The 115,343-nt window shown below is 56.7% G+C and carries 111 protein-coding genes (2 of these 111 running past the window's edge); 54 read left to right on the top strand and 57 right to left on the bottom strand.

What is annotated here, in order from left to right; genetic code table 11:
- The 11 genes from MCM46_13315 to MCM46_13265 all read left to right on the top strand — a co-directional run.
- Window positions 1–821, top strand: partial view of an NADH-quinone oxidoreductase subunit M gene (locus MCM46_13315; protein ID MCG3112789.1) — the 3' portion only. It extends 817 nt beyond the left edge of the window; 821 of the gene's 1,638 nt are visible here — the last part of the coding sequence; the start codon falls outside the window, past its left edge; its stop codon occupies window positions 819–821.
- Complete coding sequence (locus MCM46_13310) at window positions 818–2,488, top strand: NADH-quinone oxidoreductase subunit M (protein ID MCG3112788.1); 1,671 nt, start codon at window positions 818–820, stop codon at window positions 2,486–2,488. The genes MCM46_13315 and MCM46_13310 overlap by 4 nt, the downstream gene beginning before the upstream one ends.
- Window positions 2,489–3,949: an NADH-quinone oxidoreductase subunit N gene (locus tag MCM46_13305; protein MCG3112787.1), complete on the top strand. Its 1,461-nt coding sequence runs from the start codon at window positions 2,489–2,491 to the stop codon at window positions 3,947–3,949.
- A 233-nt stretch (window positions 3,950–4,182) separates the two neighbouring features.
- The gene (locus MCM46_13300; GenBank protein MCG3112786.1) at window positions 4,183–5,466 is read left to right on the top strand and encodes a hypothetical protein; all 1,284 of its coding nucleotides are present in this window, start codon (window positions 4,183–4,185) and stop codon (window positions 5,464–5,466) included.
- Between the two features lie 234 nt (window positions 5,467–5,700).
- Window positions 5,701–6,036: a hypothetical protein gene (locus tag MCM46_13295; GenBank protein ID MCG3112785.1), complete on the top strand. Its 336-nt coding sequence runs from the start codon at window positions 5,701–5,703 to the stop codon at window positions 6,034–6,036.
- A 45-nt stretch (window positions 6,037–6,081) separates the two neighbouring features.
- Window positions 6,082–6,225 (top strand): hypothetical protein, encoded by a 144-nt coding sequence (locus tag MCM46_13290; protein ID MCG3112784.1) that lies wholly within the window; start codon window positions 6,082–6,084, stop codon window positions 6,223–6,225.
- Window positions 6,222–7,295 carry a type II secretion system protein GspG gene (locus MCM46_13285; GenBank protein MCG3112783.1) on the top strand — a complete coding sequence of 358 codons (1,074 nt, stop codon included), beginning with the start codon at window positions 6,222–6,224 and terminating at the stop codon, window positions 7,293–7,295. The genes MCM46_13290 and MCM46_13285 overlap by 4 nt, the downstream gene beginning before the upstream one ends.
- Window positions 7,296–7,329: 34 nt before the next feature.
- Window positions 7,330–7,530, top strand: a complete 201-nt coding sequence (locus tag MCM46_13280; GenBank protein MCG3112782.1) for a hypothetical protein — start codon at window positions 7,330–7,332, stop codon at window positions 7,528–7,530.
- Between the two features lie 173 nt (window positions 7,531–7,703).
- On the top strand, window positions 7,704–8,288 hold the full coding sequence (locus tag MCM46_13275; protein MCG3112781.1) for a YqaJ viral recombinase family protein: 585 nt from the start codon (window positions 7,704–7,706) through the stop codon (window positions 8,286–8,288).
- 196 nt (window positions 8,289–8,484) lie between these two features.
- Window positions 8,485–8,859: a DUF1801 domain-containing protein gene (locus tag MCM46_13270; GenBank protein ID MCG3112780.1), complete on the top strand. Its 375-nt coding sequence runs from the start codon at window positions 8,485–8,487 to the stop codon at window positions 8,857–8,859.
- A gap of 143 nt (window positions 8,860–9,002) precedes the next feature.
- A complete protein-coding gene (locus tag MCM46_13265) occupies window positions 9,003–9,245 on the top strand; it encodes a hypothetical protein (GenBank protein ID MCG3112779.1) in 243 nt (80 codons plus the stop codon).
- Between the two features lie 17 nt (window positions 9,246–9,262).
- Here MCM46_13265 and MCM46_13260 read toward each other — a convergent pair whose 3' ends face one another.
- Together MCM46_13260 and MCM46_13255 are read right to left on the bottom strand one after the other, a co-directional pair.
- Window positions 9,263–10,354: a DUF362 domain-containing protein gene (locus MCM46_13260; GenBank protein ID MCG3112778.1), complete on the bottom strand. Its 1,092-nt coding sequence runs from the start codon at window positions 10,352–10,354 to the stop codon at window positions 9,263–9,265.
- 66 nt (window positions 10,355–10,420) lie between these two features.
- Window positions 10,421–11,335 (bottom strand): TerB family tellurite resistance protein, encoded by a 915-nt coding sequence (locus MCM46_13255; GenBank protein MCG3112777.1) that lies wholly within the window; start codon window positions 11,333–11,335, stop codon window positions 10,421–10,423.
- Window positions 11,336–11,570: 235 nt separating this feature from the next.
- Between MCM46_13255 and MCM46_13250 the strand changes: the two genes are divergently transcribed.
- From MCM46_13250 to dtd, 7 genes are all read left to right on the top strand, one after another.
- Window positions 11,571–12,431, top strand: a complete 861-nt coding sequence (locus tag MCM46_13250) for an alpha/beta hydrolase (GenBank protein MCG3112776.1) — start codon at window positions 11,571–11,573, stop codon at window positions 12,429–12,431.
- Window positions 12,432–12,900: 469 nt separating this feature from the next.
- Window positions 12,901–13,425, top strand: a complete 525-nt coding sequence (locus tag MCM46_13245; protein MCG3112775.1) for a hypothetical protein — start codon at window positions 12,901–12,903, stop codon at window positions 13,423–13,425.
- Between the two features lie 175 nt (window positions 13,426–13,600).
- Window positions 13,601–14,434, top strand: a complete 834-nt coding sequence (locus MCM46_13240; GenBank protein MCG3112774.1) for a hypothetical protein — start codon at window positions 13,601–13,603, stop codon at window positions 14,432–14,434.
- A gap of 444 nt (window positions 14,435–14,878) precedes the next feature.
- On the top strand, window positions 14,879–15,403 hold the full coding sequence (locus MCM46_13235; GenBank protein ID MCG3112773.1) for a hypothetical protein: 525 nt from the start codon (window positions 14,879–14,881) through the stop codon (window positions 15,401–15,403).
- Window positions 15,404–15,486: 83 nt separating this feature from the next.
- Window positions 15,487–17,034, top strand: coding sequence for a DUF4157 domain-containing protein (locus tag MCM46_13230; protein MCG3112772.1), 1,548 nt, complete (start codon window positions 15,487–15,489; stop codon window positions 17,032–17,034).
- Window positions 17,035–17,217: 183 nt separating this feature from the next.
- Complete coding sequence (locus tag MCM46_13225; protein ID MCG3112771.1) at window positions 17,218–18,390, top strand: hypothetical protein; 1,173 nt, start codon at window positions 17,218–17,220, stop codon at window positions 18,388–18,390.
- A gap of 52 nt (window positions 18,391–18,442) precedes the next feature.
- The gene (dtd, locus tag MCM46_13220; protein ID MCG3112770.1) at window positions 18,443–18,880 is read left to right on the top strand and encodes a D-aminoacyl-tRNA deacylase; all 438 of its coding nucleotides are present in this window, start codon (window positions 18,443–18,445) and stop codon (window positions 18,878–18,880) included.
- Between the two features lie 72 nt (window positions 18,881–18,952).
- Here dtd and MCM46_13215 read toward each other — a convergent pair whose 3' ends face one another.
- Window positions 18,953–20,071 (bottom strand): hypothetical protein, encoded by a 1,119-nt coding sequence (locus MCM46_13215; GenBank protein ID MCG3112769.1) that lies wholly within the window; start codon window positions 20,069–20,071, stop codon window positions 18,953–18,955.
- 399 nt (window positions 20,072–20,470) lie between these two features.
- Here MCM46_13215 and MCM46_13210 point away from each other — a divergent pair, with 399 nt between their 5' ends.
- From MCM46_13210 to MCM46_13135, 16 genes are all read left to right on the top strand, one after another.
- Window positions 20,471–20,920, top strand: coding sequence for a CBS domain-containing protein (locus MCM46_13210; GenBank protein MCG3112768.1), 450 nt, complete (start codon window positions 20,471–20,473; stop codon window positions 20,918–20,920).
- Between the two features lie 364 nt (window positions 20,921–21,284).
- Window positions 21,285–21,734 (top strand): CBS domain-containing protein, encoded by a 450-nt coding sequence (locus MCM46_13205; GenBank protein ID MCG3112767.1) that lies wholly within the window; start codon window positions 21,285–21,287, stop codon window positions 21,732–21,734.
- Between the two features lie 251 nt (window positions 21,735–21,985).
- The gene (locus MCM46_13200; GenBank protein ID MCG3112766.1) at window positions 21,986–22,627 is read left to right on the top strand and encodes a YceH family protein; all 642 of its coding nucleotides are present in this window, start codon (window positions 21,986–21,988) and stop codon (window positions 22,625–22,627) included.
- A 23-nt stretch (window positions 22,628–22,650) separates the two neighbouring features.
- Entirely contained in the window at window positions 22,651–23,157 is a 507-nt protein-coding gene (gene lspA / locus MCM46_13195; protein MCG3112765.1) for a signal peptidase II, read from the top strand.
- Window position 23,158: 1 nt separating this feature from the next.
- Window positions 23,159–23,617, top strand: a complete 459-nt coding sequence (locus MCM46_13190) for a DUF3574 domain-containing protein (GenBank protein ID MCG3112764.1) — start codon at window positions 23,159–23,161, stop codon at window positions 23,615–23,617.
- Window positions 23,618–24,166: 549 nt separating this feature from the next.
- On the top strand, window positions 24,167–25,894 hold the full coding sequence (locus MCM46_13185; GenBank protein ID MCG3112763.1) for a protein adenylyltransferase SelO family protein: 1,728 nt from the start codon (window positions 24,167–24,169) through the stop codon (window positions 25,892–25,894).
- Between the two features lie 152 nt (window positions 25,895–26,046).
- The gene (locus MCM46_13180; protein ID MCG3112762.1) at window positions 26,047–26,655 is read left to right on the top strand and encodes a GNAT family N-acetyltransferase; all 609 of its coding nucleotides are present in this window, start codon (window positions 26,047–26,049) and stop codon (window positions 26,653–26,655) included.
- A 304-nt stretch (window positions 26,656–26,959) separates the two neighbouring features.
- A complete protein-coding gene (locus MCM46_13175; protein MCG3112761.1) occupies window positions 26,960–27,307 on the top strand; it encodes a hypothetical protein in 348 nt (115 codons plus the stop codon).
- The gene (locus tag MCM46_13170; protein ID MCG3112760.1) at window positions 27,304–28,698 is read left to right on the top strand and encodes an Nramp family divalent metal transporter; all 1,395 of its coding nucleotides are present in this window, start codon (window positions 27,304–27,306) and stop codon (window positions 28,696–28,698) included. Before MCM46_13175 ends, MCM46_13170 begins: the two co-directional genes overlap by 4 nt.
- A 130-nt stretch (window positions 28,699–28,828) precedes the next feature.
- On the top strand, window positions 28,829–29,287 hold the full coding sequence (locus MCM46_13165; protein MCG3112759.1) for an MEKHLA domain-containing protein: 459 nt from the start codon (window positions 28,829–28,831) through the stop codon (window positions 29,285–29,287).
- Window positions 29,288–29,410: 123 nt separating this feature from the next.
- On the top strand, window positions 29,411–30,007 hold the full coding sequence (locus MCM46_13160) for a sigma-70 family RNA polymerase sigma factor (GenBank protein MCG3112758.1): 597 nt from the start codon (window positions 29,411–29,413) through the stop codon (window positions 30,005–30,007).
- Window positions 30,004–31,056, top strand: a complete 1,053-nt coding sequence (locus MCM46_13155; GenBank protein ID MCG3112757.1) for a DUF2275 domain-containing protein — start codon at window positions 30,004–30,006, stop codon at window positions 31,054–31,056. The genes MCM46_13160 and MCM46_13155 overlap by 4 nt, the downstream gene beginning before the upstream one ends.
- A gap of 101 nt (window positions 31,057–31,157) precedes the next feature.
- A complete protein-coding gene (locus MCM46_13150) occupies window positions 31,158–32,600 on the top strand; it encodes a DUF4139 domain-containing protein (protein MCG3112756.1) in 1,443 nt (480 codons plus the stop codon).
- Window positions 32,601–32,718: 118 nt separating this feature from the next.
- Window positions 32,719–33,075: an arsenate reductase (glutaredoxin) gene (gene arsC, locus MCM46_13145; protein ID MCG3112755.1), complete on the top strand. Its 357-nt coding sequence runs from the start codon at window positions 32,719–32,721 to the stop codon at window positions 33,073–33,075.
- 71 nt (window positions 33,076–33,146) lie between these two features.
- The gene (locus tag MCM46_13140; GenBank protein MCG3112754.1) at window positions 33,147–34,343 is read left to right on the top strand and encodes an NAD(P)/FAD-dependent oxidoreductase; all 1,197 of its coding nucleotides are present in this window, start codon (window positions 33,147–33,149) and stop codon (window positions 34,341–34,343) included.
- A 164-nt stretch (window positions 34,344–34,507) separates the two neighbouring features.
- Window positions 34,508–34,912: a pentapeptide repeat-containing protein gene (locus MCM46_13135; protein MCG3112753.1), complete on the top strand. Its 405-nt coding sequence runs from the start codon at window positions 34,508–34,510 to the stop codon at window positions 34,910–34,912.
- Window positions 34,913–34,971: 59 nt separating this feature from the next.
- Here MCM46_13135 and MCM46_13130 read toward each other — a convergent pair whose 3' ends face one another.
- The gene (locus tag MCM46_13130) at window positions 34,972–36,450 is read right to left on the bottom strand and encodes a hypothetical protein (GenBank protein ID MCG3112752.1); all 1,479 of its coding nucleotides are present in this window, start codon (window positions 36,448–36,450) and stop codon (window positions 34,972–34,974) included.
- 268 nt (window positions 36,451–36,718) lie between these two features.
- Here MCM46_13130 and purU point away from each other — a divergent pair, with 268 nt between their 5' ends.
- Together purU and MCM46_13120 are read left to right on the top strand one after the other, a co-directional pair.
- Window positions 36,719–37,624 (top strand): formyltetrahydrofolate deformylase, encoded by a 906-nt coding sequence (gene purU / locus MCM46_13125; protein MCG3112751.1) that lies wholly within the window; start codon window positions 36,719–36,721, stop codon window positions 37,622–37,624.
- A complete protein-coding gene (locus MCM46_13120) occupies window positions 37,611–37,784 on the top strand; it encodes a hypothetical protein (protein ID MCG3112750.1) in 174 nt (57 codons plus the stop codon). Before purU ends, MCM46_13120 begins: the two co-directional genes overlap by 14 nt.
- A 180-nt stretch (window positions 37,785–37,964) precedes the next feature.
- Here the strand turns inward: MCM46_13120 and MCM46_13115 are convergent, their stop codons facing one another.
- The 4 genes from MCM46_13115 to MCM46_13100 form a co-directional block, all read right to left on the bottom strand.
- Window positions 37,965–38,576: a porin family protein gene (locus MCM46_13115; GenBank protein MCG3112749.1), complete on the bottom strand. Its 612-nt coding sequence runs from the start codon at window positions 38,574–38,576 to the stop codon at window positions 37,965–37,967.
- Between the two features lie 80 nt (window positions 38,577–38,656).
- The gene (locus MCM46_13110; protein MCG3112748.1) at window positions 38,657–42,622 is read right to left on the bottom strand and encodes a right-handed parallel beta-helix repeat-containing protein; all 3,966 of its coding nucleotides are present in this window, start codon (window positions 42,620–42,622) and stop codon (window positions 38,657–38,659) included.
- Window positions 42,619–42,780, bottom strand: coding sequence for a hypothetical protein (locus MCM46_13105; GenBank protein MCG3112747.1), 162 nt, complete (start codon window positions 42,778–42,780; stop codon window positions 42,619–42,621). Before MCM46_13105 ends, MCM46_13110 begins: the two co-directional genes overlap by 4 nt.
- Window positions 42,781–43,026: 246 nt before the next feature.
- Complete coding sequence (locus MCM46_13100; GenBank protein ID MCG3112746.1) at window positions 43,027–44,451, bottom strand: VCBS repeat-containing protein; 1,425 nt, start codon at window positions 44,449–44,451, stop codon at window positions 43,027–43,029.
- Between the two features lie 233 nt (window positions 44,452–44,684).
- Here MCM46_13100 and hflX point away from each other — a divergent pair, with 233 nt between their 5' ends.
- Window positions 44,685–46,331, top strand: coding sequence for a GTPase HflX (hflX, locus tag MCM46_13095; GenBank protein MCG3112745.1), 1,647 nt, complete (start codon window positions 44,685–44,687; stop codon window positions 46,329–46,331).
- A 61-nt stretch (window positions 46,332–46,392) separates the two neighbouring features.
- On the opposite strand, the gene MCM46_13090 is transcribed toward hflX, so the two are convergent.
- The 7 genes from MCM46_13090 to MCM46_13060 form a co-directional block, all read right to left on the bottom strand.
- Window positions 46,393–47,583 carry a site-2 protease family protein gene (locus tag MCM46_13090; protein MCG3112744.1) on the bottom strand — a complete coding sequence of 397 codons (1,191 nt, stop codon included), beginning with the start codon at window positions 47,581–47,583 and terminating at the stop codon, window positions 46,393–46,395.
- Window positions 47,584–47,654: 71 nt separating this feature from the next.
- The gene (locus tag MCM46_13085) at window positions 47,655–48,068 is read right to left on the bottom strand and encodes a hypothetical protein (GenBank protein ID MCG3112743.1); all 414 of its coding nucleotides are present in this window, start codon (window positions 48,066–48,068) and stop codon (window positions 47,655–47,657) included.
- Window positions 48,069–48,554: 486 nt separating this feature from the next.
- On the bottom strand, window positions 48,555–52,667 hold the full coding sequence (locus MCM46_13080) for a hypothetical protein (GenBank protein ID MCG3112742.1): 4,113 nt from the start codon (window positions 52,665–52,667) through the stop codon (window positions 48,555–48,557).
- 29 nt (window positions 52,668–52,696) lie between these two features.
- A complete protein-coding gene (locus tag MCM46_13075; protein MCG3112741.1) occupies window positions 52,697–55,492 on the bottom strand; it encodes an IPT/TIG domain-containing protein in 2,796 nt (931 codons plus the stop codon).
- 347 nt (window positions 55,493–55,839) lie between these two features.
- Window positions 55,840–56,238 (bottom strand): hypothetical protein, encoded by a 399-nt coding sequence (locus MCM46_13070; GenBank protein MCG3112740.1) that lies wholly within the window; start codon window positions 56,236–56,238, stop codon window positions 55,840–55,842.
- A 17-nt stretch (window positions 56,239–56,255) separates the two neighbouring features.
- On the bottom strand, window positions 56,256–57,215 hold the full coding sequence (locus tag MCM46_13065) for an NADPH:quinone reductase (GenBank protein MCG3112739.1): 960 nt from the start codon (window positions 57,213–57,215) through the stop codon (window positions 56,256–56,258).
- A gap of 9 nt (window positions 57,216–57,224) precedes the next feature.
- Window positions 57,225–57,671 carry a VOC family protein gene (locus MCM46_13060; protein ID MCG3112738.1) on the bottom strand — a complete coding sequence of 149 codons (447 nt, stop codon included), beginning with the start codon at window positions 57,669–57,671 and terminating at the stop codon, window positions 57,225–57,227.
- Between the two features lie 188 nt (window positions 57,672–57,859).
- Here MCM46_13060 and MCM46_13055 point away from each other — a divergent pair, with 188 nt between their 5' ends.
- Window positions 57,860–58,936, top strand: a complete 1,077-nt coding sequence (locus MCM46_13055) for a hypothetical protein (protein ID MCG3112737.1) — start codon at window positions 57,860–57,862, stop codon at window positions 58,934–58,936.
- 40 nt (window positions 58,937–58,976) lie between these two features.
- On the opposite strand, the gene MCM46_13050 is transcribed toward MCM46_13055, so the two are convergent.
- Window positions 58,977–60,002 (bottom strand): DUF3187 family protein, encoded by a 1,026-nt coding sequence (locus tag MCM46_13050; protein MCG3112736.1) that lies wholly within the window; start codon window positions 60,000–60,002, stop codon window positions 58,977–58,979.
- A gap of 160 nt (window positions 60,003–60,162) precedes the next feature.
- Between MCM46_13050 and MCM46_13045 the strand changes: the two genes are divergently transcribed.
- Window positions 60,163–60,429: a hypothetical protein gene (locus tag MCM46_13045; protein ID MCG3112735.1), complete on the top strand. Its 267-nt coding sequence runs from the start codon at window positions 60,163–60,165 to the stop codon at window positions 60,427–60,429.
- A gap of 26 nt (window positions 60,430–60,455) precedes the next feature.
- On the opposite strand, the gene MCM46_13040 is transcribed toward MCM46_13045, so the two are convergent.
- Window positions 60,456–60,998 (bottom strand): macro domain-containing protein, encoded by a 543-nt coding sequence (locus MCM46_13040; GenBank protein ID MCG3112734.1) that lies wholly within the window; start codon window positions 60,996–60,998, stop codon window positions 60,456–60,458.
- A gap of 60 nt (window positions 60,999–61,058) precedes the next feature.
- Complete coding sequence (locus MCM46_13035) at window positions 61,059–61,598, bottom strand: hypothetical protein (protein MCG3112733.1); 540 nt, start codon at window positions 61,596–61,598, stop codon at window positions 61,059–61,061.
- A gap of 201 nt (window positions 61,599–61,799) precedes the next feature.
- On the opposite strand from MCM46_13035, the gene MCM46_13030 reads away from it, so the two are divergent.
- From MCM46_13030 to MCM46_13020, 3 genes are all read left to right on the top strand, one after another.
- Complete coding sequence (locus tag MCM46_13030; protein ID MCG3112732.1) at window positions 61,800–62,132, top strand: hypothetical protein; 333 nt, start codon at window positions 61,800–61,802, stop codon at window positions 62,130–62,132.
- Window positions 62,133–62,137: 5 nt separating this feature from the next.
- Window positions 62,138–62,752 (top strand): 2'-5' RNA ligase family protein, encoded by a 615-nt coding sequence (locus tag MCM46_13025; GenBank protein ID MCG3112731.1) that lies wholly within the window; start codon window positions 62,138–62,140, stop codon window positions 62,750–62,752.
- Window positions 62,753–62,837: 85 nt separating this feature from the next.
- Window positions 62,838–63,560 (top strand): hypothetical protein, encoded by a 723-nt coding sequence (locus MCM46_13020; GenBank protein MCG3112730.1) that lies wholly within the window; start codon window positions 62,838–62,840, stop codon window positions 63,558–63,560.
- Between the two features lie 76 nt (window positions 63,561–63,636).
- On the opposite strand, the gene MCM46_13015 is transcribed toward MCM46_13020, so the two are convergent.
- The 3 genes from MCM46_13015 to MCM46_13005 all read right to left on the bottom strand — a co-directional run bounded on the left by MCM46_13015 (window position 63,637) and on the right by MCM46_13005 (window position 65,750).
- On the bottom strand, window positions 63,637–64,710 hold the full coding sequence (locus tag MCM46_13015; GenBank protein ID MCG3112729.1) for a saccharopine dehydrogenase NADP-binding domain-containing protein: 1,074 nt from the start codon (window positions 64,708–64,710) through the stop codon (window positions 63,637–63,639).
- Window positions 64,711–64,951: 241 nt separating this feature from the next.
- Entirely contained in the window at window positions 64,952–65,278 is a 327-nt protein-coding gene (locus tag MCM46_13010; GenBank protein ID MCG3112728.1) for a hypothetical protein, read from the bottom strand.
- A gap of 13 nt (window positions 65,279–65,291) precedes the next feature.
- The gene (locus MCM46_13005; GenBank protein ID MCG3112727.1) at window positions 65,292–65,750 is read right to left on the bottom strand and encodes a hypothetical protein; all 459 of its coding nucleotides are present in this window, start codon (window positions 65,748–65,750) and stop codon (window positions 65,292–65,294) included.
- Window positions 65,751–66,031: 281 nt separating this feature from the next.
- Between MCM46_13005 and MCM46_13000 the strand changes: the two genes are divergently transcribed.
- Complete coding sequence (locus MCM46_13000) at window positions 66,032–66,991, top strand: carboxypeptidase-like regulatory domain-containing protein (protein MCG3112726.1); 960 nt, start codon at window positions 66,032–66,034, stop codon at window positions 66,989–66,991.
- Window positions 66,992–67,133: 142 nt separating this feature from the next.
- Here the strand turns inward: MCM46_13000 and MCM46_12995 are convergent, their stop codons facing one another.
- The 3 genes from MCM46_12995 to MCM46_12985 form a co-directional block, all read right to left on the bottom strand.
- Window positions 67,134–67,589 carry a response regulator gene (locus tag MCM46_12995; GenBank protein MCG3112725.1) on the bottom strand — a complete coding sequence of 152 codons (456 nt, stop codon included), beginning with the start codon at window positions 67,587–67,589 and terminating at the stop codon, window positions 67,134–67,136.
- Window positions 67,590–67,591: 2 nt separating this feature from the next.
- Complete coding sequence (locus MCM46_12990; protein ID MCG3112724.1) at window positions 67,592–69,430, bottom strand: ATP-binding protein; 1,839 nt, start codon at window positions 69,428–69,430, stop codon at window positions 67,592–67,594.
- Window positions 69,431–69,891: 461 nt separating this feature from the next.
- Window positions 69,892–70,398: a hypothetical protein gene (locus MCM46_12985; GenBank protein ID MCG3112723.1), complete on the bottom strand. Its 507-nt coding sequence runs from the start codon at window positions 70,396–70,398 to the stop codon at window positions 69,892–69,894.
- 350 nt (window positions 70,399–70,748) lie between these two features.
- On the opposite strand from MCM46_12985, the gene MCM46_12980 reads away from it, so the two are divergent.
- Window positions 70,749–71,363 (top strand): hypothetical protein, encoded by a 615-nt coding sequence (locus tag MCM46_12980; GenBank protein ID MCG3112722.1) that lies wholly within the window; start codon window positions 70,749–70,751, stop codon window positions 71,361–71,363.
- A 288-nt stretch (window positions 71,364–71,651) separates the two neighbouring features.
- Here the strand turns inward: MCM46_12980 and MCM46_12975 are convergent, their stop codons facing one another.
- Window positions 71,652–72,035, bottom strand: a complete 384-nt coding sequence (locus tag MCM46_12975; protein MCG3112721.1) for a DoxX family protein — start codon at window positions 72,033–72,035, stop codon at window positions 71,652–71,654.
- Between the two features lie 234 nt (window positions 72,036–72,269).
- Between MCM46_12975 and MCM46_12970 the strand changes: the two genes are divergently transcribed.
- Both MCM46_12970 and MCM46_12965 read left to right on the top strand, forming a co-directional pair.
- Entirely contained in the window at window positions 72,270–72,938 is a 669-nt protein-coding gene (locus MCM46_12970; GenBank protein ID MCG3112720.1) for a PDC sensor domain-containing protein, read from the top strand.
- A gap of 6 nt (window positions 72,939–72,944) precedes the next feature.
- Window positions 72,945–74,699 (top strand): ATP-binding protein, encoded by a 1,755-nt coding sequence (locus MCM46_12965; protein MCG3112719.1) that lies wholly within the window; start codon window positions 72,945–72,947, stop codon window positions 74,697–74,699.
- Here MCM46_12965 and MCM46_12960 read toward each other — a convergent pair.
- From MCM46_12960 to MCM46_12930, 7 genes are all read right to left on the bottom strand, one after another.
- Window positions 74,696–75,715, bottom strand: coding sequence for a hypothetical protein (locus MCM46_12960; protein MCG3112718.1), 1,020 nt, complete (start codon window positions 75,713–75,715; stop codon window positions 74,696–74,698). The genes MCM46_12965 and MCM46_12960 overlap by 4 nt on opposite strands.
- Before the next feature lie 93 nt (window positions 75,716–75,808).
- On the bottom strand, window positions 75,809–76,195 hold the full coding sequence (locus MCM46_12955) for a DUF86 domain-containing protein (GenBank protein ID MCG3112717.1): 387 nt from the start codon (window positions 76,193–76,195) through the stop codon (window positions 75,809–75,811).
- Entirely contained in the window at window positions 76,185–76,487 is a 303-nt protein-coding gene (locus tag MCM46_12950; protein ID MCG3112716.1) for a nucleotidyltransferase family protein, read from the bottom strand. The genes MCM46_12955 and MCM46_12950 overlap by 11 nt, the downstream gene beginning before the upstream one ends.
- 110 nt (window positions 76,488–76,597) lie before the next feature.
- Window positions 76,598–76,870, bottom strand: a complete 273-nt coding sequence (locus tag MCM46_12945) for a hypothetical protein (protein MCG3112715.1) — start codon at window positions 76,868–76,870, stop codon at window positions 76,598–76,600.
- A gap of 124 nt (window positions 76,871–76,994) precedes the next feature.
- Window positions 76,995–77,342 (bottom strand): translation initiation factor Sui1, encoded by a 348-nt coding sequence (locus MCM46_12940; GenBank protein ID MCG3112714.1) that lies wholly within the window; start codon window positions 77,340–77,342, stop codon window positions 76,995–76,997.
- Between the two features lie 77 nt (window positions 77,343–77,419).
- Window positions 77,420–78,658: a CPBP family intramembrane metalloprotease gene (locus MCM46_12935; protein ID MCG3112713.1), complete on the bottom strand. Its 1,239-nt coding sequence runs from the start codon at window positions 78,656–78,658 to the stop codon at window positions 77,420–77,422.
- Between the two features lie 443 nt (window positions 78,659–79,101).
- Window positions 79,102–79,836 carry a 16S rRNA (uracil(1498)-N(3))-methyltransferase gene (locus MCM46_12930; GenBank protein MCG3112712.1) on the bottom strand — a complete coding sequence of 245 codons (735 nt, stop codon included), beginning with the start codon at window positions 79,834–79,836 and terminating at the stop codon, window positions 79,102–79,104.
- Window positions 79,837–80,442: 606 nt separating this feature from the next.
- Here MCM46_12930 and MCM46_12925 point away from each other — a divergent pair.
- Entirely contained in the window at window positions 80,443–81,186 is a 744-nt protein-coding gene (locus tag MCM46_12925; protein ID MCG3112711.1) for a 2OG-Fe dioxygenase family protein, read from the top strand.
- Window positions 81,187–81,832: 646 nt separating this feature from the next.
- Here the strand turns inward: MCM46_12925 and MCM46_12920 are convergent.
- The 13 genes from MCM46_12920 to MCM46_12860 all read right to left on the bottom strand — a co-directional run bounded on the left by MCM46_12920 (window position 81,833) and on the right by MCM46_12860 (window position 93,961).
- Complete coding sequence (locus tag MCM46_12920; protein MCG3112710.1) at window positions 81,833–82,117, bottom strand: hypothetical protein; 285 nt, start codon at window positions 82,115–82,117, stop codon at window positions 81,833–81,835.
- 25 nt (window positions 82,118–82,142) lie between these two features.
- On the bottom strand, window positions 82,143–83,069 hold the full coding sequence (locus MCM46_12915; protein ID MCG3112709.1) for a hypothetical protein: 927 nt from the start codon (window positions 83,067–83,069) through the stop codon (window positions 82,143–82,145).
- A gap of 170 nt (window positions 83,070–83,239) precedes the next feature.
- Window positions 83,240–83,587, bottom strand: a complete 348-nt coding sequence (locus tag MCM46_12910; GenBank protein MCG3112708.1) for a DUF429 domain-containing protein — start codon at window positions 83,585–83,587, stop codon at window positions 83,240–83,242.
- The gene (locus MCM46_12905; protein MCG3112707.1) at window positions 83,584–83,778 is read right to left on the bottom strand and encodes a DUF2283 domain-containing protein; all 195 of its coding nucleotides are present in this window, start codon (window positions 83,776–83,778) and stop codon (window positions 83,584–83,586) included. The genes MCM46_12910 and MCM46_12905 overlap by 4 nt, the downstream gene beginning before the upstream one ends.
- A 202-nt stretch (window positions 83,779–83,980) precedes the next feature.
- Window positions 83,981–84,223 (bottom strand): DUF2283 domain-containing protein, encoded by a 243-nt coding sequence (locus MCM46_12900; GenBank protein ID MCG3112706.1) that lies wholly within the window; start codon window positions 84,221–84,223, stop codon window positions 83,981–83,983.
- Window positions 84,214–84,516 carry a hypothetical protein gene (locus tag MCM46_12895; GenBank protein MCG3112705.1) on the bottom strand — a complete coding sequence of 101 codons (303 nt, stop codon included), beginning with the start codon at window positions 84,514–84,516 and terminating at the stop codon, window positions 84,214–84,216. Before MCM46_12895 ends, MCM46_12900 begins: the two co-directional genes overlap by 10 nt.
- A gap of 382 nt (window positions 84,517–84,898) precedes the next feature.
- Window positions 84,899–85,282 (bottom strand): hypothetical protein, encoded by a 384-nt coding sequence (locus tag MCM46_12890; GenBank protein MCG3112704.1) that lies wholly within the window; start codon window positions 85,280–85,282, stop codon window positions 84,899–84,901.
- A 133-nt stretch (window positions 85,283–85,415) separates the two neighbouring features.
- Window positions 85,416–86,519: a hypothetical protein gene (locus MCM46_12885; protein ID MCG3112703.1), complete on the bottom strand. Its 1,104-nt coding sequence runs from the start codon at window positions 86,517–86,519 to the stop codon at window positions 85,416–85,418.
- A 252-nt stretch (window positions 86,520–86,771) separates the two neighbouring features.
- Window positions 86,772–88,391: a type I restriction-modification system subunit M gene (locus tag MCM46_12880; GenBank protein MCG3112702.1), complete on the bottom strand. Its 1,620-nt coding sequence runs from the start codon at window positions 88,389–88,391 to the stop codon at window positions 86,772–86,774.
- Between the two features lie 11 nt (window positions 88,392–88,402).
- Window positions 88,403–89,467, bottom strand: coding sequence for an AAA family ATPase (locus MCM46_12875; protein MCG3112701.1), 1,065 nt, complete (start codon window positions 89,465–89,467; stop codon window positions 88,403–88,405).
- 2 nt (window positions 89,468–89,469) lie between these two features.
- Window positions 89,470–90,675, bottom strand: a complete 1,206-nt coding sequence (locus MCM46_12870) for a restriction endonuclease subunit S (GenBank protein ID MCG3112700.1) — start codon at window positions 90,673–90,675, stop codon at window positions 89,470–89,472.
- Window positions 90,668–93,688 (bottom strand): type I restriction endonuclease subunit R, encoded by a 3,021-nt coding sequence (locus MCM46_12865; GenBank protein MCG3112699.1) that lies wholly within the window; start codon window positions 93,686–93,688, stop codon window positions 90,668–90,670. The genes MCM46_12870 and MCM46_12865 overlap by 8 nt, the downstream gene beginning before the upstream one ends.
- Before the next feature lie 24 nt (window positions 93,689–93,712).
- Window positions 93,713–93,961, bottom strand: a complete 249-nt coding sequence (locus tag MCM46_12860) for a hypothetical protein (protein ID MCG3112698.1) — start codon at window positions 93,959–93,961, stop codon at window positions 93,713–93,715.
- A 643-nt stretch (window positions 93,962–94,604) separates the two neighbouring features.
- Between MCM46_12860 and MCM46_12855 the strand changes: the two genes are divergently transcribed.
- Window positions 94,605–95,933 carry a hypothetical protein gene (locus MCM46_12855; protein ID MCG3112697.1) on the top strand — a complete coding sequence of 443 codons (1,329 nt, stop codon included), beginning with the start codon at window positions 94,605–94,607 and terminating at the stop codon, window positions 95,931–95,933.
- Between the two features lie 299 nt (window positions 95,934–96,232).
- Here MCM46_12855 and MCM46_12850 read toward each other — a convergent pair whose 3' ends face one another.
- The 5 genes from MCM46_12850 to MCM46_12830 form a co-directional block, all read right to left on the bottom strand.
- On the bottom strand, window positions 96,233–96,592 hold the full coding sequence (locus MCM46_12850) for a DUF86 domain-containing protein (protein ID MCG3112696.1): 360 nt from the start codon (window positions 96,590–96,592) through the stop codon (window positions 96,233–96,235).
- Complete coding sequence (locus MCM46_12845) at window positions 96,582–96,887, bottom strand: nucleotidyltransferase family protein (GenBank protein ID MCG3112695.1); 306 nt, start codon at window positions 96,885–96,887, stop codon at window positions 96,582–96,584. Before MCM46_12845 ends, MCM46_12850 begins: the two co-directional genes overlap by 11 nt.
- 150 nt (window positions 96,888–97,037) lie before the next feature.
- Entirely contained in the window at window positions 97,038–97,607 is a 570-nt protein-coding gene (locus tag MCM46_12840) for a response regulator (protein ID MCG3112694.1), read from the bottom strand.
- A gap of 746 nt (window positions 97,608–98,353) precedes the next feature.
- Entirely contained in the window at window positions 98,354–99,544 is a 1,191-nt protein-coding gene (locus tag MCM46_12835; protein ID MCG3112693.1) for a hypothetical protein, read from the bottom strand.
- Window positions 99,545–99,742: 198 nt separating this feature from the next.
- Window positions 99,743–101,074, bottom strand: coding sequence for an ankyrin repeat domain-containing protein (locus MCM46_12830; GenBank protein ID MCG3112692.1), 1,332 nt, complete (start codon window positions 101,072–101,074; stop codon window positions 99,743–99,745).
- A 212-nt stretch (window positions 101,075–101,286) separates the two neighbouring features.
- On the opposite strand from MCM46_12830, the gene MCM46_12825 reads away from it, so the two are divergent.
- Window positions 101,287–102,513 carry an HDOD domain-containing protein gene (locus MCM46_12825; GenBank protein ID MCG3112691.1) on the top strand — a complete coding sequence of 409 codons (1,227 nt, stop codon included), beginning with the start codon at window positions 101,287–101,289 and terminating at the stop codon, window positions 102,511–102,513.
- A 97-nt stretch (window positions 102,514–102,610) separates the two neighbouring features.
- Here the strand turns inward: MCM46_12825 and MCM46_12820 are convergent, their stop codons facing one another.
- Window positions 102,611–103,201: a porin family protein gene (locus MCM46_12820; GenBank protein ID MCG3112690.1), complete on the bottom strand. Its 591-nt coding sequence runs from the start codon at window positions 103,199–103,201 to the stop codon at window positions 102,611–102,613.
- Window positions 103,202–103,382: 181 nt separating this feature from the next.
- Between MCM46_12820 and MCM46_12815 the strand changes: the two genes are divergently transcribed.
- On the top strand, window positions 103,383–104,000 hold the full coding sequence (locus MCM46_12815) for a pyridoxamine 5'-phosphate oxidase family protein (protein MCG3112689.1): 618 nt from the start codon (window positions 103,383–103,385) through the stop codon (window positions 103,998–104,000).
- 23 nt (window positions 104,001–104,023) lie between these two features.
- Here MCM46_12815 and MCM46_12810 read toward each other — a convergent pair whose 3' ends face one another.
- From MCM46_12810 to MCM46_12795, 4 genes are all read right to left on the bottom strand, one after another.
- Window positions 104,024–105,877, bottom strand: coding sequence for a hypothetical protein (locus MCM46_12810; protein MCG3112688.1), 1,854 nt, complete (start codon window positions 105,875–105,877; stop codon window positions 104,024–104,026).
- Between the two features lie 18 nt (window positions 105,878–105,895).
- Window positions 105,896–107,563: a hypothetical protein gene (locus MCM46_12805; GenBank protein ID MCG3112687.1), complete on the bottom strand. Its 1,668-nt coding sequence runs from the start codon at window positions 107,561–107,563 to the stop codon at window positions 105,896–105,898.
- A 311-nt stretch (window positions 107,564–107,874) separates the two neighbouring features.
- Window positions 107,875–108,171 carry a hypothetical protein gene (locus tag MCM46_12800; protein ID MCG3112686.1) on the bottom strand — a complete coding sequence of 99 codons (297 nt, stop codon included), beginning with the start codon at window positions 108,169–108,171 and terminating at the stop codon, window positions 107,875–107,877.
- Window positions 108,172–108,270: 99 nt separating this feature from the next.
- On the bottom strand, window positions 108,271–108,621 hold the full coding sequence (locus tag MCM46_12795; protein MCG3112685.1) for a hypothetical protein: 351 nt from the start codon (window positions 108,619–108,621) through the stop codon (window positions 108,271–108,273).
- Window positions 108,622–108,911: 290 nt separating this feature from the next.
- Between MCM46_12795 and MCM46_12790 the strand changes: the two genes are divergently transcribed.
- The 4 genes from MCM46_12790 (at window position 108,912) to MCM46_12775 (ending at window position 113,903) form a co-directional block, all read left to right on the top strand.
- Window positions 108,912–111,485, top strand: coding sequence for a S8 family serine peptidase (locus tag MCM46_12790; protein MCG3112684.1), 2,574 nt, complete (start codon window positions 108,912–108,914; stop codon window positions 111,483–111,485).
- Window positions 111,482–111,985, top strand: a complete 504-nt coding sequence (locus tag MCM46_12785; protein ID MCG3112683.1) for a protease complex subunit PrcB family protein — start codon at window positions 111,482–111,484, stop codon at window positions 111,983–111,985. The genes MCM46_12790 and MCM46_12785 overlap by 4 nt, the downstream gene beginning before the upstream one ends.
- A gap of 371 nt (window positions 111,986–112,356) precedes the next feature.
- A complete protein-coding gene (locus MCM46_12780; protein ID MCG3112682.1) occupies window positions 112,357–113,589 on the top strand; it encodes a DEAD/DEAH box helicase in 1,233 nt (410 codons plus the stop codon).
- 137 nt (window positions 113,590–113,726) lie between these two features.
- Window positions 113,727–113,903, top strand: a complete 177-nt coding sequence (locus MCM46_12775) for a hypothetical protein (GenBank protein ID MCG3112681.1) — start codon at window positions 113,727–113,729, stop codon at window positions 113,901–113,903.
- A 344-nt stretch (window positions 113,904–114,247) separates the two neighbouring features.
- Here the strand turns inward: MCM46_12775 and MCM46_12770 are convergent, their stop codons facing one another.
- Entirely contained in the window at window positions 114,248–115,024 is a 777-nt protein-coding gene (locus tag MCM46_12770; protein ID MCG3112680.1) for a hypothetical protein, read from the bottom strand.
- Window positions 115,021–115,343, bottom strand: partial view of a hypothetical protein gene (locus tag MCM46_12765; protein ID MCG3112679.1) — the 3' end only. 913 nt of this gene lie beyond the right edge of the window; only the last 323 of its 1,236 coding nucleotides appear in the window; its start codon lies beyond the right edge, outside the window; its stop codon occupies window positions 115,021–115,023. The genes MCM46_12770 and MCM46_12765 overlap by 4 nt, the downstream gene beginning before the upstream one ends.

Here is a 115,343-nt window from a genome sequence, read left to right as displayed (position 1 = left end):
GGACCTACGGCTTTGTCCGCTTCTCCCTTCCGCTCCTGCCGGAAGCCTCGATCAACTTCGTTCCGATGATGACGATCCTCTCGGTGATCGGGATCGTCTACGGGGCGCTCCTGGCGCTGGCGCAGGACGACATCAAGAAGCTGATCGCCTATTCTTCCATCAGCCATCTTGGATTTGTGGTTCTGGGAATCTTCGCGCTGAACCGGACCGGCATCCAGGGGGGGATGATCCAGATGTTGAACCACGGGATCTCGACCGCCGGGCTCTTTTTGGTCGTCGGCTTTCTGTATGAACGGCGCCACACCCGCGCGATCTCCGAATACGGCGGGCTGGGGCGGCGTCTTCCGATCTTCGCCGCGTTTTATATGATCATCTCCCTCTCGTCGATGGCCTTCCCGGGGACGAACGGCTTCGTCGGGGAGTTGCTGATCCTGGTCGGCGCGGCGCAGCTCGACTGGCGGCTGACCGTCACCGCGATCGTCGGCGTCCTCCTCGGCGCGGCGTATCTGCTCTGGCTCTATCAGCGGATCATGATGGGACAGATCACCAACCCGAAGAACGAGAAGATCCCCGACCTCGACCGGCGGGAGATCGGCATTTGCGTGGCGCTCGCCGTGATGATTTTTTGGGTCGGCATCTACCCGATGCCCTTTTTGAAGGCGATGGACGGCTCGATCGACTTCGTCGCCCAACGGGTCGCCCGCCCCGCCCCGGTCATCACCGAACCGGCGGTTGAAGTCACCCCGGCCGCGCTCCAATCGATCGATGCGCCGGAGGAGGAGATTCCCCTCCCGGCGGCTGAAAAAGAGGGAACCCCATGACGAGCCATCTCCTTTCATTTATTCTCTTTACGCCGTTTATCGGGGCGTTCCTTCTCTTCTTCGTCTCCAACAAACAGCGGGAGATCGTCCACGGGATCGCCGCGACCTTCGCCGGCCTCTCGCTCCTCGGATCGGCCTACCTGATGTTCGCCTACGACCATGTCGCCGGCGGCTTCCAGTTCCAGGAGCAGACCGTCTGGTCGTCCGAGCTCGGCATCTCCTTTTTCTTGGGGGTCGACGGCATCGGGGCGCCGATGGTCCTCGCCTCGGCGATGTTGATGTTCGCCGGGATCTTCGTCTCCTGGCACATCAAAGACCGCCTGAAAGAGTTTTACATCAACCTCCTGGTCTTGGGCTCGGCGACGATCGGGGTCTATATGTCGCTCGATCTCTTCTTTCTCTTTTTCTTCTACGAGCTCTCGGTGATCCCGATGTATCTCTTCCTGGTGATCTGGGGACGGCACACCAAGGGCTACCTCGACATGAAAAAAGCGGGCGACCCCCTCAGCGATTCGGTCGCTCACTTCTTCAACTTCAACCGGTCGAGCAAAGAGTACGCCGCAATGAAGCTGACCCTCTACCTCTCCCTCGGCGCGGTGGTTGCGCTGTTGGGGCTCCTGTTGGTCTACGTCGATTCGGGGCTGCGGACCTTCAACATCATCGAGATCGCCGAGAAGGGACATCTTCTGAAGTCGAAGGAGAACCTCTACTTCTGGCTGATCTTCTTGGGCTTCGCGCCGATCGCCGCGATCTTCCCCTTTCACTCCTGGTCGCCGGTCGGCTACGCCGCCGCCCCCGCCGCCGCGAGCATGATGCACGCCGGGGTGTTGAAGAAGCTCGGGCATTTCACGATCATCCGGATCTGCTTCTATCTCTTCCCCACGGCGACGCAGCAGTGGATGCCGATCATCGCCGTCATCTGCGTCATCAACATCTTCTACGGCGGGCTGGTGGCGTTTCTGCAGAAGGACACCAAGTTCGTCGTCGGCTACTCGTCGGTCGCCCACATGGGGTATATCTTCCTCGGGATGGCGTCGTTGAACCAGATCTCCCTGACCGGGGCGGTCTTCTTTCTCTTCGCCGACGCGATGGCGATGGGGCTTCTCTTCGCCCTCGCCGGCTACATCTACTACCAAACCCACACCCTCGACATTCCGTCGATGGGAGGCGGGTTGGCGTCGAAGATGCCCTTTGTCGCCACCGCTTTTGTGATCGGCTCCGCGGCCTCGTTCGGGATGCCGGGGGCGATGAACTTCATCGGGGAGCTGATGGTCTTTTTGGGAAGCTGGCGGGTCTATCCGGTGCAGACGGTTTTAGCGGCGATGGCGATCACGATCACCTGGGCCTATTATTTCCGGATGATCCGCGACATGTTCTTCGGCGAGCCCGATCCGCGGATGGCGCATGTGGTCGACGCGCGAAGCCTGGTCGACCGTCTTCCGCTGGTCTTGCTGGCGTCGATGACGATTTTCTTCGGGCTCTATCCCGCGCCGTTTATTAATGTGATCCAATCGGGGGTGATGCCGATCCTGGCCCGGATGGAGGCGCCGGCCGCGCCGTCGCTCCCGGCCACCGCCGCCGAGCCGGCTTCGTTTTCGATCGAGATCGATCCGCCGGAAGAAGAGGATGCAAAACCGACAGCGGACCCCGTTTCAGGAGGAAAGTAAATGCAGCCGTTGAATTGGGCTGACCTTAATCTGATGTTGATGGCGCCGGAGCTCTGGATGACGCTCCTTTCCTGCGTCGTCCTCGCGATCGATTTCATCTGGCCGAAGGTCTCGAAAACGAAGCTCGGCTATCTCTCGATCGCCGGGATGGGTCTGATCACGGCGCAGCTCGTCGGCTTCGCGATTCAGGGTAAGAACGGCAGCCTCTTCAATAGCATGTTCGTCCTCGATCCGCTGGCGATCTTCTTTAAGATCTTCATCCTCGTCTCGACGATCCTGGTGGTCCTCGTTTCCATTAATTATGTCGAGAAGCTTCCCCTCTTCAGGGGAGAGTACTACTATCTGGTTCTTTTCGCCGCGATCGGGATGATGTTCATGGCGTCGGCGAACGACTTCCTCTCCCTTTTCATCACCCTGGAGTTTTCGACCTTCGGCTTCTACATCCTGGTCGCCTATCTGCGCGATAACTTCAAGTCGAACGAGGCGGCGATCAAGTTCTTCATCCTCGGCGTGTTGGCCGCGGCGCTGATCGCCTACGGCATCAGCCTGATCTACGGCGCCACCGGGACGATCTACTTCCGCGAGATCGCCGCGATGCCGAACAAGAACTCGGTCGGCATGATGCTCGGGTTGCTCTTTATCTTCGTGGGGCTCGGCTTCAAGATCGGCGCGGTGCCGTTCCACAACTGGATTCCCGACGTGTACGAAGGGGCCCCGACGCCAGTGACGACCTATCTCTCGATCACCCCGAAGGCGGCGGCCTTCGCCCTGATTCTCCGTGTGATGTTCTCCACCTTCGGCGAGCTGCGGGCCGAATGGACCTGGTTCATCGCCGCCCTCTCCGTCCTCTCGATGACCTACGGCAACATCACGGCGATCGCCCAGACGAACATGAAGCGGCTCTTGGCCTACTCCGGGATCGCGCAGATCGGAAATATTTTGATCGGGATGGCCGCCGGGACGAAGATGGGAAGCGACTCGCTGCTTTTCTACATGTTGACCTATCTCTTCGCCAACCTCGGCGCCTTCACGGTGGTGATCATCTTCTCGAACCTGACGAACACCGACGACATCGACGACCTCGCGGGATTGAATCGACGCTCCCCGCTCTTGGCCTTTGCGATGCTGGTTTTTCTGCTCTCGCTCGCCGGGGTGCCGCCGCTCGCTGGTTTCATCGGCAAGGTCTACATCTTCGCCGCCGCCGTCCACCAGAAGATGTTCTTCCTGGTGACGGTCGGCCTGATCAACGTGATCATCTCCTTCTACTACTATCTGATCGTGGTGAAGAAGATCTACACCCTCGAACCGAAAGAGACCACCCCCATTCATCTCTCGATGCCGCTGAAAGTGGTGATCTATGCCGGGATTGCCGGCGTGATCCTCCTTGGCGTCTGGCCCCAGCCGTTTATTGAATTCTCTGTTGCTGCCACCAGCGTGTTTACGGGGTTGGCGGCGCGGTAACATAAGCCTTTCATTCTTTTTTACATAAATATTCCTACAGACCAGATATCTTTTAATCCTCATGCGTTCGACACCGTAAGGATAATTGCAAATTTTTTTAAAGAAGAGTAACATTCTTCTCCGCAATGGTATAGATCCTTGTGCATCAAAGTGGGAAGAGTTTCTTCCTAATTACGCCATAAAAGATTATATCGATCCAATATTTCTCTTTCACGATATGAGTTTTTAAATTAATGGAAGCTGAGAGCAAAAAGTATAAATCCGAGCTAATGGCGCAGCAGTTCGTTATGAATCTCCAGGCGCTGAGAGTCTTTAATAGTCGAATAGGCAGTGTCGCTGCTGAACATGATAGATCAGCAATGGATTCTCTCATTAAAACATTGAAATCCCTTATACCTGCAGAGCTGTTCTCTGAGGAAAAAGAAGAAGAGAAAACTGCTGATTTATCCGGAAATCATAATGAGAGCATTACATCTCCTAGCCGAGAAGAAATGAAAACGGTTATAGCAAAAGAACTTTTTGAAAATCCAGAGAACAAGGAAAAGTTCCTTCGTGCATTAAATTCCTACCACAAAGCAGCACCTGTACAAGAAGAACTTCTTAGTACAAGCGTGCTCGTATCTTTAATAAGCTATCTGGAAGCACTCATTTCCAATTTAATCCATGCATTCTATGAGCGATTTCCCAAAGCTATGCCAGCCGAAGACCGTAGCTTATCACTTGCCGAATTAAGAGAAATCGGTTCTGTAAAAGAAGCTGAAGCATTTCTAGTTGCCAAGGAAGTTGATTCTGTCCTAAGACAAGACCTTGATTCACAGTTTCGGTATTTCACTAAGAGGCTAAAAATTGATTTAACAATATTTGATGATTTCTGGCCAATCGTCATTGAAACAGATCAGAGGCGAAATCTGATCGTGCATAACCAAGGAATAGTAAATCGGGTTTATCTAGAACGAGTTGATCCAAAATTAGTCGAAAAATATGGGGCAGTTAAAAATGAACGGTTACCTGTTGAACGCGAGTACTTGAGCCAAGCTATAACCACTATAGAGATAGTCGGTATCATACTTCTCCAACAGTGCTGGCGAAAATGGGATAAGGATACAGTGGCTTCTGCAGACGACTTCCTCATAGATACCACATTCGATGGTTTATTAGAAGAGCGCTATGAATTAGTAGATCAAATTGCCAGGTACGCATCTACGGTAACATTCGAAAACGATGTTTCAAAGCGAATTGTTTGTATTAATCAAGCGATAACCTTACGTGACTCGGGACGATCAGAAGAAATAGAAAAGGTGTTAGAGTCATACGACTGGTCCGCCTGCGGACTTATTTTTCAAGTTGCACTTTGTGCCGTTCGTAAACAAGAGGACGAATTATTTAACTTGTTACCTCGAGCTGTTGCTGCTGGAGAACTAAAAAAAGAACAGTTAGAACAATGGCCTTTATTTCATATTTTCCGTAGCACAGAAAGATTCAGTGAAGCGATTAAAACACTTTTTGTACCAAAGTAGAAACATGATTCGGATGAATAATGCGACATCCCAATTCGAATTGAAGCCATCCTTCCGGTGATTTAAAACGTTATCGAGGCCAGGGTCAGGTCTTGCAATAATACATTTGTCGTAATGCAAGGCCAGGTGATCCTATTAACTCCGTTCTGGGATGCCGGTGGCTCCTAGACGAATGTGATCGATCAGTAGCACTGAATCGACCGACTCACCTGCTGTACTCGCTTAGGCTGAGCGATGGAAACAACAATCTGGCAACTACGATTTGATGTGGCCTGGATCCACCTCCTTCGCTGGGTGGTCGATCCGACGGGACGGCGCAACCTCAATCCCGAATTGCATCTCTACCTTGCAGACCGGTACGCGCGGATGGCCCAACACTACGAGCGCGTCGGCAACCGCAAAAAGAAAACGCGTTTCGGAAAAAAAGCGGAGTACCATTATCGTCTCGGCGGGGGCCGCAACCAACCGCCGCCGGCCGTTGCAATGCGCGCTTCCTCACCTCAACCGCCGATCTTTACCGACGCGATCGGCCGACCCTCAGAATCCGATGGTCCGGATGACGCAGCATAGAAATACGGCGGTTGGAAGAATGTTGTACCTTGCCGTTTGGGTAAGGTGAAGCCCTTCGTGCTCGACATCGCTCTCCTTTTTCTCTTCGGCCTCCTCGTCCTCGTTCTGCGCTACACCGGGGGAAAAGGATTCGGCGGGATCTCCGGAGAAGAGGAAAGGCGGGTGGTTTGGTTTCAGGAATACGCATGAATCTTTGGAATCCGGCAAAACTCGCAACTGATCTCCAGGCTGGAAAGCTATCCGAGCGCCAGAAGTTTAACTACGTCGTCACATCGGCCATCATTCATATGATTGTCGGTTCGGGTTCAGTTGTCAGAGGTCCCTATACATCTCTACACCTTTTTTTCATCTTCGCCTATATCTGCGTTACCCTCGTAGGGCTGAACATTTCATTTCGGGCAAATCAGGAGGGTGATGGGAAATTTTTCTTGGAGCGTTATCTTTGCCTAAGCGTTCCACTCATCGTGCTTATCTATGGAATTGCCTATTTAGTTTATTACTTGTCCTTTTTAAACGCCGCAATCGAACTTCTGAAAATCGAACTACCAGGATCTCAAGATGCCCTGAGATATTCCTTTCCAATTATTGCTTTAACCGTATACTACTATAATCTCCAAAAATATATGAGACTCGCCTCAATAAATACTGAGAACGTGGAGCAACCGCTTGGCGTAGTGGTACCGACCCAACAACCTGCCCAAGATACTGAAGAAAAAATAGGAAGAGGACCATATGTTGTTGCCTTTGCTTCGTTCATTCCTCTGCTCGGAGCCTTGTGTGGTCTCATTGCAATTGTCTGGGGCCTTACTATGAAAAAGAGAGGAGGGAGGAGGGTCGCCCTTATCGGTTTTGGCGGTACATTCTTGTGTACCATCTTACCGTATGGAATACTCATTTATCTCAGTTTCACCTCGAACTCATTTAAAGACGTCAATCAGACTTTTGCCAGAATGCATCTTAACTCTTTAGTCCAGGCAATTGAGTTCTACAAACTTCAGAATGGAAAGTACCCGGAATCTCTTGAGACCCTAAGACAGTCTATGCTACCTAACCAAACGATTGGTATAAATGATCCTATGATAAGCACAAAAGACAATCTAAAACCTTTTCATTATGAGCTTCTTGATCAGGAAACGGCTTATTATCTTTTCAGCGTTGGCAAAGATGGCCTCCCATTCACTCAAGATGATATCCCACCGGAACTCGGCCAATCAAATCCAGGTAATATCGGCCTAAAGTTTCCGACAGAGAAGAAGTAGCCTACTGGAATAAAAAAGGATACATTAGCAACCCATGAAGCACTTCGCGCTCGATGTGGCTCTGCTTTTTCTTTTCGGCCTCCTCGTCCTCGTTCTGCGCTACACCGGAGGAAAAGGATTCGGCGTGATCTCCGGAGAAGAGGAGAAGCGGGTCATTCATTGGGCAAGGCTCCTCGTGCTGATCGCTTTTGCATCCGCCTTTTTCATCTTCTTCATTCTAAATAACCGCGAATGAGGGTTCGGATGACAGAGGACATTCTTTTGCAAAGAAGGCGGCTACCTAAGGAAGAAGACGCTTTAGAAAGTAGTCATAGGAAAAAAGGATGGGTAAGAGTACAATGGAGGGCAGTGGCCGCGCAATCAGCCCAAACGTACTCTCACCCATTTTTTGTTTAGAGGAGCCGCTGCATGCCGTACGTGACCATCCATCTTCAACAAGGGACCCCGGAGTGGCTGGAATGGCGCCGTCAAGGAATCGGAGCCTCCGATGCGCCGACGATCATGGGGGAGAATCCCTGGAAGAGCGCCGACGACCTGCTGCAGGAAAAATGCAACGGGGAAAACACCCGCCCCAATGCGGCGATGGCAAGAGGGAACGCGCTGGAGCCGGAGGCGAGAAAACGCTACGAAACCAAGGTGGGGGTCGCCTTCACACCGGCCTGCCTGCAAAGCGTGAAACAGGAGTGGCTGAGGGCGAGCGTCGACGGTGTGGCGGCGAACGGAACGGCGGTGGTGGAGATAAAATGCGGAGAGAGTGTGTATCGCAAGGTGGCGGCCTCCGGGGATGTCCCCGGTTACTACTATGGCCAATTGCAGCACATCCTCGCCGTCATCCCGCTTCAATCGATCGACTTCTACTGCTATCTGCCGGGGAGGCCGGAGCTTCACCTGAAGGTGGCGCGGAACGAACGGTACATCGGCCGTCTCCTGGAGACCGAATATCTCTTCTGGCAGAAGTTATTAAAAATCAGACAAGAAGCGGTGCAACGATAAGGTTGGACAATCAATGACAGCGACGACAACGGCAAAGAAAGCTCATCGCCCTGCCGAGGGTCGGGGCGTTGCGTCGATGGAAATGGAATCACCCTCAATGAGAATTTGATAGGAGTGGGCAAGAATGGTTTCAAGTCAGGCAAAAACGATAGAAGAATACCTCAGTGAACTTCCGGCGGACCGCCGGGCGATTGTAATGAAAGTCAGAAGCGTGATCCTGGAAGCGCTTCCCGAGGGTTATGAAGAAGTGATGAACTGGGGAATGATCTCCTATCAGGTCCCGCTGGAGCGTTATCCCAAAACCTACAACGGACAGCCCCTTCTCTATGCCGGCATCGCGGCGCAGAAAGGGTACTATTCCCTCTACCTGACCAGCATCTTTCAGGACGCCAAGCTGGGGGCGAAGCTGCAAGCCGCCTATAAACTCTCCCGCAAGCACCTCGACATGGGAAAGTCGTGCATCCGCTTCATGCGGATCGAGAACCTGCCGCTGGAAGTGATCGGCGAAATCGTCGCGAGTGTGTCGGTGGAAAAGTTCTTGGAAACCTACGAAAAAGCGCGCGACCGCTAATAACCGGCCTACCCTTTATTTGGGGCGTGGGGCGGAGCCCCATTGCCTGAAATGTAAGCCAGACCCTTGTTGTCCAGACGATGGAGGTTTAAAGTAGGAAGAAAAGGAACAGCATAAGAGAATTTCTCAGGCAAGGAGACCGCATGAAGAACATCCTCTCAATGGCAAAAGGAAGCGAAATGGCAAAAACAGCGGCGCTGACGCTCCCCGAAATCGGACTGATCAGCGGAACACGCGCCCTCCTCGGCGCGGGAGTAGCGTTGTTGCTCGCCGACCGATTTAATTTGAGCCAACGGAAGGCGATCGGATGGACCCTTCTGCTGGTCGGCGCGGCCACCACCCTCCCGCTGCTGATGAACGTCTTAAGCAAGCGGCAATCGTCCTAACAACAGGATGCTCTTTTTTATGATCCCCCCTCGGGCCCCTCGGCGAGAGCCGATTCGATCTTCGCGATCAATGCCGAGAAAACCGCCTCGTCCCCTTCGAGCCGCTTCGCGATCATCTTCATCGACGCGGCCTCCTTCACCCCCAGCCCGATCGTCTGCGCGTAGCGGATCTGCCGCTGCGCCCAGACGCTGATCTCAGCGACCCCTTTCCAGCGGTTGAAGTGTTTAATCAATCCGAGCCCGACAACGTCGGCCGCGATCCGATCGCCGCTGGCGAAGATCATGTTCGTCTTCTCCGCCGGCCCCTCTTGCGGGCCGCCGGCGACCATGATCGTCGTGGCATCGACGATGTTTAGGTCGGGATGGGCCGCCAAATTCATCTCCGCCACCACCTCCTCCCAGCGGGCGGGGTTCACCCGATAGGGGCGGTTCCGGGGGTGGGTCACCCCGACCAGGTTTTTGAGGCAGATCGAGTAGGTCGCGCTCTGATGGGTCTTCACCACCGGGACGTTGACGAGAAGATCGGCCTCATAAACCGGCCGGGCGACGTAAATCTTCCCGCTCAACTGCGCCTGCGGCGGCTTCACCTCGATCCACTCGGCGTCGTCGAAGTCGATCACCTCCGCCCCCGCCTCCCGCGCCGCGGCCTCGATCCCGGTCTCTTTCAGATTCTTCCGGGTCGGCAGCCGGATCACCCCCGACATGTCGCCGACGATCACCTTGCCGGCCCCCCCCTCATAAAGGAGCTTCACCACGCTCCGGACGACCTCCGGGTTCGTCGTCGCCGGCGGCGGGTTGTGCGAGACGACGTTCGGTTTCAACAGAACGGTCTTCCCTTTCAGATCGAGCCGCCCGATCCCGCCGATCAGATCAACCGCCTCCCGGACCATCCGGTCGATCGTTTCCCCGCCGACGACGGAGACCAACGCCTTTCCGTCCTGAACGAACCGGTTCGGTTTGGGACGCGGGACCGGCCGCAGCTCGCCGTCGGGGGAAGTGAACGAGCGAAAGAGGTTGAACGGGTTGGCGATGAAGATCGGAAGCAGCGCCCCGGCCATTTGGATGAACGAGCGGCGGGAAGGGGAAATGGGATCGGATTCTTCGTTCAAATTTTCTTCCTTCATTTACAATTTTTCTCACAACGACTTTTTATTTTGATTCCTCATTCGTAATTCCTAATTGGTCTTTTTTTCGCTCTCCCGCAGATGTTTCACCTTGGCGTTGATGAAGTCCGAATGGGTCAGCCTCAATCCGTATGCGATCGCGCGGACCTCCTCCACCTCGGAATGGGTCAGATCGGTATCGACCCCGGCGATATCGAAAAGACACTCGATCAGCTGAATCCGCTGCGCCGGGGTGCTCTTCTCGTAAAATTCCCGGGTCAGCCGGAACCGGTCGAGGCTCCCGGCCGCCTCCCGGATGACCGACTCGATCACCGCCGTCCCTTCACTGTCGAATCCGGCGATCTCTTTCAGATGTTTTTTTAAAACGGCCATCTGGGTGTCGGTGAGCGGCTGGTGGAGCGACGCCACGTGGGCGAGCAGCCCGCCGAAGAGCGACGCATAGGTCAGCGCCTCCGGATCGGCCTCGATCGAGAGCTTATCCCGCTCCAGCTTCCGCCGCACTTTAAACAAAATCCGATTGTTGAGAAACTCATGCAGCTCCTCGCTCCGCTTCGAGCGGCGCGCCGGTTTGAAGACCGTCTCCTGAAAAAGCCCCCGGATGCGCCCGAACAAGGCGGGAGCCGGCCCCGCTTCATTGATGATGCCGGAAAACCGCTCCAGGAAAGCCTTCTCCTCGGGGGTGGTCACGCCGTCCGCCGCCGTCATCTTTTGAAGCGCCTCGATCACCTGTTGGCGCTCCCGGGCGCCGCCGAGGTGCTGAACGAAATCGTGAATCAGCAACTCCGCCTCCTCCTGGGTGACCGGGTCTTCCATATACATCTCGATCTTGGCCCATTCGTCTCCGGTCAAATCGAACTTGAACATAAAGTCCTTCAGAAAATTCAGCTCGTCGTGGCTGATCTCGCCGTCGGCCCAGGCAAGGGCGATCAGCACCCGAACCAAGGAGATTTTCTTTTCGTTTGACATAAGGTCTCTCTCCTTTCTCTTGATGATCTACCTGCTTTTCCGGCTGCGCCTCGATCCCTCGGCAAGGTGACAATAACGATCTTTTTTTCGACTGTCAACGGCCGCCCCGCACCTTGCTTTTTATTCTGAATCGGAAACAGCGTCATTCCCCTTACAGATTAAATTCCTCACGGAAGGGTAAGATGACCCCACTTATATAATAACGACTTGCAGACGAACACACAGGAGGTCTCAGATGCCGTACATCACCGTCGACAGGGAAAACTCGGGCAACATCGATCTCTATTACGAAGACCACGGTTCGGGCAGGCCGGTGGTGCTGGTTCATGGCTGGCCGCTGAGCGGCGACTCCTGGGAGAAGCAGGTGCCGGCCCTGCTCGATGCGGGCTGCCGGGTCATCACGTATGACCGCCGGGGCTTCGGAAAGTCGAGTCAGCCAACGTTCGGCTACGATTACGACACGATGGCCGAGGACCTCCACAAGCTGATTACAAAGCTCGATCTGCGGGACATCGCTCTGGTCGGCTTCTCCATGGGGGGCGGCGAGGTCGCCCGCTATCTCGGCGTCCACGGATCCGGACGGGTGAGCAAAGCGGTCTTCATGGCGGCGATTCCACCCTATATGCTCATGACCACCGACAATCCGGATGGGATCGACGGCAGCGTCTTCGACGGAATCAAAAAGGCGATCGTTGCAGACCGGCCGGCGCTTCTCTCCAAATTCCTCTCCGATTTCTATAACGTCGATCTCTTGAAAGGGGAGAAGGTGAGCGATGAGGCGGTCCACCTCAGCTGGATCGTCGCCGCGGAGGCCTCTCCCAAAGGGACGCTCGATTGCGTTACTGCGTTTTCGTCGACCGACTTCCGAAACGACCTGAAACGGATCGACATCCCGACGCTGGTGATCCACGGCGATGCCGACCGGATCTGCCCTTTCCCCGCCACCGGAAAGCGCATACGTGAGATTGTCAAGGGAAGCAGGCTGATCACGGTGGAAGGGGGACCGCACGGCATCAACTGGACCCATGCGGAAAAGGTCAACAGCGACCTGCTGGCGTTTCTCGGGGAGGCGGCCCGGAGGAAGGCCGCCGCATAATCCAAACCGGGACCATTCGATTGCCTTGATCGTCCTTGTATGACGTTTAAGGAAATAATTGTAAACCGCATTACAAAAGCGTAAGATCCTATCCGACACCGGAGCGGCCGCTCCAGGCGCATTGTTGATTATTGCTCCTTCACAGGCACCCACCATTACATGAAGAACAGGTCGGGATCGAGCTCATTCACCCTAATGGAATGCGACGAATGCCGCAGGCAATTCGACACGGCCGCCGGCGGGATTTGCAGCCGATGCCGGCGTCTCCTCTGCAATCGTCATCTGCACGGTTGGTTTCAGGGGTGGCGGGCTTTTAAAAGAGATGAGCCTCTCTGTGTGAATTGCCGGAAGGCGGAAAGTATCCGGAAAGACTAAATATATCCTCCGAGGTCATACGAAAGTCGAGCGGCTGACCCGCACAAGAACACAAGAGAGACCTCTCATCACTCATCCCCGAAAGGTTCCGGACATGCAGCCTCCGGAGGGAAAACGCAAACCATCCTCCTGGCCGAAACGGCTTCTTTCCCCGCTCATCCTGCTCCTCATGGGAATCTTCGTCTGCGGCCTCGCGCTCACCTTTATTTTTCCCACCGGCGTACTGACCCCTTCCTCGTTTGTGGCGCTCGATTTGATCCGGGCCGATTATCAAGCGATGCTCGACGAAGGAACCCGCGACTTCCCTGCCGAGACGACCGTCTATCGGGAACGGGATGAATGCTGGAAGCCGGGGAAGACCCTCTGCGTCTACGGCTGGTACACCGAATGGAGAGACGGGGTCTATCTCGCCAGTTATACGATGGCGACCCTGGAAGACGAACGAACTGGCGTCCTACGGGGATGGTGGTGGGAGGTCGATGTCCCCTCCAAACAGGTCCGCCCCGTCTGGCTTTCCGAACCGCTCCAAACTTTATATGGACTCCGCCCGACCGAGCGCTTCTCGAAAGAAACCCCGCCGCCCCGCCCGACCCTCCCCCCGCTGCTGAAAGCGCCATAGTCGCATCACCGGATCGGGACGTCGCTCATGAGTCGAGTCGACGTGGATCCTTCGACATTCCCCACACCAAGATGGGATAATAAGAGCCGCGCTTCCTTGACCGTTTTCGGACCCTTGGATATACTCCTCATCAGGATGATGATCGATGATATCAACCGCGTTTGAGGGGGAACCTATGCGTCGCTTTTTTTTGTTCCTGTCGCTCCTTGCTTTTTATTCTTCATCCACGACCGCCTGGGCAGACCATCATACCGAGTTTGTAAAAATCTCTCCCACGGTATTCGGACCGAGCGGACTCCTTTTTACCCAATCGGCCGACACGTTGGCTCCGGGACAAATTGAAATAGGGCTCAGCCTCGCGAACGAGCAGAGCGACAATCCGGACCTCACGTTAAACGAATTGATGCCCACGGTCACCGTCGGCCTTCTCGAACGCCTGGAGTTGTCGGCCCGCGCGGATTATCTGTTCGTGAATGTCGTCGGAATGGAGGAACGGACCCTCCAGGACGTCGATGTTTCCCTGAAGTGGCGTTTCATTGACGAGAACAAAAAAGACAACCTCCCCGCGGCCGGACTTTCCTTCACTTATTTTAAGCCGACCGGCAAGGACGAGCTGCGGCAGTTCGGATCGTGGGGATTCAAGGCGCTGCTCGTTTCGTCTGCGGAGGCCGAACTCGGAAAACCCGATAGCATCCTCGTCGGCTTTTATTTCGACGCCGGAATCATGATCTCCGATTTCGGAAAATCATATGAGGAAAGACACACGCTGGTCGACTTCGGCGCCCTCTTCCCCCTGACCGAATCAAAACAACTGCAGCTCCTCTTAGAGGTAAACACCACCCAAAACAACGACACCTTGCTCGAAGGAGACTACACCGGCCTGACGGCCGCGCTCCGCTATGTCACTTCTCACCTCAACGTCACCGGCGGAATACAGAAACGGACCCGGAGCGAATCAGGCGTCGACGATACGAATCGACTCGTCTTTCAGGGAAGTCTTCAGTTCTAACCCGGATGAGACTTCTCCGCCGACCGCTTCAAGCAAACAAGACCCGCCCTAAACCGATCGGGAGGCCCCCCCGATCTCTATCTTTCCTTTGACAAAATGCATGCCGACGAGCGAAAATAGCCGAAACCGCGAGAACGGCGATGCGACTCTCTCTCCCGAAACGGAATCAACGGCAAACTTCCTCCAGTCCGACCCGCCCGCGTAAACCGCCACAGGCACTCACCATCACATGAAGAACAGGTCGGGATCGAGCTCATTCACCCTGATGGAATGCGACCAATGCCGCAGGCAATTTGACACTGCGGACGGCGGGATCTGCAGCAGATGCCGGCGGCTTCTCTGCAACCGGCATCTGCACGGCTGGTTTCAAGGGTGGCGCGCTTTTAAACCGACGAACCTCTCTGTGTGAATTGCCGGAAGACAGAAAGTATGCGGAAACATTAAATGTATAATCCCTGGTCATTCGTAAAATATCCTGAAAAAGAAGTGTCTCCCTCTACCGAAGAAGAGGTCATTCGAAAAATCGGCCGACTGACCTCTACGAAAACACAATTGATTATTCTGCGTGAGAACGGTTTCAAAGAAAAATTTCGACTCAACGAAATTACCTCCGTTCGCCTGCATCAAAAATCACGCGTCAAATACCCGGCGTTAGGACTCGCACTGGCGTTGATCCTGATCCTCTCCTTCGGGACTTTCGGCTACTACTTCATTCCCCGCTTGGTCGACACCCAGAATCCGATGGTCATCGGCAGCCAAGGACGGATGGCCGGAATGCTCCTCATTGCCGTCCTTGGTTTCAGCGCCGTCGGCTTTTACTTGCTTTTCACCACGACAATGGGCGGAGAATGGTGGTGGCTTGAGCTGACCACTTCAGGGCGGACCTACGATTTTCCTCTCGCAAAGACGAAAGCAATCCAAGAACAAGACCTCCTGGCAGCACTTTCCGAGATGCACCTGCCGCTTTGACATGTCATCAAGAGACGAATGAATCTTTACTTTGACATTCCCCCTGCCGCCAGGCGAAAATATCTCAGGATCTGAGGAAGGCGATGCGCATCTTCACACAGAAACAGAAGCAACCTCTACGGCGAACCTCCAACGACCTCCGATCGCAATATCCGTCTCAACATCCTCATTCCCTGCTCCAGTTACAACGAACCCTCGGAAACCAATCGACCCAACGCCTGCAAACAAAACTAAAAATCAGCACCCCCGGAGACAAACACGAGCAGGAAGCCGATCGGATGGCAGCGCAGGTGATGCGGATGCCTGAGTCAAAGAAAGCATCCCCCTGTTCCTGCGGCGGCGAATGCGCCCCCTGCCGGACAAAACAGGCCGGACAGGCAGATCTGCAAACCCAACGGGCCGAGACGGCCGACGCCACCCAAAGCACCGTTCCCCCCATCGTCCACGAAGCTCTCCGCACGCCGGGCCACCCGCTCGATTCAGGGACCCGCGCCTTCTTCGAGCCGCGGTTCGGCTACGACTTAAGCCCGGTGCGAGTCCACACCGACCGGAAAGCGGTCACGTCGGCCCGCGCGGTCGATGCGCTCGCCTACACCGTCGGGCGGGATGTCGTCTTCGCCGAAGGGGAATATGCGCCGCACACCTCTCAAGGAAAAAAGCTGCTGGCGCACGAGCTGACCCATGTGGTCCAACAGGGGGGCGCCGCCCCGACGCTTCAACGGCAAGCGGGAGGGGGAGGCGCCGCCGCGCCGGCGCCCCGTTATTCGGTCACCACATCATCCGGGTGCAACACCGCCCCTTACAACAAGGCGGCCGTCGAAGCGGCGGCCCAAGCCGCCTTCAACCAAGTTCACACGAGCAACTGCGTGAAAACCAAGTCGTTGAAAGAAAACATCCTCGATGAATTTAACGGCCTGACGATCAAATGCAACCAGGGAACGGGCAACCCGTGCGGCCGGGCGAATCGCTTCTTCAGCTCCACCGTCAATCTCTACCCGGATGCGATGAACGCGATCTGCGGTCCGCTGGAATCGACGATTCTCCATGAAGTGATCCATCTGACCGAGTGGGCGCCGTTCGGACATGGGCCGCTCGCCGCCGGGTGCGAGAAATCGTGTTTCGGGTTCGGCTCGGGGGATGCCGCCAAATGCACCTACGACACCGGCTACGTGCCGGTGTTGAGCGCGTCGATCGGAAAAGCCTTTCCGGAGGAAGGGGCCTCGACGACGTACGCGCGCCTCTATCTCGGTCTGGAAAAACGGGGGCCGGTCCTCAGCTTTGTTCACCCCTCTCTCGGGATCGGCGTCGGCCTGATCGGCGAGACGACGGGAGAAGCCGGAGCCGCCTCGGCCGGATCGACGACGTTGGTCTCGCTGCTCGGCGGCCTTCGATTCGATCCGAGCAAGCCGGGCGGCGGCTATCTCTCCTTCTTCGGCGGGCCGGCGCTCGCCCTCGGCAGCGGCAAAGAGAAAATCGGCTACGAAGCGGGGGCGGCGCTCGGCTACCGCTGGCGCTGGCTCGATTTCTCGGTGAATGCCGGGCGGACCTATGACCCGACCCGAGAGGCCGGAATGGACCGGCTCTTCACCGTCGGCGCCACCCTCCAAATCGGACCAAGCGTGCCCCGCTGAGCGCGATCATTCGCTTGATCCTTTCAACAGGCCGGCTCTTGAAACATCCCCTTCCTTCTGATATTCTCCCGTTTCATGACGAGACCGCCAACCGTGGAACATCTAGGCCATCTCCATCACCTGAGATGAAAAACCCGCCACACCGTTTCTCCACCCATCGATTTAAGAAGGAATAGATAGCGAATGAAAGAGAAATCGAAATTAAGCAGTCCCCTCTTACACCTTGTTTTGGGCGCATTGCTCCTTTTGGTTTTAATGCTGGTGCGCGAGTTCAGATCGGGGGAGGCTCGGAAGAAACCGGCCGCTCCCTCGCCCACCGCGGCGTCCGCTCCGCCCGCCAAGCGGGCCGAGAACGCCGATCCCTTTTCTCCGGAAAGAATGGTTGATCTGGGAGAGCGGGTTCTTTTCGGGAACAACAATCCCCGCCTCGATTCGGATCAGGGCCTGCCGGTCGGCCGGGGCCAGTGCCCCTCCTGCCACAAGATTCTGCCGGAACAGCCGCCGAACCGCTTCCCGCCGTTGATCGGGGTGATGGCGCGCGCCGGCGAGCGAATCAAAGAAGAGCGCTACCGGGCGTTTGCCCGGCGGCACGCCGAGGCCGGGGAGCCGAAAACGGGAATCCGGCCCCATGCGAAAACCGCGGGCGAATATGTCATCGAGTCGATTTATTGCCCCAGCTGTTATGTGGTGGAGGGACTCGGCATTCAGGACTCGAACGACACCGTCAGCATGATGCCGCTCATTCCACGCCCGGATCTCGGGCTGAGCGACTATGAGATGGCGGCGGTCGTCGCCTATCTGCAGGCGGTCGAGGCGCAGGGGGATCTTTCGAAGGTGACGGCCAAAGAGGACTGGGAGAACTATTTCGGAAGGCAATTAACCCTCCCCGAAGGAGCGGACAAAAAGCCGCTGTCGGTCGCCGTGCCGCAGGACCTTTCGAAGGTCGGTCTCTCCAAAGAGCCGCCCGATGTGATCATCGAGAAGCTGGCGTGTTATGTCTGTCACAAAATCCCGACGGTCCGGATCGCGCAGGTCGGAACGATCGGTCCCGTGTTGACCCTCAAGACGATCGCCGAGAAGCGGATTCAATCTCCGGAATATCAACGCGCCTTAAGCGAGGGGAAGGTCCGGGCGACGACGCCGAAGCAATATGTGATCGAGTCGATCCTGAACCCGAGCGGGTTCATCGTTCCCGGCTTCGACGACGCCATGCCGAAGAACTTTAAAGAGCGGTTGACCTTCGGAGCGGCGGAAAACCTGGCCGAGTTCCTCCTGACCCTCGACGAGGGGGCGATGGAGAATCAGTTTCAGCCCTCTTCCGACGACGCCGGAAGCGTCTCGAAAATGAGGGACTAAAGGGAAGCCTTTTCGATCTCTTCTCTGAAGTTCACCCGAATCGACTTCATCGATGCGAATTCTCATCCAACGGGTCATCGAAGCCCAGGTCGCTGTCGATCAAGAGGTGATCGGCCGGATCGGTCCCGGCCTGGTCGTCCTCCTCGGCGTAGCGAAGGGAGACACCGCCGCGCAAGCCGTTCGTCTCGCGGAGCGGCTGCTCGCCTACCGGATCTTTGAGGATGAGGAAGGCCGGATGAACCGTTCCATCCAAGAGATCAAAGGCGCTTTTCTCGTCGTCTCGCAATTCACCCTGGTCGCCGACGTCGCCAAAGGAACCCGCCCCGGCTTCTCCACCGCCGCGCCCCCCGATCTCGCCGAGGCGCTCTACCGCACCTTTGTCGACCGCCTCGCCGCCTCCGGCCTCACCGTAGAGACCGGCCGGTTCGGCGCACACATGGTCGTCTCGCTTCATAATGACGGGCCGGTGACGTTTTTGCTGGAGGGGTGACTTTCCGCCGATCAAGAGACCGGGAGAGATTTTAAAAGGGGAATGCGGCGCGGCTGGAATGAAAACGACTCGCTAAATTGTCATTGCGGTTTTTGCAAGGCGGCGGCGCTTCTCGTACGCCTCGCGCGCGATCCGCACATCTTCCAGGAAATGCGGCAGCTCCTCCAAACGGAGCGCCTGCGGGCCGTCGACCAGCGCCTTGAGCGGCTCCGGATGGAAATCGACCAGAATCAGGTTGGCTCCCGCGATCACCCCTTGCGCCGTTGCGTGGAAGAGATCGAGCAGTCCGTCGGGCGAGCGGTCGCGGCTGCCGATCGAGTGGGAGGGGTCGATTCCGACCGGCATCCGGGTGAGGCGCTTCACCACCGGGATCTGAGCGAAGTCGACCAGGTTTCGATGCGGCGCGGCGAACGAGCTGTGCATTCCGCGCAGGCAGAAGATCACATTCGCGTTCCCTTCGCTCGCCAGATACTCGGCGGCGTTCAGCGACTCGGTGAGCGGGATGCCGTAGCCCCGCTTGATCAGCACCGGGTATTTCGCCTGCCGGCCGATCGATTTCAGAAGCTCGAAGTTCTGCGTGTTGCGGGTGCCGATCTGCAGCATCACCCCCGTCGGCCGGCCGGTCTGCTCCAGACAGGTGTCGATCTGCTCGACATGGTCCTCATGCGTCACCTCCATCGCAATCACCTTGATCCCGTATTTCCCCGCCAGCTCGAAGGTATACGGCAGACACCCCTTGCCATGTCCCTGGAAGGAGTAGGGATTGGTCCGCGGCTTGTAGGCCCCCATCCGCGTGCAGCGCTGGCCCTGCGCGGAAAGCGCCTTCAACATCGCCTCGACGTTCTCCTTCGTGTCGACGGCGCAAAGCCCGGCGAAGACATGGAGATTGTCCTGGTCGAACTGGATGCCGTTGTATTCGAACCCGATGGCGCGGCGTTCGTCTTTATGCCTTCCCAGGATGCGGTACTCCTCCGAGATCCGGACAACCCGCTCCACCGCCGGGAGGGCTTCGATCAGCTCCCGGTCGACTTTGGCGGTGTCTCCGATCAGATAGATCTCCGTGAGCCGCTGCGCCTTTCCTTGAACGATATGTTTCTGGACGCGAATGTTCGGAAGGGTGGCCAGGTAGGCCCAGGTCTGTTGGAAAGCGGCGCTGTTCTCGTCGATATGGGGGTGTAAAATCAAAAGCATAGATCAAACATTCCTCTTTTATGACCGCGGCCGACCGAGGTCTGATGGATACCGCCCCAAATCTCAGGGGCGGTTGATTTTTCCATGAAGCAGGGGGTTCTGTCAATCCCGTTCTGTAAGCCGTGATCGACGTGAAGAATAGGCAAAATTCGATATGAACGGGGCTCCCCATCGTAGAATAACCCATTCGTATTAGCTCCTCCGCGGAATAGTCCTCTTATTACATTTATGGCATAATCCCTTTTGGCGTTCGTTTTTATTCGGAATCGGAATAGAGTCGATGAGGGTTCCTCACATCTCTCCAACAGGCTTTATAGAATAAGGACGCAGCCCTAATACCTGAAAAAAGAATAAACGCTGCAAACAACGCAGTCTCTAAAAGATGATAGGAGGAGAATCATGAGACGAGTCGATTTCCTTGTCGGACAGAAAGATTTCAGCACATTGATCGCCGAGCAGTTTATGCAGCAGGATGTGGTCTATTTTTCGCCGTCGGTGAAGGCGCAATCGATTGCGGCGGCGCTCACTACCGGTAATTTCGGGAGTGTCCCCATTGTAAACGAGGAGAGGCGACCGGTCGGGATTGTCAGCGAGTTCGACCTGCTCAAGGCGGTGCGACAAGGAAAGTCCCTCAACGATCTCAGCGCGGCGGAGATCATGACCACGCCGCCGGTCACGGTCCTGCCGGAGAGCAAGGCAGACGACGTGTTGAAGATTCTGGAGGACAGGCATCTGATCCGGGTGCCGGTGGTCGATGAGGAGGGTCGGCTGGTCGGCATGGTGGCGCGCCGGGACCTGCTCCACGGCTATCTGCAGGCGCAAGTCCCCGACAAGGTCTGGTGGATGTAAACGGAACAGCGCGCCCCGATACTTTAATCAAACGACCCGGACCATGAGACGGATAAAAGCGCGCGAACCTCCCCTGGCGCACGCGCTCCTCTCTCCTGCTCATGATCCGGGTTTTTTCTTTCCGAAGCCGGCCGCGGCCGGCGGCCCCTCCAGCCCCGCTCCCTCGCGTTTCATTCGAGACCCCGCTGTGATGTATGTAGAAATTTATACTCAGCGGCCGTGTGGCCTACTTTCCACTTCTGTGGCATACTTATTCTGTATCCGGGATTTCATGCCGGCGGGATGAAGCCCGGATTGGTATGAATGAAACCGGCGGACCCTACAACGAAGGAGTCTCCCCAGAAACGAGTCATAGGAGGAATGGATGAGACGGATTGACTTTATGGTCGGACAAACGGATTTCAATACATTGACCGCTGCTCAGTTCATGCAGCAGGACGTGGTTTATTTTACAAAGACAGTGAAAGCGCAATCGATCGCCGCGGCGATCACTACCGGGAATTTCGGGAGCGTGCCGATCGTCGACAGCGATCTAAAACCGGTTGGGATCGTGAGCGAATACGATCTGCTGAAGGCGATGCGGCAGGGAAAGCAGCTGAACGAAATCAACGCCGGCGACATCATGACCAAACCGGCCATCACGGTCCCGTTCGAAGCGAGCTCGGCGGAAATCATGAAGGTCATGGAAGACAAACATCTGATCCGTGTCGCGGTGGTCGATGAGGAGGGGAAACTGGTCGGAATGTTGGCCCGAAGGGATCTGATGAAGGGCTACCTCCAATCGCAAGTCCCCGACAAGGTCTGGTGGATGTAGGACCTTCCCCAGAGATCTCCACTTTTTCTCTTCACAAGGAGGCGATGACCCGGTGACCTTTCCACCCCCCTGGAGGTGATCCGGGTCTTCGCCAAAGAGAAAGATCCAAAAAGCCCCCTCTCTTTCATTCACCCCGCCTCAATCACGACCCACCCTCTCCCGACCGCACGCAAAGGTTAAACGGTTGCGAAATCGGATCGGATCAGGTATAAAAAACCATTCATGACAAAAAATGTAAAGGAGCCGTGCTGATGGATTTTGTTCTCACCGACGCGGAAGTCCGCGTCTTGGGCTGCTTGATCGAAAAGGAGATGGCGACCCCCGACTATTACCCCCTCTCCCTCAACGCCCTTCAAAACGCCTGCAACCAAACCTCCAACCGCGACCCGGTCGTCTCTTATGATGAGAAGACGGTCGCCGAGGCGCTGGAAGCGCTGAAAACAAAGCGGCTGGCCACCCAAGACCAACTCGGCCGAGTGCCGAAGTATTCGGAGCTTTTTCTCAAGAGCGCCAACCTGGTGCAGCGGGAGGCCGCCGTCCTCTGCGTGTTGATGCTGCGGGGAGCGCAGACGGTCGGAGAGATCCGCGGGCGCACGGAGCGGCTTCATTCTTTCGCCGGCTTGGAAGAGGCCCAGAAGACCCTTCAAACATTGGAAGAGTGGGGCTACGTCGCCCTCCTTCCGCGGCAGCCCGGCCGGAAGGAATCGCGTTATGCCCACCTTCTCTCCGGCCCCCCCGAAAACAAAGAGGAGGCCCCTTCCGAATCGGCCCTCCGGAATGAACCGATGGAGAACGAGGCGGTCGCAAAACTCGAAAACGAGGTCAGGTCCCTCCGTCAGGAACTGGAGGAGTTGAAACGGACCCTCCACGATTTCAAGGCGCAATTTCAATAAGCAGAGTCCCGAAGAAAAACCGGATGACGGCCGTCAAAAAACGCTTTCTGATTGTCACCCTCCTCCTCGCCACGGTGGGACTCGATCGGGTCACCAAGGTGATCGCGCGCGATCGGCTCGAATCGGCTCCGCCGATTTCTCTCTTCGGCGGGATCGTCCGGCTGGACTATGTGGAGAATCCCGGCGCGTTTTTAGGCCTGGGGTCCGGGCTCTCGGAGACGACCCGCTTCTGGATTTTTTCCGTCCTCGTCGGCGGCTTTCTCGTGGGACTTTTCCTTTACGTTCTCATCAACCGCCGCTTGTCGGTGATCGAAGTCGTCGCCTTCTCCCTCATTTTGGGAGGGGGACTCGGCAACCTGATCGACCGCGTTCTTTACGATTACGTCATCGACTTCCTGGTCGTCGGGATCGGGAGACTTCGGACCGGCGTTTTCAACGTCGCCGATCTTGCAATTACGGCCGGAGTTGGTTTACTCTTCTTGCGTCAGATCCGCTCGGCTCGCCGGCAGGAACTTCAATCGAGGTCTTGAGATGATGGACGGTTCTCAAAAAAAACATCCCCTGCGCCCCCTCCCCTTTCTCCTTCTTTTAGGCCTCCTCTTCACCTCCATGACGGGGTGCGCCACGGATGGAAACACCCGTCCGATCTCTCCGTCGATCGGCCGCCAGGGAACGGTCCTGATCTCCGACACCCTCTTCTTCGGGCTGAGCACCGCGCGGGGCCCGGTCGGCGAGGCCGAATGGAGCGACTTTCTCCGGGACATCGTCACCCCCCGTTTTCCGGACGGCTTCACCTACTGGGAGGCCAACGGCCAGTGGCGCGGCGCCGACAACCGGCTCGTCCAGGAACGATCGATGGTCTTACAGATCATCCACCCCGATACCTTCCAGGCCGAATCGGCCATCCAGGAAATCATCCATCGCTACGAGCAGCAATACGAGCAAGATTCGGTCTTGCGGCTTCGGGATGCGGTTCAGGTCTGGTTTTGATGTCGTTCTGATCGCCGCCTGGGAACCTTCCCTGAAATCTTACTTGCCAGTCCGCCGACTTTCTTATCCTGTAGATCGTTCGCTTCATCGTTTTCGTTCAAGCGACCCTTTCTTATTCCGACATCGTCGATTACGCCCTCTGGTCGAGGCTGCCGCGGAAGCGACCGGCTCCCCGACCCGGAAGCGGTCGCGGCCCTTCTCCCCCGGATCGGCTGGTCGAAGGTCCGCTGGGATGCCGTTTTGGTTGGTGGCGGAGGATAGTGCACTTTAGAATGGGTCGAAGCGGCCTCACGATCTCAGTCCCCCATATATCTAAAAGACATATCTAAGATCACAAAAACCCAACCTGTTGCTATAATAAGATCGTGATCGGATGCGGCGCGTTCAAGAAACCGCCGTTGTCATCCGATCACGCATAACAATCCGGAGTCGATCACAATAAAAAGAAAACAGAAAAAGAGCGCAGAGGATGTTTCTTCCCGGTTTGCTCGGATCAATGGGGAACATCCTTTTAAAACGGCGGTTCCAAACGGCTTTGTCGATTATGCCGTGAGAACGCGCCATGGGGGGAAGCTCTTCTATTTTAATTTCGATCTTGCCGAAGAGATCGGCCTGATTCCAAAAAGAGCGCGCCGTGTGATCACCCCCGCGCTCAGCCAAGCCATCCTCGATACGTTCAGCCTGCAGATCATCAACGAATACGACATCACCCACCATGTCAAAATCCCGAAGGAAGACATCCGCCCCCATCGCTATATGGCGACCCGCTACTTGCAGATGCAGCATCCCGACAAAAAGGGGCATACCTCCGGCGACGGACGTAGCATCTGGAACGGGACGTTTAAAGGTCCTCATGGCCGATGGGATATTTCCAGCTGCGGCGCCGGCGTCACCTGCCTGAGCCCGGCGACGGCGATCGAAAAAAGATATTTTAAGACCGGCGATAAAAACGCGTCGTACGGCAGCGGCCGTTTGGATTTGTCGGACGGGGTCTGCGCGGCGCTGATGAGCGATATTTTCCATCGCAATCAAATCCGGACGGAGAGAACGCTGGCGGTGATCGCTTTTGACGACAACACCTGCATTACCGTGCGCGCCGGGAAAAATCTTTTGCGTCCCGCCCATTTCTTTAAATACCTCAAACAAGGAGATTACTCGGGATTAAAACGGGTGGTCGATTACCACATCGCCAGACAGGTCGAAAACAGAGAGTGGCCTTTGATCCGGAATGCCGGAGAGAAGTACGGCGACCTGCTGGAGCGGATCACCGTCGCGTTTGCAAAAGCCGCCGCGCAATTTGAGAGCGAATATATCTTTTGCTGGATGGAATGGGACGGAGACAATATCCTCACCGATGCGGGGATCATCGATTACGGCTCGGTCCGGCAGTTCGGCCTCTTTCACCATGAATACCGATATGACGACGTCGACCGCCTTTCCACCAGCATCACCGAACAGAAGAACAAGGCCAAATACCTCGTCCGAACCTTCGCGCAGCTCACCGACTTTTTGACCAGCGGAAAAAAGAAAAACCTGAGGGCCTTCAAAAACCATCCGTCGCTAAAACGGTTCGAGCGGATATTCGAGCAGACAAGGGATGAAGCCGTTCTCTACCGCATCGGTTTCGATCAAAACACCCAGGCCCTCTTATTGAAAAGCGCGCAGGATCGGGAGCGGGTCGGGGAATTCAGAACCATTTTGAGATATTTTGAAAAAGCGAAGGCGAAGCGGGGCCGTCATGCCGTGGCGGACGGGTTCAATTGGGACGCCATCTTCTGTATCCGCGATATCCTGCGCGAATTGCCCCCCCTCTATTTGTCCGCCGCCGACACAATCTCTCCAAAACAGTTCATCGATATTTTGCGGTCGGATTACGCCTCCACGGCCGATGTCCGGCTCAGTCGAAGCCGGCAGGAGAAGATCGCCCAGTTCCAGCGGGTGTATTGGAGCCTGGTCCGCCGGGCGGCCGATCTGGAGGGACGGACCACGGAGGAGGTCCTGCGTCAGATCGGGGACCGGTCCGCTCTGATCAACCGCTACAATAGGGTGACCGGAGACGCCATTATTTTCGTCGGGCAGCGGATGGTCAGAGAATGGAAAACGATCTCGACGGAAGAGTTGCACCAGATGTTCCAGGAGTTTGTGGAAGGGCAGATCTTGCGGCCGGAATCGCCCTCCGCAGCGGCCGCCCCGGGCCGACACGCGAAGAGCAGAAAAACACGGCGGCTGTTACATGCCATGTTGGATACGGTCAATAAATACCGGGAAAGCGTCTAGCGGAACCGGCCATTCTTTCTTTATTTACGATCAAATTACTTTAAACCGATCATCATGAAGGGGCGACGCATGCGTCGCCCCTCCTTGCGATGCTCCGCACAAAGGGATACAATCGGCCGACCCGGAATCTTTTCCCGCAAAGGAACGCTCCGATGAGTCGATCCGCTCCGCATCATCAAGAACCGCCCCCGCTGACCTTTCAGGCGCTGACGTCTCGAAATTGGAAAGACCTCGAAACGCTCTTCGGCCCGCGCGGGGCGTGCGGCGGCTGCTGGTGTATGTTTTGGCGATTGCCGCGGTCACAATTCAATCAACAAAAGGGAGAGGGAAACAGGGCCGCTTTCCAGAAGCTGGCCCGCTCCAAAGCCCCGCTCGGAATCTTGGCCTATGCTGCGGAGCAACCGGTCGCCTGGTGCGGCGTCGCCCCGCGGGAGAACTACCCTGCCTTGGAACGCTCCCGTATTCTGAAGCCGATCGATGACACCCCGGTCTGGTCGATCACCTGTCTCTTCGTCTCCAAACCGTTCCGGCGGAAAGGGATCACCCCGCGCTTGCTGAAAGCGGCGGTGGCCTTTGCGATGGAGAACGGCGCTCGGGCGGTTGAAGGATATCCGATCGAACCGAAGAAAGACGCCATGCCCGACCCGTTCGCCTGGACCGGCATCGCCTCGGCCTTTCGAAAGGCCGGATTCAAAGAAGCGCTCCGGCGCTCCGAAACGCGGCCGATCATGCGCTACGATCCCTCGGATGGAGCGCGCTGATTCTTTCTCGGAATCACGAACCGCCTCCCCAAGCGGCCCTGCTCTCGTCGGATCACATCCAGCTTCGAAATGCAATCCCCTTCGGCCGGTATGCCGCTCCGCTCCGTTGCAAACAAATGCCCCGATTCGCTACCATTTCTATATACATCTGCTCGATGGCTCCTCTTCGCTCTGGACTGAAGCAGATCCGATCGGTGATGGAAGAGATCGGCGTCGGGCGGGCTTTCTTCTTACAGAGAAACGGGAGAGGCCCAAGGGTCCTCCTTCTCATCCACTTGCTTACATTCCTATGGAGCTTTCGAAAATGTATTTAGATAAACGGATTCGCCCTCTTCCGGAAGAGGTAAGACACTACCTGGCGGGGCAATTTGCGGCGGTCTATTCAGATCTGGTGGACGAAGCCTTTCCGGACCTCGATCGGGAGCGGAAGAACATTCGCATACAGACCTTGATCGAGGGGATCATCCATTCTTTGATTCGGCTCTCCTCGCGGGACAATGCGCCGACGGAAGATCTGCTGCGGCAGGCAAGCGAGCAGCTCAAAGAACTTTATCCGGAAGACCGGCACCCCCTGATCGACACGCTCACCGAATTTATCATGCCGAATCTGGTCGATCGTCCCGCCGAACGGACGGAACGAGGGGCTGCGTGATCCCCCGAAAAAAAGAGCGGCCCTCTTATTCCCGGCCGGCGGAGGAGCGCGGCCGGTCCGACATCCCGGAGCCGCCGCGCGGCCGGCGGCGGCTCCTCTGGCTCGGCCCCGGCTTTCTCTGGATGGTCTCCGCCACCGGCTCCGGCGAGCTGCTCTTCACCCCGCGCGTCGCCGCCCTCTACGGCTATGCGCTTCTCTGGGGCCTCCTGGCGGCGGTCCTTCTCAAGTGGTTCATCAACCGCGAGGTCGGACGCTTCGCGGTCTGCACCGGCGTCTCGCTGCTCGATGGTTTCTCGAAGCTCCCCGGACCGCGAAATTGGGCGGTCTGGCTGATTCTGGTCCCTCAGCTCTTGGTCGCCGCCACCACCGTCGCGGGATTGGCCAGCGCCGCCGCCACAGCCCTGATCTTGATCCTGCCGGGGGAGATCCGCCTCTGGACGGCCGGCCTCATCTCCCTCTCCGCATTTCTGGTTTTAAAGGGCCATTACCGGATCATCGAGCGGATCGCGACGGCGGTGGCGATCCTCCTTGCCGTCCTCGTCCTCACCGCCGCCTTGCTGCTCTTTCCCGATCCGGCGGCGCTCGCCGAGGGATTGATCCCGCGCCTCCCCCCGAACGTCGACTATGGGGAGGTCCTCCCCTGGCTCGGATTTATGCTTTCGGGGGCCGCCGGGTTCATCTGGTATTCGTTCTGGATTCCCCGAAAGGGATACGGCGCCGCCGGTGCGCGCCGCGCGGCCTCGGAAGAAGGGGTCGATTCGTCCTCCGCAGGCCGGCAGCGCCTGCGCGGCTGGCTCACGCAGATGACCCTCGACAATACGGTCGGGGTGATCGGCGCGCTGGCGATCGCCATCGCCTTCCTGATTCTCGGCGCGGAGCTGCTGAAGCCGAGAGGCTTGGTTCCCGACGAAGATCGGGTCGCCGCCACCCTCGGCCACCTGCTGGGAGGGGTCTGGGGACCGGCCGGATACTGGTTCATGGTCGCCGGCGTCTTGATCGGATTTTGGGGAACGGTCCTTTCGGTCCAGGACGGCTTTTCGCGGCTCCTCGGGACCGGGACCCGTCTCCTCGTCGCCCCGCTCCATCCGGGAGGGCGATGGGGAGACGAGGCCTTCTGGCGCCGCGTTTATTTAATCGGTTGGGTCACCCTTTTTCCGATCGTTCTCTTCTTTTTCGTCGGCAAGCCGGTCGGCCTGCTGAAACTCGCCGGCGGGATCGAAGCGGCCCACATTCCGATCGTCGCCGGACTGACCCTCTATCTGAATCGCCGCCGTCTTCCGCCGGAGTTGCAACCCTCCCGCCCCGCCTTCCTCGCCACCACCCTCGCCGCCCTCTTCTTCGCCGGCTTCGCCCTCGTCTACCTCTGGAGCCTGTTCACCCCAGAGGGATGATCTCCCCTACGATTGCATCCACTCCGAATCCGCATTCTGCAATCCGCAATGGATTCTCTCCCCCTTGCCGGAGCGCTCCCTTTCTGCCATAATGCCCCCGCTGCCCTGAATCGGACCCTAAAGACCCCGGATGGACACGAAGAGCGCATTCTTCATTGAACATACCGAGCGACTCCTCCAAAGCTTTACGCATTGGACCGGCCGGGATCTTCTCATCCCCGCCGGTTCTTCAAGCAGACTCGCCGAACAGCTTTTTCACGCCCCTTTCGTGGTCGTCTCCCACGGCGTCGAAGATGACCCCCTCCTCGATTACGGAAACGAAACCGCGCTGGCCCTTTGGGAAATGTCGTGGGAAACGTTTACCCGCACCCCCTCCCGGCTGACGGCGGAGCCGGTCAGCCGGGAAGAGCGGGCGCGCCTGCTGGCGGAGGTCACCCGAAAAGGCTTCATCGACAACTACAAAGGGATCCGAATCTCCCGCACCGGCCGGCGTTTTATGATCGAGCAGGCGCTGGTCTGGAATCTGCTCGACAAGGAAAACCGCCACTGTGGACAAGCAGCGACATTTTGGCGATGGAAATACTTGTAAGGTACAATATGAAAATAGGAATTAAAGCCGGGAAACCGAGTTTCAATTCCTAAATTCCACATTCCTCATTCGTGATTGCTTTTTAAGGAACCTTTTTCTTTTTTCATTGTCTAAATAAACCAGATGGACGGAACCGACTGGGAGTGGGTGCAACGGGTCCAGAACGGCGAAACCGACGCCTTCGAGACCCTTCTTCAACGCCATCAGAAGCCGATCTTTAATCTCCTCTACCGTCTGCTGGGAGATATCGAAGAGGCCTCCGATGCGGCGCAAGAGGTTTTTCTTGCCGCCTACCGCGCCATCCAAGAATTCCGGGGCGACGCTCTCTTCTCCACCTGGCTTTATCGGATCGCCGTCAACCAGGCGATGACCCGGAGAAAACGCCTCGCCGCCGACGTGTCTCGAAGAGCGGCGTTCGACGCAGACGATCCGGAAGAGGCGCACGATCCGCTCGCCGATCTTCCGCATCCCGGTCCGGACCCTGCGCAGGAGGCCGAGCGGAAGGAGGCGCACGTCCGCGTCCAGCAAGGTTTGAACGGCCTGAAGGAGGAAGAAGCGCTGATCATTCTCCTCCACGATCTTCAGGGCCTTCCGTATGAAGAGATCGCCCGTATCCTCAAGGTTCCCCTCGGAACGGCGAAATCCCGGCTCCACCGGGCGCGGCTCGCCTTAAAAACAAAGCTTGCGCCGTATTACGATTCAAGTAGGATAGAGAAATGAACTGCGACCAGATCCAAGAACAGCTCTCGGAATATTTGGATAACCGGCTCGAAGACGCCGACCGCCGGCGCGCGATCGAGGATCATCTCGCCTCCTGTCCCCGATGCCTCCCGGAGGCGAAGCAGCTGCGGGACGGAATCAAGGGGGTGGCCGGACTTCCCGAGGTGAAACTCCCCGCCGGATTTTCACAGCGGGTCATGGCGCGCGTCCGGGAAGAGGGGGCGGGACCGACCCTCTGGGAGCGCCTCTTCCAGCCGCTCAGGATCAAGATCCCCCTCCATGCCACCGCGCTCCTTCTCGTCGTCGGCCTGGCTGTTTTTCTTTACCGGGCGAACGAGCCGATGGAGCAGATGGCACAGTCGATTCCATCGGAAGCCGCGCCGGCCCTGAAGCAAGCGCCGCCCGCCGTCGAGGAATCGAAATCGGCCGACACGGCCGGACCACCCGCCGCCCCATCGGAGCAGTTGTTATCCGATTCCCTACAAGCCCCCCCTGCGGAGACGGATAAAATCGAGCCGTCGGCTCGGCAAGACCGCGCCGCGCCGGCGCCGGCCCCCGCGCAGGAGAAGATGGCATTCAAAGAGGCCGAATCGGGAAAAACCGAATCCGAAACGGGTCTTTCCACAGGTCCCCCTCTTCCGGAGAGAGGCGAGCAACGGACGGCGGAAGCGCTTCCGAAGAGGGAATCCCCCTCTCCTCCCGATATTCTCCTGACGCTCCTCACCCGAGGAAAAGCGGATGGACCGATGGACCTCTCCGCCAAGGTGAGGGAGATCGTTCAGCGCAGCGGCGGCACCCTTCATCCCGCCGCCGAGAGAGACGACCCGAACAATGCCAAACCGCGGTTCCGGCTCGACCTCCCGAAGTCTGAATATAGCCGATTCAAGTCGGAACTGACCCAGGTCGGAGAGATTATCTCCGAATCGCAGCCCTCCTCCCCGCCCCCCCAAACCGGGGCGGAGCCCTCGTCCTCGATGCGGATCGAGTTGACCTTTCTATTCGATAAATCAAAAGAGACCGGCGCCGCCAAGCCGCCCCCGGCCAAATAAGGAAATTTTCCACAAAAAACTTGAAACCTTTTTTCTCCTCCGCGGTCTAACAGGGATAAGGACCAAAACCGTCCCCCCAAAACATTCCCTAGGAGGAGAAGATGAAAACCAACCTGCTTTTGATCATCCCAACCCTGGCGCTGTCGGCCGCGCTCCTTTTTACCGGACCCGGCGGCGAAGCGGCCGGCCCTCGGGAGAAGCCGCACGAACAGGCGAGCCATGCCGACGACCAAGAGGCGCTCTCGGTGACCGTTTACAACAGCAATCTCGGCCTGGTGAAGGAGACCCGGCGCTTGACCCTCCCGGCCGGAATCACCGAGCTGAAGTTCTCCGACGTCGCGGCGCAGATCATGCCCCAGACGGTCCACATCACCTCGCTCACCGATCCGGCCGGACTCGGCGTGTTGGAGCAGAACTATGAATATGATCTCCTCTCGCCTCAGAAGCTGCTCGACAAGTTCGTCGGCAAGGAGATCAACGTCCTGCGCGACGGCGTCGAGATCCCGATCACGATCCTCAGCACCCACGGCGGCATCGTCTACCGGATGGGGGACCGGATCTTTACCGACCACCCCGGCAAGATGATCTTCCCCGGCCTTCCTGAAAATCTTCTCCCGAATCCGACCCTCGTCTGGAGATTGGAGAACGAAACCACCCGCCCCCAGAAGGTCGAAGCGACCTATCTCACCGGCGGGATGACCTGGAGGAGCGACTACGTCGCGATCCTCGACAAGGAAGATCAAAAGATCGATCTGACCGGCTGGGTGACCCTCGACAACAAAAGCGGGGCGACCTTCAAGAATGCCAAGCTGAAGTTGGTGGCGGGCGATGTGAACCGGGTTTTGGATCGGTTCGAGACGCGCGACGCCCCCCACGCGCTGGAAATGGCCGCCGCCAAATCGGCCGCCGCCCCCTTTACGGAGGAATCGTTCTTCGAATATCACCTCTACTCCCTCCAGCGCCCGACGACGCTGAAGGACAACCAGACCAAACAGGTCACGCTGCTGACCGCCAACCAGGTTCCGGTGAAGAAACGCTTCCTCTACTACGGGGCGGCGCATTTTTATCGGACGCAGTACGGCACCCCGATCTCGAATCAGAAGGTCGGCGTCTATGTGGAGATCGCCAACAAAAAAGAAAACCAGCTCGGCATGCCGCTCCCCAAGGGAACCCTTCGCGTCTACAAAGCCGACAGCGACGGAAGCCTCCAGTTTATCGGCGAAGACCGGATCGACCACACTCCCAAAGATGAAACGATCAAGATCAAAATGGGGGATGCCTTCGACCTCGTCGCCGAGCGGAAGCAGACCGAGTGGAAAAAGATCGCTTGGGATACGTACGAGGTCGCCTTCGAGGTCGCCCTTCGGAACCATAAAGAGACTTCCGCCACCATCCGCGTGATCGAGCCGATCCCCGGCGACTGGGAAATTTTGAAGACGACACATGACTATACGAAGGTGGAGGCCCACACCGTCCAGTTCGATGTGCCGGTGGGGAAGGACAAGGAGGTGAAGCTGCAGTACCGGGTACGGGTGCGGTTTTGAGCAAGTTGACTTAGCGATAGGATTGGATTATAAATTGCCGTCTTAGAATGGACTTTTCTATAGCGAGAAAAGATAAATCTTTAGATAATAAATTTTTCCCCTTTTCTTGGAGTAAGCCATGAACATCTCAATCTTTCACAACCCCAAATGCAGCAAGAGCCGCGAAACCCTTAAACTTCTCAATGAAGAAGGAATCGAGCCGGACATCATTCTCTACCTCCAAACCCCGCCGACGCAAAAAGCGCTTTCTGAGATTTTGAAAAAGTTGGGGATGGAGCCGAAGCAACTGATTCGCTTTAAAGAGCCGGTCGCGGGAGAATTGGGCATCAAGGCCTCAGACAAACGGTCGGATGCCGAGTGGATCAAGCTGATGGCGGAAAACCCGATCTTGATCGAACGGCCGATCGTCATTACCCCTCAAAAAGCGGTGCTCGGCCGCCCCCCGGAGAATGTTTTGGAGCTGATCGGTTTGTAAGACAGGGGAATGGATCAATTACGAATCTAATTCCTCATTCGTAATTCCTAATTCTCAATCGAACTCGCTCTATGAATGTTTCGGAACAATTCGATGTCATCGTCATCGGCGGCGGCGCCGCGGGGCTGATGTGCGCCTTGACCGCGGGCCAACGGGGACGCCGGGTTCTGCTTTTGGAACGGGCCGACCGCGTCGGCAAGAAAATCTTGATCTCCGGCGGGGGACGCTGCAACTTCACCAACCTGCATGTGGAGGCGGGCCATTACCTCTCCGCCAACCCGCACTTCTGCAAATCGGCCCTCAGCCGCTACGGGCCGGCCGACTTTATCGCGCTGGTCGAGAAACATGGCATCCCCTATCACGAGAAAAAGTTAGGACAGCTCTTCTGCGACGGGAAAGCGACGGCGATCGTTCACCTGCTGCTGGAAGAGTGCCGCCTCGGCGGGGTGCAGATTCGGACGAACTGCTCGGTTGGGAAAATAGAACGGCAACTCATCGGACCCAATCGTTTTACCCTTCAAACCAGCCTCGGAAGCTACGAGAGCCAATCGCTGGTGATCGCCACGGGGGGGCTGTCGATCCCGAAGATCGGAGCAACCGACTTCGGATACCGGATGGCGACGCAGTTCGGCCTCCCCGTGTTACCCTGCCGGCCCGGCCTCGTCTCCTTGACCTTGAACCCCCGCGATTTGGAGGAGATCGACGGCCTCTCCGGAACCGCCGCGGATGCGCGGGTCTCCTGCCGCGACCGGACCTTTCGGGAGGCGATCCTTTTTACCCACCACGGATTAAGCGGCCCCGCCATTTTGCAAATTTCAAACTACTGGGAGCCGGGCGATCCGGTGACGATCAATCTTTTCCCCGATCTTGATCTGACCGAAACAATCAAACAGTGGCAGAAGGAGCGGCCGAAGGCGGAACTGAAAAACCTGATCGGCGAGCGGCTGACCAAACGCCTGGCCGAACAGTGGCTGGGAGTGTCGGGAGGAAACAAGCCGGTCGGCCGATACACGCCGAAAGAAATCGCGGCGATCGCCGCCCGCTTTCAGCAATGGCGGATCATCCCCGCCGGAACCGGCGGCTATCGCCTGGCGGAGGTCACCAAGGGGGGGGTCGATACCAACGCGCTCTCGTCCAAAAGTTTCGAGGCCAAAGAGGTGAAAGGGCTTTATTTTATCGGCGAGGTCGTCGATGTGACCGGCTGGCTGGGGGGGTATAATTTCCAGTGGGCCTGGGCCTCCGGACACTGCGCCGGAGGGTTCGTGTAATGACCGCATAAAGTCTCCATGAGCGGCCTGAGATGAAATCGGTAGAAGGGGCCGTATCCCAGTTTTTAAAATCGGGAGTATACTTCTCTATATCAGAAGGATCCCTCACGCAGGGATCGTCTTGATGGAAACCGGGGTTCCGGCCCTGGAAGGAGACGTCGCGCTTGTCGCTAAAACCGATCAATGACAACCGAGATCCCCTCTATCGCCTCTTGCGTGAAAGCCGTATCGACGAGTTCAACGCAAGAAAACGCAAAGGAGAGAAGATGGATCTCACCGATTCCGACCTCGGCGGGCTTGACCTGCGCGAGGTCGATCTAAAAGGGCTCGATCTCAGCGGCAGCTATTTTCTCCAGACCGATCTTCGCGGCGTCGATTTATCCCAAACCAACCTGGAAGGAGCGAGCCTAAACGGGGCCAAGGTCTCCGGCACCTACTTTCCGAAGGAATTAGCCGCTGAAGAAATCGCCCTCTCCCTCACACATGGAACGCGTCTCCGGTATCAAAGCCGTCGGGCCCCGCCTCCCAAGCGTCGCCTCGCAGACATTCTAAAAAGAAAGCCGCGATAAGCCGCACCCTCCCATCCTTCCACTCCCCTACACGAAGACCACGTCGGCGCAGGTCGGTCTCATCGATCCGCTTTCGGGCGGATAAGCCCCGGGTCGGTTCCGCGCAATCGCGTCTCCCCGAGCGGTTCCGGATCGGCCTTCGCCGGCAGCAAGGGGAGACCGAGCGCCCGGCGCATCGCCCGCTTGGCCGTATCGAGAAGGCCCGCCTCTTTCAGCGCGCCGCGCAGCCGCGGCTTCCACTGATAAACCCACTGCATTTGCAGATGGTGCGCGATGTAGGCCCGCGGAGAGAGCCGGAAGTAATGGGCGCGAAACCGCCAGAGCTCGCGGGGGGTGAAGACCTTCGCATTCCCGCCGAGCTTCGCCACGATCGGCGTAAAGTGAGGATAGAGGCGGGTGTTGATCAGTTCGGTTTTCATGAAATTTCCGATCAGAAGATCGTCGAAGTAGCCGTACTCCACCGCTTTCATCAGAGAGTTCCGCGGGGCGATAAAATGAATTCCCCGCCGATCCTTCCCGCCCCTCGCACGCCGAGGATCGATGTAAAAGGTCCGCGCCTCCCCGGCGACGGTAAATCGGATAAAACCGACGTGGCGCTTGAGGAGCCGAAAGCGGCGGACGAACCGCTCCAGCGCCTCCCAATCCCCTTTCGACATCGTCTCGTTCCAGTCATCCTCGCCGGTCTCCGTGGAGATCGAACTCAGGTCGGGCCGGTGGGCCGGATGATTCGGCGTGACCGAACCATCGGTCAGGTCGACGGTGACGAACGGCTCGATCAACTTCGTCTCGGGGGCATTCCAGTGGCGTTGCATCTCCTCCCAGCCGATCCGGTAAGGATTCGCCCAGATCGAATCGGGACGGACATAGAGGTGTTGCGAGGAGAAGCAGCAGAAATGGTTCACATTCAGAAAGGCGCAGAGGTCCCCCAGCTCCCAAACGGCGCTCCGTTTTGACTCGTAACGAGGGGGGGCAAGCGACTCTCCCCGTCTGCCGACAATGTTGATCATGTCGGCGTCGATGCTGCAGAGGGCCAACAGAAACGACTTTTTATAGGAGGCGATCAACGTCTTCAGGAAGGGTCCCTCGCCGTGCAACGGGGAATCGTTGAGATTGACGATCAGCGCGTCCCCCGCCTCGACGATTAAAATGGCGTCTTGATTCATATTCTCCAGGCACATCACCCGGACCGTCGGGGTGAGCCGCGTCCACTCCTTGAATCGCAGCACTTCGACCCGAAAACCTTTCGACTCAAGCGACTCTCGGATCTCCGGGTGATAGTGATTCGGCAGCAGGATAAGCGACTTCCGCGAGAGCATCTCGATCGAATCGGGATGGAGGTGATCGGGATGGCCGTGAGAAATCCAGAGATACGGCGACTGGACGACGTTCCTGATTTGCGTCTCCGTCAGCGGGTGATCCAGCCCCCAGCTCCCGAAATAAGCGGTCCCCTTCAGCCATGGATCGGTGGCGAGAACCGGCCTCCCCTCTTCAAACAGCTGCAATGTGGCATTCCCTAACGTCTCAAACTTCAACCCCATCTCACCCTCCCTCTGAAAGATCATCATCTGCAAGTCGTTGTGAACGTCCATCGGTCATGCCGCCGTATAAAACGCCGCGGCGATTTCGGAAGTTGGGTCTAGCTTAACCTTTTTTTAAACCTCGATCTGTATCTCTCTTTACATTTCGTTTACATTCCGTTTACCTTCCAAGCGTCGCGATTCTTCTTCTGGTCTCCGACCCCTTTTTCTGGTAACCTATGATCCGCTGGCATCACATCGATTTCCATTTTCCATCAGTGAGACCCGGATGAACCAAAAACAATCCCCCCCTTCTTTCTGGCCGCCGATCTCGGACGGTTACGGCGACATCGGCCGGCTGTTGATCTCTTGCCCCGACCGGCCGGGGATCGTCGCCGCCGTCTCTCGCTTTCTCTTCGAGCAAGCGGCCAACATCATCGATTCCGATCAACACTCGACCGATCCGACCGGCGGGATCTTCTTTATGCGGGTGGAGTTTCAGCTTTCGGGGCTGGAGCAGCGCGGCCCGGCGTTGGAGCGGGCCTTCTCTCGGATCGCCGCCACATTCGATATGGCGTGGCGGCTCGCGTATGCGGGGCAGGTGAAGCGGTTGGCGATTTTTGTCTCAAAGGCGGAACACGCCCTCTTCGAGCTCCTCTGGCACCGGCGGGCGGGCGATCTGAGGGCCGAGATCGCGATGGTTCTCTCCAATCATCCCGACCTGGAGCAGACCGTAGCAACGTGGGGGATTCCGTTTCATTATGTCCCGGTCGATAAGAGCCGGAAAGAGGAGGCGGAGCGGAAGCAGCTTGCCTTGATGGAGGGAAAGGTCGATCTGGTGGTCCTCGCGCGCTACATGCAGATCATCACCCCCGGCTTCATCAAACATTATCCGAACCAGATCATCAACATCCATCACAGCTTCCTCCCCGCCTTCGTCGGCGCCGATCCCTACGCAAGGGCGTATGAGCGGGGGGTCAAGTTGATCGGCGCCACCGCCCACTACGTCACGGAGGCGCTGGACGCCGGCCCGATCATCGAGCAAGATGTCGAACGGGTCGATCACCGCAAGGAGGTCGAAGATCTCCGGCGCATTGGCCGCTACGTCGAACGAACGGTGCTGACCCGCGCCGTCACCTGGCACGTCGAAGACCGGGTCCTTGTTCACGGAAACAAAACGATTGTCTTCATATAACCCTTTTCAGCGCTTGCAAAATCTCCCCCTCCCGTTCTACAATCAGACCAACCAAACCTTAAACGAAAGGGGCCATTCGATGCTCTTCGGCATGCTCCTGAACCTTGTCCTCCTGGTGTTGATCGTCTGGGGGATTTTCGCGGTGATCAAGCGGAGTTAGCTTCCACCCTCTCCACCACACCCTCCGGATAAAAACCAGACGGTTTCTTTGAAATCGGGAATAGGGGTTGTTCCTTCCGGTCGATCAGTTTGCAATTGGCTGGAGGGCTGGAGGAAGGAGGAGCCGACCCTGCCGAAGCAAAGCCGGCCCCTCGATGAGGTGGGAAGGAGGTTATGGAGTCTAGAAGTAGAACATCAGCGCCGCGGTGGCCGCCCAACTGTCAACCGAACTGTCTTCATCGAGATCGGTGCCTCCCTCATCGCCGAATTCCGAATCCATGAAAATATATCGAACATCGGCATTGAGCGCCACCGTCTCGGTGATGGGGAATTCCAACCCGGCCCCTGCATGCCACCCCCAGGGCCGCTCGGTCCGATCGTCAAACCCCAGATCCTCAAGACTCTCTGAATAATCTATTTTGGTGTAGTACAAGCCTCCTCCCCCGACCAGGTAAGGAGAAAAATGGGGAAGGATCGGCAGAAAAACAAGAAGCGATGCAGTGACCGGATAGGAGCGTACATTAATCTCTCCATCAAATCCGGGTGCGTCCACCTCGAACGTTTCCTCCGTTCGATAGTCCGCCGCCACCTCGAGGCCGATGACCTCTCCGAAGCGAAACCGGCTCTGTACACCGCCATACCATGCTCCCTCGTCGGCATCTTTGCTCTTGTAATAACCGGCGCGAGGACCGATTCCAAAGGTGTTCTCGATCCGCCCGTCTTCCTGAGCCCAGCCGAGCTGGGGCAAAATCAAAAGGATCATTGTGAAAATCCAGAACGGTTGCTTTTTCATAACGTGATGTTTCCTTTCTCCCCCAAAGTTCACATTGAACGGAAGGCCCTCCAATCGGCTCATCCTCATCCATGGCCTCTTTATGTACCCCTCCGTCTGACAGGATGAGCCGCGCTTCTCATGAAAAGAAAGTAAAAGAACGGGACGAGAAGGAGAAGCAGGTCACCCAGATGGGATCGATCGAACGTTTTTCTCGGAGCGCGGGACTGAATGGCCCCGCATCCGAATCCCCCCGAATTTTCCCCCTCGGAAGAGGCGGTCGGGTTGCCGCTTCCATCTTCCCCGCCGCACCCCGATCCCGAACAGGAAGACGGGGGGATCGGCGCATCGGAAGAGGCTTCGTCGGCGCCGATATCGATGCCCTCTCCGAAAGGCCGGGCCTGCCCGTCGAAATCGACCTCCGGCGCGTTCGGGGCGGCGGCCCGATCGATCGCCGACGATCCGGCCAGGAGGTGATATTTTCGCGATGCGGCATCGACATATCCCGGCGAGGTGAAGAGATCGCCGGTTCGATCGCTCGGGATTTGGGAGCCCGCGTTGGAAGCCAGGTCGTCGATATCGTTGACATTCTCGAAGAAAAGATTGTAGCCGACCTCGCTGAAGCTGTTGCCGCTGTTTCTGTTCTGAATCGCCTTGTTCCACCGGGTCAAAATATTGTTTTTGATAACCACATTAAAAGAGGTCGCGATCCCCGCGTTGCCGATGGCGATCCCGGCGGTGGAGACCTCCGGCGTTCCATCCAGGGTATTGTTCACCACCTTCGCCTGATCGGTGTTGTAGAGGAGAATCCCCGCCTGGCCCGAATGAAGCGGTCCATACATGATGTTGTTGACGATTTCGATCTGATAACCGTCGGAGATAAAAATATGCTCGTTCCGGTTGTTGAAAATCTCATTCCGGGTAAGGATGATCCCCGGATTGCCCGACCGGCCGGTATGGATGCCGATCCCATGGATCGTATTTGAAATGATGTTTCCCTCTACGCGATTATCCCTTGCATTGTTTCCCTCTCCGAGAATCGAGATCCCCTCTTCATATCCATAGGCGACCCCTTGGGCCGAGATCCGATTCCCACGGATGATGGAGTCGGTCACCCCGGACAACCAGATCCCGAAGAGGCGCCGCGTGGGGTTCTCGGCATCGATCGTGCTGATGAGGGTGTTCCCCTCGATCAGGATATCGGTCCCGATCTCATCCCCTTCGATGCTGTCGATCATCGCCTGGCCCGGCGCGCCGGCCGGAAAAGAGGCGATCGTGACCTGATTTTGGAGAATGTCGATCCCGCGGGCGGCGCGGAACTGCACAAACGACCCCTTCTGTCCGGTCGCCGTGTTTCCGCTCACCAAAACCGCTCCGGCCGTCCCATTCGCGCCGGCCAGTTGGATGAAACCCGACTGCTCGAACGTGTTGTCGCTGATGGCGATCCGCGCCCCATTTGAGGCATCGATCCCGGCGCGCTCCCCATCCCCTAAAAATCGGAAGGTGAGACCGCGCAGCGTCAGATCGACCTCGGTGCTCGCCCCCTCCTTGCGGATAAAGGTGATTGCCCGGCCGTCTTTGAATCTCGGCTCCAAAACCAGCGGCTTCGCCGCCGATCCTTGCAGATCGACCGTTCCGAAAAATCGAATCCCGAACGCGTCCTGGCCCTCCACCTTCCCGGTGCTTCCGAAGACGATCGTGTACCCCCGCGCCGCCGCGGCGCCGTCATACTTCAACACCGCGGTCGATCCGTTGCGGGTGCCGACCCGGAGCATCCTCAATCCCTGAGCGCTCGTGCCGACGTTCCGGTCGATCCGGACGGTGTGCCCGTCGGCGATGATCACCTCATCGCCGTCCCCCGGCACACGGCCTCCCACCCACGTCGATGCGGACGACCAGGAACCGTTACCAGCCGAGGTGATCGTCGCCCCTCCCGCTTCGAGCGGAAGGAGAATCAGGAGAAGGCCTCCGACCCATACCGCATTCCGGAGGAGCAGAGAGAACAACCTTTTCAATCTTCTGAAAAGAAGGAAGAACAGCGGCCATGCAAGGAGAAGGAGATCGCCCAGATCGGATCGGCGAAAACCCCGGTTGCCGGAAGCCGGCTGAACCGCCCCGCAACCGAATCCGTATCGGGGCGAACCGGTCGAGTCGGAAGGAGGAGGAGAAGGGGGAGAAGGGGAAGGAATGGGCGGTCCTCCCCCGCCGCCGTCGCCCGGAACCGCCGCCGCTTCCGCCGAAGCGGTGTTGTTGCCGGCGTCGGGATCGGTTTCCCGTCCGGCGACCCGAGCCGTCGCGTTGAGGAAGCCGGCCGCGACGGCCGTCGTCTCGACGGTGATGACCGCTTGTTCGGCGCTCTCCAGTTCCCCAAGAGAGCAGATCCCCCCCGGATCGCAGCTTCCTCGATCGGTCTGAATGGAAAGGAGCGCGATCTCCGAAGGGAGGGTGACGGTCGCCGCCACTTCATTCGCCATGGCGGGGCCATGATTCGTCACGGTGACGACATAGGTCAGCCGCCCTCCGACGATCACCCGCTCGGGGGTGGCGCCGACCGTCGCCGCCAAATCGGCAGATGCCGGCTCCCGGTACTCGTCGGCGCCGATGTCGAATCCGGCGCCGGCCGGGCGCGCCTGCCCGTTGATATCCTCCGCCGGCGCGCCGGCCGGATCGGCCCGGTCGATCGCCGCCGAGCCGGTTTGGAGATGATAGTCGCTAGAAGAGCGGTCGACATACTTCGGATCGCCGAGAACATCGCCGGCTCCCGCCCCGTCGATCGGCTCGAGATCATAATTTTTCACATTCTCGAAAAAGAGGTTGTAGGCCACCTCCCGGAAGGTGTTCCCGGCCGGCCGGTTCTGGATCGCTTTGTTCCAACGGGTCAGGATGTTGTTCTTGACGACGACGCCGTGCGAAACGCCGATTCCCTGATTTCCGATGGCGATTCCCGCGGTGGAGACCGAAGGGGTCCCATTGAGCGTGTTGTGGACGATCTCGACCTGATCGGTGTTGTAGAGGAGGATGCCGGCCTGGCCGCTATGAAGCGTTCCGTAGAGGAGGTTGTTGACGATCCGGATCTGATGCCCCTCCGAGATGAAGATATGCTCGTTGCGGTTGTCGAAGATCCGGTTCCGGGTCACTTCGATGCCGCTGTTGTCGGTCCGGACGGTATGAATGCCGACGCCGTGAACTGTGCCGATAATGTTGTTTCGATCGATCCGGATGTTCGCTCCCCTCCCGGCCCCGCCCAAAATAGTGACCCCCTCTTCAAACCCATAGGAGACCCCCTGGGCGGCGACCCGGTTGCCGGCCACGACAGAGTCCGGGAAACCATTGAGCCAGATCGCGTAGCGGCGCGGGTGGGTCGCGCTTTCAGCATCGATCGTACTGAGGATCGTGTTCCCCTCGATCCGAATCCCATTTCCGACCCCGTCTCCCTGGATGCCGTCGATGACCGCCTGTCCCGGCGCCCCGGCGGGGAAGGCAACCAGGGTGATCCGATTCCGATCGATCAGCAGATTTCGCGCGGCCCGAAATTGGACGAACGATCCCCGATGATCGACCGCCTCATTCCGGCTCAGGGAGATCGTCGCGCCGCCGCCGTCGGCGCCGGCGAGTTGAATCGAACCCGATCCCTCGAATCGATTTCCCTCGATGATCACCCGCTCCCCGGAGCGGCTTGCCCCCCGGACGTCGATCCCGGCGCTTTGCTCATCGCCGGCCCGCCGAAGGATCACGTCGCGAAGGATCAGATCGACGCGGCTGCTGTTTGGGTCTTTTTGAATGAACGTCACCGCACTCCCGTCCTGGACCACCGGCTCGATCACCAGAGGATGCTCAAGGGTTCCCTCCAGTTGAATGCTCCCCCAAAAGTGAATGCCGAAGGCATCGACTCCCCGGTCTTTTCCGCGGCTCGCGAATCGAAGGGTCACCGCTTGGGAACGGCTGCGCCCGTCAAAGAAGAGCCGCGCCGCCGAGCCGTTGTGGGTTCCGACGCGGAGCATTTTCAATCCGAGCCCCTCGCTCCCGATGTCCCGATCAATCTCGACGGCATGGCCGTCGGCAATCACACTTCATCCCCGTCGCCCGGAACGACGCCGCCGACCCATGTCGCCGGTGAAGACCAGGGACCCGATTGTCCGGAAGTCACGGCGGCCGCCGTGACAATATCCGGAGCCAGGATAACCATCAGAAGGATGATCATCCCCTTCATCTGTTTTGCTCCCATCGAGGATCCACGCAACCGCACCGATATAAGAAGCGATGCAAGAGGGGTGCCTCTAGATCAGGAATGGAGAATCGCTGGTAACGACCGGTAATGAATAGAGATTCAAATCTGGAGGATGCTTTGAATCATTCGATCGGAACGATTTGCCTCGAAAGAGGCGCGTGCAACTTTCTTCACGCTGATGAACATTGCGGAGAGTATGCAAGTTGGTTCATATGGATGGGGGAGGGCCGCCGGCTGCTAAAGTTAAGGAAAGGACTTGGCGGATTGGACGCGATAGAGATAAATCTTCCCCGTCCGCTCCAGATCTTCCGCCGCGGAATAGGTCGGCGCGCTGACGACAAACCCGTTGAACGCTTTCGATCGAATCGGGGCCGCCGCCTCGCCGAAGAGGGCCTGCTGTTGATTTTCACCGTCGGTGGTCCAGGCCGCTTTTTCTCCGAAGCCTTTGGGGCCGCCAAGATAGAGAAAGACCTTGCCCGATTGGATCTGGTCATTCTCTTTCTGCTTCGAGCCGATGAGGAGATCGTCGTAGCCGTCGTGATTGATGTCGCCGAGCGCCGTGATGCTTGTCGCATATTTGGCATCGATCAGGTTTTCTCCGGAAGCGCTCCAGTCCGGCTTCTTCGACATCCCGAACGCCGATCCGAAAAAGAGGAATGCTTTTCCGGCATCGGTATGGCCGGGTGTGTCCTGGAAATAAGCGCCGATCGCCAGATCGCGAAAGCGGTCCCCATTCACATCGAGCGGCGCGATCCCGAGACCGAATGCCGCCCCCCCCTGGTTGTCGCCGGAGGAGCTCCAGACCGGAAATTCGGACGGACCCCGCGAAGAGCCCTGATAGAGGAAGACCTTTCCGGTAAGGCGGGGGGCGGCGACAAGGATGTCGTCATAATGATCGTGATTGATATCCCCCGCCCCTTTGACGATAAGACCGTACCCGGAGCCGGGGGCATGGTCCCCCATCGCGGTCCAGGCCGGCTTTTGGGACGGCCCCTTCGCGCCCCCCATGTAAAGATAGGCCTTTCCGACCGAGAGATCTTTGTCGGCATAACCGCTTGCCCCGACCAGGAGATCGGTAAAGCCGTCTCCGTTCACATCTCCGGCCGAGGCGACCGAAGCCCCGAAGAAAGCCCCCGTCTGCTCATCGCCCGATAAGGCCCAGATCGGCTGATCCGAAAGCCCCGCAGCGCTTCCGGGATAAACATAGACCCGTCCGGTGAAGGCCCCCCTCTCCCCCTTGCGGTAATTGCTTGCTCCGATGACGGCATCGGCAAAACCGTCCCCGTTCAGATCGGCCAACGCGAGCGAGGCGCCGAAATAGGCCCCTTCGATATTGTCGCCGCTGCTGCTCCAGGCCGGCGTTTCGGACAGCCCCGAAGCGGTCCCCAGATGCAGGTAGACCTTCCCCGCATCGGCCCGGCCGGTATTGAAGGAGTTGGCCGCCACCAGAAGATCGGGGAAGCCGTCATTGTTGACATCTCCCGTCGCCAGCGCCGAGCCGTATCGGGAGAAGGTGGCATTCTCCCCGGTGGTGCTCCAAACCAGCTCGACCGGCGGAAGCGGATTGGCCGGCCGCTGATTTTCCGGTCTCTGACAGCCGCTGAGGCCGATCCACATGGAAAAACAGATGACACCCCCCACGAAGAACGATTCTCTGGTCAACCGCAATAAGGCCTCCTCTTTTAACAAGGGGCCTATTATACCAATCGATTTGGAAAAAGAAAAATGTTAATATTAAATTGAAGCTCTCCGCAGCAAGCTGCGGGGAACTTCGACCCGAAAGGATGGAAAACTCTATTTGTATTCGCGCGTCTAACCTTCGCTGCGAGGAATGCGACGCGCGTGCGTGTTCAAGTTCGAAAAAGGAGGCCCCAACGAATATTTACGGCACGACGAGCGGCTTGAAACCGCAGCAGATCAAACGGCTGGAACAGATCGGCCGGCGGAAAATAAAATCAGACCAGGTCGTCACCCCCGACATTGCGCGGCTGATGACGGCCCTTTCCTTCGAAATCGGAAGACAAATCGGCATCTTGGCGGGACGGGAAGGGGAGATCTATACCGTCCTCGTCGGAAACGAACGGGAGATCGAGATCCCCGATCTGACCGGGCTTCGCTTCGGGAAGCGGGGGCTCCGGGGGGTGCGGCTCGTTCATACCCATCTGAAGAACGAGCCGTTGAATGAAGACGATCTGACCGACCTCGCCCTCCTTCGGCTCGATCTGATCGCCGCCGTCGGGGTGGTCCAAGAAGGGCTTCCCGGCACCGTCTATCTCGCCCACCTTCTTCCGACCAATCCGGATGAAAAGATTTATGAGATCCATCCGCCGGTCTCGATTCATCAATTAAACCTGCCGTTGAGATCGTTCCTTTCCGCCCTTGAAGCGGAGTTTGACTCGGGGGAGCCGACGCGGGCTGTGGATCGTCGGAAGGAAAGGGCGATTCTGATCAGCGTTTCGAATCAACCGCGGATCGATCAGGAAGCCTCGATGGATGAGCTCGCGGAGCTTGCCCGCTCCGCCCGGCTGGTCCCGATCGATCGGATCCACCAGCGTCCGAAGAGCTTTCACCCCAAGTATCTCCTCGGCGAGGGGAAACTCAAAGAGGTGGTGATGAAGGCGCTCCAGCAGCGGGCCGATCTTTTGATTTTCGACCAAAACCTCACCCCGCTTCAGGTAAAGGCGATCGGCGAGGTCACCGAAATGAAGGTGCTCGACCGGACCCAGTTGATCCTCGACATCTTCGCCCAGCGGGCGCAGACCCGGGAAGCGAAAGTCCAGGTGGAGCTGGCGCAGCTTCGATACCGCCTCCCGCGGCTCGCCGAGCGGAGCACGGCGTTGTCTCGCCTCACCGGCGGCATCGGCGGAAGAGGACCGGGAGAGACGCGGCTGGAGGTCGACCGCCGACGGGCGCGCGATCGGATTGCGCGGCTGGAGCGGGAATTGGAATCTTTGGCGGAGGCGCGGGCTCGGCGGCGGGTGCGGCGGGTGGCCCATTCGATCCCGATCCTCTCGATCGTCGGCTACACCAACGCCGGAAAGTCAACCCTGCTCAACGCCCTGACGAAGAGCGACGTTCAGACCGAAGACCTTCTCTTTGCGACCCTCGATACGTCGACCCGCCGTCTTCGTTTTCCGCGCGAGCGGGAGGTGATCATCACCGACACGGTCGGCTTCATCCAGTCGCTTCCGCCCGATCTGCTCGGCGCGTTTCGATCGACCCTCGATGAGCTGCGCGATGCGCATCTGTTGATCCACCTGATCGATATCAGCAATCCTCATTTCGAGCAACACATGCAGACCGTCCAGAAAATCCTGACCGAGCTGAGCTTGGAAAACACGCCGCAGCTCCTTGTCTTCAACAAGAAGGACCGGATTCATCCGAAAACGGTGGCGACCCTTTGCGAGCGGTACGGGGGCGCGATCGCCATCTCGGCTCTCCAGCCGGAGAGCCTCGGCCCGCTCCTGGCGGCGATCGAAGAACGGCTCTGGAAGGAGAAAACGGTGGAACCGGTTGATGAAGAGAAGACCATCCAGGCGAAGAAATAGCGGATGAGGCCAGCACTTCTCCCTCTATCCCCTACCCCCTATACCCTACACCCTATCAGTATCACGCCGCCTTTCTCCGCTCTTGCTCTTTCTCCGGAATCTCAGGTCGGCGCCCCGGTTGCTCGCCGTTTTCCAGCTCGATCTTGAGCGAGAGGAAATGGAGGAGATCTTTCAACGAAAGGATGCCGGCCAGCCGGCCGTCTTCCACCACCAGCAGCCGGCTGCGGCCCATCCGGCTCATCTTCGAGAGGGCCTTTACGGCATCGGCATCGGGAGAGATCGTGTTTTCGACGGCACACGTCTTCGCCACCTCGCCGACCGTCCGATAGGCCCATTCATTCCGGGGAATCTCCTTCACCTGATCGAGATCGATGCAGCCGACCAGCGCGCCGTTCTGGACCACCGGAAACATTTTGTATTGATGGCGGTAGACGTAATCGTCGACCAGCTGCGCCAGCGACGTGGCGGGGGAAACCGTCACCGGATCGCTCTTCATGAAGCGGCGGACCGGCTCTCCTTCAAGCGCCTGGCGCGCGAGGAGCTGTTGATACGACATCCGGGCCGCCTCCCGCAGGAACATTCCGATCAGGAACTGCCAGACCCCCCCGATAAAATTCCCCCGAAGTGCGTTGAGAACGCCGACAAAGATTAGAAAGAGCCCAAAGGCGGAGCCGAACGCAGAAGAGATCCGCGTCGCCCATCGGATGTCGTTTCGCCATCCCCACAAGATCGATCGGAAGACCCGTCCTCCGTCGAGGGGAAAAGCCGGAACCAGATTGAACACCGCCAGGATGGCGTTGATGACACCGAGGTAGCCGATCACCCCGTTGAAGGTCATCGGCCATCCTCCCTGCATCCCCACGATATAGAGGCCGTAAAATACGGCCGCCAGGAAGAAGCTGGAGAGGGGCCCGGCGATCGCCATCGAGAACTCCGCCTTCGGACTCGGCGGCTCATCGTCCATCTCCGCCACGCCGCCGAAGATAAAGAGGGTGATCCCCTTCATCGGAATCCCGAACCGGCGGGCGACGAGAGAGTGGCTCATCTCATGAAATATAATCGACCCGAAGAGCCCCAGCGATCCGGCGATCCCCATCAACCAATAAGTCCCCGTCGAGAGACCCGGAAACTGAAACGGAAAGAGACCGGCCGCCAGCGACCAGGTGACCAACACGGCGATCACGATCCAGCTGAGATCGACATGGACCGCAAAACCGAAGAGTTTAAAGAGAGTCATTCTTTTACCGAACATTTCACCTCCTAATCGTGAGTACGCGAGGTGCAGGGAAGTCCTCTTTTCAATCCATCCGAGGCTTCCCGCGATCACGCGCCGTAGCGCGCCAGAATCGATACGAGGAGGGCGATCAACAGAATCCAATAAAAGAAATTCAGAACGACGAACGTCCCCTCCTCGACGGTCGGCTCCTCCCGCGCCTCCGCCAGCGTTTGACGCCGCGCGCGGGGCGGGCGGATCGGAGCGGTCGCCGCCAGGAGCAACGCGAAAAGAAGTCCCATCAGCAAGAAAGGAAAGGGGGAGACCCCCCAGACGCGCGGCCCCGCCGGGGTGATCCAGACGCCGCCAAGCCAGGAGGCCAGAAAAACCAAGATGAAGAACCAAAGGAACCCGGCCACTCCGGCCCAGTTCGACCAGGAACCCGACGCCCGGAACCGCGGCCAGAAGATCAGGGTCAAGATCAAACCGATGATAAGCGCCACGAATAAATCGATCAGAATCATCTACTTACTCCCGATTGTTTCGCTCCACACCCTCCCTTAATTCAAGATATCGTGTTTGGGGAGGTTGTGTCTATGTAGTTCAAAGGGAGTATTTCGATGGAAGGGCTATGGCCGGCTGTTGAGTTTGAGGAAAGAAGGGCGAACCATTTGGGGGTCGCCACCTTTGATGGGGGTGACTTTTAATAAAGAAAGGACAACAATGTAAAAAGGATGGCGACTGAGAAGGTTACAGATTTCCCCATCTCTTTTTTAGCCATAGAAACACAAGGATGGTAAGCAGGGGAAGAATAACATAACCAAAACCCAACAGCGATATCCAAAACAGCATTGCCTCGAAAAAATCGCCAAGCCTGCTCTCCCGTCCTAAGACTAAGCTGGCTCCACGCAAGAGCCACGCTAATGAAGCATATAGAAGAAAGGCAAGTCCGATAGAAACTATAAGAATTACAATATTATTAAAGAGTTTCTTCACAAAAATGCATTAGGTCATTTAGGTGGATTTTGATTTGGGAGCCACCAAGGGTTGACACCAGGATATCGATTCGGTGATACGCCGCATTCCGTAAAACAAGCTATGTGATAGTCATCGATCTGCTTATCCTTGAGGCAGTCTTTATTTTTGCACTTATCCCGTTGCTCGTGCACCTTCTTATCCTCGCGTACCAAACAGCGACGGATACAATTAAACTCGTTACTATTTATTCCCCAAAATGAAGGTATCAATTCGGCATTTCGGCAAAGTCTCGGAGCGGTTTCGCAGTAATATCCACATCCTGTCTCGCTGCACTTTCGGTCGTAGTAACTACATGAGCTGTAGTCGGGGCGAGCCCCTCCAGGGACCGTTCCATTGCCGAGTAATCCTGAAGGATCAGCGTATATGATTGGGTTATTATTGGCATATACATACGTGTTCAGTCCACCCGCCAACCCGACCGGATCACTCGTGATGTATCTCCCTATCTTCGGGTCGTAATATCGATTCCAATTATAATGCAGCCCTGTCTCTTGGTCAAAGTATTGCCCGGGGAATCTTAGATTAATCGTAATGGCCGAGTTCGGTTGGGCCACTCCGAAGGCATCGGCCTCCCACCGCCAAATAGCGGCACTGGAAGCATCGGTCGCGAGTCTGGGCGTGTTTAAATGATCCGTATGCAAATAGCGCACTACCTCGGTTGTACTTTGATCGATCTGAGCGACAGGGATCTCCCCTGACCAGACATACTTCCGAATCGCGCTTCCCGTGGCGGTGGTTTCGCTCAATAGCAAGCCGGAGCGGTCGTAATGATAGAGGATCGTCTCGGTAGCCGTGATCTTGCGGGTGCGTTGGGCCTGCGCGTTGTAAACGTAGGTGGCGATGAGATTCCCATTTTCATAAACCTGAGCCAGTTGGCCGGTGGCATTATAGGTAAACGTTCTTGCTCCCAGATCGAGGCCAACGATCGCATCCAAGGAGGCCTGCAGGGCAAGACGGTTACCGTTCGCGTCATAAGTGAAGCTGGTACTCTCGGGGAGGAGACTATCTCCTGTCAGACGGTTGAGCGGATCATACGTGTAGGTGGAGTTCCCAACGGAGGAGATGCGTGTTAACACATTGCCGTTCGGATCGTGGGTATAGCTTCGGCTCTCCACGGTTCCGAGCGTCTGAGTGATCAACCGTCCTTGCAAATCATAATTGCGGGCTTCGACCAGGCCGTTACCAAACGTCCACTCGGTAATCAGGCCGTCTGCACGATAGAGTATATTGTTGAGCAGGGAGGTGGTGACTCCGTTGATCGGTAACGTCATGACGCTGATTTGACCGACTGCGTTCCGGGAATAGCTGACCGTCTGCCCATCCGGGTAGGTGATCGACTGAATCCGATTTCCGGCATCATAGGTGTACTGGACCGTATAGGTGACCCCCAGTTCGGTGTGGGCTTGTTGAATTAGATTTCCAAACGCATCGTAAGCGAAAGTTGTGGTGCCGCTTGCGTCGATGGTTGCGCAGAGCCGCCCCATTCCGAAGGTACAGCCTGGAGCGGAATCGTAGGTGAATGTGACATCCGATTCGGTGTCGGGGTAATCGACAGTCAGGGGTCGGTTCAGCGCATCGTAAGTATAGGTGGCGGTAATCCCGCGGGCATCGGTCCGCGTTTTGACATTCCCCGCATGATCATAGGTCAAGTTGATCGTCCCCCGTTCGGGGCTGACTTCCTGGAGCAGATGGCCGAGATCGTCGTAAGTATATTGCGTGGCGGTCGTACCCGGAGGGGTCACCTCCTTGCGCCGATTGTTCGAATCATATCCATACTGTGCCGCGCCGGAGAGGGCGTCGACCGTCTGAATCAGGCGATTGAGAGCGTCGTAGGTGTGAACGGTGTTGGGGTTGTCGTTCGGGTCGGTCGTACGAACCAGGTTGCCGACGGCGTCATAAACCAGTTGCGTGAAGCTCCCGCCGGCATTGATTGAGGCAACACTGTTTCGAACATCATAGGCTGTTTCGATACTGCGTACCAGCGTCCCGTTTGGATCTTTGGTCAATTCGCTTGTGCGGTTTCCTTTCAGATCATAGCGATATTCAACCTTGTTGCCCAAATTATCGGTAATGCTCCGAAGATACTGGGCCGCGTCGTAAGTGTAAGTCAAGACGATGCCGTCCGGCAGGGTCGCGCTCGTGATCTTTCCATTCTGATCATAGACATACTGTGTATTGCGACTGGTTCCGGTCGGTGGGGTTTGGGTCATCGTGAGAATGCGGCCGAAGAAGTCGTATGTATAAGAAGTCACTAAACCATTGTGATCGGTCATCTGTGTGACGCGACCCTGAGAGTCGTAGGTATCGAAATGTGTCTGATGACCCAGGGCATTGGTCGTGCTTTCCAACTGGCCGCAAGCACTCCCACTGGTGCAGTCATAATACTCCAGCGTGGTGATATCGGCGACATCGGTGCGTGGTCCATCGATGGTCAAGACCTGGCCAAAACCGTTATAAGTGAACGCGACCGTTTTCGAGATAGCCGTTCCCGTGGGGGTGTACCCGCGCTCCGTGATGGTAAGTGGGTTTCGGGCGGGATCATAAGTGGTCTCCGTTTCTTTCAGGGAGCCGGCATGGACGCTAGGGCTTTGGATCAAAGTGAGCAGATCAAGATCGGCCGAAAGATATTGATAGGATGTGATGCGTGCCTGAGGGGTTCCTGCCGCCTCCGTCATGGAGGTCTTCTGATGTGCAGCGTTGTAGGTATAGGTAGTGGTACGCCCCTCCTCATCGGTGCGGCTGGTCAGCCGATTATTATCATCGAAAACCTGCGTGAGGGTTTTGCCATCGGCTAAATTTGTCTTGCTGATCAGGTTATTGACCCCAAGATTAAGCTGAAAGATCATGACCTCCACGTTGCCCGCAGGATCGGTAACGGTCGCCTGTGTCGGTGAGTCATAGACCAGGGTGTAGCTCTCCTGAGGGGCGCCGTTGTCGGTAGCGGCATGTTCGGTTTGGATCGGACTACCTGAGGTATCGTATTCATAGGTCGAGAACCGAGTGACTCCCCCCTGCCCATCATTATAGGAGATGCCGGTGAGGTGAAATGGGTAGGTCGTGTTCTCATAGTGGTAGATTTTCGCCGTTCCATCCGGATAGGAGACCCGCTCCAGATTGTTCTTGCTATCGTAGGTATAGGTGATGGCTGCATTTGCGGGGTCGATGAGGCTGGCAATCTTATTGTTGGTCCCATAGACGAATTGAAGCGTGTGGCCGAAGGGGCCGGTTACGGAGGCGAGTTTACCGGAGGTGTCATAACTCAGAGTTTCAATCTGGCCATTGAGCTTGGTAATTGAAAGAAGATGCCCGGCAGTATCATAGGTCTCAATTGTGCCGTCTCTGAGAGTGTGGCTCCATCCAGTTGGGGTTTGCTCCAATCGATTGGTGATGTCCGAATCGGCAACGTATTGACCGTTCGTAAGGGCAAAGTTAATGACTGTTCCATCAGGGCGCTTTAAGATGGCCGTGGCTAGCTGGGTATTCCATTGGCTGTTGAGGGTGAGGGAATAGTCATAGGCTCCGCGCCAATTTGATCCTGATAGGTGCCCCAGACGAGCTTCATCCATTGAGAAGCTGTTGTAAGTACGCTTGTAGATCAGCCCAGGGCCGCTATAATCAATTTCAGTGGCCTTTTTGTTTCTTTTTCCCGCACTACATGGATTGCCGACGACCGCTTCGGTATTACAATCATTCTTCTTTTTATCGACACCGTCCGGTTGACAGAAATAAGGCTGAAAATTATTGTAGCCAGGAGGACAATATGCCGCAACTTGAGTCCAATTGTTAAATCCATCACTTCTTAGAAAGTGAATATCTAAATTGTGCTGACCGGCATATACTTCAAGCAATTGAAAGGTAAGAGGTCGTCCTATAGAGGCCAGATAAAGTTCGGTATCATCCAGGTATGCTCTTGCAGCCTGCTCCAGAGTTCCACAATAAATACCGATTGGGCCGTCCCAGTTCTGCTGATAACATGGAGTGGTCCACACCGCCGTGCCGGCCGAAGCAGGTTTGGCGGCAATTAAAAATGCAACAAGCATTAATTTAAAAATCAGAATGCGTGCCAAGACCCGAACAGTAGACATTGAATCCTCTGTTTCTATAGATGACACATTCATGGTGTCGTCACCGTAAAGGAAGTACTGCTTGTCGCATTTCCGTTTCCATTTGTCACTGCAATGGGTCCTGAGGTCGCCCCTGAAGGCACGGTCGTCACGATTTCCGTTGCAGAGGAAGAGAGAACCGTGGCCGCAGTGCCATTGAAGGTTACGATGTTCTCACTCGAAACCGTTGAGAACGCGGTTCCTGAGATCGTAACGGAAGCACCCACGGGCCCTTTCTTCGGATTGATTGCAATGATGGAAACCGTCGAAGAACTCTGACGCGAGATGCCCAGAAGGTTTCCGGCTGCGTCATAAGAATAGATGGCCGTTTCCCCTACCGGATCGATGACCCCCGCCAGTCTGCCCGCATCATCATAGATGTATGTCTGTCTGATACTTGTTATAAAGACCACCCCATTGCTGGAAAGGCCGCCGACAGTCACAAGGACAGGGCCTGTCGTTGCCCCTTCCGGAACAGGAACCACAAGGCTCGTCTCGCTCCAACTGCTTGGCGTTGCTGCTGTTCCATTGAAGGTGACGGTACTGGTCCCTTGGGTTGCCCCAAAACTGGTTCCACCGATTGTGACCAAGGTACCTGCTCGACCCAATGTCGGAGAGAGATTATTAATCTGAGGAGTCACCGTAACTGTAAAGGTCATTCCAGTGCTGGCATTTCCTCCCACCGTCACCACAACCGGTCCCGTGCCAGCACCGGGGGGGACAGACGTGACAATACTTTCCGCCGACCAACTGCTGACCGAAGCGATCACACCATTAAATCTGACAATGCTGGATCCCTGGGTTGCGCCAAAACCAGATCCGGTGAGAGTGACCGATGTTCCCACCGGCCCAGAAGTGGGGGCGAGTGTATCGATCTTAGGTAAGACGGTAAAGTTGACCCCGCTACTGGGATTCCCTTCAACCGCAACGATCACAGCCCCAGTGCTTGCTCCCACCGGGACGGAAGCACCGATACTGGTATCAGACCAACTGCTTGGGGTTGCGGCAAGACCGTTAAAGGTCACTATACTGGTTCCCTGAGTCGCCCCAAAATTTGTTCCGTTGATTGTGATGGATGTGCCGATCACTCCGGAGGCGGGCGAAAGGCTGTTGATCTTCGGGGTCACAGTAAAAGTCACGCCATTGCTGGCAACCCCTCCCGTCGTTGTAACGACGACCGGGCCTGTTGTAGCACTGGCTGGGACTTGCACCGTGATTGTTGTGTTATTCCAGCCGCTCACGGTTGCCGCCATGCCGTTAAAAGTCACGGTGCCTGCGCTCGTCCCAAAACTCGATCCGGCGATTGTTACGTTGGTGCCCTCGGGACCGATATCTGGCGAGAGACTGCTGATTTGGGGGGGTGGGGGGATCGCATAATGAACCCGCACCGCCACCCAATCGAGGGTGAAGTCGCGCGAGGTATTGCTGGCGATATTGATCAGGCGTACTCGAAAGTTGGGGTTGGTGAAGTCATTCGCATTCCAGGTCCGACCCCAGGTGTCGGTGGCATTCCCCAAGGTGTAGGTGGCGAGTGTGGTCGTTAAGTTCGAACTGGTCTTCGCCGTGGTCCAGGTGTTCCCATTATCCCAGGAGAGCTGCACGCAGATCCTCGGGGAGCCGGAGGTGCTGTCGGCCCTTGCATCGAGCCGAACCTCGATCCCATTGACCACAGCCCCGTTCGGAATCGCAAAGCCGTAGTTGTAGAACCGGTGTTTGTCTTTACCGGCGTCGGTGCAGGAGGTACCGGTGTTTGTCCCGCTGTCGGTATCCACCGCGTTTGCAGTATCATCGGCGTGGGCATTGGTCGGCGTGGTCTGGTAGCCATTGCCGTCTCCACCTGTGTCTGCCGCATTCGCATTCGGACTTCGAAGACCCGTGTCAGCCGGGGTGCTCACAACAATGGTGTAAGACTGATCCACCGAGCCGAGTGAGTTTGTTGCCCGGACCGTAACAGGGAAGCTGCCTGCATTACCAGGGGTCCAGGTAACCAACCCCGTCGTCGAGCCGATCGTCATCCCGGAAGGAGGACTCACCAACGACCAGGTAATCGGTGTGGTCCCCGTCGCGGTCGCCTGATAGGAATAGGCCTGACCGACATTCCCGGTCGTCACCGGTGTTGAAGTAATCGTCGGAGGGGCCGGTACCACATAGTGAACCCGTACGGCCACCCAATCGAGGGTGAAGTCGCGCGAGGTATTGCTGGCGATATTGATCAGGCGTACTCGGAAGTTCGCATTGCCGAAGTCATTTACATTCCAGGTCCGACCCCAGGTGTCGGTGGCATTCCCCAGGGTGTAAGTGGCGAGTGTGGTCGTCAGATTCGGACTGGTCTTCGCCGTGGTCCAAGTCGTCCCACCATTCCAGGAGAGTTGTACACAGATCCTCGGAGATCCAGAGGTGCTATCGGCCCGCGCATCGAGCCGAACTTCAATGCCGTTGACGGTTGATCCACCAGGGATGCTGAAGCCGTAGTCATAGAACCGGTGTTTGTCTTTATCCATCCCCGTGCAGGAGGTGCCTGTGCTTGATCCGCTGTCGGTGTCTACTGCGTTTAAAGTATCATCGGTGTGGGCGTTGGCCGAATTACCCTGATAACCGTTGCCATCCCCACCTGTATCTGCCAGGTTAGACGTCGGACTTCGGAGACCTGTGTCGGCCGCCTGGAGAGCATCGGGTGAGAATAAGGCAAAACCTAAAAAGACAAGCGACGCGAGAATGATAAAACAAGAAAATTTCTTGATTAAATGAAGGGAGGAATTGGGAAGGCTACAAGCGCCGCTGCTCTCTCGGCCGGTGATCCGTTTCAACGGTACCCTCTAAACAGACAAAAGGAACTGTGAGAAAACAACAGCCGTCCTTGGCCGGGAGTTCAGCGTAAGTTACTACATTAAAAAATCTACCGCACTGAATTTTACGAGCGCTCAGTCACTTACGTAATAATTTTCTGGGGATCTTTACCACATTATTTCGGGATGTGTCAAGAAGAAATATTCTAGGATGGAATATGAGGCGGGCAGGTTATGTCTTTATTGTATCAGAAGCATTGATAAGCAAACGACGGATCTAACACAAACGCAGAATATTTGTTGCGTGGTTTATGCAGGGGCATGATTCATCATGCCCACCCAAAGGGCGCAATGAATTGCGCCCCTACTTATCTCAGTTCCCCCAGCGCTTTGCGGAGCGCGGTGTGGCCCATCACCACTTCGGGGCTCGATTGAAGGAGGCTCAGGTAGCGGGGCGAGGCGATCATCCCCTCGATCCGCTCGCGAAGGCCGGCGATCCGGATCGGCTCCAGCGGCATTGCCTCTTCGAGAAGCTCGTCCATTTCGACCATCGCTTTCGACATCGGACGGAGCCATGAGAAAAATGGATCTTCCATCAGTAAACGGAGAAGGGCGCCGGAGCCGGCGATCGGGCCATGCTCCCGCTCGTATTCGCTCCGGACGGTGCCGATGAGCACTTTATGAAGCCCGCGCAGCGCGTCGTTCACCTCGATGAGCTTATGACGATCGACCTCCCCGAAGGGGCGGTTCTTCTCTCCATCCGGCATTCCGTTCCTCTCCTTTCTTAAGGGATCAAAATAATCTTACCATACGTTCCCGGCGCCATCACCGACTGATGAGCCTGCGCCGCTTCCGCCAGGGGGAATCTCCGGCCGATCACCGGGCGAAGCGTTCCGTTCGCAAGCCCCGCCCCGAGCGCCGCATGGATGCTCGCCATTTCTTTTGCCGTCGCGTTGAAGAGAAGCATCCCGAGAATCGTCGCCTCCTCATTCATCGCATCGCGCGGGTTGATCTCCACCGGTCCCCGGCTGCCGATCACCACCACGCGCCCCCCTTCGGCGACGGCCCTGAGATCTTTCCCAAGATTCACATTGGCCAGCATTTCCAGGATCAGATCGGCCCCGCGTCCTTCGGTCAGCGGGCGGACTTGATCGAGATAACCCGGCGCGTGATGATCGAGGACATGATGCGCCCCTTGCTCCGACGCCCGTTCCCGGCCTTTGGGGGTTCCGCCGGTCCCGATCACAATCATGCCCGCCGCGCGGGCCAACTGGACGGCGGCCAGCCCTACCCCGCCGGTCGCGCCGTGGATCAGCACCGTCTCCCCCGGAACGGCCTGCGCTTTCTGGAAGAGGGCGCGATAGGCGGTGGCGTAGGGGACGCCGATCGCCGCTCCCTGTTCGAAGGAGATCTGCTCCGGAAGGGGATAAAGCTGCGTCTCCTCACAGAGCGCCGCCTCGGCGTAGGCGCCGGTGAGGGTCCCGGCGGTGTAGACCCGATCTCCCGCGTTGAACCGGCGGACCCCCTCCCCGGCCGCTTCGACGACCCCGGCGGCATCCGAGCCGGGGGTGTAGGGCAATGTCAGATCGGGGTTCGATCCGGCGCGGCGGTAGGTGTCGACCGGATTCACACCGATCGCCTTGATCCGGACGAGGAGCGCTCCCCGACCGGGTTGCAGGTCGGGAACCTCCTCCAGCTTCAGGACCTCCGGCCCGCCGAATTGATGTATGCGAATCGCCTTCATGCTCGCCTCTTATAAGCGGAGCGGGCGGATCGGGGCGATGAACGCCTTCGGATCGTTCCGCCAGACCTCCGGCTGAACGTCGATGTAGAGCTCGATTTCGTTCCCGTCCGGGTCGGCGATGTAGACGCTGTGGGTGACGGTGTGATCGGACATCCCGATGATCGGAACCCCGGCCGCGCGAATCTCCTCGACCGCTTTCCGCAGCTCGTCGTCGCTCTTCCCGACCTTGAGGCCGAAGTGATAGAGTCCCACCCGCGGGCCGTCCGGGATCGGCGCCGCCTCCGTACCGACCTCGATCAGCAAGAGCTCGTGATGGGTCCGTCCGGAAGAGAAGGCGGCGGCCCAATCACCAAGCGGCCCGATCTCCTTCCAGCCGAGAACGTCCCGGTAGAAGCGGCGCGATCGTTCCAGATCGCGAACATAGAGGACAACATGTCCCAGCTCTTTCACCTCCATGAAGCTCTCCTTTCAGTGTCAGGATTCATCTCATCGATCCAAAACCATATTCTCTAACAGTAACCCAGCGGACGATCCTGTTCAAGCGCGAAAAAAACAGGTCGGCAACATCACATCAACCCGGTCACCGGTGATACGACAGGTCGCCCGCCGAAGAATTGATTTGCTTTCTCTGAAAGGAGAATGGTATGGAGAAGAGGAGCGTTTCCTCTCAAAGAATTGAACGCAAAGAGACGATGAGCAAACTAAGACGGATGATCTTACACCCGACGGGACGTTGGGCGGCGCTTCTCCTTCTGGCGGCCGTTGCGCTCTCAGGCGCCTTCGCCCGCGCCCAGCCCCCCTCTTTTCAGCCGCTGCTGCTGGCGTTCGATCCGGCGCAAGACCGCCTCTTTGCGGCGATCCCCGGTGAAGAACGAGGGGGAACCAAGCTGCTTGTTTTTCCCCAACCCGGTGAGAAGGGGGCGCGTCCCGGCGCCTCCCTCGAGCTCACCGGGATGATCTCGGGGCTCTCGTATGACCCCCACTCCAAAACCCTCTTCGTCGCCAATGCCGCCGACCGGGCGCTTCTGATCTTCGATCGGTTCGATCCCCGCACTGCAACCCGCGCCAGCCGCATCCTCAAGCGGTTCAACTTCCCCACCGGCGTCTACGCCGACCGCAGCCGTCTCTTCGTCGCCGACGCCCACCCCGGCGCGCTCCTCGTCTTCGAAAAAGCGGCGGAGGTCGATGGGGAGCGCCGGCCGGACCAGACGATCGGTCCGGAGGAGAGCGGGCTCAACGGCCCCTTCGCCATCGCCGCCGATCCCGACCGCGGGCGGCTCTACGTGTCGAACTTCGACGGGGTTCTGGTTTTCCATCTTTCCGATCTTGCCGCCCCCCCCGATCGCCTCCCGCTACCGAAGGGAACGCTGGCGCGCGGCCTCGCGTTCGATCCCCGGACGAAGCGCCTCTTCATCGCCGCGCCGATGCTCCGATCCTATTTCGTCTACGACGGAAAACGGCTGGAACAGGTGAAGATCCAGGGAGCGGCCGGCGCCTTCCCCTTCTCGATCACGGTCGATCCAACAGAAGACCGGCTCTACCTGGCGGGGATCGCGCCGGAGATCGGCGTCATCGAACAGGCGAGCGGCAGCGGGCGGAAAGAACGGACGATCGACCGCTGGATTCGGTGGGAGGGGGAACCGGGGGAGGAGAAACCGCCACTCCCGCACGAACCGCCCCCCGCCCCGGAGGGGCCGAGCGTGATTCGATGGAACCGCTGATGACCCGCTCCGACCATTTATTTTGCCTCGGAGGTACTCACTAAAACCGATAACTCAGTCCGGTATGGATACCGAAGTCGGGACCGTTTCGGATGTTGAACAGATTTTCAATCACCCCCGCCTCCCAGACAAGACGATTTGAAAACGCCGTCTTGAAGCCGAAGGCCATCTCATCGGTATAATCCGAGAATTCGAAGAAATCCTCGGCCACCCCCGAGCTGAGCGTATTTTGCAGGATCAGAGAGGTCCCCTCCTTCAGGCGATATTCCACGGCGGCAAACCCGACCCATTTATCCCGATGCAAAGGGATGCCGACGAAATCGCCGCTCCCCAGACGGACATAACTGAAATTGAGATAAAGATAAACCCGACTGATCCGTTTTGCGAAAAGCAGGGTCCCGCTCACGTCGATCCCGTCCGTTCCATACAACTTCTCCTCACGATCGGTCGGCAAAGAAACCGACAGACTCACGCCGGCGGCCGGGACCTTCGCTCCGCCGCAGGTCAGGGAAACTTGGGAGGAGAAGACCGCATCCTGGAGACCGATCCCCGAATCTTCCAGAACGAAGGTCGATCCGTCCTTGCGGTGAAATTCGAAGCGGGTCCGATTTCGCGGGAATCGATCCCGCCGGCCGTTTCCCAAATTAAAAGCATGGTGAAACCCCTCGATGGAACGGTCCAAATAGCCGCCGCCCCGCCAAAGAACGGGGAGCTCGAGACCGAACTGAATCCGGTCGTTGAGAGCGTAGCTGAGCTTGCCGGTCCACTGGAGGGTTTCGGTGTCGATCATATAGTGGCCTTTTGAAACCGCCCAACCGTTCACCCAGGTCAAGAGGGCTTGCCCCTCCCATTCACCTTTCCGAAGCGTGGAAGGGGCCGACGGGGTCGGCGTCAAATGGAGCATTTGAAAATAGGACTGTCCCCGAATGCCCAAGGGCCCAAACCCGACATTCTCCGAACAGGGATGGGCCGATTCGGCCTGAACAAGCTTGTGGGAAAAGAGCAACAGGGAAAGAATGCATCCGAGCGCGAAGCGGCCCCTCCGACTTCCACACCCCTGCCTCACTAAATCGATCCTCTCTCTTCGATCAATCTCACCGGCCTAGATCCCAAGGTGGTTTTAGCGTAATCGAGCGGCGCTCCAAATTCAAGAGCTATTCCGTATCCGCTTCACATGGGAGCGGGAAGGGACGCGTTCCTGTTGATTTGGAAGGGACCGCGCATTTATGATGGTCAAGACGGCCGGCGCCTTCCCCTTCTCGATCACGGTCGATCCAACAGAAGACCGGCTCTACCTGGCGGGGATCGCGCCGGAGATCGGCGTCATCGAACAGGCGAGCGGCGTTGAGCGAAAGAACGGACGATCGACCGCTGGATTCGATGGGAGGGAGAACCGCGGGAGGAGAGACCGCCCCCGCGGAAGATCCGGCGCCGTCCCCGGAGGGGCCGAGCGTGATTCGATGGGGCCCCTGATGACCCGACACCGATCGTGATGTAGGGGCGGGTTTCAAACCCGCCCTTACAATTCGCCGAAGATTCGATCGAGCGCCTTTTCGTGAATCTCCAGATCTTTGTCGGCAAAGAGAACGAATCGGATTCGTTTGACCGTTCGGAGGCTCGGAAGCTGCTCTTTGATCGTTCGGAAGGCGACCTCCGCCGCCGACTCGATCGGATAGCCGAAAACCCCGGTGGAGATGGCGGGAAAGGCGATCGAGCCGATGGCGTTCCTCTCAGCCAGGTCGAGCGCATTCGCGTAACAGCGCGCCAAGAGATCCGCCTCCGGCCTGTCCCTTCCGTAAACCGGGCCAAGACAGTGAATTACATATCGATTCGGGAGGTGATGCCCGCCGGTGATCACCGCCTCGCCGGGACGAATTGGCGCCAGTGGACGCCCCTCCTCTTCTAGTCCAGGCCCTGCCGCCCGGTGAATCGCCCCCGCCACACCGCCGCCGATCCGCAATTCCGCATTGGCGGCGTTGACAATCGCCGTCATCTCCGGCTGCGCCGCGATGTTCCCCTTGACGCACTCGACCGTCACGCCGGAAATTGTTTTCTCCGCCATTTCTTCTCCGTCGTAGAGACGTCCCGTCGGGACGTCTCTACGTAGGTCGATCGGTTTCTATTAGAGCGGAATTTCCTCTTCCCGGAACGGATTCTTCGCCGTCTGCAGATCGTAGATCTTTCCATGAACTTCGATCGAAGCCGGTGGCGCGGAATGATACACTCTCAGTTCGATCGGCTCCCCGATCGGCGGCGGGGTAACGAGATAGCGGCTTAACAGGAAAGCGGAGAAAGCAATCAGGACGAATGTGACGGCCTGAGCGATCCGATAGGCCGGCGTCTCACCGAGGATGGTGGCAACCCCCCTCTGCTTGCACTCCTCTGTGGAAAGAGGGCTCTCAATCATCAAGAGGATCACGGCAACGGTGACGACGGCCATGTAGATATAAAGGAGTGAGGAGGGAATCGGCGGGAAGAGAATCCATCGGAAGAAAACATAAGCGGCGGCCCAGGTGAGGCCCGCCTGGAAGATCCGTGGAATCCGCTTTCCGGTTGCCCGCTCGAAGAGGCCATGGAGGGCGATGAGCGCGAGCGCGCCCAACAGGAAAAACAGAGCAAACCCAAAACCGGTTTCGGGGCCAAAACGTTGAAGAAACTTCATGGCACACCTCCTTTGGTTGGGTGGATGGAACGCTTTTAGGATACTCTTTGGCCTGGGGTGATTCAACAAAAAATGACCTAGGTCTCAGACCCGCCCGGCCTGTCCGAGACGCCTTCCTGTTGCTTTGGAGGGGCCTCCCCTTTAAGATGATCCGAGACCGTCGGCCCTTCGATCCGGCGAACACCCACAAGGAGGTTCACGATGCCCTACATTGCGCCGAAAGCACGAATCCAATTCGATCCCTTGATTGACGCGCTCGCCGAGCGGATCGTCGCGGAGGCGAAGGCGGAAGGAAACGACGCCGCCTTTGCCGGCCTGCTCAATTACACCTGTACCCGGCTCGCGCTTCAGGTGGTTCACCTTCAGTTCGGGAAGATGCGCTACTGGCTGATCGCCCTCGTTACCGGCACTTTTCAAAATGTCGCGCAGGAGTTCTATCGCCGCGTCGGGGTACCGTATGAGGAGAAGCAGATCGGGAAAAGCGGCGATGTCGATCTTTATAAAAGATTTGAAGAGGAAATCCAAAAAGGATAGAAGGGATGGTCTTGAATAAACTCGCTGTCGATATCGTCCTTCTTCCTTCCGAAGAGATCATGGACGCCGCCCTTCAGATGAATCAGGAGCTGCTCCTGCGCTTCGAGAAGAAAATCGTCCTGGATCGGAATCACTCTCTCCCGCATCTCTCCCTGGCGATGGGAGCGTTGAAGGAGGAGGATCTCCCGGCCGCCGCCAATTTTCTGGAAGAGATCGCGTCGTACTTTCCGCCGATCCCGCTGATCTTCACCGGAATCGACGCCGGCCCCATCGCCACCGGCGAGACGGTCGCCGCCTGGAAGGTCGATCCGACCGCCGTACTGCAGTCGCTTCACGAAACAGTCTTCAATCGGTTGAGCCCCCTTTTTGCGCACGATGCGACGGCGGAGGACTTCATCGACTTTCCCGATGTCGCGCCGGCCAGCGTCGATTGGGTAAACCGCTATCCGGAAGCGGCGGCCTTAGAGCGCTTCTCCCCGCACATCACCCTCGGCATCGGCGCGTTGGCGCCGGGCACCGCTTTCCCGCCGCGCGGCGCCGCCCCCCGGCTGGCGCTTTGCCATCTCGGAAATTACTGCACCTGCCGCGAAATCCTCTTTGAGACAACCCTTCTCGGCTAATTCGACGGCCGCGCGCCCCGCCCGAATTTCCTTGGCCTGCTATACTTACGGATGGATTCCACACACCTTCCCGGCAGAGGATCGCGTGCGCTCTAAACTTTTCCTATTTCTCTTGGCTCTCCTCTTTGCGGCCTGCCGTCCGGATCGCTCCGATCCGGCTGCGGTATTGACCCGCTATTTGTCGGCCACCTACCAGCAAGATCTCCGGGCCGCTTACGGAGAGCTCTCCTCGGCCGATCGCGCGTTCCGGAACTTCGACGCGTTTGTCCATCATATGTCGATGGATGAGAGCATGGGGATCGAGCCGCTGATGAAAAGAGCGACCTTCTCCATCGAGACCCTGGAAATCGACGGCGACCGAGGCCGGGCGGTCGTGCGGGTCCACCAGCCGGACGCCGATCGGATCACGGAAGATCTTCTCCTCGCCGCCCTCTCCTCGGCCGGTTCGGCGATGAGCCCCGCCGAATTCGATCAGTTTTTGAAGAAGCAATATCACGACCGTCCCGTTCCGATGATCACCGTGAGAAAAGGGCTCGGCGTGGTGAGGGAGGAGGGGGGATGGCGGATTGCCGCGGGATGGCCTCAGGAAAGAGAGATCGGCCGTCTTCTGCTGGAGGCCGCGCGATTCGAAGAGCTGGGGACGTTGGAAGAAGCCAAAAAGAAATACAAAGAGGCGCTCCGGCTCAATCCGAACCTGGTCGAGGTGAAAGACAAGATCGATTCCCTCGCTTTTGGAATCAAGCCTTCTCAGGAGGAGCAGCGCGACTTCCAGAAGTTCGTGAACAAACTGGAGGGAAAAACAAATTAAATGACGAATAAGAAAATCTTTAGAGTCCTCGCAAGCTCTTGATTCCTAATTCGTAATTCCTAATTCGTAATTGCCTTTAAGAGATTCGATCCAATCGTTTCGTTCCCGGGATCTTCAGAACGAAGTCGGCGCCGAACGCCCCCGCCGGGGTGCAGGCGCCCGAGCAGCCTTCCGTCGGAAGTTTCTTCAAAACCTCCTCCGCGCAGCGGACCGCCGCCATCGCCGTAAAAAGATAGGGCTCCGCCGTCTCAAGCCATCCCTCGGCGGCGTTTCCTTTCTCGTCCGACGCCCGCGCCCAGAGGGCGGCCCGGCCCTTCTCCCGCTGCGCCGCATTCGGCCCGCGGACCGCCGCACGCGCTCCCCGCTCCGCCGCGCGCCGGATCGAATCGGAAGCGAGCAGTCGCTGCAAGATCGGCGCAGTCCAGCGCATCAGGCCGATCATCGGCGACGGAAAGGCCATATACGCGGTGATATTCGGAATGCCGGTCGTCCAATAGACGGCGGCGAGCTCGCCGAGCGTGGCCGCGACCGCCTGCCGAGCGCCGCCGGGAAAACGGACCGTCCGCGCTTCCTCCGCGGCGGCGGAGGTCACCAGCCGCCCTTCCCGGCGGATCGACATCCCGCGGGGAAGTTGCTTGATCATCGTCCGCGCCGTCCCCGGACTCACCCGCGTCGTCGCCGTCGCCGCCAGATCGAGCCGCGTCGCCCCCGGCACCTTGTCGGCGACATACTTCGCAAGACAATCTCCCGGCACCACATCGAACCCCGCCCCCGGCAGCAGCGTGATCCCCTTTTGCTTCGCCTCCGGGTCGCGCGCGAAGATCTCCTCGAAAACCGAAACCTCTCCGGTGATATCGACATAGTGCGTCCCGGCGCTCAAACAGGCCCGGACCATCGGGCCGCTCGTCTCCGCAAACGGCCCCGCCGCATGAAGGACCAGCGCACATTCGGCGACCGCTTTCGTCAAGGCGGTCTCATCCTTGAGATCGAGGACAAGGGGATCGAGCCCGAACCGCTTCGCGAGCGGAATCAGCCGGTCGGCCGACCGCCCCGCGACGACAGGCCGGTGCCCCCGCCGCACCGCCTCTTCCGTAATGAGCGCGCCCGTATAACCGTACGCCCCATAAATCATCCACCGCTTCTCAGGCATGGTACCCTCCTTGGCCGAGCGGAACCGGATCCTTCCCAGGCCTTTGTTCAATGTCATCCTGAGCGCGCGATCCTGTCCAAAACGAGATGCTCGCCTTCGGCTCGGCATGACAAGATGACTTGATTGAAGATTACTTCGATTATAGTTCGGAAGGGTGTGTCGAGGGAAGATGGCGCGTTCTATACTATCTATATTATCTGGAGCAGATCGGTTTCACGCCGGAAGCATCGCGGACGCCCCTTCAGAGCAGCGTCATCAGCCCGTTTAAAACGACCTCCTCGATTCCTTTGCAGAGGCGCTGGGCGCTCGCCTTTGCGGCGACCTTCATTTTGAGCGACTGCATCTCGGTGAGCGTCCGGAGGTCCTCCATGTTGCCTTCGAATTCTTCCTTGCTGATCTCCCCCGCCGCCAGTTGATTGAGATACCGCTCCATCTTCACCCCCTGCTTTCGGATAAACGCATTGGCGTCGGTCTTGGCGTTCGCGACCAGCCTCTTCAGCTCATCCTTAGCGAGATGACTTGCGGTGTCTCTGAGCGTGTCGATAAAACCTTCCCACAACTCCGGCATGGTCGCGCTCCGCTCACTCGTTTTTGTTCTTCAAACGCTCCGTTGAAATCGCGATATCGAAGGCCTCTTCCATGTTTTCCCACCTGTTCTGAATCTGCGCCTCCGACCACTTCCCCTTATTTTTCCGCTCCTGGACATGCCGGGAGAACATTTCCAAGATCAGTCCGAGCTGCCCCGCCGTTTCCCGGTTCTTCTCTCCCTTTCCCTTTTCATATTCGTATGCCTGCCCCATCTCCAGCCGGATCTGCCGGACGGCCTCCAGGTCGATCGCCTCTTCCTCGAAGGTTTCATACAGCATGGCGACTTTGGGCTTGAGGTCGGTGAGGTTTGTATACGTGGTGGGATCGTAATAATGAAGAAAAGAGGCGGCGCAGCCGATCAGGAAAAACGGGAGAAGAAACCGGAGAAAGAGACCGGTCGGCTCTTTTAAAAGAAATCGGCGTTTTGGGGCGGGATCGGTTCCTTCGAGCACAGAGACCTCTCTTCTCAGGAGGGCATCCCGGACGGATGATCGTCAAGTATCGGAATATCCCGGCTTCTCCGCCGCGATTAAACCATTTCTCCTCGAATAAATCAATGCGGAGACCGAAGGATGTTTCATTCCTAATTCGTCACTCTTAATTCCTAATTGAAAATACCGCTATCTCCCCTATGGTTTCCTGTGATAAAATCAGAACCGCGCGGCGCAGGGATAGTTGACAGGCGCCTCGGGAAGAGATCAATATTTAATAAAGAATTTAAGAGAGAAGCGTCATGACAAAACGAATCAAAGCCTATCTTGTATCGATTTTTGGAATTCTCTTTTGCCTCGCCTGGAGCGCGGCCGCGCCGGCGTATGAGATCGCCCCGGTGGAGAACGGCGGGGTGATCACCGGAAGGGTCGTCTTGAACGGACCGGTGCCGGAGCCGCGCGTCTTTCCGATGGTTCTATACGCCTTCGGAGAGTTCTGTAAGAAGATTTCCGATGCGAAAGGACATGTCGTCCTCAAGGAGTTCAACGTCGATCCGACCGGAGGGCTCCAGGACGCGGTGATTGCCATCCAGGAGGTGAGCCGGGGGAAGGGATTTCGCTCCAACGAGAATCGGCTTTTTGCGGTGAACTGCATGTTCCACCCGGCGAATACGCCGGAGGATGAGCAGTTTGAAGTAGACAAAGAAGGAAACCTCGTTCACATCCATCCTCTCGTCAGCGTCATGCGGAACAAATACATGCTCTCCGTCCTCAACAAAGATCCGGTGATTCACGACGCGCAGTTTTACCAGAAAGAAACAGGCCGTCGGATCACCCGCTTCCCGATCCCGATCTCCGACAAGGTCCAGAGAGGATGGGTCTATCTGGACCAAGGAAAGAACATCGCTCAGATCATTTGCGGCATGCATGAGTATATGCAGACCTGGGCCTGGATCGTCGACAACCCCTATTTCGACAAAACGACACGGAGCGGCAGCTATGCGATCGACCGGATCCCGCCCGGAACGTACAAGATTCTGGCCTGGCATCCCCACCTGAAGCCGATCGAGAAGATCATCACCGTCCCCCCCGACGGGCATGTCGAGCTGAATTTCGAATTCGAGGCGAGCGAAGTGGTCCGGCCGATCTATGAGACACAGAAGCAGTTCCGCATCTCCCCCGGAAGAAACCCAGGCGTCGACCTCCTCGGATGCGAGGGCCCTTTCTGCGTCAAACGCGAGCACGACCATCACGCCGATTGAGGAACACCGCCCGCGCCGCGCCCGGCGGGAGACGGCCGTTCACTTCACTGCCGTTCCTCTTCCCCAGTGAGACTCGCGCAGCCACGCGGCAGGGGGACCCACCCAAGCACGAACGGCCCGTCCGTCTGCGCGTCCCTGCCGTTCATTTCTGTCTTTTCACGCTCCCCGGCGGCCGCTCGTTGAGCAGCGCCCAGAAAACACCAAGCTGCTTGACCGCTTTGACGAATTCCTGAAAGTTCACCGGTTTGACGACGTAGGCGTTGACCCCCAGCGTGTAACTCTCCGCCAAGTCCGGCTCCTCGCGGGAGGAGGTCAACATCACTACCGGGATCGTTTTCAGCTTTTCATCCGCTTTAATGGTCCTCAACACCTCCAACCCGTTCACCTTCGGCATCTTGATGTCGAGCAGAATCACCGCCGGATTCCCGGGCGTGCGCATCTTAAAGGCCCCCCGGGAATAGAGGTAGTCCAACGCCTCGGCGCCGTCTCGGGCAATGATGACGTCGTTTGCCAGATTGTACTCGGCGAGCGCCTCCAGCGTCAGCTCCACATCTTCCACATTGTCCTCCACCAGCAGAATGCTCTTGAAATCCCCCATCCTCACCCCTCCTTTCGATTTGGCAACGAAAAGTAAAACGCCGCGCCGCGGTCCAATTCCCCCTCCGCCCAGGTCTTCCCGCCATGGCGGTGAATGATCCGCCGGACGTTGGCCAACCCGATGCCGGTCCCTTCGAACTCCTCGGCGCGGTGCAGACGCTGGAAAACGCCGAAGAGCTTGCCGGCATACTGCGGGTCAAACCCCACCCCATTGTCTCGAACAAAAAAAACGGTCTCCTCCCCTTCCGGCCGGCTGCCGACCTCGATCTCGGCCCGCGCGCGGGTCCGGGTATATTTCACCGCGTTGCCGATCAGATTCGCCCACACCTGCCTCAACATCGCCGCATCCCCCTCTAAATCGGGCAGGGTGCCGATCGTCCAAGCGATCTCCCGGTTCTGAATCTCCGGCTGCAGATCCCGAATCACCTCCTGGATCAAAGATTCTAGGGAAACCCTCCCGATCCGCATCTCTGTCTTCGCCATCCGCGAGAAGACCAGCAGATCGTCGATGAGGTTCCCCATCTTCTTCGATGAGTTCACAATCGTGTTCAGGTAGCGTTGCCCCTTCGCATCCAGCTGCGCCCCCGTGTGCTCTTTGAGCATTTCGACGAACCCATTAATGTGTCGCAGCGGGGCACGCAGATCGTGTGAAACCGAATAACTAAACGCCTCCAACTCCTTATTTGCCGTCTCCAGCTGTGTATTAAGCTTGCGCATGGCTTCTTCCGCCTGCTTGCGCTCGGTGATGTCTTCCGAAATGCCCAACAGATAGAGCGGCTGTCCCTCTCCATCATAGAGCGGGATTTTCTGTGTGTGCAAAATCCGCGCGCCGTGGTGCCGGGTATGAACCGGCTCTTCCGGAATATCGACGAGGTAGCCCGCTCCGAGCACCTGCCGGTCTTTGGCGATGAATGAATCGGCCTGCTCTTTTGGAAAGAAATCATGGTCATTTTTGCCGAGCAGATCTTCTCTGGTGTAGCCGAGCAACACTTCACCCGCTTTGTTGAATCGAACGAACCGGAGCTCTTTGGCTTCCTTGACGAAAATCATGTTGGGAATATTCTCAACAATGGAGTCGAGAAAAACCTCCGCCCGCTTCCGCTCCCCCACCTCCTGCTCCAATGACAGCGTCCGCTCTTTCACCCTCTGTTCCAGTTCGTCCTGCGTCTTCTGCAGGGCGGCATCCCGCGTTTGGATCTGAGAGAGCATCTCGTTGAACGTCTCGACCAGCAGGCCGATCTCGTCCCGGTTTCCGGTGGCGGCCCGCACGGAATAGTCTTTCTCTTCGGAGACGTTCTTTGCGGTCCGGGCCAGATCAAGAAGCGGGCGGGAAATATTTTCTTGAAGCGCGGCGGAGACCCGATAGGCTGTCAGCAGGGACACCGCGAGCACCCCGCCCACGATGAGGGCGTAACCCTTCAGACGAACATACATTTCCTGGAGATCGGATTGGAGATAAACGGTGCCGATCCGCTCGCCGTTGGAGAGAATCGGCCGCGACAAAAAAAGAAAGCCCGACTCGAATCGATGGCCTTCCATCCCCTCCGGGATTCGCTCCGGCATCTCAAAAACCGAAGCCCCGTCGCTCCTCAGATATTTTGCGAAGAGCCGGCCATCGGCCGTATAGATCGCCGCCGAATGAATATCGGACTTGACCCGCAACGCCCCGACGGTTTCAGCGGCCGACTCCGGATCGTTGAACAGGAGGGCCGAAACCGTATTGATCGCGATGATCTCCGCCTGCGTGGAACGATTCCGGACCATGACGCTCCGAAAGGTCACCCATTCATGGGCGATGAAGCCGGCGCTTGCGAGCAGGAGAACCGCCGAACTCACCAGCATGCTCATCCGAATCAATTTTTGACGAATTGAGAGATAACGAAAAGGTGTGATCAGGGGTCACCCCATTATAGCGCCGCTTGTTTCCGGTCCTTGAGTGCTCTCCCTTCGAGCCGCTGACAAAAAAGGACCGAAGGAAGCGATGCTACCCGTCGCAGTCGGCTGCAGTAGAAAAGGAGGAATGAACCGGTCTATCTAAAAATGCAGGGAAAGAGTGGACATGAGGGCCTAGATTCTCGCCACGATCCAATAGGCCGGCTGTCGGCGACAACATCGGATCAGAGGGAAGTTGTTCCACTCACCGCATTCTCATACTATTGAAAGTATTAAAACTATATAAGCGGATAGGGAAATTGTCAATTTCGGTATGTTTATGGAGGAAGGCTAAAATCAATCTAAGAATGAACGGAGACGAAGCAAAACCTTTCCATTCCCAATTTTCGAATCGACCGATGCTTTTATGCTTAACTCTGCTTCAGGTCGGGGGGAACACAGGTGCAGCGGTACATGCCGCCGATCGTCGCGCCGATCAGATCGTAGAGGTATTCCCTCTCTCCCGGATCGATCCGGCGAAGATACGCCCCCTCCCATTCTTTCAGGTAAACATTTCGCAGGAAGAGCCGGACCGGCATCTCCGAATCGAACCCCTCCTGCCGCATCGATTGGTTCAGCCACTTCACCACCGCGCCGCGGGTGAGCGATTCGTTTTCCTGAAGGGCATTATCCGCGTTCGTCAGAATGCGAATAAATCGGTAAAAGTCCTCCGGGTGCTCGTCGAGATATTGGGTCGTCACCATCTCCAACCCCTTCAGGTTCAGCTTCCGTTCGGGAACCGGGATCTCGTCGTAGTGCGACTCCGGATGGTTTGTGAAGAAAAAGATAAAAAAGAACAAAAACGGAAAAACCAAGAGCCAAAGAACGGCAAAGCGCGACGGCCCATCCACTTCTCCTTGCCTCATCACCTGTTCCACGGTTTCACCTCCCCCGAGGTCGCTGTCCTGAGAAATCCGGTGTCGACGGAGGATGACCTGGCGTCCGGACCCTCGGAAAGACCTCGATCTATGGATGCTTACTGAAAAACATAGAGTTCTTACCTTCTATTCTACCAAATCTTTGAGATTCTCAGGGAGACGCACTTTTTGATTACAAATCAGGAATGACGGATGAGGAATTAAAATATCGCTTTTTTTGTAAGTTTTCTCCGCTTGCAACGACATCATACTGAACCACATCAGATGCCGCATAACATGTTATAGAAAGGCTCTCCGACACAAACCGGGGATGCCCGATCAAACCAGGACAAGAAAAGGAGGAGAAAAAGATGAAACGAAAATGGATGATCTGGATGCTTTCCGCGCTGATTTCCTTCGGCGGCGCCGTTGCTCTGGCTGAAGAAGGCCACAAGATGGGCGAAATGGGAATGACGGCAAAAGGAGGAATCCGTTCCAAATCGAAGGAAGAGCAGATCAAGGTGGCGCTCAGCGCCGCGCCGGCGGAAATTGCAAAGGACGCGACGGTGAAGGTCTATGGCGCCGACGGTAAATTGATCGAGGTCAAGAAGGGAACCAACGGCTTCGTCTGTTATCCCGATATCAGCAATCTCTCCGAGGCCGACCCGATCTGCAACGACGCCGCCGCCGAGCAATGGTTTAACGATCTTCTCAGCGGAAAGGAGAGACCGACCAATACCTCACCCGGAGTCTCCTACATGGCGCAAGGGGGATGGCATTTCGAGAAAGAGGGGACAATTGTCATGGCGGACGGGCCGGGGGCGAAGAAAGTCCAAGAACCCCCCCACTGGATGATCTTCTGGCCGTTCGATGCAAAGATGACCGGCCTTCCGGTTCACGTGAATCCATTGGGGACCTACATCATGTTCGCCGGAACCCCCTACGCCCACCTGATGGTCTACCAACACCCGAAGGGGATCCAGTAGGAAGACATCTGTCCTGTCGTCTCAGACCCGCCCTCCTTTTTTCCGGAGGGCGGGCTCACCGACTCCCAAGTAGAAACAGATAAACACCATTTGAGAAAGAATCCGGGGTTTTATTTTTTCTGAGAGATAGGTCGCTAGCCGCAGGGAGCGAGGAAACCGCAGCGTACTGTATCGTACGTGAGGATTTCCGAGCGGGAGAGAGTGTGCTCTAAATCAATTGTGCGAAGTACCTCTACTCACACCGTGAGCAAGGCGAACCACGACGCGGATGGACTTTAGCAGCCCATCTCAGTCGCGGCCGAGGGCGGCGTCGACGCTCCAGATCCCCGGTCCCCGGGCGGCGATGTAGAGGAAGACGAAACAGTAGAGGGCCGCCAGCACACCTCGATTGGAGATCGGAAACACCGCCTGTGTCCCGTGCGCCATCCAGTAGGCCGCCGCCATCAGCCCGCTGCAGAGAAACGCCGCCCACCGGGTGAAGAGGCCGATCATCACCAAGAGTCCGCCGAGGAGCTCGATCGGACCGGCGATAAAGACCACATGGGCGGCGGGTTCTCCCTGCGGCGGAATCGGAAACCCGAAGAGCTTCTGGGTCCCGTGCCACATAAAGAGAAAACCGGTGACCATCCGCATCAGGGCATAGGTCTGTGGAGCGAAAGACTTCATAAACATCGGCAGATCCTCCTGGGTAAAGATAAGCGCTTCGTCTATCGGGTCAACGTTAGAATACCGAACCTGGAATGTCAACCGCCCGCCCCCCTTTTCCCTGCGCATGTCGGTTCTCTTCCTGCGGGAAGACCGCGCGCCCCTTCTTTGACGGACTTAAAATGCCGGGTATACTTACCTTTACTCCCGTTCCGCACGATGAAAAGAAAAGCAAAGGCGAACCATGGGCGGCATCTATTCATGATCGATCGGAATACAAAAACGGGGTTCGGTTTAAAACGGCGCGGCTGGAGGGGACCCATTCGGATGACTTTCCGCGCCTGCGCGATCCGCTTCCTCGTCATCTTGCTCTTCGCCGGGATGCCGGGAGAGGGAACCGCGGGCGAAAATGCATTCTCCGAAGAGGTCGAAGAAATTCTCCAACAAAAAATCCAACTGATCAAAACCTTGGCGGAAGATCCGAAAACCATCCGCCTCGTCAGGGAGTCGAATCATCAAAACAAGCACCTCACCCCGCGCGAGATCGAAAAACTCGATCAGAAATGGCGGAGGGTGAAGGGGGTCGATGAATTTATCGGCGCATTCATCGCCAACGACTGCGCCCGGCACCTGATCGCGTTTCAGAAAGCGCACGACGGATTCGCCGAGATTTTCATCGCCGACGCCGTCGGATTGATCGTGGGGGAAACCAACAAGACCTCCGACTATTTCCAGGCCGACGAGGACTGGTGGGTCGAGGCGTATGCCGGCGGCCGCGGAAAACATTACTACGGAGATATCGAATACGACGACAGCGCACAGGCGGAGGCGATCGCCCTATATGTGCCGGTGATCGATCCGGAAACCCAACGGGCCATCGGCGTGATCAAATCGATTTATAACATCAGCGCCATTATCCAGGAGCTTTAAGCCGGCATGTTCAATGGAATCAGGGGAATCAGAGCGAAACTCGGGGCGATCTTCGCTTTTTTATCCGTCGCCGGATTTTCTCTGGTGGTCTTCGGGGTGACCCGGATTCATCAAGTGACCGAGCAGGCCGACCTAGTGATCGCGGAGCGCATTCCCCTTTCCCGGAGCGCCGATGAAGCGCTCCATGCCTTGACCCTCGGGGCCGGGACCATCGATCGGGTTCTGTTGATCGGAACCCATGAGGAGATCGGCCATCTTCAGGCGGTCGAAACCCGATTCAAGGAATCGGTCCTGGTCTTCGACATGTTTACGAAGGCGATGATTTGGGGAAGCAAGACGGAGGCGTTTCAAAAATCGACGGGAGGGCTCGTCTCGGCCCGATGGGAAAAAATGGGGCTGCAAGACACCCTGGTCGTGAACACCGCCCCCTACGAGATCCAGCAGGCCGCCGGCAAGGCGACCCTTTATTTCGGCGGGTTTGCGAAGTATGTCGAGAAGGTCATCGCCTCCCAGGAAAAGATCCTCCGGCTTCAGCCCTCCGGGAATCAGGAGGAGATCGCGCAAGAAGAGCGGCGACGGGAAACCTACATCATCAAGGCAAAACGGTACAAGAACCTGGTCGACGACACCCTTCACCGCGTGGTCACCGATATTTACACGCATGTCGGCGCGGCGAACGACCATATCCGGCGATCCCGGGATACCGCCGTCAGCGCCCTGATCGTTTATTCGACCTTCATTTTCGGTTTGGCGTTGACTGCCGGGACCTTTTTTGTCCGGTCTATTTTTAATCCCCTCATCCATTTGAAAACGGCGGCGGCGGAGATCGCGGGGGGGAAGCTCGATACCCGTGTCGAGGTCACGTCGAAAGACGAAATCGGCTCGCTCGGCGAAACGTTCAACAAGATGGTCATCGAAGTTCAGAAAGCCTACGACGATCTGGAAAAGAAGATCCGGGAACGCACCGCGCTGTTAATCGAGGAAATCACCGAGCGCAAGCGGGTCGAAGCCGATCTGCGCAAGATGGCCGAGGAGGTGCAACAGGCCCGGGACGGTCTGGAGCGGCAGGTCCGGGCGAGAACGAAAGAATTGGAATCGTTCGTCTACACCCTCTCTCACGATCTAAAAGGACCGGTGATCTCCCTGCAAGGGGTCGCCTCGCTGCTCCTGGAAGAATATGCCGCCGTGCTGGACGACAAAGGAAAGCATTACATTCAACGGGTGTTGTCGAACACGGACTATCTGGGTGACTTTATCGAGGGGATGCAGATCCTCACCCGAATCGGCTCCCCCGAGAAAAACGAGCCGGTCGACGTTCGAGAGGCGCTGATCGCGATCCTCAACCGATATCAAGAATGGCTCGAAGAAAAAAAAGTGCAGGTGGTCGTTCATCCCTCCCTCCCGCACTTCACCTTCGGGTCGTTCCACATCACCCAGGTCTTTCAAAACCTCATCGTCAACGCCGGAAAGTTCATGGGGGAGCAGCCCCATCCGAAGATCGAAATCGGCGGAAGCGAACTGGAAGGATGGGCGGAGTTCTACGTGAAAGACAACGGCATCGGCATCGACCCGGCCTATCACAAAAAGATTTTCGATCCGTTTCAGCAGCTCAAAGAGCGCGAGGCGGGGGGGACCGGGATCGGCCTCTCCATCGTGGCCAAAATCGTCCATCTCGCCGGGGGCCAGGTTTGGGTGGAATCGCAAAAAGGCCAAGGGGCCACGTTCTTCTTGCGGCTTCCGAAACAAAAGACCCATTCCTAATCGATGATCGTGTATTTCTCCCCTTCGAACACCTTTTCTCCGTCGATCTCCACCCGCGCCACGGCGGCAAAAACATCGACATGGAATTTTCCGCTCTTCGGAAAACCGGGCTTGGTGTAGAGGGCGTGTTTTGCGCCGAGGGAGAGGTGGATGCCGAGCATCCGCTCGTAGGCGCCGATGTCGGTCAGCCGCCGCTCCCGCGTCAGGGCGCGGTTCAAGCCGAAGCCGAGCTCCCGCACCCAGACCTCCCGCTCCTCGGCCCGGATCTGATCCAACACGGCATGAAACCCCTTCGGCGCGTCGGGGGCGGCGACCAGCACCCCCCCTTCGATCGCGGCGGTGAAGGGCCGGCCGGGAGCGTGGACGGTAAAGTCGGCGTCGCCGAAGGCGAAGATCTTCAAGGCGCCGTTCACGCGGCGGACCTCCTTCGGCTCGGTGAAGACCTCCCCGATCGGGAACTGTCCCCCGACATTTTTCATCCCGCGGTAATCGCCGATGTTCAGCTTGGCCGCTTCGAAGGGGGAGTCGTAGATTAATTCGGTCCCTTCGCAGATCACGGCGATCCGCGCCGCCCGGTCGATTCGCTCCTTCAGCGCCGGCCCGACCGACCGGTAATAAGCCCGATCGTACGCCAATGAGTCGAGGTAGGTGGCAAACTCCGCTTCGGAGATCCGTCCCAGGTGGGGATGCTCGACCACCTTCAACCCACGATTGAAGAGCTCCACCCGAAATCGAAATTCATTCAGCCGGAAGCTGGTCGACTGAACCAGCACCACCAGCCCCTTCGCGGGGAGAAGATCGACCGCGGATAAGATCTCTTTCGCGGTGACCTGATCGAAATTCAATACGGCGGCGTTCGGCAGCGCCGCCCGGTAGGCTTCCGCTAAAAGGCGCGACAACCCGGATTGTTCATCAAAGACTAAAAGGGCCGGCGCCTCGGGGGCGCACTCCAAGGCCAATGTGAGGGTGTCGCGGAGGTTCGATTGAGCGCGATGATGTAAGGAAGAATCGGTCATAGGGAAAACGTTCCCTTTATCATTTTCCATTGTAAGAAAGAGCGTCCTCACATGAAAGAGCGTCGGACGAAAAGAGCGGTGGCATGTCCATTCTCATCGGGTATCGTCGAGGGCACCGTCGTGGAATTTCTGATAAGTGCTGGGGTATTCTTTGGAGAGAATCTCCGCAATTTGCCTTCTTAGTTGAGGTGCATTGATGATGGCCGCTTTCCAAACAATTTGCCAATCAACAGCGAAATAAGCGTGAATTGCGATATTTCGGAAACCAACGATCTCCCGCCAGGGGAATTCGGGTCTTTTCGCCTTAAAGTCTTCAGATAGTCGTGCCGCCGACTCTCCGATAATCAGCAGTTTTTGCAGAACAGCGCTTCGGATCAAGTCGTTTTCACCGAAATTCTCCGCAGAGATGTCGGTAATAAACTTTGCGATTGCGTCAGCCGCTTCCAGAATGTCGCAGAGATAGAGATCTTCACGCCGCATGAATCACCTGAATACGGGAGAGCACTTCGTCTCGAATCAGCGGCTTGAGTCCCTTTTTAGGAACCAGGTCCACTTTGCGATGCAAGAGATCGCTCAGAGCATTCTGTAGCTCCGCAAATTCCAGGAAGCCGATTGGTGCGTCTTTTTCAAACTCAACCAGCAGATCGATGTCGCTTTCAGGTCCAAAGTTTTTACCAAGCGCCGAGCCGAACAAAGCAAGCTCACGGACCTGGTAACGCCGACAGAGCAGCCCGATCTCCCGGAGAGGTAATTTCAGATTTGGATTGTTCATCGTTGTTCCTAAAAATGGACCCTATAAGCCCGGATTCGCCTTCTCGGCACTAGGATACATCGCCGGGTGGATGTTGGCAAGACGAAAGGGGTCTGTCGCCGCAAACCGCTCTAACCGCCCGACTCCTTCCCTGCTTTTTTCTTTTCGAACGCCTCGGCGCACGCGGGTCCGCAGAAATAATGGGTCACCCCCCCCTGCTTCGCCTCCAGCGCCCTCTTCTTGGAAAGGTAAGTCAGGCAGTTCGGGTCTTGCACCAGCGCGTCTCCTGCATCGACCCGCTCGGCGCTTCCCGCCGGGCGGCGGTAGAGGAACTTTCCGAGAAACCGGCCCAACAGAAAGGTCAATAAGGTGATCACAAGAAGTGTAAAAAGAAGACGAGTCATTTCCGATGATTCTCCGAATGAGAAGTTAAAATGAAATTATGAATTAGGAATTGATCGTTCAAAACAAAGGGAAGAATTTTTATTTTCATTCCTCATTCTCGATTCGTAATTCCTAATTGATGAATCATCCTCCCGCGCGTTTAACGACATATCCTTTTTTGCCGAGCGCTTCAACCAGGGTGTCGCGGTGGTCGCCTTGGATTTCGATAACCCCCTCTTTCACCGTGCCGCCGCTCCCGCAGGTCTGCTTCAGCTCCTTGGCGAGGTTCCGGAGCCCTTCCGGATGAAGCGGCACCCCCGTGATCAGAGTGACCCCTTTCCCCTTGCGCCCCTTGGTTTCGCGCGACACCCGCACGATGCCGTCCCCTTTGAGAGCCGGCTGTTTTTTCCGGCAGCGGCATTTCGCCGTCGCCTCGCCGCAATCGGGGCACATTTTACCATGTTCGGTGGAGTAGACAATACCGGAATTCATTCTGTTATTTTCCTATTCGGGGCGTTGCCCCCTTCCAAGGCGTTTGATTCCTCATCCTCAGATTCCCAATCGAATCATTATCTCTCCACCCTCTCCAATATCTGAATTCCCTTTGCGGCTTCTTCGAGCGGCGTGCTGTGTTGGCTGTACTCGTTGATCACCTTTTCGAACGATTCGCGGCTCTTCTCCAAATCCTGGAGCATCAGGTAAGCGAAACCCCGCCGCGTCAAGGCGATGGCGACCGCCTCTTCTTCCTTCGGAAATTCGGCGATCAGCCGGTCGGCCTCGATGACCGCCCGCCGGTGGTCTTTCAGAAAGGTGGAGTAGATCGCAACCACGCCGCTCTTCGCCTTGGCGCACGCCTCGCGATCTTCGGGAAACCAGACGCAGACCGCCTGCAGCGCGACGGTCTCTTTCTTCCACGCTTTGGACCCTTGGCTCCCCCAGGTGTCGATGGCGTATTGCCGCTGCGCCGCCGCATTCTCTTTCTTATCGATCCACGCCGGCGGCGCCGGCGCCAGCCATGCCGGCGGACGCTCCGCCTCCTCCCAGGTGGCGGCCGGCATGTGAAAATTCTGAAGCGCCAGGGCGAGCAGCGGCATCAGCGCCATCGCATTGATGGCGCCGTGGACCAAGATCGGCGAGACCAGCTCCTTCCGCATTTCATAAACCACCGCCAGCGCCATCCCCGCGATGAAGTAGAGAATCCCGATCATGAAGCCGGCCCCATGGGCCGCCGCGAAGAGGATCGCCTGCAGATTGGCGGCAAAGAGGAGCGGAAGGCGGGTCTTGAGGGCATTGTAGAGAAACCCCCGAAAGTAGATCTCTTCCAAGATCGGAATGGCGGTGAAGCCGATCACGATCATGATGACGGAGAGGAGGCTGTTCGGCCCGAAGGTCGCCAGCGCCGAATAGTCGGGCATCTCGAACTTTTGGTTCAAGATCTTCTCCATCGCCATGTGGGTCGTCCCGACCAGGAGGTTGATGCCGAAGGCGATCAATATTGCGAAGGGAATCATCGAGAGGACCGCCGCGGGGGAGATCGGACGAAAGAGCGGCCAGATCCCCCGCCGTTTACAGACGGCCAGGGCATAAACGAGGAGGATCAGATTAAAGAGGATCAACGAAACAAAGCCGATGTATCCCTGGCGCCAGGGATGGTTTCGGACGTAGACGGCATCGACAAAGACGGAGGCGGCGATCACGAGAAAGGGGAGGGAGATACCGAGGGCGATCTCGCCGGTGGAAACCGGGGGTGATTTCTTTTCTTCTTTGATTTCCTCCGGGGCATTCTCATCGGGCACCGTTTGAATCACGCGTTTCTCCCTCTCTTGGCATTGTCAGGACATTATAATCGGAAATCGAGGTGAATCGATAGGGGAGATATTTATAGACTGGACTAAAACCTCAGAAATTAGATTGGAATGGGGCTTCGCCCCAAGCCCCACCTTCCTGAATCCAAAGTCGTGGGGCTTCTCGCCCCACACCCCCGCCGCGGGGGGTGCGTGCCCACCCCCCTTCGGATTCCCAGGGCAGCGGGGGCTGCCGCCCCCCAGCACCCCCCACGGTCACAACTCGCACAACGCACGGAAGAACACCGCGGATTGTGCTTCAAACAATGGTGACCTGATTTGGTAGATAATACGTCTGACAGAAGAAACGCAGGAAGATGGGGGGGCACAGAACGCCCATGACGCGCATTCTCCTTGCTCTCGGATTCCTAATTCCTAATTTTCAGATTCCTAATTATCTAACCCCATTATCCTTTCATCCCCTCATGGACCAACGCCAAAAGCGCGATGCAGGCGGTGTCGGTGCGCAATGTCCGGGGGCCCATCCCGACCGGCTGAAAGCCGTGCGCCGCAAGAAGCCCCCTCTCGAAATCGTTCCATCCCCCCTCCGGCCCGACGGCGAGCAGGACACGTCCCTCGCCCCCCTCCCGGACCGCCGCCCCCGCCGGCTTCTCCGCCGCCGGATCGGCCACCAGACGCCGCCCGTCTTTGAAGAGACCGTCGAGCTGATCTTCGATCAGTACTTTAAATTGCCGGTGGATCGACACGGTCGGCAGCCGCGTGTCGCGCGCCTGCTGCAACCCTTCGATCAACCGCGGCCGGTAGCCCTCCGGCGCGAGCCAATGGGTGTCGAAGTAGTTTCGCTCCACCCGCTCGGCATTGGTCAGAATGATCTGCCCGACGCCGAGCGCGGCGACCTGGGCCCAGATCCGCCGGATCACCTTCGGCCGCGGCAGCGCCAAGAGCAGATCGACCCCCGGCCGGGAAGGAACAGTCGTTTCGAACGCGCAGCGCAAGGCCGCCGTCCCGTCGCCGATCGACACCACCGTCCCCACGCCGCGCGGCCCATCGAGAAGACCGATGCGGACGTGAGATCCCGGCGCCACCTTCAGGGCGTTGCGCAGGTGGACGGCGCGCGCATCTGAAAGGACGGCTTCGCCAGAAGCGCCGACTTCATGGGGTTCCAGGAGGATCAGGTTCATACGAGGGTCCAGGGAATGAGATGAACGTTCACGGCACTTTATTAACATGGGCCGCTCGATAGAGCAAGAGGCGATGCTATTGGGGCGGGGGTTAGCTAATTAGGAATCTGAGAATTAGGAATTAGGAATCTGAAATCCGAGAGCAAAGAGACTACGCGTCATGGGCGTCCTGTGCCCCCTATACCCCTGCGTTCTTCTGTCCAGACGTTCCACCTACCGCTTCAGGTCAGCATTGTTTGAAGCACAATCCACGGTGCTCTTCCGTGGTTGAGCGAGTTCTGACCGTGGGGGGTGCTGGGGGGCGGCAGCCCCCGCTGCCCTGGGAATCCTTGGGTGTGGGGCAAGGCGCACCTGGTGTGAAGATCGGAAACCAACAACCTTCTTCCAGCGCCGGCCCCACGTGTGATAAACAGGGTGGGCACGCACCCCCCGTGGCGGGGGTGTGGGGCGAGCAGCCCCACGACCTTGGATTCAGGCAGGTAAGGCTTGGGCGAAGCCCCTTCCAATCTCAAAAGGTGATTGATTTCAATTTTGTTTGGGGGTATTCTCTTCCATTCCCTGTGCAGGAGCAGACCCCTTTTTTGGAGGTTTAAACCCGAACTCACGATGCCAAGCGCCATCCTTCCTCCCCCCTTTTCGAAACCCGATCAGCTGCCGGATGCGCTGCAGTCTCACGGTTACGCGGTGCTGCGCCCCTCCGACGTTTGTACGTTCGCCCGTTGCACCTCCTCGGAATTGGAAGCGCTTGCGCCGGCTTGGAACGACCTGCCGCTCGATCCCTATCTGAAAGATACCGTCCCTTACCGGCGGCGGCGTCACTCCTGTTTTGTGGTGGAGGGGAAGGAGGTCACGCAGGCGCCGCACCGGGCCCACTGGCAGCCGCTCGACTACAACGCCCTGCATGGGGGGATGAAGCGTCTCTTCGAGCCGATCGCCCCGGCCACCGTCGCGGCGCCGGCCTGGACGCGGCTGCTTCAGGTGATCGGGCAGCTCTGTTCCACAATCAAAGGCCCGCAACCCTGGTATGTGGAAGCGCACCCGTTCCGGATCGACACCGCCCACGGCATCGGCCGGCCGACGCCGGAAGGGGCCCATCGCGACGGGGTCGATTTCGTGGCGATCTTTCTGGTGGGGCGGGTGAACATCAAAGGGGGAGAGAGCCGGATCTTCGAGGCGGCCGGATCGAACGGCAAGCGGTTTACCTTAACAGAACCCTGGACGCTCCTCTTGCTCGACGACACGCGGGTGATTCACGAATCGACGCCGATCCTGCCGGTCGCCGAGGGGGGCTATCGGGATACGTTGGTGTTGACCTATCGGGCCGGGGGGTTTCAGGAAGAGGGGGGATGATTGGAAGGGGGCGTTGCCCCGAGCCCCACCTGCGAGGATCAATCGCAAGATCAAAGTCGTGGGGCTGCTCGCCCCACACCCCCGCCGCGGGGGATGCGTGCCCACCCCCCTTCGGATTCCCAGGGCAGCGGGGGCTGCCGCCCCCCAGCACCCCCCACGGTCACAACTCGCACAACGCACGGAAGAGCACCGTGGATTGTGCTTCAAACAATGGTGACCTGATTTGGTAGATGAAACGTCTGGACAGAAGAACGCAGGGGGATGAGGGACACAGGACGTCCTTGACGCGCAGGCTCTTTGCTATTTGGTTTTGATTTGAATTCTTAGAATTACTGGGTGATCTCTTGTGGGCTGCTGTGCCCGCAGCGCAAGGGCCCCACTGGGGGATGGGTGGAGCGAGGACGCAGCAGCCCACTACAAATCAAATCGTTCCACCTACCCTACAAGGTCAGCTGTCTAAAGCACACTCCAGCGGTGTACTTCCGTGGGTGTGCGAGTTCTGACCGTAGACGGGGGGAGCTGGGGGGGTACTTGCCCCCCGGCTGCCCTGGGAATCCAAAGGGGGTTGGGCACGCAACCCCCGTGGTGGGGCTTGGGGCGAAGAGCCCCATTCGAATAACTATCTTTATCAAACATGACCGCCCGCCTATGCACACCGGTATCCCTTCTCCGAAGGCTCATACACCAACTCCCCATCCCTCACCAGCTCCACCAAATATTCCCCGACCAGGTTGTTGAAATTCTTCTGCTTGGCCGCGCGCTCGAAGGCCAACAGCCCCGGCTCCTCGCTGCGATAGCAGAGGGGGATCAAGGGGTGCGTTTGCAGGGCGGTCCGAATGGCGTCGAGGGAAACGGCCTCGCCGCCCCCGCGCCGAACCAGCGCCACAATAAAAGTTTTTACTTCATCTAAACGTTCTGCTTCCGGGTGCATGACCTACCCTATTAACGAATCGTCCCTAAAACTGCATTCCGCCCGAAACATAAAAAGCGGTCTGCGGCCCGACCTGGCCCTCGACCGTGACCGTAAACGGACCGTCCGGGCTGAATTGAAACCCGATGATCCCCCCGATCATTGTATTCAATTCGAAATCCATGTCCCAAGAAGCGGTAAACGGCTCCTGGGTATTGGTGCAGGTAACCCCAACGACACAATCATTTACATTGCCGTTTCCGGAGACGGAGCCCTTCTCGTTCCCTTTTAAAGTAGTAATCATCAAACCGATATAGGGATGAAAACTGGCAAAGTGTTGCGCGCTCATCCCGATCATGGCGCTTAATCCGGAATATTTGATTTCATTCTCACCGCTCCCCTCGGAAAATACGAAGGTCGACCCGTTCGGATTGTTCCGAAATCCGTTGATCAGAACGTCGTAGCCCTCATCTTTTGTTCTTCCGCTGAATGCTTGGAGAACCAAACCGGCCTTAAACGGTCCCGGCTGCGGGGGGCTGATGCGCACCCCTCCCCCCCAAATTAGCCCCAGCTCTCCGTCGAAAGGCTCTTCTTTAAGCCGCATCTGTCCGACCGTCAAGAAAATCTCTCCCGCCGCCCCGAACCGGTAAGCCCCGGTCAGGAAGATGTGTTCCCCCTTAAACTCGTCGGAGTCCGCCTCCGGGTCGTCTGAGTCTTCCAGCCCCTCGAACACAAGTCTTTGTGTCGGCGTGACGTAGGTATATGACGGATCGTTGAATATAAACTTCTGTGTGATCACGCCCCCTCCGCCGACCGAAAGGCTGAACCGGTTCGTGCCGCCGATCGACGATGTCGGATCTCCGAACATCACATGTCCGAAAGCCTGTCCCGACTGCAATATCATAAAGAGGCCAATGACCGTGAAAAGAAATGAGCGATGCCATCGAAACACCATCCTCAGTGACTGTGCCATGTGATCTCCCCGTCTGCGTTTGAGTGGTCTTGTTATTCAAGTTCTCAGCCTAGCGGCCCGGAATAGTCCGGCACAGAATACATAATTAAGAAAAAGTTGGCAAGATGAAAAACATGGTTTGCGATACTTAGCCAAACCGCGGGAAAAGGATCAATGAAACATGCTAAGAATTAATAATGGGGATGGTTCTGGGCTGGAAGATATTTCCGGATCGGCGGCGAGAAGACGCTGCTGGCGCGCGGGGGCTTCAGAAGGCGCCTTGCCTCCCGGTCGCATTGCCGGCCTCCGATCTCCGGCGTGTCTAAAAGGCCGATCGGGATGTCGATGGCGATGACTTTCGGAGCAGGGGTGAGATTTAACACTTCTTTAAACGAGCCGCAGACGTGATGGCGGGTTTCGATGACGCGCCCTTGCGCGTGGTTTGCCAGGACGACGAACCACTCACCACGAAAACCATCGACGCCGGCGATCCAAGAGGGTGTTACAACTGGGGTATTCGAGGAAACGTTTTCTTTCAAGCGATCGCATATTCAAGCGCGCGAGGGTTCTCCATCCGTTTCGATGCATTGAGGATTTCGATGCCGACGACGTTTCCGTCTTTGTCATAATCAAGAATAATACCGGGCTTATCCTCATCGCTTTCTTCAACGGGGGCGCTGCTGAATTGAATCGTCAGCACATCCACTTCCTGATCATATTTCACTTTCATGGTTTCTTCCAATATTTGGCAGTTTGTCCAAGCAACTCAGTCTAATGTTTCACTCCTCTAGGCCACCTCCAGTTCCAGCCTCTTCCCCAGTGCCAGTAGAATCCGCTCCAACGTCGCCACGGTCGGATTCGTCCCCGGCGATCCAAGAGGGTTTCATTTAAAGTAGACTGTCCCTTTTTTGTTCTATAAAAACCGATGCCTTTTATGTGGTTTTCTTGGCCCGTTTGCTCGCGTGCAAAACGGTAAAACCGATGACCTCATCGCCTTCATACCGGACGATCACATCGTCGTCCGTCATTTCGCTGTCAGTGGCGTAGCTCGGCTTCTTGTAATTCACATACAGTGTGTCCGCCTCGGCGTCGTACGTCAGCCAGACCGCGTGCTGCGGCGCCCGGTTGACGGCCGGAATCAGTTTCAAATATTCCTGAAAATCAGTTATGGCCATACCTGTCTCCTCTTTGCAAGCGACCGGACTCTTCGAGTCAGGAACGCGGTAATGATAAAACCGTCATTCGACCCCTCTCGATAGACAACCGCGAGATGCTTGCCCTCTTCCAGTTCGCGGACGGCGATCAGCTCGCCGTCGCCGCCGAGCAGGATACGCTCCGGTTGCAACACGGTCGCCACCACCTCCGAGCGTAATCCGGCCAGCTCACAATGCTCTTCCGTGATATGCGCCCATCGTTCATCGGTGAGTCGAATGGCGATGCCGTTCTTGGAAGTCACGCGGTCAATCATCGCACCCTGCCGACTCTTTTCCTTATTTTTGGATTAATCTCGATTCGATCTGTGATGACGATTTATTCGGTCTCCAAGTATTTTCTCGTTTTAGGAATCCATGTGCTAATGCATCACCCATGCCGCTGAAAATCACTTTCGCTGAAGTATAGCATGGTTACTAAGGGTCAAGGGAGAGACCATTCTCTCGCTCCAAAAACTTGCCGGGGGAGGCTTAAAGATCTCTTTATACGAGCCGCAGACGTGATGGCGGGTTTCGATGACGCGGCCTTGCGCGTGGTTCACCAAGACGACGAACCACCCATCTGAGGAAACCATCGTCGGCGATCCAGGAGGGTTCATTTAGAAGTCAAATTTCCAGACTTGGCACCTAAACATTTTCTTATTTAAATCCGCGGTCACTTTGAATCCTCGAATCGCATAATGGGCAAAGAAGCCGTGTATTACTCTCGGTGTATCCATCGAGTGCAGTTAAGCGATCGAGCACAGCGCCTTTGGCAGTCAACGGGCTTTTACAATCAGCACATGCATTGGCCTGCTGAATTCTCTTTTTTTCTTTGAGAGCTCTTCGTTGCATCGGTGTTCCCCGTTCATCATATATTAATTTCCTGGCCACATATCGCCGTATATGGAATAGTAAAATCGGGTCTTTACCTGCAGCCTTCTGAATTTGCTTTCGAACATCGGCGAGAATGGTGCTAGCTTGGTCGAGTGCCTTACCCTGTAGCCTGTTTCCGTTCGCGGCTTTTTCCAAATCGCTTTTCAAAAAGTCTCCCTCGCGGCTAAAAGTATCTCGCTGGAACAGAGCTCGGCTCTCCAGGCTTATTTTGCCGGCACTGAGTCAATCTCGAATTCTATTTTTGGAGAAAGTTGCTGAGCCGCCCAATCGTATTCAACCGTTACTCTGCTTCTTCAGTGTATTCATCAAGCACTGTGTCTGAAAGGTGCGAAAGGTGCCGCTCCTTCGCTAACTCGCGAAGACTATCATACGAGAGATAAGTGCAGCTCTCAGCCAGCGGACCTTTTTCAAGAAGAGAAAATACCGGGCGCCGAATTTCTTGAAACACTTTTTCACGCTTCGCTTCCGGAGCGACAATGTGGAGCTTAATATCCATGTTGGGCTGGAGCGCCAAAAGGTCCGCCATTCGAAGAATTCCCGAGTATACAGAAGTGGTGTGCTCCACTTCGAATGCCCGGACAATAGAACGGCCTCGGAGCCATAGGACATCGATCTGCTCGATGGTGCGAAGCGTTGTGTCATCGTAGTTCAGGGGAAGGCGATCAAGTAAGCTGTCGGATTCGTTTTTCCATCCCTTCAGGACTCCTGCGCGATCGGCGCGCGGGAGCCAAATCGACATCCCCATTTGCGCTCCTATTGATGCGATTAATGCCTGAATGCGAAGAGATTCACGGATTTCTTCCGCCGGGATGACTCCGGCAGTTTCAAGAGCACCCGTATCTTCAGGGACAGAAACGTTAATCACTTTGTCCGTTCGATTCACCTTGTGAGTAGCAAGCTTTCGCACATCCTGTTCGCTCAGTGGATAGGGTTTTGGAGAAGCCACCTGGGCCATGAGTCTCTTCGATAGAAATTTACCATCTGAATCGTCGAGCCGGACGAGGCTGCCTCGAACCTTCCCGGTCCAACTCAGAGAATCTTTATTTAAATCCCGTGTAAATGACAGGCCGGTCCAGATGACGTTCTCGTGGATGGAAATGCCTTGATCAATATCAAGCCACACGGTGGGCCGAACTCGAAATCGGACCACGAAAGGGTCATTTTCCGGAACGAAAATAGGCTTGTTATCAATGAATGGGCCTTCGATTACTTCCAATACCCCGAACCAGCGAGACAACCGGGTGAGGTAACAAATGAAGACATCGCCGGGCTTGATTCTTTCGGCCATGTTTTTATGTCGGATACGGAATCCGGAGATATCGCGGGACGATGCGGCGAAAGCCGCATGGGTTTCAGGAGAGAAAAGATCTATATAGTAGGGCATCGGATTTTAGCATCTCCTAGAAGATGATATGGTTGGATGGTGGAAAGCCTTTTGAGTTTCTATAAATGGGGGGTGTCCCTATTTTTTTATGAAGCCGCACATGCCGCTTCAGGGTACGCCGTTTTCAGAAGGGGTTCAATGAAAAATAGAAAGCTTTAGACAGAGGAATCAGAGCAATGAAATGCTTGATCGCAAGAGCTGACCCCTGACACCAATCTAATCTCTAGGTCCGGCCCGGACCATGAGCGCTACTCAATCTTCTTTGCCAGGCAAGGGTGGCAGACCAAGTTCTTTAAGAAACTCATTATGTTTCTTTGTGTTTTCAACAATCCTATTTTGTAGGTCTGTCAATTCTGTGTTAACCACCTGTAAGTCAATTTGTTCCTCAGGAGTGGCTGTGCTTACGTAACGCGAGATATTCAGGTTGTAATCGTTTTTCTCTATTTCCTCCATTGAAACACGTCGTGAGTAGCGTTCATCTTCCCTGCGGTACTGATAGGCTTCGATAATCTTGTCGATGTGCTCCGGCAACAGGCGGTTTTGGCGTTTGCCCTTTTCAAAATGTTCGGATGCATTAATGAACAACACGTCATCGGGTCTTTTGCAGCGTTTTAGGACCAGAATACAAACTGGGATGCCGGTGGAGAAAAAGAGGTTGGCGGGCAGGCCGATCACGGTGTCGATATGGCCGTCTCTCAGCAGCTTGGTGCGGATGCGCTCTTCCGCGCCGCCACGGAACAGCACGCCGTGGGGCAAAATGATTGCCATCACACCGCTGTCACTCAAGAAGTGGAAGCCGTGCAACAGAAAAGCGAAGTCGGCGGCCGATTTCGGGGCGAGGCCGTAATTCTTGAAGCGGAAATCCTCGCCCAACGCATCATTGGGTTCCCAGCGGTAACTGAAAGGCGGGTTGGCGACCACGGCATCGAATTGCAGCTTTTTGGCCGGGTTCATCTCTTTGAGGATTTCCCACTCATTGAGCAAGGAGTCGCCGTGGTGAATCTCGAACTCGGTATCTTTCACTCCGTGCAGCAGCATGTTCATGCGCGCCAGGTTATAGGTGGTGATGTTCTTTTCCTGGCCGTAGATTTTGCCGATGCCGCCCTTGCCGAGTTGCTTGCGGACATTCAACAGCAGCGAGCCGGAACCGCAGGCAAAGTCGTACACCTGATCGAGTTTTTTCTTTTTGCCCGTGGCCGGTTCCTGGCTGTCCAGCGTCACGATGCGGGAAAGAATCGTGGAGATTTGCTGCGGGGTGTAGAACTCGCCCGCCTTTTTACCCGACCCGGCGGCGAACTCGCCTAGCAGGTATTCATAGGCATCGCCGAGGATGTCGGTGGTGGTGCTGAACTGGGCAATGCCCTCGGCGATTTTTTTTATAATGGTGCACAGCTTTTCATTGCGCGCCTTGGGCGTCTTGCCCAGCTTCTCAGAATGCAGGTTGATCTCGGAGAACAGGCCCTGAAAAGTGCTGGCAAAGGATTTCTCTTCTATGTACTTGAAGCCCTTCCACAGGGTATCCAGCAGGTCGTCGTGCTGGGTGCGCGCCATTTCATAGATGCTGCTCCACAGGTATTGCGGCTCGATCACATAATGCACTTTGAGACGCATCTGTTTCTCGAAGTCGGTAACGTCTTCGGCATTGGCGTCGTACCAGATCGCCAGCGGCGCGCGCCGCTCGTCTTTTGCCGGCGCGGGATAGTCGCGCCCCAGCTCCTTCTGCGCCGCAGCCTCGTAGTTGTCGGAGAGGTAGCGCAAGAATAGGAACGACAACATATAGTCGCGGAAGTCGTCGGCGTTCATCGCGCCGCGTAGCTGGTCGGCGATGTCCCAGAGGGTCTCGCCGAGTTGGCTGAGTTGTTCTTTGGTCATAGTCAACCCACCTAAATCACAAACTGATACGTTTCAATGAGCTTGCTGAATATGTCATTGAAATAGTCTTGTTCAGTGGAGTTCATCATTTCAGTTTGGTCGTAATAGACATTCTTATGAGAATGCGTATTGATGACGTTAGCTGCGTCATCAGGCTTGGCGACGCCTATTTGAGACAGGGCGTGGCTAAATTGGCCCGTGCCTAAGAAGGAAGCAACGTTTTCGAGAAGCTGCCTAAGCAAAGCAAAGTGGTATGTGTATAACTGCCCTTTTCTTGCTTCATCTAATACTTGCAATAAGTGCAAATGATAAAGGAACACATTTTTCGTTAAATCTTCGAGCACCAATCCATCACCAGTATGTTTTAGAATTTTTACGCTAGTTATATTTTTATATCGGTCACTCTTTTCACCTTTTTTCAACATGTTGTATAAGATATTCATCAAACCAATATGGTGAGTTGTGACGATAATGCGCTTCTTCTTGAAGTGCTTTTCTATCTGCTGAAGAATAGTGTTGGCAGTAATAAAGATATTGTGATCATCGAGACTAGAGACCGGATCATCAATAAATATATGTGCGTCCTGCTCATCCGCCCAACCCTCTACCTCCAGAAGTGCTAAATAAAAACACCAGACGAAAATTCGCTCTTCTCCGCGTGAAATTTTAATAACAGCATTTTCGTCGCTCTCCAAAAAGAACGTAACAGATTCGATTCCTTTCTCCGCATCGTTATATGGGGTAAATCGGAAACTATACTTCGGTGCGTACAACGCCAGCTTTTCTATAACTATGTCTGGATTTTCATAAAGAAAACTATGAAATCTATTTAGGCTGCTGGGCAGAACCTTTAGCCGCATATTTGCGCCGTCGTTTTCCTCATCGTTATCCCAGACAAACAAGTCTTCACTGAAGGCGTTGTAATAGACGCCCGCATGTTTTCCTGTTTCAAGGTCTTTTGTTGCATCCTTATAGGCAACAGATAATCGCGTCTTGCCGGTTGCATTAAAAGCAAAAATCAGGACAACGTAGTCATTCAAATCTTTAAGTTCGTTAGCGATAGCTTGCAGGCTCATACTCACACCTCGTCCATGGCCGGGAAAAGCTGCTGCATCAGGCCTTTTTTATGAGCCTTGAGGGCGTCAAGTTTTTGGGTTTGGGCGGTGATAAGGTTGTCGAGGGAGGCAAGGCAAGACGTGATGGTTTTTTGCTCCGCAACATCCGCTGGGTACGAGAAGGTAATTTCTCGAATTAACCCTTGACTCAGGTTCTCTTGCCCGCCTCTGTTGCTCAAATCTCGTAACTCGTCGTATCGCCCTGCCAAGCTCAGAAACACGAAATATGGCTCGATTCCCTTCTTTGGAAGAATGGCCGCGCACGCTTGATTCGTTGCAGCCGCAATTCCCAACAATGCCACCTGTCCACGTGTTTTGCCCTGGCCATACATCGCGACTAAAGTAGTCCCTTCGGGGAATATCTTAGCAGAAGAGTTGTTCAGCCCATCCTCAGTAATGAATTCCTCGGCCTCAGTTATCACTCCACAATTTACTAGAGAGGTCGTGATCCACGGGATGTATCCGCCCCAATAGCTTTCTTCTGAGCGGCTTGGAGTGCCGCCAGAAGTCGTTTCGAAAATATTGCCTATTGAATCGCTTTTCCACCCTCCCTTCTCCCGAAACTCAGGAAAGCGGAGTTTGGGCACGGTTTCGCCTTCGGCGGGGAAGAGTTGCTGCATCAGGCTTTTTTTATGGGCCTTGAGGGCGTCGAGTTTTTGGGTTTGGGCGGTAACCAGCTCGTCGATGGAGGTGAGGCAGTCGGCGATTTTTTGTTGTTCTTCCGGGACACCAGGAATTTGGATTGGAAAGTTTTGTAATATTGGCAAACGCAAAGATAGAACAGTTGACTGAACTGCTTTTCTAGCCAACAAGCCACTTCGCGCAGCCATTGAGTAATAAATGAACTTACCTTTACAAGAAAAATCCTTTAGTGCGTAGGCCCTTTGGTGCAAGTCGAATTTTCCAACATAGTATTTCGGAATAAATCGCATTCCTTCACCAGGTAGGATCACAGCTTCACAATCGAAGAGGTATTCATTAGACCTTTTGATCACCTCCGAACGATCAAATAGTGGATAGAATCCGCCTTCAATGTGATCTTGCGCGTTCGATTTTCCATTTGTAATTTCACATAAGTCACCTAGATTCTTTTCTTCCCACTCCCCTGAATCCCGAAACTCAGGAAAGCGCAGCGCCGGCACCAGACCCATCTTCTCTGGCTTACTCATACGCATTCAACCCCGATATCTCGCGCCCGCCTGCGAGCTTTTGCAGATAGGGCACCAGGTCGGCCATCAGCGCCAGCTCGGCCTCGCGGCGCGCCTTCCAGTTAAGTTGCCGGGGCGCAAGCAGGTCGGTGAGCTGTTCGCCATCGAAGATCATGCGGCCGATGATTACGTCGACGAAGGCTTGCAGCGCGGCGGTTGGCAGGCCGTGCTTAGCGGCGATGCGGCCTAGCTTTTCGGCGGCCTGTTGCGCCTTGAAGGCCTGGAAATCATCGCTAATTTCTTTTGTGCTCTTAACCTCGCCCGTTTTGAGGCTGTTGATGTAGCTGATGATGTCCTCACGATCTTCTTCAAGATTGGAGTGGGAGCCAATAAATTCGATGAGCTGCGCGCGAGTCATCTTCTGCTTGCCGCCCTTCTGCGTGGATTTGGCAATCAACGCCATGATGTAGTCGTAGTCGATCAGTGCCGAGGCAAACAGCACCAGATCGAATTCCAGTTGCTGCACCTCCGGGTCCGCGGCATCGCCCCTGCCCTGTTTACGCTTGAGTTCAAGCGCTGTGTCCAGATAGGCGGCCTTGAAGCTGCGCAGGGTGTCGGTGGGCAGCTTTGTTTCGATCGTCTGCTTGCTCTGCTCGTCAAGGTCGGTGTACTGCTCCAGTTGGGTCTTGAGCTTTTGCACTTCCTTGAAGTGATTAATGAACTCCGCCTTGGCGGTGTCACCCTTGAGGTTGACCACTTGCGCGGGTTCGCAGCGCAGCCCCTTGGCCTGCATAAAGGTTTGCAGCTGATCCACGGCCTTCTGAAATTTTTCCACCACCTTGGGGGCGGGGTCGACCAACCAGATTTGCCGCGCCTTGTCGATGGCGGCGCCGGAGAAGAGTTCGATGGCGTCGTCCACATCGCTTTCCTGATAACGGAAGTCGAGGACGTTGCCCCAGGGCTTGCTGTCGTTGAGGATGCGATTAGTGCGCGAGAAGGCCTGGATCAAGCCGTGGTGCTTGAGGTTCTTGTCCACGTACAGCGTGTTGAGGTATTTGGAGTCGAAGCCAGTGAGCAGCATGTCCACCACGATGGTGATGTCGATCTTGTTTTTGCGCGGGTAGTCGGCGTTGCTGTATTTGTGGTCCTTGATGCGCTGCTGCACGTCCTGATAATAGAGGTCGAATTCGTTGAGGCTGTGATTGGTGCCGTATTGGCGGTTGTAGTCGTCGATGATGGCCGCGAGCGCGGCTTTCTTTTTCTCTGGCTCAACTTGGTTATCCGCCTTTTCCTGCGGCAGGTCATCCTGTAGCTGCTGAATGTCTTTTACATTTTTATCATTTTTATTGTCGGTGGCGACGGCGTGGGCCGGTGGCGAGAAGACGCAGGCGATCTGCAGCTGCTCGAAGTTTTCATCCGTCGCCTGTTTTTGCGCTTGGAGGGTTTTGAATTTCTCGTAGTATTCAATGGCGTGATTGATAGAGGCCGTGGCCAGTAGGGCGTTGAAGCGGCGCTGGCCAGTGGCGCTGTCGTGCTTTTCCAGGATGGCGTTGATGACTGCTTCCGGCGGCGGGGTCTGGCCCTTCTTCGGCTTCTTGTCACCCTCCTTGCCGAAATAGTCGACGTGAAAGCTCAGCACGTTTTTGTCTTCGATGGCGTGGGTGATGGTGTAGGCGTGCAGTTGTTTCTCGAAGATGTCTTTGGTCGTTTTGTAGGAGCCGACATTGCCGTCGATCTGCTGGTAAGTGGCGTTTTCCTCAAAGATCGGCGTGCCGGTAAAGCCGAACAATTGCGCCTTAGGGAAGAACTCTTTAATGGCCTTGTGGTTGTCGCCGAACTGGGAGCGGTGGCATTCGTCGAAGATGAAAACCACGCGCTTGTCGCGCAGAGGTTCCAGCCGTTCCTTGTAGGTCTGCTTGCCCTCTTTTTGCTTCTCCTTGTTGCGCTTGCTGCTTTCATCCAGCGCCAGGCCGAGCTTCTGGATGGTGGTTACGATCACCTTGTCGGAGTAATCGTCCGACAGCATGCGGCGCACGAGTACTTCGGTGTTGGTGTTGTGCTCGACGCATCCTTCCTGGAATTTGTTGAATTCCTCACGGGTCTGACGGTCGAGGTCTTTGCGGTCCACCACGAACAGGCATTTTTCGATATCGGGGTTGTCTTTCAGCAGCGTGGAGGCCTTGAACGAGGTGAGGGTCTTGCCGCTGCCGGTGGTGTGCCAGATATAGCCGTTGCCGCGATTCTGGTGGATACAGTCGACGATGGCCTTGACCGCATAAATTTGGTACGGGCGCATGACGAGGATTTTTTGCTCGCTCTGCACCAGGACCATGTAGCGGCTAATCAACTGGCCGAGATGGCACTTTTCGAGGAAGTCGTCGGCAAACTCATGCAGGTGGGCGATTTTGTTGTTGTCTTGATCGGCATGCTGGTAGATGGGCAAAAAGCGCTCTTCGGCGTTAAAGCTAAAATGCTGGTTGTGGTTGTTAGCGAAGTAGCGGGTGTCGGTTTCGTTGCTGACGATGAACAACTGCATGAAACAGAGCAGCGAATTGGTGTAGCCGTTGCCGGGGTCTTTTTTGTATTCGACGATCTGCTCCATGGCACGGCGAGGGCTGATTTGTAGTGATTTTAATTCGATCTGCACCAGCGGCAAGCCGTTGATCAAGAGTAAGACATCGTAGCATTGAAAGCTATTGTCAGTGTTGATTCGAAGCTGGTTGATGACTTCAAACTCATTTTTGCACCAGTCGCGGAGATTGACCAGCATGTATTCCAGCGGGGTCCCGTCTTCGCGGTTGAACTTGCCCTTTTCGCGCAATGCCTGTGAGGCAGTGAAGACATCGGCGGTAATGATCTCATCGCGCAAGCGGGCGAATTCGGCTTCGGTGAGGTGGACACGATTAAGTGCCTCAAATTTCTGGCGGAAGTTCTGCTCAAGCGCGGCTTTGTCGCGAATGTCAGCGCGATACGTGTATTTGAGGTCCTTAAGTTTAGCGATTAAGGCATGTTCGATTTGGTTTTCTTTTGTCATGCGGATGCCTAAGTGCTATGTTCATTATATAAAAAGTAATGGGGTCATAATGCAATTTAAATTCATGCGACCAGGGTCAGGTCTTGCAATCAAACATCTCTCCCTCCCCCGCCGCTTGGCCTGATCGTGACCTTCCAGTTTGCGTTCCAGTTCGGACAGCTTTGAAGCCAACTCTTTGTGGGTCGCCAGAATTTCACGCAGGCGGACAAAAGTGCGGACGACTTGAAGGCTTGCACGAACCGCAATGGGGCTATTGAACACTGTGGCGGCCATGCGTAAAGATCCTGGGGTCAAGTCCTAAACTTTGATATTTGGGAAATAGTGCTCGACTCTTGGTATTTCCCTGGGGGATGAAACGAATGGCTTACTATATCAAATTGGAGGAAAAGATCAACCGGAAAGTAGGTAGGATCAATGCTTCAATTAGGAGTGAAAATGAGGAATCAGTGAAGAAGGAAGCCATACCGAATAGACAGCAGGAACTTTAATCCATCATGCCGTCGCGCGCTTCTTGTTGAGAAGATGGGTCACTAGAAGGGCAATTAGGAATTTTTGAACACGCACGCGCGTCGCATGGTTCGCTTTCACTCACGATGTGAGCAGAGGCGCTTCGGCCTTCATTCCTGTGGGCACATTCCTCGCAGCTTGCTGCGAAGGTTAGACGCGCATACAAATAGAGTCTTTCCATCCTTTCGGGTCGAAGATTCCCCGCAGCTTGCTGAGGGGAGCTTCAATTACGAATGAGGAATCAAAGTCAGAATCAATCCGGCAGTTCCCCCCGCAACGCATTGGACAACTCGGGTCGGTTCGGCTCATGAACCGAGAAGCGCGGCATCCAGGCATTCCTTGACAGAATGATCGGCTCTGGTACCCTCTTGGCAAGACCAGCGGCGCTCAAACTTTGAGGTGCTTACTCATGATCGATCGAATCGAATCGGGCAAAAAATATATATTGCTGTCGGCTTCGGCTGTCCTCTTCCTGATACTGTTGTTGAATGGGGTCACCTGGGTGTTCCCGCCCGAATCGAAGGGGGCCGATCCGAGGGATGCTGTCGAATCGAAGGAGGCGGATGAGGAAAAAGCTTTTCTGAATACGATTTTTGAACGGTTCGACGCCAAAGCGTACCGGGAGGTCATCAATCTGGTCGACCGGTACTTTGAAAAACACCCTCTCACCGAGAAAAATATTTATTACGTCCACTTGAAAGCAACCGCCCATCTGGCGCTGAAAGAGACCGATCAGGCGATTGCGGCCTATGAAAAAACCCTTCCGATGGTCCGAAAACTCCATAACGTCAGCCGGCGGAAGTTTGCCAAGGTCTTCTTTATCCTGGGAGATCTCTATCATGAGATCGGAAAAAAGGATGAGGCCATTTCATTTATAGAAGAGGGGTTGGCCCTGGAGCCTCAGAGCACGGTCGCTCAGATAATTTTGGGAGAGTATTATGTGGACGCCGGGAAGAAGGAGCGCGCCGTCTCTCACTACCTGGAGTTGCTCGCCGGTCCGGGCCTGAAAGAGGAAGAGGGGGTGGTGATCCGGACGAAGCTGAAGCGGCTCCATGTGGCGGCGGAACCGCCGTTCCCCTACCAAGAGCTGGCCCGTCAGCCGTTTTACAAAGGGTTTACGATCCGGATTCTTCCGATCAACGGTGTCGATCCGGCCATTCAGACCGAGGACATCTGTCCCTTGTTGGAGAGTAAATTTCTCGTGCGGTGCGAAGTGCTTGATCCAATAACATGGGATGAAAAGAAAATTTTGGACCCAACCCGAGATCAGTATGACGGCGACCACATCCTCGACCTTCTGGAAAAAACGTATCCCAACCCCAAAGCCAGCAACACCCTTCTCATTGCCTTTACCGGAAAAGACATCTTTGGACCGAAAACGAACTTTGTCTTTTCCTGGCAAACCCCCTCTCGGGGAACCGCCGTGTTGTCATCGAAGCGTTTTATCGTGTTTCGAAAGGACTATGAGCCGGAAGTGATCTCAACGCGGAGGGTGGCGATCCAATTCATTTCCACCATCGCCAATCTGCTCGGATTCGGGCGGACGACCAAGCCCCACTGCCCGACCTCTTACCCGGACGGTCTCGATGATTTTCTGCTGAAGAGTTCCAAACTTTGCGAGCAAACGATCGTCGAGCGGGACGAATTTCTAAAAATGCGGGCGGGCCGTCCCGGCCGGTTCGAGCCGGGACAGCTTCGCGAGATCGAGCGGGTTTACGAGAAATATTCCTTCCGATAAGAAAATTCCGAATCCATCACACCGTCGCGCGCTTCTTGAGAAGATGGGTCACGAGAAGATCAATTAGGAATTTTTGAATTACGAATGAGGAATGGACTACATCAATAGAGTTGGTGGCGGAAGACCGTCTCACTCTCTCGGATAAAACTTCTTATGCAGCGCCAGAAGACGGGATAATTCCTGAACCGGCTTGGCGTGGTCGTCGACGCGAAGATCGATGAACCGATCGTTCAGCCCGGCGAAGCCGCCGTTTCATGATTGGTTCTCTAGATGGATTTCATCTGAACCCAAGACGAGCCCTATGGCTCCTCCGGCGGGAGAGGCGGAATGAGGGGCTTTAAGAATGAGACCAAAGCAGGGATATCCGCCGTGATGACTTGCCAGATTCGATCATGCCGGATCTCACCATACTGATGAGTGAGAACATTTCGTTGAGCGATGATTTCCCGCCAGGGGATTTCAGGATGTGTCTTTTTAAACCCTTCAGACACTCGGCGGGCCGCCTCTCCGATCACACCGAGCTGGCGCTCCACCGCATACTGCATCATCTGGTTCTTTAAATAAGCTTCCTGATCTACTCCCGCGGTGAACGATTGGATGCTCTGGGCCGCATCGAGCATATCCCAAAGATAAGCTGGGTCTCGGGACTCAAACGTCATAAATGACCTGTTGCGTGCGGAGGATCTCGTACCGGCGAAAAGGATTGCGCAGAGAGGAGGCTTCGATCAAATCGACTTTCCGTCCCAGGATGGACGCAAGCTCTTCTTCCATATCAATCAAATCGAAGAGAGAAATCTTTGCGTCCGTATCGAACTCCACCAAAACATCGATGTCGCTCTCCGGCCGGAAATCATCGCGCAACACAGAGCCGAAGAGTGAGAATTTGCGGATGTGATTCCGTTTGCAGAACGCCGCGATCTCTTCTTTTGGAATCTCAACTTGAATTTTGCCCATCACCCAACTCCGCCAATCTCAAACGCTCAATTCTCCGTCATTCACTATTTTAACAGCGGCGCGTTGCTGTTTGCCAGCGTCAAAACGGAGTGCTCCTCCGCCGATAAAAATTGTTTTCAGTATATTTAAATGAAAGAGAAAGTCAATCGGTTAGACAGTCGCGCGCTGCTTATTGAGCAAATGCGTCACCAGCTGATCGACCCGCTCCACCAGGCCGTCCATGCCGGACGACGTTCCTTTGTTGACGTAGCTGGCGGGGGAAAAGACACCGAGCTGTTTCTTGAGCGCCTCATCGGACTTTCGCGCGGAGAAGAAGAGGATCGGCGATTTGGCGACCTGATACTTCCCTTCGAGCGCCCGCATCATCCGGGCCGCCGAAATCCCATCCATCACCGGCATCTCCAGATCGAGGATCACCATGTCGACCGGCTGTTTCGCGGTCAGGCGCGCATTGAAGAGGGCGATAAACTCCTGCCCGTTGGCGGCGGTCATCACCGTGTCGGCCAGCCCCTTGTTGATCAACATCCCCTTTAAGAGATCGTTGACGAAGGCGACATCGTCGACGGTGATGATGCACTTGGCGGTCTTGGCCGGGAGCGGCGTCGCCCCCAGGATGAACCCGCAGTAGAGGCAGGTCAGCTCCTCATTGCCGTCGCGGGTGATCCGATTCCACGGAACATCCTCGCCGCAGCAGAGACAATATTTGGTTTCCTCTGCCATGCAACCTCTCTTTCGTTCCTGGTATTTTACTGGGGGATGAAACGCATGATTTAAATATAACAAAGAAGAGGAATCCGTCAATGGAATCTAAATGGGGCTTCGCCCCGAGCCCCCCTGTGGGGAATGAATGTCGTGGGGCTGCTCGCCCCACACCCCCGCCGCGGGGGGTGCGTGCCCACCCCCCTTCGGATTCCCAGGGCAGCGGGGGCTGCCGCCCCCCAGCACCCCCCACGGTCACAACTCGCACAACGCACGGAAGAGCACCGTGGATTGTGCTTCAAACAATGGTGACCTGATTTGGTCGATAAAACGTCTGGACAGAAGAACGCAGGAGAATGGGGGGCACAGTACGCCCACGACGCGCAGGCTCTTTGCTATTTTGTTTTATTGGTTTTAATCAGCTTTGTGTTCTGTGGGCCTCTGTGCCCGCAGCGCAAGGGACCCACTGGGGGATGGGTGGAGCGAGGACACAGAGGCCCACTACAAATCAAATCGTCTCACCTACCCTACAAGGTCAGCTGTCTGAAGCACAATCACAGTGTTTTTCTGTGAGTGTGCGAGTTCTGACCGGTATGGGGGGTCCAGGGGTGAAACCCCGGTGCCATTAGGAATCCGAAGGGGGTTGGGCAAGCAACCCCCGCGGTGGGGCTTGGGGCGAAGAGCCCCATTCCAATATTCTTGGTTCCTAATTCTCAGATCTAACATCCCTTGGGGGGGGTTGGGGCAACGCCCCTTTCCAACAGAATCTACCGTCCCCGCAACGACGGCCGAGGCACACTCGCAGCGGGGGGCTCTTGAGGCTCCTGCGGCAGTCGCGGCGCAAGCGGGGTCAACCCAGGGGGGGGCGCGCTCGACCGGCCGCGCAAGCGCGGCGCCAGCGGCGTCAAAACGGTCCCTCCGACCGGCGGGGCCAGCGGCGTCATGGCGGAAGGAGGCATCGACCGGATCGTCGGACGGCCGGTGGAACGAGACCCTCCGCGAAGATTTCGGTCGTGGCGGCGCGGGGGAGGAGGCAGATGGGGCGGATGGATGATCGGCGGCGGGAGGACGATCACCGGCGGACGGCGGTCATGAAAAGGGGGGAAAACATCAAACACCCGCCGATCGAAGAAAGGATCGTTGTAAAACCGATCGGTGAAGCGGCGCTCGATGTGATGCCGGCGGAAAGCAAACCGATGGCCGTTGAAATGAAGATCGCGGTGGACTTCATGCAGGACATAAAACCCATGGCGTCGGGAACCCGACCAGAAAAACCCCTCCTCCACCGGAACCCAGACATAATACGAAACGATCCGCGGCGGCGGGGGGCTGATGAGGACGAGCGGCGGGGCGTCGAGATAGGTCGAGGAGGCCGGACGGTCGGAAAGATCGGCTTCGGAAGCGGCGGGGATCGACACGTTCAGCAGCGCCGCCGTCGTATCGAACGCCAGAAGGGCCTCCTCCGGCGCGATCGGGACGGCGCCCCGCTGCGCGGCGGAGACGGTCAATGTCCGAAGACGGCTCACCAGCGCCGGCGTGATCGGCGCCGAAAGCTCCCATCGTCCCAAACGGGGGGTCACCCGCATCCGCGTGAGAAGCTCGGCCGCCTCCTCCGGGTCGGCATCTTCTTCCAACCCCAGCTCCCGCACCAGCTGCACGGCGAACGCCCCCTGTGTCACCTCCTCCGCTTCGACCTCGGCCGCGGGAGAGGGCGCTCTGGGAGGGGTCTCCGCTTTGGGTTGCGGCGGCAGGACTTGAGGCGCTTCCGCGGGAGGAGAGGGAGGAAGGTCGGGCCAGACATCGGGGGTGACCCCCTCCGGCACCTTGTCGCGCCGGTCGGTCGCATGAAGCACCCCCTCCGCATCCCGCCAGGAGTAAAGCACCGCCAGCGCCGGGCTCGAAAGCGCCGCGATCAACAGCAGCGATAAAATCGAACGAATGAAAAGTGGATAGGTCATGGGTTTATTATAGTCTTAGAAAAGGGGGGAATCAATGGAGGGATGAATCAAGCGTGTTGGAACATTCGAGCGGGCCATCTCATACAAATGCGGAAATATTTGTGACCTGGTTTATGTAGGGGCGTGATTGATCACGCCCAGCCGGAGGGCGCAATAAATTGCGCCCCTACAAAGGCAAACACAATTTTTTGCGTTGTATTAATCGTTTCTTATTTCAAATTCTTGAATAGAAGGATTTTTAATTCTCTCCAGATTCAACCCCTCCGGCGCCGGCGCCTTCTTGGCGCTCATCAGCAGATGAACGATCTCCCGGTGGCCCCGCTCCCGGGCGTGAACGAGCGCCGTTTTTCCCATGTCGTCGGCGACGTCGATTTGGGCGCCATGCGCGCTCAACAGGCTGACGATTTCCATATGGCCGTGCGTCGCCGCCGCGATCAAGGGAGTCTGCCCCTCTTTCCCCCGCGCATGAACGTCGGCGCCCCCCTCCAGGAGCAGCGCCGCCGTTTCCGGATCGCCGCCGCTCGCGGCGATGAAAAGCGGCGACTCCTCCGTCAAGGTCCTGGCGTTGACGTCGGCGCCCCGTTCGATCAGCAAATCAACGACGTTTATTTTGCGCGCCATCGTCGCTTCGATCAGCGGGGTTTCGCCGCCGAAGACGCGGGCGTCGACAGGCGCCCCCGCGTCGAGCAAAAGGGAGACGATATCGGCATCCCCCGCCTGCGCCGCCGCCCGAAGCGCCGCGCCGTCAGCGCGCGCGCCCCGCTCCAGCAAAAGGCGGACGACATCGAGACGGCCCCCCTTTGCGGCGGCCGCCAACACCGTTCCATGAAGATCGACCGAGGCATTGGGATTGGCGCCGTGATCGAGAAGAAACGTCACCGCCGTCCCCCGGCCCCGAAGGGCCGCGGCGCCGAGGGCGGTCGATCCACTCGGGGTCCGCGCCTCCGCATCGATGCCGGCGTCGAGCAGAAGACGAAGGACCTCTAGATGGCCCGATTCGGCCGCCGATGCAAATGCGACCGCCTTTTCTTCATAGGGAACATCGTCGATTCTTTCGAGGAGCATCCGGAGGGTGTCGGCATAGCCGTTCATCGCGGCGGCGGTTACCGAGGTGATCCCCCTTTTCTCCTTTTCGCACGCCCTCGCCCCGGCCTTGAGCAGAACCCGCGCGGCGTCGGTTCGGCCGTTGGAAGCGGCCCAGGCCAACGCCGATTGCGCCCGGCTGCCGGTGCCGCAGAGATCGGCGCCGCTGTCGAGCAGCCGCTCGACCACGGCGACATGTCCGTTTCCGGCCGCCCAGATCAACGCCGTCCGGCCGCTTTTGTCTTGGACATTCGGATTCATTCCCGCCTGAAGAAAAAGGTCGACCGTTTCCGCCTCTCCCCGCCGGATCTGTTCGATGAATCCCGCGGTGGAAAAGGAGACGTTCGCCTCTTCAAGCTGCTGGCGGATCAACGCCTGGTCCTGCCCCGCCGCGAGGAGGGGGAACGCGAGCAGCGCAACCCAAACAATCGGCCCTCTAAAAGTCATAAAAACCTCCGGTTCGATGTTTCTCTCAGACAACACGATTTTTTTCCGTTTGTCAATCATGGAATTGACTTTCGGAATTCGAACGATCTCCCCCATTCCTCATTCGTCATTTTCAATTCCTCATTGAAGCGACGCTCCTTCTTCATTCTTGTTGTAATTTGACGATTTTTCATTCGCATGGTATCCATGCAGGGAATATCGGGAGAATTGTGATGAACATTTATCTGGTGCGGCATCCGATTTTCAATCGGATGGAGGAGGTGGTCGGCTACGAAGTGCACTTTCGAGACGGCCTCGGCGGGACGGTTGGGAGCATCAGCCCCGACCAGGCGGCATCAAAAGTGGCCGACGCCCTTTATCTGCTTGGGATCAACGAAATCAGCGGGGGGAAAAAGGCCTTCCTTCCCCTGACCCGCAACCTCCTGCTGCAGGAGGCGGCGACGGTGCTGCCGGCGGGCCAGGTGGCGGTGGAGCTGTTGGAAGAGATGGAGGCCGACGCCGAGGTGCTGACCGCCTGCCGGAACCTGAAGCAATCGGGGATCCCTCTGGTCCTCGGCGCCTATGCCCTGCAGCCGCAACACGCCAGCCTGCTGTCGTTGGCCGACATTATCAAAGTCGACGGCGCGCCGGAGAAGGGGATTCGAGGCCTGCTGACCGGCGCGACGCAGATCCTGGCCGCCAAGCTGGAAAGCCGCACCGCTTTTGAAGAAGCGATGACGGCGGGGGCGCATCTTTTCCAAGGGGGTTTTTTCAGCAAGCCGGTGCTGGTGACGGGGAAAGAGATCCCCGGCTTTAAGCTCAATTACCTGCGGATTCTGGAAGAGATCCAGCGGCCCGAGCTCGATTTCGACAAGCTTGAAAAAATCCTCAAACTGGAAATGTCGCTCTCCTACAAGCTCCTTCGCTATATGAATTCGGCCTTCTTCGGCTGGCAGATGGAGATCCAATCGATCAAACATGCCCTCGTCATGCTCGGAGAGACCGGGTTTCGGCGATGGGCCTCTTTCATTGCGATGGCCGGACTCGCCAAGGACAAGCCGCCCGAGCTGGTCTTTCAATCGACCTTGCGGGGCCGGTTTCTGGAACTGCTCGCCCCGACGTTCCGGATGACCCATCGGTCCGAAGATCTCTTCTTGATGGGGATGCTCTCTTTGATCGACGGCCTGGTGAACCGGCCGATGGCCGAGGTGTTGCAGGAAATGCCGATTGCGCAGGACGTTAAGAATGCTTTGCTCGGGGAGGGGGAAGGCCGGCTGAACGATCTTCACCGGCTCAGCCTCTCTTACCTGGAAGCGAACTGGGGAGCGTTCGAAGCCCTGGCGCAAAAATTGGGGATCGACGCGCTGGCGATCCCCGAATGCTACACCGCCGCCCTCGCCTGGGCCACCGAGCACTTCCAGGGAATACCGACGCAGGAAAAAGAACCGATTAAGAATTAGGAATGACGGATTAAGAATTCAAAAAACCGATAAGTCCACGAGACCTTCTAATCTCTCCGCTCTGAATTGATCTTTACATTCCAATTCCGAATTGCATTCAGTAGTAGACATTCCATCGCGCGGTGAGGAGAAGGATCCGGCCATCGATGTTGTCCCGGACGCGTGGGTCGTCCGATTCATAACGGATGAAACGCTCCGCAATTCCAAAGCCGATGGAAGTCCGCGCGTCGCTGAAGTAATCAAACCCCAGGCCGATGTCGGGTCCGTGCCCCTTTAGGCGAACCTGATCCGAGAGAAGCTCCGCTTCGATGCCGTACCACCCCCAGCCGACCTGAACATAGGGACGAAACCCTTCGAATTGAAAAAAGGCATATTCCACCCCGGCGGCCAACTGATAATTTCTTGAATCGCCGTAACCGGCCCGCAGCTCGACGGAGACCGGGGTGGAAGAGGCATACCCCCCGCGCAGGCCGAGCGTCGTGCCGTTTCCGTCGAGATCTCCCTGATAGGTCTGATAACCGGCTTGAAGTCCGAGGTAAGGGCCCTCCTGCGCCGAAGAGGGTTGAGCGGCAACGAGCAAACAGAGGATCCCTCCGGCCAGGAACCATTTCGAATGAAGAAACATCGCACGCAATCCCTTGATGAGCAACGCAGGCTGAGACAACATGTCGACTCCCCGACCGATCATTGATTTTTATACATCCTCTTTGCGAAAACCGAGGCGCTGTTTACTCGCACCGGCTAAAAATCGCTGGGAGTATACGTCTTTATGAGGAAGAGATCAATGCCGCAGTTCTTTTCTTCCAACCCTTGACGCCGATCAAGCCGCTCTGATATATACGATAGTTCAATTGCCTTAGGAGGAATCCATGTCCGACATCTATCGTGAGGGGCACCGGAAGTTGCAAGCGCAGTTCGACACCCGCCGGATGGCCGACCGGCTGGACGAAGCGGTCGTGAGAGACCGCTTCGATGAAGAGGATATCGAGTTCATTCAGGGGCTCGATATGTTCTTCCTGGCGACGGTCGATGACCGCGGGCATCCGACCTGCTCTTACAAAGCGGGGGAGCCGGGGTTCGTCCGGGTGGTCGATCCCCGCACGTTGGCCTTTCCGAACTATGACGGCAACGGGATGTATCTTTCAATGGGGAACATCGCCGCGACCCGGCAGGTCGGAATGCTCTTTATCGATTTCGAAAACCAAACCCGGATGCGGGTGCAGGGCGAGGCGACAATCGACGCGAACGATCCGCTGATGGCCGACTATCCTGAAGCGCAGTTCATCGTCCGGGTGAAGGCGCGCGAGGTCTTCCCGAACTGTCCCCGCTACATCCACCAGATGCACCGGGTGAAGCGCTCCGACTTCGTCCCCAAGGCCGGCTGCGAGACCCCCGTTCCCGGCTGGAAGACAAGAGAGTGGGTCAGCGACGTCCTCCCGGAGAAAGACCCCGCGCGAGATCCGTCCCGGAAAAAACAGGAGCGGTGACGAAGAGAGATGGCTGAAGTGGCTTATGGATTGTCTCTATCGAAATGAAAGCGATAAAGGTAAAGGTCCACGCCCTGAGGCCAAATCACTGCAGCAGTACCGGAGGCATTCATTTCCAAAGCGGGTCCAAGGGTGTATCCTCGAAGACTGGGAAGGAGTTCATTTTCTTCCCAGCCGGTTGTCTGGCGATATCGACTGATGCCAATCGTCTGACCGAAGGTCCATGTCGCAAGCACATTTCCGTCCTTATCCATTCTGACCTGAAAAGGCTCGAATCCGAATCCAAGGGTTTCTGGAGTCTGCCAACCCAACCCGGGATGGAAAAGGGAATAAACCAACGTAGAATTACCATGATCCCGCCACATCACAATCACATGCCCGCCTGGACTGACGGCGAGAGCGAACGGTAAAAAACCACCTGGAGTGGCCCCGCTCAATGCCTCACTCAGCTTCCAGCCGGTAGTCTGTTCATACCGGGCCGCCTTAATCCCAGAATCCTCTGTCCAGACGACAATCCCTCCGAAAGTATCCATGGCAACCCGATGTGACTGATTCGAAAGGGAGTTGGACAAAACCACTTCTGGCTGCCACCCCAGCCCTTTTTTGAAGAAAGACGCATAAAGGGAAGAATCCCGCCGAACCAGGATGGCATCCCCCTCTGAATTCATGGCTAAGGAGGCGGAGACAGCCGAACCTCTATTGGAGGGTGTGGACCAACCGGAACCGGAAATCTGTTCAGTAATAAAAATGCCGCTGCTATTCAACCAAGCGACAACGCCTTTACCATCCGGATCGACCTTCACATCGACTAAAGTCCCATTTGAGTCGACCGTCACTGTTTTCTTTTCTTGCCAGCCAGACCCAGGAAGATAAACTGAGCTGAAGACTCCCTGCGGACCAGACCATACAAGCAACGCCTGTCCCGCTTTGTTCATAGCAAATTTAAGATCATCGATTGAACCTTGGTCAGTATCCACCAAACCTGAATCCGACCAGACACTGTTCGATACATCATATCGGCTGCTGCGAAACTGGCCGGGCTCGGAGGGCCACCGCCGCCAAACAACCAGGATATTTCCAGCCTCATCGATACCGATCATTGATCCTCCGATGCCTTCTTCATCGAGAGCATCTAACGTTTGGATCGGGAGGACTTCAAGTATGATTTCGAGCGTGGCGTGGTCGGCTAATACCGTCAGTACCGTCGCGCCCGGAGTTAAGCCAAAGATAATACAATTTACTTCAGGCGTACTGGTGATGGTAGCAATCCTGGTGTCAGCGACGCTGCAGAGGATCGAGTCGGTTATTGGGCGATTCTCCTGGTTCGTATACCAGCCCGAAGCAAAGACCTGAAATTTCGCTCCGACCGCAATCTGAATTTTAGAATTTGGCAATGTAATATCAATTCGTTCCACCTCCGGCTCGGTGACAATAAGCAGTGTTGAAGCCACCACTCCCTGATAGAAGGCGGTGATGGTCGATGTTCCGATGCCACTACTGCGCAGAACACCTGGGCGGGCCGCAATAGGTTCGCTTAAGAAATCGGCCACGGGTTGCGAACTATCCGCATTCCAAATGACAAGCTGAGTCACATCCTCTGTTGTGCCATCTGAGTAAGTACCCACCGCCGAGAACAAAAGATGCCTACCCAACGGAACAGAGGGATTCTCCGGTTTTATAGAGAGCGCTTTGAGAGAACGCCCTGGTATGACGGGGGCACCGCCTCCCGACCCGCTGGAACCTGAGCTGCTGTCCGAATTCCCTGAGTCGGATTTTGATCCGGTTGCGACGAACTGAACAATAGAAATGGGGTTGTAATTTCCGCAACCTGATAAGCTTATTAAAAAAAACAGGACGATTGGAATAAAACGTTTCATGAAGTACTCCCGCGGCGACTAATCAGACGGGACTGTCTGGATATAAATTTCGTGATAATCCTCAAATACTTTTCTTCCAGAATTCCAAAGTTGAAAGTTGGATGCCCAGGCCATCGCGGCATTTCCAGCAGAATTCATCGCAAAGGGAATGCGAGTGGTGCCGCCACGTGGGATTGCGAGTGTCTCGTCGGGTTGCCATCCGTGGACATGGTCAAAGCGGCTTATTTTAACTTCCGGTCCCTCGGGCGATCCATAGGGCCAGACGATCACGGTATCCCCTTGACGATCAACTTCCAATTGACCAGGGATTGGAATCTCTATTGAGGCCGGCGCTTGCCAGCCCGAACCAACAAGGTAGCGATATGAACGATTACAGAGAAGAAGGACGTTTCCTTGCACATCGATTGCAACGCTTCCGACACACGGCATGAGATCATCCGACAACACCTCTGCCGGAGTCCAGCTTCCGTCCGCAAGCAGGCGGGAAGTCAGAATTTCATAGGAATGGACCCGTTGCCAAACAGCAATCGCCTCCCCGGACTCGTTCATCGCTGCGGTTGGATTGCTGGCAAAATCGAACGAATCTAATACAACCGGTACAGTCCAGCCTGTCCCCACTGTATAGGTTACTGCATACGGTCTATGGATGGGGGCATCAAAACCATCTCCCGAAACAATACCGGTGAATTTGTGCCAGACTAGAATGGCTTTTCCCGACTCGTTCATTGCTAGAACCGGGTAATAGCCAGATCCCCAATCCACCGGCGCGCTCCACCCTGAACCGGCATGGTACTCACTCGAGAAGATATTTGCGTCATCAGTCCACATGGCAATGCCGTTCCCTTCCGCGTCGTAACCAACCTCGAACGCACCCCCAAATTCGAAAGGGACAAGAGTTTTTTCCGAGACAGTCTCGAGTTCCTGCCACCCCTGCCCCGGCAGGTACTGGGTGCTGTAAATGCCATGTGCACCGGTTCCAACTAAAAGGATCGAGCCGTCCAGTGCCAGATCCATGACGAACGACTCCCATCCTCCTACCGGCTTCGCAGAGATCGTCGCCTGTGCAGACCAATTGCCATCTTCGGCGCGGCGCGACCAAAAAAGATCACCCGTTCCGTCAAACGGAACTCTGAAGACAACAACGGGAGCGCCCGTCTCATCCACGCCGATTTTCATCTCCGGGGTCCAGTGGGCCGCACGACTGCCGAAAGGAGTCAACGGCAGAACTTCTATCGTTGCATCAGCGGAAAATTCGGATGACGCGGAAAAGAGTGATAAAGTTGCCGTTCCAGCCGAGAGACCCTGAATACGGCAGTGTGACTCGCCGACTTCAATGATGATTGCCACCGTAGCGTCGGACAAGCGGCAGCTTATTGGAGTGGGATAATCGAAACTAAAATCTGTAAACCACCCGTTTGTTACGAAGTCATGGATGGATCCAACACCGATCCGTTGGTCCGTCGGAGAGACGGAGAACGCAATAAGCTCCGGCTCCCGGACCGTAAGGGAGGCGGCACCCGTCACACCTTGTAAAATTGCCTCAATTGTTCCGGTCCCAAGTTCCGTCCCTTTGGCTTCGCTTCCAGAGAAGTACCCAATCGAAGTCGGCGCTTCGATTCTCCATTGGACTAGGGAAGTAATCTCTTTGGTAGTGCCGTCAGAGTAGGCTCCCTGGGCCGAGTACATCTGTGATTTCCCTTTAGGAATTGAGGCCGTTGAAGGAGCCACCGTAATCGATTGAAGTTGAACTGGCGGAGGAAAAGAGGAAGGCGGAGGCGTATTGATTGGGGGGGTGCCGGCGCTCCCGGAATGTGAACCGCCGTCCGAATCTCCAGAGTCTGATTTTGATGCCGCGAGGAACTGAACGACAGCGACAGGATTATAGTTCCCGCAACCGGTAAGCCCGAGGGAGATAAGGAGAAGGATTGGAATGAGTCGTTTCATATATATAGAGCGTGTAGACCGCTTCAAGCCGGAGGAACCTCCGGAGCTTCTGCTTACTCAGAGATCATTCCGGGCGGCGCATAACCGAGAATGCCGAGGCTAAAAGTATCCCCGGCCCGATACTCCTCCACGCGGACCAGCCGGTCCCCTTCGTATTCGAGTTGGATCGCCCGGCGATCAACGCTCCCAAAGGAAAGGTAATTCAACAAATTAATAAATGATCCATCCAATCGGCGGTAGACCCAGTACGACCGCTCCCCGACGACATGGACCTTGTCCGGAACGCCATATTTCTCAATCGCCGTCTTTCGGGTGAGATCAAATGGGATCCCCGCCCGACCGCTTCTCAAAGGCGGCGACCCCATATGCGTGATGGAACAGCCAGCTTGTAAGAAAGCGACAAGGATCAGCATCGCGATGAAAAATTTCGAAGCGATCTGCCTCCCCTCCTATTCTGCGACGGCCCCCTGCGGGGCCAAAATGCCGTAGGAACTCCCAGCGGGAATAAAGCGGGCCGAGGTAAACTTACCGTCGGTGAGCTTGATCTCATATTCGTTTGCTTCCGTCCGTCCCCCCAGGAGGACGAACCAACCCTTTTTTGTTTTGTAAGCCAGGTACTCCGTGTTGTCGATCTGGATGTACTTGTCGGGCGGGCCGAGCATTTCAACGATCTGGCTCTTGGTGGCATCTGTCCCAAACGTCGGCTGGTGTTCTTGAAGATCCGCCCGGGCGTAGCCCCCGAAGGCACAGCCGCTGAACAACAAACCTAAAAGCGAAAAGACAGAGATTATTCTCCACATATCCAATCATGCTCCGTGGATGCGGGATGGAATCACTCCATTCCCGTGTAAGGAACCGCGCATTTACCAGAAAGGGATTATACGCAAGCCACAATATAATCGAATCGCCGAAAAAAGGTCAAGCAGAATAGTGGAAGGACAATCCATCTCCTGTCCCGTCGCGGAGATCATCGGTTGAAAAGCCCCTTCTATGAAATCCGAATATTGACTCTTTTAAAAGAGTTGACGTACACTGACGGGCGGAATGATCGGCAGATTCTTTTCCGATTCAAACAGGAGAATCCACCCCCATGCAGAGAGACCTTTGCAACCCCACAGCGCCGGCCGGCCGGCGTCTGTTTCCTTTTTCTTATTTGATCATCAGCTTTTTGATCGGATCACTGGCACTCGCCGGTTGTGGCGGGGGGGGCGGGGGTGGGAGCAACAATAATCCGCCGGTACCGACGACCGGGACCGCCTCCGGCAAGCTGACCATTCCCCCCGACAACACGGTGGAGGCGGAGCCGAACGATGATGTCGATCAGGCACAGCCGGCTTCCAATACGCTCACCGTTTCCGGAAACGCATCCGAAACGGACCCCCACGTCTTCGTTATTTCGCCCAACGATGTGCCGATCCCCGACCTATTCCGCCTCAACGCCTCAGAACCGGTCCGGATCACCCTCAGCATCGGGGCCAATGATCTCGACGTGAACGATCTTGATTTGGTCCTGATCGATGCCTCTGAAGAGACAATTGTCGAAGCCTCCGCCGGACTGATTTCGACGGAGTTGATCGAGATTACATCTCAGATGATACTAGACACAGGGGGAGATTTCCTGGTGGGGGTGGTCGCCTTTGCAGGCCAGAGCGCCTATGTCCTCGACTTTTCCTCCGTGGAGGGATTGTCGGCCGCATCGGAGCCGATTCCGCCCGGGGCCGAATTTGCTCCCGGCGAGATACTCGTGAAGCTAAAGGATGATCCATCGGGAGCCCGGCGAAAGAGCAATGGTTTCGCGGTCCGTCATGGCCTGACACCGAAGCGATCGCTTCCGCAGGAAGTCGAGTTAATGCAGGTGATCCCTCCCGCCCCGCGGTTACAAAAGGGCGCGGCGGGCTCAAAATCAAAATTCAGAACGGAGAAGAGCGAGGCGAATGAGCTGAAGGCGCTGATGATCGATACGATCTGGCGACTGCGAAGAGACCCCGACGTGGTCTACGCCGAACCCAATTTCATCCGGAAGCACTTCTTTACTCCCAATGACACACACTTCGGCAAGCAATGGCATTATGAATTGATCAACCTTCCCCAGGCATGGGACGTCACTCAGGGAAGCAGTAATGTCATCGTAGCGGTGCTTGATACCGGTGTGTTGGTCGGTCACCCGGACTTGAGTGCACGATTGATCTCTGGTTTCGATTTTGTCGATAACGATACGAACGCAAACGATGACGGCGATGATCCCCGGGGAGAAAGCAGCAGCTTTCATGGAACCCATGTGGCCGGCACCATCGGCGCTGAGACCCACAATAATTCGGGCGTAGCGGGGGTTACCCGGCAGACGCAGATCATGCCGCTCCGGGTTCTCGGCGAAGGAGGGGGAACCGATGCCGATATTGCGGAAGCGATCCTTCATGCCGCCGGCGGCGAAGATGAAAATGCTTCGAAGCTTGCCCACATTATCAATATGAGTCTCGGCGGTCAGGGCTTTAGCCAAACGATGCAGAATGCCATTAACAAGGCGAGGGAAAAAGGCGTCATCGTGGTGGCGGCGGCCGGCAACGAGAACACCAGCGCGCTTACTTCGCCCGCCGGTCTGGACGGGGTGATTTCGGTCTCGGCGGTCGATCTCAACGCAACAAAGGCTCCGTATTCCAACTTCGGATCGAGGGTGGACGTCGCGGCGCCCGGTGGGAACTCAGGAGCCGACTTAAACGGGGATGGCTTCCAGGATGGCGTCTTAAGCACGCAGGGAAACGACGCCGGCGAATTCGGCTTTCGGTTCCTCCAAGGAACATCGATGGCCGCTCCGCATGTCGCGGGGGTAATTGCATTGATGCTCGCCGTGAATCCTACTTTGACACCGACTGATATCGACCAGCTCCTCGCCGGGACCCACCCGGGTACCACCCAGCGGATTACGCGAGATCTCGGCGCCACCGGCCGGGATGATTTGTATGGCCACGGTCTCATCGATGCCGCCTTGGCGGTGCAGGCGGCGGGTGTAGTGCAAGGCGGAGGGACTCCTGCGACCGCCCCGATTCTCAGCGTCTCGACCACCTCGCTCGATTTCAACAATTACATCAACACGCTCCAAATCAATATCACCAATCCCGGAATCGGAACCCTCAACATCACCGAAATCACCGATGATGCCCCCTGGCTGACGGTCAGCCCGACGTCCGGAACGGCGCCGCTGACGGTGAACGCCGCCGTCGATCGAACAGGCCTTGCGGATGGGAACTATACCGCGACCATCACGATCACGTCAGATGCCCCACAAAACCCAACCGCGACGGTCACCGTGGAGATGACGGTCGGCGGAGAAACGTTGGGGAATGTCGGCACCGTCTTTGTTCTGGTAGTCGATGAAGCGTTCGAGACCGTGTCGGAGACCGCAACAAGCCGCGCGCAAAACTATACCTTCACCCTTCCGGAAACACCGCCCGGAACTTACACGATCGTGGCCGGGACCGACCGGGACGACGACGGCTTTATCTGCGACCTCGAAGACGCCTGCGGCTCTTTCCCGGAGCCGGTGACCGTGACGGCGGGAGAGGAGCGATCGGGGATCGAGATTCTGGTGGGAGATCTTGTCTCTCCCCAGCGCGCCAAGGCTGCGCCCGGCGGGACTCCCGGCAAAAAATTCAGGCGGCTTCAGTGAACAGGAACAGCACCACCCGCGGCCGGGGATTTTTTTGGCTCCTCTGGGCGGTCATCTTCGCCGTGAGCGCCTGCGCCGCTTCCAAGGTGAAATACAGCATTATCGACCAAGGGGTCCATTCCGGAAAGCAATCCCCTTCTCTTCAATTCGAGGTCGTCGACCGGGAAGCGCTGTTTGAGACGCTCTTCGCGGAAATCCATTCCGGCCGGCTTCCTCCGCCGTCTCCCCCCAAGATTGATTTCGAAAAGTCGCTCGTCGTTTTTGTCTCCACGGAAGAGAAGCCGTCGGCGGGATACCGGATCGTTGTCGATGAAGTGACCCGAGACGATGAGACCTTGCGTGTGAAAATCAGGGTAGAGGCGCCCCCCGCGGACCAATTCCAGGCGACCGTGATGACCCGGCCGTACGTCCTGATCAAAATCAAAACAGAGCCCGGGATTGAAAAGATCGCCCTGGTCGACGACAAAGGCAACGTGGTTCAGTCGCTCCCCATTCGGTAAGAATCAATCGATCATATGAGGGCGTTTTTGGAATGGATGTGTCCATTCCTCACTCCTAATTCTCAGATTCCTAATTGATCTACCCCCCCTCACTAAACATTTTCCTTGCGCATCTCACCCCCCGTGTGATACTCTGTGGGCAGTTTCAGAACCACGAGGCGGAATCCGCTTACATTATGATCCCTCCTCAAGAAGCGGGTTCATCCACCCTACCGATGGACTCTTACACTTCAAACGGTTCTTAAAACCAAGCAGAAATGAGCCGCCGCGGCGCGCCGCTTCTCTATATTCATTGAGGAGGAACGCCCCGCCGGGATTTTGCTTCCATGTGGGGACCGTGGTCCCTTATGATTAATCAGGAGAAAAACAGAATGTCATTTGAAGAAATGGGGCTCGCCCCCGAAATTGTTCGCGCCGTGAAATCGAGAGGTTATGAGAACCCCACACCGATTCAGATACAGGCCATCCCGATCATTATGATGGGGAAAGACCTCACCGGCTGCGCGCAGACCGGCACCGGGAAAACGGCCGGTTTTACCCTTCCGATCCTACACCGGCTGCGGGAAGGAAAATCGCCCTCGCTTCGGGCGCTGGTGCTGGTGCCGACGCGGGAGCTGGCGGCGCAGGTCGATGAGAGCATCCGGACCTACGGGCGCTTCCTTCGGCTCAAAAACGAGGTGATTTTCGGCGGGGTCGGCATCCGCCCGCAGAAAGACGCGCTCCGGCGGGGGATCGATATCCTCGTTGCCACCCCGGGACGGCTGCTCGATCACATGCGCCAGGGAACCGTCAACTTTAGAAATCTGGAAGTACTGGTGCTGGATGAGGCCGACCGGATGCTCGACATGGGATTCCTCCCCGATGTCCGGACGATCATCAAGGCCCTCCCGAAGCAGCGGCAGACCCTTTTCTTCTCGGCCACCCTTTCCGGAGAGGTGAAGAAGCTCGCCGATGAGATCTTAAACAATCCCCAACGGATCGAAGTGGCGCCGCAGGGAACCCCGGCGGAGGGGATTCGCCAGGTCGTCTACCCGGTCGATACCGGAAGAAAGCGCGACCTGTTGATTCATCTGATGGAGCTGGAGAAAATGAGCCAGGTCCTCGTCTTCACCCGGACGAAACACCGCGCCAACGATATCGCCTCCCATCTCACGAAGAAGGGGAAGAAGGTCGCCGCGCTTCACAGCGACAAGAGCCAGGGAGCGCGGACCCAGGCGCTGGAGCAATTCCGGCGCGGGGCGATTCAGGTCCTGGTGGCGACCAACATCGCCGCGCGCGGACTGGATGTAAAGGGGATCACCCACGTGGTGAATTATGAGCTGCCGGAGGCGCCGGAGGATTATGTCCACCGGATCGGGCGGACCGCCCGCGCCCAGGGAACGGGTGATGCGATCTCGCTGATGTCCCCCGCGGAGCGGGGAAGCCTGCGCGACATCGAACGGCTGATCGGGTCCAAAATCCCACAGGTTCTGGTGGCCGGATTCGAAGTGAAGGAAACCGCGGACAAATCGAAGCCGGCGGCGAAGAAGCCGTTTCAATCGCAGCGAAAAAAAGAAAACGGATGGAAAGAAAACGGCTTCAAGAAGCGGACGAAGCGGTGGTAAGCGGCCGCACGGACAACCGATCCCGGGGAGCGTAAAATTTAACTTGATTTCCCCGAAAGATCGGGATAAAATGCGGGCTTTTTGAAGGGGCCGGCTCCACGCCGCCTCCGAAATATCAAAGCAAGGAGACCGGAAGCATGGCAACATTGATTCGGAAGTACAAGTTACCGAGCGGCCAGATGAAAGAAGATCGGATCATCGATGACGATCGGATCGAGCGCTACCTCGGTATGTTCGACCGCAATGATTTAAAGCAGATTCAGGCGGGTCAAAAAGTGACGATCGATAAAGACGAGTGGCAGCTCCTCCCCTAACGCCCTCTCTCTTTCAATTTCTACTCATTCTCAAATGATCTCCGGCAGCGATGACGAACGACACTCTCTCGAATGGATGCGGCAACCGGATGTGGGCCTAGGAGTTGGGAGAAGCGCAACGGCCAGGGTGAAAACCCTGGCCGTTTTTATTTTACCGCTCCACTTGAACACGCACGCGCGTCGCATTCCTCGCAGCTTGCTGCGAAGGTTAGACGCGCGAATGTGCAGATGTATATAGATCGCGAAGCCTCCGCCCACATCGTTCGCGGAGCGAACCATACAAATAGAGTTTTTCCATCCTTTCGGGTCGAAGATTCCCCGCAGCTTGCTGCGGGGAGCTTCAATCAGCCCGAAATGGACCGGACCCGATAGTCGACATTGTCTCGAACCCATTTCCACAACCGCTCCTGCCCCGCCGGATCGACCACCTCCGGCTCCACCTGCTTGCTCCACCCTTTCATCACCTCTCCCTCTACCGCCCAGAGGCGAACCCGCTGCCGCGGGATCTCTTTTCTCCAGTTCTCCCCGACCTTCGGGCTGGCATACGCCAAGCGGATCGTCAGATTCCTCGAAAGGTATTCGAGCGGCGACAGGTCGATCTTCTCATAGAGCGACCCCGTTTCGCTCGCCGGCATCGGGGCGTCCGGAATCCCATCGCTGACGAGCATCACCGTGATGGGGGAGAGGGTCAGGTGGCGCTCCTTCGCAATCCGCGCCACCTGCTGGAAGAAGGGATTGAAATCGGTGAAGGAATCCATCGGGACGAACCAGGCCCGAAGCTGCTCCTCGATCTCCGGGATGCTCTTTCCGGTAAAGTCATGGATCGGATGAAAGGCTTTCGGCTCGGCGCTGTCCTTTCCGCCGATGGAACCGACGAAGAGCTCGCGCGGCGGCGCCAGTCCCCCCAGTTCGTTCAGATGCCCGTAAATATAATGGGCGAGAAAAGTCATGGCGTCATCATAATAACCCGACTGCTGAAACGAGCCGCTGACATCGACCCCGATGAACAACGCCTGCCGCGGCTTTCGCTCCGCGACCTGGGTGCTGCAAGCGGCCAGCGCCGCCGTAAGGGCCACCGCCCCCACCAGGGCTTTTAAAATAGCGTAGAGACGCATCTTCATCGTTCCGCCCTCTTCGGTTGGAGATGCAAGGTAAAGATCTCCTTGGTTGCCATCACCTCTTTGAGTCCTTTCAACGGCAGATTGAAAATCGGCCGCGAGGAGACCAGGATCAAGGCGAAGTTGAGCGCCGCCGCCATGACCTGGAGGACCGGAAGGGTCAGATACTCCAGAAGCTGATCGCTCTTCTCATGCAGCCAGCCGATCTCCCCCTTGAAATCCTGAACCGGGGCGCGCCACCAAAGCGCGGCTTCGGCCGCCGGCGGCGTCACCGCGCCGGCCTGCTCCGGGGTGATCATCGGCCTGCGGGAGATAAAGGCGA

The sequence above is a fragment of the Candidatus Manganitrophus morganii genome (genome assembly GCA_021651055.1).
Taxonomy (GTDB): Bacteria; Nitrospirota; Nitrospiria; order SBBL01; family Manganitrophaceae; genus Manganitrophus; species Manganitrophus morganii.
The sequence above is the reverse complement of the archived record's forward strand: the minus strand, read 5'-3'. Positions and strand labels throughout refer to the sequence as shown.

Excerpts from the sequence above, each read along its gene's own strand:
- MCM46_12825 (MCG3112691.1), top strand. The coding sequence starts at position 101,287 with ATGAACATTTATCTGGTGCGGCATCCGATTTTCAATCGGATGGAGGAG.
- MCM46_13275 (MCG3112781.1), top strand. The coding sequence starts at position 7,704 with ATGCCGTACGTGACCATCCATCTTCAACAAGGGACCCCGGAGTGGCTG.
- MCM46_12960 (MCG3112718.1), bottom strand. The coding sequence starts at position 75,715 with ATGACCGATTCTTCCTTACATCATCGCGCTCAATCGAACCTCCGCGAC.
- purU (MCG3112751.1), top strand. The coding sequence starts at position 36,719 with ATGAACCAAAAACAATCCCCCCCTTCTTTCTGGCCGCCGATCTCGGAC.
- MCM46_13205 (MCG3112767.1), top strand. The coding sequence starts at position 21,285 with ATGAGACGGATTGACTTTATGGTCGGACAAACGGATTTCAATACATTG.
- MCM46_12950 (MCG3112716.1), bottom strand. The coding sequence starts at position 76,487 with ATGAACAATCCAAATCTGAAATTACCTCTCCGGGAGATCGGGCTGCTC.
- MCM46_13300 (MCG3112786.1), top strand. The coding sequence starts at position 4,183 with ATGGAAGCTGAGAGCAAAAAGTATAAATCCGAGCTAATGGCGCAGCAG.
- MCM46_12790 (MCG3112684.1), top strand. The coding sequence starts at position 108,912 with ATGCAGAGAGACCTTTGCAACCCCACAGCGCCGGCCGGCCGGCGTCTG.
- MCM46_12885 (MCG3112703.1), bottom strand. The coding sequence starts at position 86,519 with ATGCCCTACTATATAGATCTTTTCTCTCCTGAAACCCATGCGGCTTTC.
- MCM46_13280 (MCG3112782.1), top strand. The coding sequence starts at position 7,330 with ATGAAGCACTTCGCGCTCGATGTGGCTCTGCTTTTTCTTTTCGGCCTC.
- MCM46_12895 (MCG3112705.1), bottom strand. The coding sequence starts at position 84,516 with ATGATTGACCGCGTGACTTCCAAGAACGGCATCGCCATTCGACTCACC.
- MCM46_13210 (MCG3112768.1), top strand. The coding sequence starts at position 20,471 with ATGAGACGAGTCGATTTCCTTGTCGGACAGAAAGATTTCAGCACATTG.
- MCM46_12875 (MCG3112701.1), bottom strand. The coding sequence starts at position 89,467 with ATGAGCCTGCAAGCTATCGCTAACGAACTTAAAGATTTGAATGACTAC.
- MCM46_13235 (MCG3112773.1), top strand. The coding sequence starts at position 14,879 with ATGTATAATCCCTGGTCATTCGTAAAATATCCTGAAAAAGAAGTGTCT.
- MCM46_13225 (MCG3112771.1), top strand. The coding sequence starts at position 17,218 with ATGAAAGAGAAATCGAAATTAAGCAGTCCCCTCTTACACCTTGTTTTG.
- MCM46_13030 (MCG3112732.1), top strand. The coding sequence starts at position 61,800 with ATGCCCTACATTGCGCCGAAAGCACGAATCCAATTCGATCCCTTGATT.
- MCM46_13250 (MCG3112776.1), top strand. The coding sequence starts at position 11,571 with ATGCCGTACATCACCGTCGACAGGGAAAACTCGGGCAACATCGATCTC.
- MCM46_13245 (MCG3112775.1), top strand. The coding sequence starts at position 12,901 with ATGCAGCCTCCGGAGGGAAAACGCAAACCATCCTCCTGGCCGAAACGG.
- MCM46_13000 (MCG3112726.1), top strand. The coding sequence starts at position 66,032 with ATGACAAAACGAATCAAAGCCTATCTTGTATCGATTTTTGGAATTCTC.
- MCM46_12870 (MCG3112700.1), bottom strand. The coding sequence starts at position 90,675 with ATGAGTAAGCCAGAGAAGATGGGTCTGGTGCCGGCGCTGCGCTTTCCT.
- MCM46_12905 (MCG3112707.1), bottom strand. The coding sequence starts at position 83,778 with ATGAAAGTGAAATATGATCAGGAAGTGGATGTGCTGACGATTCAATTC.
- MCM46_13130 (MCG3112752.1), bottom strand. The coding sequence starts at position 36,450 with ATGGGGTTGAAGTTTGAGACGTTAGGGAATGCCACATTGCAGCTGTTT.
- MCM46_12830 (MCG3112692.1), bottom strand. The coding sequence starts at position 101,074 with ATGACTTTTAGAGGGCCGATTGTTTGGGTTGCGCTGCTCGCGTTCCCC.
- MCM46_12955 (MCG3112717.1), bottom strand. The coding sequence starts at position 76,195 with ATGCGGCGTGAAGATCTCTATCTCTGCGACATTCTGGAAGCGGCTGAC.
- MCM46_13035 (MCG3112733.1), bottom strand. The coding sequence starts at position 61,598 with ATGAAGTTTCTTCAACGTTTTGGCCCCGAAACCGGTTTTGGGTTTGCT.
- MCM46_12815 (MCG3112689.1), top strand. The coding sequence starts at position 103,383 with ATGTCCGACATCTATCGTGAGGGGCACCGGAAGTTGCAAGCGCAGTTC.
- dtd (MCG3112770.1), top strand. The coding sequence starts at position 18,443 with ATGCGAATTCTCATCCAACGGGTCATCGAAGCCCAGGTCGCTGTCGAT.
- MCM46_13140 (MCG3112754.1), top strand. The coding sequence starts at position 33,147 with ATGAATGTTTCGGAACAATTCGATGTCATCGTCATCGGCGGCGGCGCC.
- MCM46_13155 (MCG3112757.1), top strand. The coding sequence starts at position 30,004 with ATGAACTGCGACCAGATCCAAGAACAGCTCTCGGAATATTTGGATAAC.
- MCM46_13165 (MCG3112759.1), top strand. The coding sequence starts at position 28,829 with ATGGACACGAAGAGCGCATTCTTCATTGAACATACCGAGCGACTCCTC.
- MCM46_13255 (MCG3112777.1), bottom strand. The coding sequence starts at position 11,335 with ATGTCAAACGAAAAGAAAATCTCCTTGGTTCGGGTGCTGATCGCCCTT.
- arsC (MCG3112755.1), top strand. The coding sequence starts at position 32,719 with ATGAACATCTCAATCTTTCACAACCCCAAATGCAGCAAGAGCCGCGAA.
- MCM46_12810 (MCG3112688.1), bottom strand. The coding sequence starts at position 105,877 with ATGAAACGTTTTATTCCAATCGTCCTGTTTTTTTTAATAAGCTTATCA.
- MCM46_12995 (MCG3112725.1), bottom strand. The coding sequence starts at position 67,589 with ATGGGGGATTTCAAGAGCATTCTGCTGGTGGAGGACAATGTGGAAGAT.
- MCM46_13240 (MCG3112774.1), top strand. The coding sequence starts at position 13,601 with ATGCGTCGCTTTTTTTTGTTCCTGTCGCTCCTTGCTTTTTATTCTTCA.
- MCM46_12805 (MCG3112687.1), bottom strand. The coding sequence starts at position 107,563 with ATGTACTCGGCCCAGGGAGCCTACTCTGACGGCACTACCAAAGAGATT.
- MCM46_13015 (MCG3112729.1), bottom strand. The coding sequence starts at position 64,710 with ATGCCTGAGAAGCGGTGGATGATTTATGGGGCGTACGGTTATACGGGC.
- MCM46_12835 (MCG3112693.1), bottom strand. The coding sequence starts at position 99,544 with ATGACCTATCCACTTTTCATTCGTTCGATTTTATCGCTGCTGTTGATC.
- MCM46_12820 (MCG3112690.1), bottom strand. The coding sequence starts at position 103,201 with ATGATCGGTCGGGGAGTCGACATGTTGTCTCAGCCTGCGTTGCTCATC.
- MCM46_12930 (MCG3112712.1), bottom strand. The coding sequence starts at position 79,836 with ATGAACCTGATCCTCCTGGAACCCCATGAAGTCGGCGCTTCTGGCGAA.
- MCM46_12845 (MCG3112695.1), bottom strand. The coding sequence starts at position 96,887 with ATGGGCAAAATTCAAGTTGAGATTCCAAAAGAAGAGATCGCGGCGTTC.
- MCM46_12915 (MCG3112709.1), bottom strand. The coding sequence starts at position 83,069 with ATGGCACAGTCACTGAGGATGGTGTTTCGATGGCATCGCTCATTTCTT.
- MCM46_12865 (MCG3112699.1), bottom strand. The coding sequence starts at position 93,688 with ATGACAAAAGAAAACCAAATCGAACATGCCTTAATCGCTAAACTTAAG.
- MCM46_13065 (MCG3112739.1), bottom strand. The coding sequence starts at position 57,215 with ATGAAGGCGATTCGCATACATCAATTCGGCGGGCCGGAGGTCCTGAAG.
- MCM46_12970 (MCG3112720.1), top strand. The coding sequence starts at position 72,270 with ATGATCGATCGGAATACAAAAACGGGGTTCGGTTTAAAACGGCGCGGC.
- MCM46_12850 (MCG3112696.1), bottom strand. The coding sequence starts at position 96,592 with ATGACGTTTGAGTCCCGAGACCCAGCTTATCTTTGGGATATGCTCGAT.
- MCM46_13115 (MCG3112749.1), bottom strand. The coding sequence starts at position 38,576 with ATGAAAAAGCAACCGTTCTGGATTTTCACAATGATCCTTTTGATTTTG.
- MCM46_13085 (MCG3112743.1), bottom strand. The coding sequence starts at position 48,068 with ATGATTCTGATCGATTTATTCGTGGCGCTTATCATCGGTTTGATCTTG.
- MCM46_12945 (MCG3112715.1), bottom strand. The coding sequence starts at position 76,870 with ATGACTCGTCTTCTTTTTACACTTCTTGTGATCACCTTATTGACCTTT.
- MCM46_13285 (MCG3112783.1), top strand. The coding sequence starts at position 6,222 with ATGAATCTTTGGAATCCGGCAAAACTCGCAACTGATCTCCAGGCTGGA.
- MCM46_12965 (MCG3112719.1), top strand. The coding sequence starts at position 72,945 with ATGTTCAATGGAATCAGGGGAATCAGAGCGAAACTCGGGGCGATCTTC.
- MCM46_12920 (MCG3112710.1), bottom strand. The coding sequence starts at position 82,117 with ATGCACCCGGAAGCAGAACGTTTAGATGAAGTAAAAACTTTTATTGTG.
- MCM46_13040 (MCG3112734.1), bottom strand. The coding sequence starts at position 60,998 with ATGGCGGAGAAAACAATTTCCGGCGTGACGGTCGAGTGCGTCAAGGGG.
- MCM46_12795 (MCG3112685.1), bottom strand. The coding sequence starts at position 108,621 with ATGTGGAGAATAATCTCTGTCTTTTCGCTTTTAGGTTTGTTGTTCAGC.
- MCM46_12880 (MCG3112702.1), bottom strand. The coding sequence starts at position 88,391 with ATGACCAAAGAACAACTCAGCCAACTCGGCGAGACCCTCTGGGACATC.
- MCM46_13295 (MCG3112785.1), top strand. The coding sequence starts at position 5,701 with ATGGAAACAACAATCTGGCAACTACGATTTGATGTGGCCTGGATCCAC.
- MCM46_13230 (MCG3112772.1), top strand. The coding sequence starts at position 15,487 with ATGCGCATCTTCACACAGAAACAGAAGCAACCTCTACGGCGAACCTCC.
- MCM46_13025 (MCG3112731.1), top strand. The coding sequence starts at position 62,138 with ATGGTCTTGAATAAACTCGCTGTCGATATCGTCCTTCTTCCTTCCGAA.
- MCM46_13305 (MCG3112787.1), top strand. The coding sequence starts at position 2,489 with ATGCAGCCGTTGAATTGGGCTGACCTTAATCTGATGTTGATGGCGCCG.
- MCM46_13270 (MCG3112780.1), top strand. The coding sequence starts at position 8,485 with ATGAAAGTCAGAAGCGTGATCCTGGAAGCGCTTCCCGAGGGTTATGAA.
- MCM46_13150 (MCG3112756.1), top strand. The coding sequence starts at position 31,158 with ATGAAAACCAACCTGCTTTTGATCATCCCAACCCTGGCGCTGTCGGCC.
- MCM46_13105 (MCG3112747.1), bottom strand. The coding sequence starts at position 42,780 with ATGGGAGCAAAACAGATGAAGGGGATGATCATCCTTCTGATGGTTATC.
- MCM46_13160 (MCG3112758.1), top strand. The coding sequence starts at position 29,411 with ATGGACGGAACCGACTGGGAGTGGGTGCAACGGGTCCAGAACGGCGAA.
- MCM46_13215 (MCG3112769.1), bottom strand. The coding sequence starts at position 20,071 with ATGCTTTTGATTTTACACCCCCATATCGACGAGAACAGCGCCGCTTTC.
- MCM46_13070 (MCG3112740.1), bottom strand. The coding sequence starts at position 56,238 with ATGCCGGATGGAGAGAAGAACCGCCCCTTCGGGGAGGTCGATCGTCAT.
- MCM46_12975 (MCG3112721.1), bottom strand. The coding sequence starts at position 72,035 with ATGTTTATGAAGTCTTTCGCTCCACAGACCTATGCCCTGATGCGGATG.
- MCM46_13090 (MCG3112744.1), bottom strand. The coding sequence starts at position 47,583 with ATGTTCGGTAAAAGAATGACTCTCTTTAAACTCTTCGGTTTTGCGGTC.
- MCM46_13200 (MCG3112766.1), top strand. The coding sequence starts at position 21,986 with ATGGATTTTGTTCTCACCGACGCGGAAGTCCGCGTCTTGGGCTGCTTG.
- MCM46_13010 (MCG3112728.1), bottom strand. The coding sequence starts at position 65,278 with ATGCCGGAGTTGTGGGAAGGTTTTATCGACACGCTCAGAGACACCGCA.
- MCM46_13175 (MCG3112761.1), top strand. The coding sequence starts at position 26,960 with ATGTATTTAGATAAACGGATTCGCCCTCTTCCGGAAGAGGTAAGACAC.
- MCM46_12990 (MCG3112724.1), bottom strand. The coding sequence starts at position 69,430 with ATGCTGGTGAGTTCGGCGGTTCTCCTGCTCGCAAGCGCCGGCTTCATC.
- MCM46_12780 (MCG3112682.1), top strand. The coding sequence starts at position 112,357 with ATGTCATTTGAAGAAATGGGGCTCGCCCCCGAAATTGTTCGCGCCGTG.
- MCM46_12855 (MCG3112697.1), top strand. The coding sequence starts at position 94,605 with ATGATCGATCGAATCGAATCGGGCAAAAAATATATATTGCTGTCGGCT.
- MCM46_13080 (MCG3112742.1), bottom strand. The coding sequence starts at position 52,667 with ATGTCTACTGTTCGGGTCTTGGCACGCATTCTGATTTTTAAATTAATG.
- MCM46_12775 (MCG3112681.1), top strand. The coding sequence starts at position 113,727 with ATGGCAACATTGATTCGGAAGTACAAGTTACCGAGCGGCCAGATGAAA.
- MCM46_12900 (MCG3112706.1), bottom strand. The coding sequence starts at position 84,223 with ATGGCCATAACTGATTTTCAGGAATATTTGAAACTGATTCCGGCCGTC.
- MCM46_12840 (MCG3112694.1), bottom strand. The coding sequence starts at position 97,607 with ATGGCAGAGGAAACCAAATATTGTCTCTGCTGCGGCGAGGATGTTCCG.
- MCM46_13060 (MCG3112738.1), bottom strand. The coding sequence starts at position 57,671 with ATGGAGGTGAAAGAGCTGGGACATGTTGTCCTCTATGTTCGCGATCTG.
- MCM46_12940 (MCG3112714.1), bottom strand. The coding sequence starts at position 77,342 with ATGAATTCCGGTATTGTCTACTCCACCGAACATGGTAAAATGTGCCCC.
- MCM46_12770 (MCG3112680.1), bottom strand. The coding sequence starts at position 115,024 with ATGAAGATGCGTCTCTACGCTATTTTAAAAGCCCTGGTGGGGGCGGTG.
- MCM46_12860 (MCG3112698.1), bottom strand. The coding sequence starts at position 93,961 with ATGGCCGCCACAGTGTTCAATAGCCCCATTGCGGTTCGTGCAAGCCTT.
- MCM46_13045 (MCG3112735.1), top strand. The coding sequence starts at position 60,163 with ATGATGGTCAAGACGGCCGGCGCCTTCCCCTTCTCGATCACGGTCGAT.
- MCM46_13190 (MCG3112764.1), top strand. The coding sequence starts at position 23,159 with ATGATGGACGGTTCTCAAAAAAAACATCCCCTGCGCCCCCTCCCCTTT.
- MCM46_12980 (MCG3112722.1), top strand. The coding sequence starts at position 70,749 with ATGAAACGAAAATGGATGATCTGGATGCTTTCCGCGCTGATTTCCTTC.
- MCM46_13055 (MCG3112737.1), top strand. The coding sequence starts at position 57,860 with ATGGAGAAGAGGAGCGTTTCCTCTCAAAGAATTGAACGCAAAGAGACG.
- MCM46_13180 (MCG3112762.1), top strand. The coding sequence starts at position 26,047 with ATGAGTCGATCCGCTCCGCATCATCAAGAACCGCCCCCGCTGACCTTT.
- lspA (MCG3112765.1), top strand. The coding sequence starts at position 22,651 with ATGACGGCCGTCAAAAAACGCTTTCTGATTGTCACCCTCCTCCTCGCC.
- MCM46_13265 (MCG3112779.1), top strand. The coding sequence starts at position 9,003 with ATGAAGAACATCCTCTCAATGGCAAAAGGAAGCGAAATGGCAAAAACA.
- MCM46_12925 (MCG3112711.1), top strand. The coding sequence starts at position 80,443 with ATGCCAAGCGCCATCCTTCCTCCCCCCTTTTCGAAACCCGATCAGCTG.
- MCM46_13310 (MCG3112788.1), top strand. The coding sequence starts at position 818 with ATGACGAGCCATCTCCTTTCATTTATTCTCTTTACGCCGTTTATCGGG.